The sequence below is a fragment of the Fibrivirga algicola genome (assembly GCF_011742925.1).
GTDB classification, from domain to species: domain Bacteria; phylum Bacteroidota; class Bacteroidia; order Cytophagales; family Spirosomataceae; genus Fibrella; species Fibrella algicola.
In genome coordinates this window covers 230,687-346,029 of the sequence record NZ_WAEL01000002.1, presented here as the reverse complement: position 1 = coordinate 346,029, position 115,343 = coordinate 230,687, and the positions used below count along the sequence as shown (strand labels likewise).

Annotated in this window: 89 protein-coding genes and 1 tRNA gene (2 of these 90 running past the window's edge); 36 read left to right on the top strand and 54 right to left on the bottom strand. The window is 52.0% G+C overall.

The window, feature by feature from the left end; all coding sequences use genetic code 11:
- Positions 1-2,416, bottom strand: the 5' portion of a protein-coding gene (locus F7231_RS06640) for a TonB-dependent receptor (protein ID WP_166691356.1). 11 nt of this gene lie to the left of the window's left edge; only the first 2,416 of its 2,427 coding nucleotides appear in the window; it begins with the start codon at positions 2,414-2,416; its stop codon lies beyond the left edge, outside the window.
- Between the two features lie 171 nt (positions 2,417-2,587).
- Here F7231_RS06640 and F7231_RS06635 point away from each other — a divergent pair, with 171 nt between their 5' ends.
- A complete protein-coding gene (locus F7231_RS06635) occupies positions 2,588-4,741 on the top strand; it encodes a molybdopterin oxidoreductase family protein (protein ID WP_166691355.1) in 2,154 nt (717 codons plus the stop codon).
- On the opposite strand, the gene F7231_RS06630 is transcribed toward F7231_RS06635, so the two are convergent.
- Together F7231_RS06630 and F7231_RS06625 are read right to left on the bottom strand one after the other, a co-directional pair.
- Positions 4,732-5,022 carry a chaperone modulator CbpM gene (locus F7231_RS06630; protein ID WP_085412281.1) on the bottom strand — a complete coding sequence of 97 codons (291 nt, stop codon included), beginning with the start codon at positions 5,020-5,022 and terminating at the stop codon, positions 4,732-4,734. The genes F7231_RS06635 and F7231_RS06630 overlap by 10 nt on opposite strands.
- An 11-nt stretch (positions 5,023-5,033) precedes the next feature.
- The gene (locus tag F7231_RS06625; RefSeq protein WP_166691354.1) at positions 5,034-5,948 is read right to left on the bottom strand and encodes a DnaJ C-terminal domain-containing protein; all 915 of its coding nucleotides are present in this window, start codon (positions 5,946-5,948) and stop codon (positions 5,034-5,036) included.
- 70 nt (positions 5,949-6,018) lie between these two features.
- Here F7231_RS06625 and F7231_RS06620 point away from each other — a divergent pair, with 70 nt between their 5' ends.
- Together F7231_RS06620 and F7231_RS06615 are read left to right on the top strand one after the other, a co-directional pair.
- Positions 6,019-6,528: a VOC family protein gene (locus F7231_RS06620; RefSeq protein WP_085412283.1), complete on the top strand. Its 510-nt coding sequence runs from the start codon at positions 6,019-6,021 to the stop codon at positions 6,526-6,528.
- Positions 6,529-6,615: 87 nt separating this feature from the next.
- Positions 6,616-7,740 (top strand): SMP-30/gluconolactonase/LRE family protein, encoded by a 1,125-nt coding sequence (locus F7231_RS06615; RefSeq protein ID WP_166691353.1) that lies wholly within the window; start codon positions 6,616-6,618, stop codon positions 7,738-7,740.
- A 13-nt stretch (positions 7,741-7,753) separates the two neighbouring features.
- Here F7231_RS06615 and F7231_RS06610 read toward each other — a convergent pair whose 3' ends face one another.
- Positions 7,754-8,329, bottom strand: coding sequence for an RNA polymerase sigma factor (locus tag F7231_RS06610; protein ID WP_085412284.1), 576 nt, complete (start codon positions 8,327-8,329; stop codon positions 7,754-7,756).
- Positions 8,330-8,631: 302 nt separating this feature from the next.
- Here F7231_RS06610 and F7231_RS27590 point away from each other — a divergent pair, with 302 nt between their 5' ends.
- Positions 8,632-12,927, top strand: a complete 4,296-nt coding sequence (locus F7231_RS27590) for a hybrid sensor histidine kinase/response regulator transcription factor (RefSeq protein ID WP_166691352.1) — start codon at positions 8,632-8,634, stop codon at positions 12,925-12,927.
- Positions 12,928-12,992: 65 nt separating this feature from the next.
- Here the strand turns inward: F7231_RS27590 and F7231_RS06600 are convergent, their stop codons facing one another.
- From F7231_RS06600 to F7231_RS06585, 4 genes are all read right to left on the bottom strand, one after another.
- A complete protein-coding gene (locus F7231_RS06600) occupies positions 12,993-13,589 on the bottom strand; it encodes a 3-keto-disaccharide hydrolase (RefSeq protein ID WP_085412286.1) in 597 nt (198 codons plus the stop codon).
- A 93-nt stretch (positions 13,590-13,682) separates the two neighbouring features.
- The gene (locus F7231_RS06595) at positions 13,683-18,857 is read right to left on the bottom strand and encodes a hypothetical protein (RefSeq protein WP_166691351.1); all 5,175 of its coding nucleotides are present in this window, start codon (positions 18,855-18,857) and stop codon (positions 13,683-13,685) included.
- A 58-nt stretch (positions 18,858-18,915) separates the two neighbouring features.
- On the bottom strand, positions 18,916-19,752 hold the full coding sequence (gene prmA / locus F7231_RS06590; protein ID WP_166691350.1) for a 50S ribosomal protein L11 methyltransferase: 837 nt from the start codon (positions 19,750-19,752) through the stop codon (positions 18,916-18,918).
- A gap of 71 nt (positions 19,753-19,823) precedes the next feature.
- Positions 19,824-20,414: a YdeI/OmpD-associated family protein gene (locus F7231_RS06585; protein ID WP_166691349.1), complete on the bottom strand. Its 591-nt coding sequence runs from the start codon at positions 20,412-20,414 to the stop codon at positions 19,824-19,826.
- 74 nt (positions 20,415-20,488) lie between these two features.
- On the opposite strand from F7231_RS06585, the gene F7231_RS06580 reads away from it, so the two are divergent.
- A complete protein-coding gene (locus tag F7231_RS06580) occupies positions 20,489-21,979 on the top strand; it encodes a lipopolysaccharide biosynthesis protein (RefSeq protein ID WP_166691348.1) in 1,491 nt (496 codons plus the stop codon).
- On the opposite strand, the gene F7231_RS06575 is transcribed toward F7231_RS06580, so the two are convergent.
- The 3 genes from F7231_RS06575 to F7231_RS06565 form a co-directional block, all read right to left on the bottom strand.
- Positions 21,955-23,151, bottom strand: a complete 1,197-nt coding sequence (locus F7231_RS06575) for a putative sugar nucleotidyl transferase (protein WP_166691347.1) — start codon at positions 23,149-23,151, stop codon at positions 21,955-21,957. The two genes, F7231_RS06580 and F7231_RS06575, sit on opposite strands and share 25 nt — an antisense overlap.
- An 81-nt stretch (positions 23,152-23,232) precedes the next feature.
- Complete coding sequence (locus F7231_RS06570) at positions 23,233-23,832, bottom strand: cytochrome c oxidase subunit 3 (RefSeq protein WP_085412291.1); 600 nt, start codon at positions 23,830-23,832, stop codon at positions 23,233-23,235.
- A gap of 107 nt (positions 23,833-23,939) precedes the next feature.
- Positions 23,940-24,767: a 4-(cytidine 5'-diphospho)-2-C-methyl-D-erythritol kinase gene (locus F7231_RS06565; protein ID WP_166691346.1), complete on the bottom strand. Its 828-nt coding sequence runs from the start codon at positions 24,765-24,767 to the stop codon at positions 23,940-23,942.
- 77 nt (positions 24,768-24,844) lie between these two features.
- Here F7231_RS06565 and F7231_RS06560 point away from each other — a divergent pair, with 77 nt between their 5' ends.
- From F7231_RS06560 to F7231_RS06505, 12 genes are all read left to right on the top strand, one after another.
- Positions 24,845-25,453, top strand: a complete 609-nt coding sequence (locus tag F7231_RS06560; RefSeq protein ID WP_166691345.1) for a HupE/UreJ family protein — start codon at positions 24,845-24,847, stop codon at positions 25,451-25,453.
- A 199-nt stretch (positions 25,454-25,652) separates the two neighbouring features.
- Complete coding sequence (locus F7231_RS06555; protein WP_166691344.1) at positions 25,653-28,064, top strand: M1 family metallopeptidase; 2,412 nt, start codon at positions 25,653-25,655, stop codon at positions 28,062-28,064.
- A 138-nt stretch (positions 28,065-28,202) separates the two neighbouring features.
- Positions 28,203-30,806 (top strand): zinc-dependent metalloprotease, encoded by a 2,604-nt coding sequence (locus tag F7231_RS06550; RefSeq protein ID WP_085412295.1) that lies wholly within the window; start codon positions 28,203-28,205, stop codon positions 30,804-30,806.
- Positions 30,807-30,911: 105 nt separating this feature from the next.
- Positions 30,912-30,988 (top strand) — tRNA-Pro (locus tag F7231_RS06545).
- Positions 30,989-31,285: 297 nt separating this feature from the next.
- Positions 31,286-32,233, top strand: a complete 948-nt coding sequence (locus tag F7231_RS06540; RefSeq protein WP_166691343.1) for a Brp/Blh family beta-carotene 15,15'-dioxygenase — start codon at positions 31,286-31,288, stop codon at positions 32,231-32,233.
- A 246-nt stretch (positions 32,234-32,479) separates the two neighbouring features.
- Positions 32,480-33,235, top strand: coding sequence for a bacteriorhodopsin-like (locus F7231_RS06535; protein WP_085412296.1), 756 nt, complete (start codon positions 32,480-32,482; stop codon positions 33,233-33,235).
- Between the two features lie 100 nt (positions 33,236-33,335).
- A complete protein-coding gene (locus F7231_RS06530) occupies positions 33,336-34,583 on the top strand; it encodes a lycopene cyclase family protein (protein ID WP_166691342.1) in 1,248 nt (415 codons plus the stop codon).
- Between the two features lie 343 nt (positions 34,584-34,926).
- Positions 34,927-36,123, top strand: a complete 1,197-nt coding sequence (locus F7231_RS06525) for an MFS transporter (RefSeq protein ID WP_166691341.1) — start codon at positions 34,927-34,929, stop codon at positions 36,121-36,123.
- A complete protein-coding gene (locus F7231_RS06520; protein WP_166691340.1) occupies positions 36,120-37,580 on the top strand; it encodes an AMP-binding protein in 1,461 nt (486 codons plus the stop codon). The genes F7231_RS06525 and F7231_RS06520 overlap by 4 nt, the downstream gene beginning before the upstream one ends.
- 206 nt (positions 37,581-37,786) lie before the next feature.
- Positions 37,787-38,626 (top strand): SDR family oxidoreductase, encoded by an 840-nt coding sequence (locus F7231_RS06515; RefSeq protein ID WP_166691339.1) that lies wholly within the window; start codon positions 37,787-37,789, stop codon positions 38,624-38,626.
- Between the two features lie 15 nt (positions 38,627-38,641).
- Positions 38,642-39,829 (top strand): mannonate dehydratase, encoded by a 1,188-nt coding sequence (uxuA, locus tag F7231_RS06510; RefSeq protein ID WP_085412301.1) that lies wholly within the window; start codon positions 38,642-38,644, stop codon positions 39,827-39,829.
- Positions 39,830-39,965: 136 nt separating this feature from the next.
- Complete coding sequence (locus F7231_RS06505; RefSeq protein ID WP_166691338.1) at positions 39,966-40,898, top strand: glycosyltransferase family 2 protein; 933 nt, start codon at positions 39,966-39,968, stop codon at positions 40,896-40,898.
- A gap of 34 nt (positions 40,899-40,932) precedes the next feature.
- On the opposite strand, the gene F7231_RS06500 is transcribed toward F7231_RS06505, so the two are convergent.
- From F7231_RS06500 to F7231_RS06475, 6 genes are all read right to left on the bottom strand, one after another.
- Complete coding sequence (locus F7231_RS06500; protein WP_166691337.1) at positions 40,933-42,600, bottom strand: hypothetical protein; 1,668 nt, start codon at positions 42,598-42,600, stop codon at positions 40,933-40,935.
- Between the two features lie 102 nt (positions 42,601-42,702).
- A complete protein-coding gene (locus tag F7231_RS06495; RefSeq protein ID WP_166691336.1) occupies positions 42,703-43,194 on the bottom strand; it encodes an NADH-quinone oxidoreductase subunit C in 492 nt (163 codons plus the stop codon).
- A gap of 114 nt (positions 43,195-43,308) precedes the next feature.
- Complete coding sequence (locus F7231_RS06490; RefSeq protein ID WP_085412305.1) at positions 43,309-44,019, bottom strand: 2-phosphosulfolactate phosphatase; 711 nt, start codon at positions 44,017-44,019, stop codon at positions 43,309-43,311.
- Positions 44,020-44,136: 117 nt separating this feature from the next.
- The gene (gcvT, locus tag F7231_RS06485; protein WP_166691335.1) at positions 44,137-45,228 is read right to left on the bottom strand and encodes a glycine cleavage system aminomethyltransferase GcvT; all 1,092 of its coding nucleotides are present in this window, start codon (positions 45,226-45,228) and stop codon (positions 44,137-44,139) included.
- A 52-nt stretch (positions 45,229-45,280) separates the two neighbouring features.
- A complete protein-coding gene (locus tag F7231_RS06480) occupies positions 45,281-46,753 on the bottom strand; it encodes an energy transducer TonB (RefSeq protein ID WP_166691334.1) in 1,473 nt (490 codons plus the stop codon).
- Between the two features lie 54 nt (positions 46,754-46,807).
- Positions 46,808-48,340 (bottom strand): energy transducer TonB, encoded by a 1,533-nt coding sequence (locus F7231_RS06475; protein WP_166691333.1) that lies wholly within the window; start codon positions 48,338-48,340, stop codon positions 46,808-46,810.
- Positions 48,341-48,468: 128 nt separating this feature from the next.
- Here F7231_RS06475 and idi point away from each other — a divergent pair, with 128 nt between their 5' ends.
- Positions 48,469-49,056, top strand: coding sequence for an isopentenyl-diphosphate Delta-isomerase (gene idi, locus F7231_RS06470; RefSeq protein WP_229369687.1), 588 nt, complete (start codon positions 48,469-48,471; stop codon positions 49,054-49,056).
- 24 nt (positions 49,057-49,080) lie between these two features.
- Here idi and bioA read toward each other — a convergent pair whose 3' ends face one another.
- From bioA to F7231_RS06455, 3 genes are all read right to left on the bottom strand, one after another.
- Positions 49,081-50,358, bottom strand: a complete 1,278-nt coding sequence (gene bioA / locus F7231_RS06465; protein ID WP_166691332.1) for an adenosylmethionine--8-amino-7-oxononanoate transaminase — start codon at positions 50,356-50,358, stop codon at positions 49,081-49,083.
- Between the two features lie 127 nt (positions 50,359-50,485).
- Positions 50,486-51,913 carry a TlpA family protein disulfide reductase gene (locus tag F7231_RS06460; RefSeq protein ID WP_166691331.1) on the bottom strand — a complete coding sequence of 476 codons (1,428 nt, stop codon included), beginning with the start codon at positions 51,911-51,913 and terminating at the stop codon, positions 50,486-50,488.
- Positions 51,914-52,111: 198 nt separating this feature from the next.
- A complete protein-coding gene (locus F7231_RS06455; RefSeq protein WP_085412313.1) occupies positions 52,112-53,389 on the bottom strand; it encodes a citrate synthase in 1,278 nt (425 codons plus the stop codon).
- 209 nt (positions 53,390-53,598) lie between these two features.
- On the opposite strand from F7231_RS06455, the gene F7231_RS06450 reads away from it, so the two are divergent.
- Complete coding sequence (locus tag F7231_RS06450; RefSeq protein ID WP_085412314.1) at positions 53,599-54,258, top strand: phosphoribosylanthranilate isomerase; 660 nt, start codon at positions 53,599-53,601, stop codon at positions 54,256-54,258.
- 95 nt (positions 54,259-54,353) lie between these two features.
- Here F7231_RS06450 and F7231_RS06445 read toward each other — a convergent pair whose 3' ends face one another.
- The 15 genes from F7231_RS06445 to F7231_RS06375 all read right to left on the bottom strand — a co-directional run bounded on the left by F7231_RS06445 (position 54,354) and on the right by F7231_RS06375 (position 80,689).
- On the bottom strand, positions 54,354-56,768 hold the full coding sequence (locus tag F7231_RS06445; protein WP_085412315.1) for an endonuclease MutS2: 2,415 nt from the start codon (positions 56,766-56,768) through the stop codon (positions 54,354-54,356).
- A gap of 172 nt (positions 56,769-56,940) precedes the next feature.
- Positions 56,941-57,366 carry a thioredoxin family protein gene (locus F7231_RS06440; RefSeq protein ID WP_085415091.1) on the bottom strand — a complete coding sequence of 142 codons (426 nt, stop codon included), beginning with the start codon at positions 57,364-57,366 and terminating at the stop codon, positions 56,941-56,943.
- Between the two features lie 226 nt (positions 57,367-57,592).
- A complete protein-coding gene (locus tag F7231_RS06435; protein WP_085412316.1) occupies positions 57,593-57,931 on the bottom strand; it encodes a hypothetical protein in 339 nt (112 codons plus the stop codon).
- 33 nt (positions 57,932-57,964) lie between these two features.
- Positions 57,965-58,456 (bottom strand): hypothetical protein, encoded by a 492-nt coding sequence (locus tag F7231_RS06430; protein ID WP_085412317.1) that lies wholly within the window; start codon positions 58,454-58,456, stop codon positions 57,965-57,967.
- Between the two features lie 379 nt (positions 58,457-58,835).
- Positions 58,836-60,365 carry a SusD/RagB family nutrient-binding outer membrane lipoprotein gene (locus F7231_RS06425; RefSeq protein WP_085412318.1) on the bottom strand — a complete coding sequence of 510 codons (1,530 nt, stop codon included), beginning with the start codon at positions 60,363-60,365 and terminating at the stop codon, positions 58,836-58,838.
- 22 nt (positions 60,366-60,387) lie between these two features.
- Positions 60,388-63,579 carry a SusC/RagA family TonB-linked outer membrane protein gene (locus F7231_RS06420; protein ID WP_166691330.1) on the bottom strand — a complete coding sequence of 1,064 codons (3,192 nt, stop codon included), beginning with the start codon at positions 63,577-63,579 and terminating at the stop codon, positions 60,388-60,390.
- A 340-nt stretch (positions 63,580-63,919) separates the two neighbouring features.
- Positions 63,920-64,891: a DUF1735 domain-containing protein gene (locus F7231_RS06415; RefSeq protein ID WP_166691329.1), complete on the bottom strand. Its 972-nt coding sequence runs from the start codon at positions 64,889-64,891 to the stop codon at positions 63,920-63,922.
- A gap of 11 nt (positions 64,892-64,902) precedes the next feature.
- A complete protein-coding gene (locus F7231_RS06410; RefSeq protein ID WP_085412321.1) occupies positions 64,903-66,486 on the bottom strand; it encodes a SusD/RagB family nutrient-binding outer membrane lipoprotein in 1,584 nt (527 codons plus the stop codon).
- 10 nt (positions 66,487-66,496) lie between these two features.
- Positions 66,497-69,631: a SusC/RagA family TonB-linked outer membrane protein gene (locus tag F7231_RS06405; RefSeq protein WP_166691328.1), complete on the bottom strand. Its 3,135-nt coding sequence runs from the start codon at positions 69,629-69,631 to the stop codon at positions 66,497-66,499.
- 378 nt (positions 69,632-70,009) lie between these two features.
- Complete coding sequence (locus F7231_RS06400) at positions 70,010-70,978, bottom strand: DUF1735 domain-containing protein (RefSeq protein ID WP_166691327.1); 969 nt, start codon at positions 70,976-70,978, stop codon at positions 70,010-70,012.
- Between the two features lie 17 nt (positions 70,979-70,995).
- Positions 70,996-72,510, bottom strand: a complete 1,515-nt coding sequence (locus tag F7231_RS06395) for a SusD/RagB family nutrient-binding outer membrane lipoprotein (RefSeq protein WP_166691326.1) — start codon at positions 72,508-72,510, stop codon at positions 70,996-70,998.
- A 21-nt stretch (positions 72,511-72,531) separates the two neighbouring features.
- A complete protein-coding gene (locus tag F7231_RS06390; protein ID WP_166691325.1) occupies positions 72,532-75,789 on the bottom strand; it encodes a SusC/RagA family TonB-linked outer membrane protein in 3,258 nt (1,085 codons plus the stop codon).
- A 258-nt stretch (positions 75,790-76,047) separates the two neighbouring features.
- A complete protein-coding gene (locus tag F7231_RS06385) occupies positions 76,048-77,535 on the bottom strand; it encodes a glycoside hydrolase family 130 protein (protein WP_085412325.1) in 1,488 nt (495 codons plus the stop codon).
- A 97-nt stretch (positions 77,536-77,632) separates the two neighbouring features.
- Positions 77,633-79,963, bottom strand: coding sequence for a glycosyltransferase family 4 protein (locus F7231_RS06380; protein ID WP_085412326.1), 2,331 nt, complete (start codon positions 79,961-79,963; stop codon positions 77,633-77,635).
- Between the two features lie 144 nt (positions 79,964-80,107).
- On the bottom strand, positions 80,108-80,689 hold the full coding sequence (locus tag F7231_RS06375; RefSeq protein WP_166691324.1) for a 3-coathanger stack domain-containing protein: 582 nt from the start codon (positions 80,687-80,689) through the stop codon (positions 80,108-80,110).
- 139 nt (positions 80,690-80,828) lie between these two features.
- On the opposite strand from F7231_RS06375, the gene F7231_RS06370 reads away from it, so the two are divergent.
- The 3 genes from F7231_RS06370 to F7231_RS06360 all read left to right on the top strand — a co-directional run bounded on the left by F7231_RS06370 (position 80,829) and on the right by F7231_RS06360 (position 81,987).
- Complete coding sequence (locus F7231_RS06370) at positions 80,829-80,990, top strand: hypothetical protein (protein ID WP_166691323.1); 162 nt, start codon at positions 80,829-80,831, stop codon at positions 80,988-80,990.
- A 131-nt stretch (positions 80,991-81,121) separates the two neighbouring features.
- A complete protein-coding gene (locus F7231_RS06365; protein ID WP_166691322.1) occupies positions 81,122-81,583 on the top strand; it encodes a VOC family protein in 462 nt (153 codons plus the stop codon).
- Positions 81,580-81,987 (top strand): DoxX family protein, encoded by a 408-nt coding sequence (locus F7231_RS06360; RefSeq protein ID WP_085412329.1) that lies wholly within the window; start codon positions 81,580-81,582, stop codon positions 81,985-81,987. Before F7231_RS06365 ends, F7231_RS06360 begins: the two co-directional genes overlap by 4 nt.
- Positions 81,988-82,113: 126 nt before the next feature.
- Here F7231_RS06360 and F7231_RS06355 read toward each other — a convergent pair whose 3' ends face one another.
- The 4 genes from F7231_RS06355 to dtd all read right to left on the bottom strand — a co-directional run bounded on the left by F7231_RS06355 (position 82,114) and on the right by dtd (position 86,325).
- Entirely contained in the window at positions 82,114-82,683 is a 570-nt protein-coding gene (locus tag F7231_RS06355; protein WP_166691321.1) for a DUF3109 family protein, read from the bottom strand.
- A gap of 5 nt (positions 82,684-82,688) precedes the next feature.
- Positions 82,689-85,052, bottom strand: coding sequence for a LysM peptidoglycan-binding domain-containing protein (locus F7231_RS06350; protein ID WP_166691320.1), 2,364 nt, complete (start codon positions 85,050-85,052; stop codon positions 82,689-82,691).
- Positions 85,053-85,055: 3 nt separating this feature from the next.
- Positions 85,056-85,697 (bottom strand): O-methyltransferase, encoded by a 642-nt coding sequence (locus F7231_RS06345; protein WP_085412332.1) that lies wholly within the window; start codon positions 85,695-85,697, stop codon positions 85,056-85,058.
- A gap of 178 nt (positions 85,698-85,875) precedes the next feature.
- Entirely contained in the window at positions 85,876-86,325 is a 450-nt protein-coding gene (gene dtd / locus F7231_RS06340; RefSeq protein ID WP_166691319.1) for a D-aminoacyl-tRNA deacylase, read from the bottom strand.
- 49 nt (positions 86,326-86,374) lie between these two features.
- Here dtd and F7231_RS06335 point away from each other — a divergent pair, with 49 nt between their 5' ends.
- Together F7231_RS06335 and F7231_RS06330 are read left to right on the top strand one after the other, a co-directional pair.
- Positions 86,375-87,370: a polysaccharide deacetylase family protein gene (locus tag F7231_RS06335; RefSeq protein ID WP_166691318.1), complete on the top strand. Its 996-nt coding sequence runs from the start codon at positions 86,375-86,377 to the stop codon at positions 87,368-87,370.
- 68 nt (positions 87,371-87,438) lie between these two features.
- Positions 87,439-88,815: an ATP-binding protein gene (locus tag F7231_RS06330; RefSeq protein ID WP_166691317.1), complete on the top strand. Its 1,377-nt coding sequence runs from the start codon at positions 87,439-87,441 to the stop codon at positions 88,813-88,815.
- 63 nt (positions 88,816-88,878) lie between these two features.
- On the opposite strand, the gene F7231_RS06325 is transcribed toward F7231_RS06330, so the two are convergent.
- The gene (locus F7231_RS06325; RefSeq protein ID WP_166691316.1) at positions 88,879-90,135 is read right to left on the bottom strand and encodes a metal-dependent hydrolase family protein; all 1,257 of its coding nucleotides are present in this window, start codon (positions 90,133-90,135) and stop codon (positions 88,879-88,881) included.
- 198 nt (positions 90,136-90,333) lie between these two features.
- A complete protein-coding gene (locus F7231_RS06320) occupies positions 90,334-91,410 on the bottom strand; it encodes an NADH:flavin oxidoreductase/NADH oxidase (RefSeq protein WP_166691315.1) in 1,077 nt (358 codons plus the stop codon).
- Between the two features lie 114 nt (positions 91,411-91,524).
- Here F7231_RS06320 and F7231_RS06315 point away from each other — a divergent pair, with 114 nt between their 5' ends.
- The 3 genes from F7231_RS06315 to F7231_RS06305 all read left to right on the top strand — a co-directional run bounded on the left by F7231_RS06315 (position 91,525) and on the right by F7231_RS06305 (position 94,893).
- A complete protein-coding gene (locus F7231_RS06315; protein WP_166691314.1) occupies positions 91,525-92,028 on the top strand; it encodes a hypothetical protein in 504 nt (167 codons plus the stop codon).
- 137 nt (positions 92,029-92,165) lie between these two features.
- Positions 92,166-93,221 (top strand): ferredoxin--NADP reductase, encoded by a 1,056-nt coding sequence (locus F7231_RS06310; RefSeq protein WP_166691313.1) that lies wholly within the window; start codon positions 92,166-92,168, stop codon positions 93,219-93,221.
- Between the two features lie 10 nt (positions 93,222-93,231).
- On the top strand, positions 93,232-94,893 hold the full coding sequence (locus F7231_RS06305; RefSeq protein WP_085412340.1) for an FAD-dependent oxidoreductase: 1,662 nt from the start codon (positions 93,232-93,234) through the stop codon (positions 94,891-94,893).
- A 731-nt stretch (positions 94,894-95,624) separates the two neighbouring features.
- Here F7231_RS06305 and F7231_RS06300 read toward each other — a convergent pair.
- Positions 95,625-97,739 carry a peptidylprolyl isomerase gene (locus F7231_RS06300; protein ID WP_166691312.1) on the bottom strand — a complete coding sequence of 705 codons (2,115 nt, stop codon included), beginning with the start codon at positions 97,737-97,739 and terminating at the stop codon, positions 95,625-95,627.
- A 164-nt stretch (positions 97,740-97,903) separates the two neighbouring features.
- The gene (locus F7231_RS06295) at positions 97,904-98,620 is read right to left on the bottom strand and encodes a DUF3291 domain-containing protein (RefSeq protein ID WP_085412344.1); all 717 of its coding nucleotides are present in this window, start codon (positions 98,618-98,620) and stop codon (positions 97,904-97,906) included.
- A 131-nt stretch (positions 98,621-98,751) separates the two neighbouring features.
- On the opposite strand from F7231_RS06295, the gene F7231_RS06290 reads away from it, so the two are divergent.
- Positions 98,752-101,073: a glycosyl hydrolase family 95 catalytic domain-containing protein gene (locus F7231_RS06290; protein ID WP_166691311.1), complete on the top strand. Its 2,322-nt coding sequence runs from the start codon at positions 98,752-98,754 to the stop codon at positions 101,071-101,073.
- 161 nt (positions 101,074-101,234) lie between these two features.
- On the opposite strand, the gene F7231_RS06285 is transcribed toward F7231_RS06290, so the two are convergent.
- The 4 genes from F7231_RS06285 to F7231_RS06270 all read right to left on the bottom strand — a co-directional run bounded on the left by F7231_RS06285 (position 101,235) and on the right by F7231_RS06270 (position 104,269).
- Positions 101,235-101,783, bottom strand: a complete 549-nt coding sequence (locus F7231_RS06285; protein ID WP_166691310.1) for a sll1863 family stress response protein — start codon at positions 101,781-101,783, stop codon at positions 101,235-101,237.
- A gap of 144 nt (positions 101,784-101,927) precedes the next feature.
- Complete coding sequence (locus F7231_RS06280) at positions 101,928-102,536, bottom strand: thioredoxin family protein (RefSeq protein WP_166691309.1); 609 nt, start codon at positions 102,534-102,536, stop codon at positions 101,928-101,930.
- 568 nt (positions 102,537-103,104) lie between these two features.
- Positions 103,105-103,635 (bottom strand): hypothetical protein, encoded by a 531-nt coding sequence (locus tag F7231_RS06275; RefSeq protein ID WP_085412348.1) that lies wholly within the window; start codon positions 103,633-103,635, stop codon positions 103,105-103,107.
- A gap of 139 nt (positions 103,636-103,774) precedes the next feature.
- Positions 103,775-104,269 (bottom strand): hypothetical protein, encoded by a 495-nt coding sequence (locus F7231_RS06270; RefSeq protein ID WP_085412349.1) that lies wholly within the window; start codon positions 104,267-104,269, stop codon positions 103,775-103,777.
- A gap of 381 nt (positions 104,270-104,650) precedes the next feature.
- Here F7231_RS06270 and F7231_RS06265 point away from each other — a divergent pair, with 381 nt between their 5' ends.
- Positions 104,651-104,845, top strand: coding sequence for a cold-shock protein (locus F7231_RS06265; protein WP_085412350.1), 195 nt, complete (start codon positions 104,651-104,653; stop codon positions 104,843-104,845).
- A gap of 83 nt (positions 104,846-104,928) precedes the next feature.
- Here the strand turns inward: F7231_RS06265 and F7231_RS06260 are convergent, their stop codons facing one another.
- The 5 genes from F7231_RS06260 to F7231_RS06245 all read right to left on the bottom strand — a co-directional run bounded on the left by F7231_RS06260 (position 104,929) and on the right by F7231_RS06245 (position 107,615).
- Positions 104,929-105,930, bottom strand: coding sequence for a c-type cytochrome (locus F7231_RS06260; RefSeq protein ID WP_085412351.1), 1,002 nt, complete (start codon positions 105,928-105,930; stop codon positions 104,929-104,931).
- Positions 105,931-106,116: 186 nt separating this feature from the next.
- The gene (locus F7231_RS27345) at positions 106,117-106,230 is read right to left on the bottom strand and encodes a hypothetical protein (protein WP_229369730.1); all 114 of its coding nucleotides are present in this window, start codon (positions 106,228-106,230) and stop codon (positions 106,117-106,119) included.
- A gap of 254 nt (positions 106,231-106,484) precedes the next feature.
- On the bottom strand, positions 106,485-106,607 hold the full coding sequence (locus tag F7231_RS27585; protein ID WP_262889643.1) for a hypothetical protein: 123 nt from the start codon (positions 106,605-106,607) through the stop codon (positions 106,485-106,487).
- Positions 106,608-106,804: 197 nt separating this feature from the next.
- Positions 106,805-107,062: a redoxin domain-containing protein gene (locus F7231_RS27890; protein WP_445451887.1), complete on the bottom strand. Its 258-nt coding sequence runs from the start codon at positions 107,060-107,062 to the stop codon at positions 106,805-106,807.
- A 130-nt stretch (positions 107,063-107,192) separates the two neighbouring features.
- A complete protein-coding gene (locus F7231_RS06245) occupies positions 107,193-107,615 on the bottom strand; it encodes a hotdog fold thioesterase (protein WP_166691308.1) in 423 nt (140 codons plus the stop codon).
- 65 nt (positions 107,616-107,680) lie between these two features.
- Between F7231_RS06245 and F7231_RS06240 the strand changes: the two genes are divergently transcribed.
- The 3 genes from F7231_RS06240 to F7231_RS06230 all read left to right on the top strand — a co-directional run bounded on the left by F7231_RS06240 (position 107,681) and on the right by F7231_RS06230 (position 110,334).
- Positions 107,681-108,316 (top strand): histidine phosphatase family protein, encoded by a 636-nt coding sequence (locus tag F7231_RS06240; RefSeq protein WP_085412353.1) that lies wholly within the window; start codon positions 107,681-107,683, stop codon positions 108,314-108,316.
- 155 nt (positions 108,317-108,471) lie between these two features.
- On the top strand, positions 108,472-109,554 hold the full coding sequence (locus tag F7231_RS06235; RefSeq protein ID WP_085412354.1) for a sensor histidine kinase: 1,083 nt from the start codon (positions 108,472-108,474) through the stop codon (positions 109,552-109,554).
- A gap of 36 nt (positions 109,555-109,590) precedes the next feature.
- The gene (locus F7231_RS06230; RefSeq protein WP_085412355.1) at positions 109,591-110,334 is read left to right on the top strand and encodes a LytR/AlgR family response regulator transcription factor; all 744 of its coding nucleotides are present in this window, start codon (positions 109,591-109,593) and stop codon (positions 110,332-110,334) included.
- A gap of 277 nt (positions 110,335-110,611) precedes the next feature.
- On the opposite strand, the gene F7231_RS06225 is transcribed toward F7231_RS06230, so the two are convergent.
- The gene (locus tag F7231_RS06225) at positions 110,612-110,773 is read right to left on the bottom strand and encodes a lmo0937 family membrane protein (protein WP_157510596.1); all 162 of its coding nucleotides are present in this window, start codon (positions 110,771-110,773) and stop codon (positions 110,612-110,614) included.
- 521 nt (positions 110,774-111,294) lie between these two features.
- Here F7231_RS06225 and F7231_RS06220 point away from each other — a divergent pair.
- Together F7231_RS06220 and F7231_RS06215 are read left to right on the top strand one after the other, a co-directional pair.
- Positions 111,295-111,651, top strand: a complete 357-nt coding sequence (locus F7231_RS06220) for a response regulator (RefSeq protein WP_229369685.1) — start codon at positions 111,295-111,297, stop codon at positions 111,649-111,651.
- Positions 111,652-111,781: 130 nt separating this feature from the next.
- On the top strand, positions 111,782-113,248 hold the full coding sequence (locus F7231_RS06215; protein WP_085412357.1) for a sigma-54-dependent transcriptional regulator: 1,467 nt from the start codon (positions 111,782-111,784) through the stop codon (positions 113,246-113,248).
- Between the two features lie 49 nt (positions 113,249-113,297).
- Here the strand turns inward: F7231_RS06215 and F7231_RS06210 are convergent, their stop codons facing one another.
- A complete protein-coding gene (locus F7231_RS06210) occupies positions 113,298-113,942 on the bottom strand; it encodes a porin family protein (RefSeq protein ID WP_085412358.1) in 645 nt (214 codons plus the stop codon).
- A gap of 339 nt (positions 113,943-114,281) precedes the next feature.
- On the opposite strand from F7231_RS06210, the gene F7231_RS06205 reads away from it, so the two are divergent.
- Positions 114,282-114,731 carry a response regulator gene (locus F7231_RS06205; protein WP_085412359.1) on the top strand — a complete coding sequence of 150 codons (450 nt, stop codon included), beginning with the start codon at positions 114,282-114,284 and terminating at the stop codon, positions 114,729-114,731.
- 76 nt (positions 114,732-114,807) lie between these two features.
- Positions 114,808-115,343, top strand: partial view of a hybrid sensor histidine kinase/response regulator gene (locus tag F7231_RS06200; protein ID WP_085412360.1) — the 5' portion only. The gene runs 949 nt beyond the window's last position; only the first 536 of its 1,485 coding nucleotides appear in the window; the start codon lies at positions 114,808-114,810; its stop codon lies beyond the right edge, outside the window.

Here is a 115,343-nt window from a genome sequence, read left to right as displayed (position 1 = left end):
ATGAAAGGGTAGCTGATACCTGACGGGGGGCAATGGGGTTGATGCTATTATCGTCGTGAACGTTATAGCTCAGTTCGTTCAGCAGGTTAGTCACGTTGGCGCGAATAGCATACCGGGCCTTAACGTACCCAACTGAGGCGTTTAGCTGGGTATACGCTGGTAAGGGAATCAGGCGGAAGGCGTCATTATTGACGGTAACCCGGGTAGAACGACCAGCCTGACGTTCGCCCATGTAGAAGGCGGTGAGGCCCAGTTGCAGACCCTGCCCGAAGCCGGGGCGTTGCACGGTGTAGAACATACTGGCGTTGGCCGTGTGATTCGGATTATAACGAAGCAGGCTACCCACAATGTAGGTGTTGCTTTGCGTGTAGCGGGTCTCGTTATAGCTGTAACCGGCCAGGAACGAGATACCCTGGAATGTTTTGCTTTTCACATCGACCTCGACGCCACGGCTTGTTACTTCACCGGCCAACTCCTTGATGTTGGCGTTCGTATTACCGTTTTGCAGGCTCGTTTGCGCCAGGTTGCTGTTTCTGATTTGGTACACCGTTGCATTCGCTGAGAGCAGTCCGTTGAACAGGTCGTTTTTGATACCAGCTTCATACTGGTTGATGAATGACGGTGGCAAGGCATTACCCGCTACGTCGATGCCTGTGTTGAGGGCGAATGAGTTGGCATAGCTCACAAACAACGCGGTAGTCTGGCGAGGCTGATACACTAGGCCAAAGCGAGGCGTGAAGGCGTCGTCGAAGGTGTTGCTGCTGGTTGCTTTCTGGTCGCTCAGCGTGGTAACGATGCTACCGGTTTGCTGATAGCTCCAGCGTACACCAGCCAGTAATTTCCACTTGTCTGACAGGGCAATCAGGTCCTGTGCATAGATACCCGCCCGGTTAATAGGCGCTTCGGTCAACTGACGGGCCGTCAGTGTAGGTACGTCGTTCCGGGTGCGGAATTTAGCCGGATTAAAAATGTTGATGGTATCGTAAACAGCCAGCGGATTGTAGGCCGTTGTATTGGTCCGGTACTGGTCGGCATCAGCGCCGATCAGAAGGGTGTGCTTAATAGCACCAGTACTAATCTGTCCGGTCAGGTCAACCTGGCCGATCCAGTAGGTTTCAGCCACCTGGGTACGTTGCAGACCACGAATCCAGTCGCCGTTGGCTTTGATGGCCTGGCTGCTGGCATTTGGCCGGGCCGCACTGAATAAATCGCTCTTAAAATTCTGAATGGCTCCCGTAGCCCGTACCTGCCATTGATCGGTTAGGCGGTGTGTCAGCGTAGCGGTGCTGCTCGTCTGCTCAATGCGATTGTAACTCCAGGGCGTACCGATGAAGCGGCTGCGTGGCACATCGGTGATTGAGTAGTTGATAGCACCGATACCAAAATCGGGGGTGCGGTCGTCGTTCAGGTAATCAGCTTCCAGCAGCAGTTCGGTACGACTGCCGAGTTTAACCAATACTGAAGGGTTTACATAAATGCGTTCGCCACGTACCTCGTCGCGGAAACTGCGACTGTTCTCATAGGTACCATTCAGGCGAACAGCTACTGATTTTGACAGACCACCGTATACATCGAACGACGGTTTGTAGAATCCGTAGCTGCCAATCCGCATCGCCACCTGACCACCCGACTCAAAACGGGGTTTCTTTGTCACGAGATTGAGAATGCCGCCAGCTGCTACGTTGCCGAACAGAATCGCCGACGATCCTTTCAGGACTTCCAGCCGTTCCAGCGATGAGATTTCAGGCATGACACTGTTGTTGTAACGGGTGCCGTTTTTAAAGGTATTGCTGCTCGTGAAGGCAAAGCCACGGCCGCCAATTTCTTCCTGATAACCACCCGTTGTGCCCGTGATGTAAACGCCGTTTATGTTGGCCAGCGCATCGCTGAGGCGGAGCGTTTGCTGCCGGTCCAGAATATCGCGTTCGATAACGGCTACACTTTGAGGCAGGTCCAGCGGGCGAATGGCTACTTTACCCACCGTTAATGGTACCTGGTTCGCTGATTTGTAGCCACGTACCTGCACCTCGCCCAGTTGACGAGCCGTTTCCTGAAGCGTCAGGTTGAGCTGGGTCGTTTGGCCTGACAGGACCGTAACCGGTTGCTCCTGTGTCTGTAGGCCAACAAACGATACGACGAGCGTGTAATCGCCGGACGCAAGGCGGAGGTGGTAACTGCCGTCTTCAGCTGTAGTTGTTCCTTTCGAGCTTCCTTTGACGCTGACGCTGACATAGGCAGCCGGCTGGCCATCCTGCGTACTCAGGCGACCGTGAATAGTGCCACGCTGGTTGTCGTTGTCATCATTGGCCGGATGAATGCGTGAGAGGCTAGGCCGGTCTGGACGGGCAACCGTTGGGTTAGCAACCGTGAGGGCTGAGAGCACTAAAAGCGTTGAAGTAAATATAGGTATAGACATAACAAATCGATGTCGTTATTTAGAATCAGTATCGATAGGTCAAAGGTTATGTTTATTTAGATTTAATCAAAACAAAAGCCAGTAATTGGTTATAATTCCTGTTTTTGTCTGATTTTTCACCGATAAAAGCCTTTTTTGTATCTTCCATGCGCTTATTAAATCGCTCTCAACGTGGCTAACACAACCGATTTATCGCTGCAAACTCATTACCGGGCCTGTAATCTCTGTGAAGCCATTTGCGGTCTGACGATCACGCACAAAGACGGCGCCATCGTCAGCATTGCCGGTGATCCAGCCGATCCGTTTAGTCGTGGACACATTTGCCCAAAGGCTGTAGCCCTCAAAGACATCTACGAAGACCCGAATCGGTTGCGGCGGCCAATGAGGCGGCGAGGCAATGACTGGCAGGAAATAGGGTGGGAGCAGGCACTCGATGAGGTAGCCGATCGGCTGCGTCAGGTACGTGACACCCACGGCCCCAGCGCCATTGGCGTGTACGCGGGTAACCCCACCGTGCATAATTCGGGCTCGTTTCTGGGAATGCCGGGCTTCGTGAAGGCATTGGGTACCCGAACGGTATTCTCGGCTTCATCAGTCGATCAGTTTCCGCATCACTTCGCCGCCTGGCAACTGTTCGGGCATCCATTACTGATGCCGGTGCCTGATATTGATCGTACCGATTTCTGGCTTATTATGGGCGGCAATCCGATCGCGTCGAACGGGAGCATCATGACCGCCCCCGACGTGTCGACCCGGCTGCGGGCCATTCAGCAGCGTGGCGGAAAGGTCGTGGTGATTGATCCGCGCCGAACCGAGACCGCACAACGGGCCGATGAGCACTACTTTATTCGTCCCGGCACCGATGTGTTCCTGCTGCTGGCCATGACGCAGGTTCTGTTTGCCGAAAACCTGGTTAATCCCGGCCGCATTACTGCCATTATAGATAATATCGATATGCTCCGGGATGCTGTGACTGAGTACACACCCGAACGCGTTGCCCCGCTGACGGGCGTTGAGCCAGGTACGTTGCGGCGCTTAACGCAGGAATTTGCGGGTACGTCCCGCGCCGCTTTGTACGGTCGCGTTGGCGTCTCGACCCAGGAGTTCGGCGGGCTTTGTCTCTGGCTCATCAATGTGCTGAACCTGTTGACAGGGCATCTCGACGAACCGGGCGGCATGCTGTTCAGCTCGCCAGCTATTGACCTGCTGGTTACCCGGCCGGGTGTACCGCGACCTGTTTACAATAAGTTCAACCGGTTTCAGAGCCGGGTGCGTGGCAAGGCTGAGTTTATGGGCGAACTACCGGTAGCCTGCCTGGCTGAAGAAGTGGAAACGCCCGGCCCCGGCCAGATCAGGGCCGTGGTAACCAGTTGCGGCAACCCGGTGTTGTCGACGCCCAATGGACGTCGCCTTGACCAAGCGTTGGCCGGGCTGGAGTTCATGGTATCAGTTGATATTTACATGAACGAGACCACGCGCCATGCCGATTACATTCTGCCGCCGCTGACGGGTGTAGAAACGGCCAACTACGACCTGACGTTTCACGTACTGGCTATTCGGAATACGTCGCGCTATTCGGAGCCGATGGTACCAAAGCCGGCAGGTACGTTGTATGACTGGGAAATTTTCGAGAACCTGCGACTGCGGCTCAGCGATGTCCCACGCGAGGAATGGGCATTGCAGAATCCGGCAAAAACCATCGATATGGGGTTGCGGTACGGCCCTTACGGAAGCACCGGCCTTAGCCTTGACCAATTGCGTGACCATCCACACGGCATCGATCTGGGGCCACTTCGGTCGCAATTGCCCGACCGGCTACAAACTCAGGATGGACGTATCAACGCCGCCCCGGCTATATTCCTAGCCGATCTGGCCCGTGCGGAAGCTGTCTTGCTAGCTACTGCTACGCCTGATGCCTCGCACCCGTTGTTATTGATCAGCCGCCGTCATCTGCGCGATAATAACTCGTGGATGCACAATGCCCCGGTGCTGGTAAAAGGCCGTAATCGGTGTACGCTTATGCTCCATCCCGACGATGCCACCCGCCTTGGCATTAGTACTGGGCAAGCGGTGCGGGTACGTTCCCGAGTGGGTGAGGTTGAACTGCCCGCCGACGTAACGCCCGATATGATGCCCGGCGTCGTATGCATGCCACACGGCTACGGGCATAACCGCCCCGGTACGCGCCTGGATGTGGCCCAGCAGCATGCCGGTGCCAGCGTCAACGACCTCACCGACGAAGCGTTCGCCGATACGCTTACCGGAAATGCGGCCCTGTCGGGCGTGCCGGTACGGGTAGAAGGAATAACGCCGACTTACTCGTAAAAGCGTAGTCGGTTGTGTAGGTCGGTGAGTTGGCTCTGTAGCTGCTCGACCTGTTCCAGCAGGTTCGATACGATATCCAGGTCGTCGGGATGAATAGCCAATTCCTGGTGCAGGCGAACCAGTTTTTCGAGCCGCGCCAGCTGCGTCGGTTCAACATAGGTGGCCTGTTCAACTGTGACGATGTTGATCAGGTCGCGCCGGGCCAGATCGTGCAGAAACGTAACTTCGACCTGATGATAGACGCAGAAGTCACGGGTTGGAATGAGTGCGTGAGTCGACATAATCAGTTTTATTAGCGGTTCAGGGCTTTAGCCAATAGATCTTTCTGTTCATCGGTCAGGTTGGTTGGTAGTTTTACCTGCCATTGTACGTAGAGGTCACCAAACGTGTTATCCTGTCGATACACCGGGAAGCCTTTTCCTTTCAATCGCACTTTGGTGCCGGGCTGCGTTTCTGGCTTCACGGGTACCTTCACCTGACCAGATAGCGTCTCTACCACCTTATCGCCGCCCAATAAAGCCGTTGCCAGGTCAATCTCTTCGGTTATGTGTAAATCGTTGCCCTGCCGTTTATACCGGGGATCGGCATCTACCGAGAAGGTCAGATACAGGTCGCCATTAGGTCCTCCATTTACACCGGGTGCACCGTAACCAGCCAGCTTTATTTTCTGACCGTTCTCAACACCAGCATAGATCGTAATGCCTATCGTTTTGCCGTTAACCGTCAGTGACTGCTTGTGGGTAGTATAAGCATCGCGCAGACTGAGTCGCAGTTCGGCTTCATAGTCTTGCCCGCGGTAGCGCGCCTGTCCACGACTACTACCCTGCGCCCGGCTGTCAGTCCCAAACATCGAGGCAAAGAAGTCAGAGAATTCATCGCCCCCGAAGCCTTCTGAATAGGTGTAGCCGCTGCCATTACCAGCCCGCTGGTAAGCCCCGCCGTACTGGGTACGTTGCTGGCGGGCTTGTTCAAACTGCTCGGCATGCTGCCAGTCTTTGCCATACTGATCATACTTCTTGCGTTTATCAGGATCGCTCAGCACCTCATTGGCTTCATTGAGCTGCTGAAATTTTTTGCTGGCTTCCAGGTCGTTCGGATTCAGGTCCGGGTGAAGCTTACGGGCTAGTTTACGGTACGCTTTTTTGATTTCGTCTTCTGAAGCCGTCTTCTCAACGCCCAATACTTTATAGTAATCTATGTAGTCCATCGCTTATAAATGAGTCAGTATACGTGTTACGCTGTAGAAACGTAAATGAACTGGTTAAGGTTACCGGATTATGACGACACCCTACACGATTCCGGCCCAGACGCGTATTGGGCATATTCATCTGAAAGTAGCTGACCTGAAACGGGCGATGGCTTTTTACTGTGATCTACTAGGCTTTGAACTGGTCACCATGTATGGCGATCAGGCGGCGTTTGTTTCGGCTGGGGGGTACCATCATCACATTGGGCTCAATACCTGGCAGAGCAAAGGAGCCCCACCGGCACCTGTGCGGTCGGCGGGGTTGTTTCATACGGCTATTCTGTACCCGACCCGCCGTGATCTGGCTGTGGCGCTACAGCGGCTAATCGACGCAAACTACCCTATTACCGGTGCGTCGGACCACGGGGTGTCTGAGGCGATCTACCTGAACGACCCTGACCAAAACGGAGTAGAACTGTACTGGGATCGTCCGCGGGAAGAGTGGCCACTGACAGCCGACGGGCAGATTGAGATGTACACCCGGTCGCTCGATGTGCACGCGCTGCTTGCTACTCAACAGCAACAGCAGCAACAACAATGATCGGGTTGCTTAAGGCCTGTATATAAGCCTTTTCAACAAAGTCGGTTCTATCCTGTTTACGCCTTGATTGATAAACTCAACGTAAACATGATTCGCTATTTCCTTTTGGGCTGTATTGGGCTGGGCCTTATGGCTCGTTGCCAGCAAAAAAAGACGGATACTACCACTGAAACTACCTCGACAGTATCTGTAACAGCCACCGACAACGGGTCGACCATTGGAAATCCTGTGTTGCTGACAACATTACCCGACAAGTACAACACGCCCGACGGATTGGCGCTGGCTCCCGACGGAACGATCTATCTGTCGGCGCCTAACCTGGCCGACAATACGTACCCAGGCGTGCTGTTGAAAATCGTTGGCGACTCGGTTCAATTCGTGAGTGAGCTGCCCATCCACCCTGACACCAAACATGCCTGCCCGATGGATCTGGCAGTTGGTCCCGACGGTAATCTCTATTACTCCGAAAATCAGTACGAGAATAGCAAAGACTACAAGTCGCGGCTAATGCGCATCAGTATGAAAGGCGGTAAAGTGGGGGAGATAAAGCCTGTGGTGACGGGGTTGGGTTTAGGCAACGCAGTGGTTTGGAAAGGCAACACGATTTATGTGACCGATAGCCAGTGGGATATGCCTGGCGACACCACGGACAGCGCTATTTTTCGCTTTACGCTTGATGAACTGACCAAGGCTTCGGCCGGTGCGCCCATTATGTTGAAACCAAAAACAATGGACCCGCACGTACTGACGACATTTACAACTACCGTCAACGAAACAGGTCTTGACAACGGTGCCGATGGCCTGGATTACGATAGTGAGGGAAATCTGTATACCGGTAGCTTTGGCGATGGCACGTTGTACAAAGTCAGCCTGAAACCCGATGGTACGTTTGCGTCGAAAGAAGTACTCAAAGTGAGTAAGACGATCTCGTGCGTCGATGGGCTTATCATCGACCGGGCTACCAATACCATGTATCTCTGCAACTCACGTGAAAATGCGATTATGACGGTTGCGTTAGCCAACGGTACTGTATCCACACTCGCGCAGAACGGCGATACGGACGGCCAAAACGGGCGTCTGGATCAACCTGCTGAAGTACTGCTGGTCGGAAAGCGGCTATACATCAGCAATTACGACAAACCAGATAAGCACTTCGTCAACAAAAACGCAGACGACGTGCATACGATGTCGTACATCAGCTTAGGTCAGTAAGCTACTTAACCGCCTATTCTTCATCAATGTCTAGCTGCTGTCTGTAGAGTGCACCAGCTAATTCCCGGGCTCGCTTAATTCTCATCTTCACAGCACTGGGGGTCAGTCCCTGGTGGATGGCGATGTCATTGATTGAGATTCCTCGTCCATACTTATTATAGAGCAGTTCGCGCTGCATAACGGGTAGCTGATTGATCATACGCTCATAGGCATGATGCGTGACTGACTCTTCGGTCACCGTTATCAAGGACGATCCGTAGGTGAGCTGAATCTCATAACTACACCAAAGTGCCTGCTCGCGTTTTTTTCTCCGTAGCTGATCCAGGCAGTAATTAGTTACCATTGAACGAAGCCAGGTAGTAAACTGCGCCTCACCCCGATATCCCTTCAGCTTCTGCATTAGACGCAAGAAAATCTCCTGCACAAAATCGTCTGCATCGTCTGCATTATTTGTGTAAGTAAGGCACTGTTGATACACACGTTGACGATGGCGTGTGTAAAGTTGCGTGAAGTACTGATGATCGGCAGTGCAGAGATAAAGTCTGATCAGTTCCTGATCCGAGACCTGAACCTCAACTAGTGTGGGCATATTTTGAAAAGAAAGCTGGCTGGTCGTAGACGGCAGTAAATAAAAGGCTGAGATGGTATTTTCTCCGTTAAGAAGTGTACGCTAAGTGGTCTAGATCTAACCATCCGGAAATAGAGTATTTAGGAAAAAATCGCTTGCACAAGCAAGCGATAAAGACGAGGGAGATCTAGTATCTATATGGTTACAAATAACAGGATAAACAATGTCCCCAATTCGGCCAATATAGTCCCCGATTTGGCCAAAATGGCCACGTAATCTGCTACTTATTGAGTAGTTTTACAGCTCAAAAAAGTAACTGAGCATTGAGTCAGCTACGTGTATATACTCGCCACTTTCTGGTAGTTTGCATACTGATAGCTTGCTTTTGGAGAACGGTAGCTAGTAACGCGCAGCCTGTTCCGCCAATTGCACGTTATACTGCGCCACCTTATGTTGTTCAGGTACGTCATTTTTCCGTTGAGGAAGGTCTTCCTAACCGAACAGTTACTAGCACAAGTCAGGATGCGCAAGGATTTGTGTGGATCGGTACGCTGAATAATGCGTATCGGTTCGATGGAAGCCATTTTGTTCCGTTACCTTCCCTTCCTCGCCCTTCGCCGGGCCAATTGCCTATCTATATTGAGCGGATGAGCACCGATAAAACGGGCGCCCTCTGGCTATTTAAAGCCCGCTCGAACCGTGACCAGTGGATAGAGCGGTGGAACTCTGATGAAAAAAAATTGACGCCTTTCACGGTTCGGCTGCCGACTGCTACCGATGGGGCGCATTTTTTACCCGCTGATGTTATAGGAAAGCGGGGAATGTCAACTACGCCTGCGACCCCGCTGGTGATTTTTCAGGAGAACGGCCGGGTTTATTTCCGCAACGACAAGGGGAAGCTGATTTTTCTCAATCCATTATCAGCACCTACCAGGCTCAGCTCAGTAGCAGTGACCTCAAAAGGAACGATGCTGGTTTCGCAAAGCGACGTAAACTTCACTCACCCCTCACTGATCGAACTGGACTCGACCGGACGGGTGCTTCGTCGCTCCTCAATGCCTAAGTTGCTGCGGCCCGTATGTACCGATGCAAACGGTGGGATCTATTTGATGCATGTGGTGGAAAGTACTGATAAACCGGCTGTGCTGCCTCGCCTAACGCCGCATGCATTGACCGGATTTCTGTATCGACTGGATACCGATGGCCAGTTGAAGAGCCTGCCAATTACCTTTGATAAGAGCCCTTTTCGTGACTTAGACGCATCAGGGACACACCCTTATTCACTGAAGGAAAATCAGATTGTTTATGATGCTCACCATGACTTGTTCTGGTTTTTGGGCAAAGGGGTTGTCTTTGCCTGGCAACCCGAAAAAGGAATGATTTTCGATCTGGCTGCTTCCGGAATCTCCGTACCTAAAACACCCGCCAGTTTTAGTGGTCTGCGGGTTGATCGAACAGGCGGAGTTTGGTTGGCATCAAGTGATGGCATACTCCTATTCACGCTAACACCCAATCGATTTGCCCGCTACCTCTATCACCCACCCAATACGACAGGTTATTCAGATGCTGCTACCCGGGGTATCATGCAAGTGGGCAAACAACTGTGGGTTAATGCCTTCGACAGTTGGGTTGTTGACTTAACAACCAACCGCAGACAACTGGCGTTACCCAGGCAAACGGTCAGTCAGACAGATTTCCTAAACCAGCAGCCCGTTGCTCTAGCCAGCGAGGAGGCATTATGGGTAGCTTTGAATGATTTGGCACTGGTAAAACCGGCTACACGCTCAATCATCGCGAAATATCCGTTGCAGGGATCGGCCAATCATTGTTGGTCTATTAAGGCTGACGGACGGGGCAACCTATGGCTTGGTTTCAATCATGGCATCAGTTATTTCGATGTTGCCCAGAAGAAAAACCTTACCTTCACTCGGTACAATGCCTGGCCTGAGCTAGCGGCCAACCGGGTTAATGGGTTCTTTCCTGACAAACAAGCCGGAGGAATGTGGGTCGCTTCATCCTCGGGGTTGTATCTGCTCGACACGCTCAAGGGGATTGTAGCCAGATACAGTGTAGAACAGCCTGCTCCCCGTAATCTGCCCTTCAACCACATTACTTATGTGCACGTCGATCCCGACCAGCCAGGAATCTACTGGCTGGCTACGCGTGGTGGCGGACTGGTGCGCTGGGAGCGCGCCACGGGGCATTATCGCCAATTTACAGATGCGGATGGGTTGCTGAATTCAACGCTCTATTGCCTGTTCACCGATCACCCTAACCCCGATCTGCGCCGAGATAAAAACCGGCTCTGGTTCACCACCGATTACGGGCTGGTCAGTTTCAATAAAAAAACAGAGCAGTTACACACGTACCTGCCCAAGGACGGTATCACGCATGAGGAGTTCAACTTTACGTCAAACTACCAGGCTACCGACGGACGGCTCTATTTAGGTGGTTTGAACGGAGTGACCGCGTTTTGGCCGAATCAGATCGAGGAGAGTAGTTCAACAAAGGCCCCATTAGTGGTTACTCAGTTTCAGCAACTGGATGGTCGAACGGGTAACATGACTGACTACACGGCTGACTACAGACCAAACCAACCAATTCAGATTGCCTCCTCGAGTCGTTCATTTTTACTGTCGTTCGCCCTGCTGGATTACCGCTTCCTGGATCAGACTAGGCTGTGGTATCGCATTAGAGGCTGGCAGGATGCCTGGGCACCGCAAAAGCTAACCGACTTGCGCATAAATGGATTACCGCCGGGGAGTTATGAACTCAACGTACGTATTCAAAACCTTAATGGGCAGTGGGTATCCGATATCGTATCTATTCCGCTGGTGGTGCAAAAGCCGATCTACTACCAATGGTGGTTTATGCTGGTATGTCTGTTGCTCTTGGTGGGAGCTACCGTAGCCTTATTCCGGTGGCGTAACCGGTTGTTGGTTGAAGAAACTGTTCGGCTGGAGGCAGAGGTAGCCCACCGAACTGCCCGAATTGAGCGGGACAAAGCCATTATTGAGCAACAAGCCGCCGAACTCCGTGAGAATGCTACCCTGAAATCACGCTTTTTTGCCAACGTAACGCACGAGTTCCGCACCCCGCTAACTTTACTGTTGGGACCGCTAACGTACCTGACTAAACGGAGTACTGACGAAACAGCGCAGCGCCTGCTGGCGACAATGGAACGTAACGCCCGGCAGCTTCAGGAATTGGTGAACGACCTGCTGGGTTTAGGCAAGCTGGAAGCTGGTCAACTTCAACTCGACTCGCAACCAGCCGATCTGAACGTAATTGTTGCCCGCACTGTAGCAGCCTTCAGCACACAGGCAAGTTTTGTGGGAATTGCTATCGACACTGTGGGGATCGACCAGCCAATCGGGATGTTACTGGATGTGCCCAAATTCGAGACGGTGCTCCGAAACCTCATCGCCAATTCCCTTCGTTTCACACCAAGTGGCGGCATCATCACAATTCAAGTGATGGATGCTGCCGATGAGATTCGCTTGTCGGTGAAAGATACCGGCCGGGGAATTCACCCCGATGACCTGCCTCACGTCATTGAACGGTATTACCAGTCAAACCGGGCGAACGTTCCGTTGCAAGGTGGTACGGGTATTGGTCTGGCGATATGTCACGAATACTGTCAGTTATGGCAGGGAGAACTGCATATTGACAGCCAGCTTGGCCAGGGGAGTACGTTTACGATTACCTATCCTAAAGTGCCGGTCTACCTGCCAGAATCTACCCCCGACGTACCTACGACCGACGCTGTGCAGGCTGGTGAACCAACTGCTTTACCGATAGAGCCAGCCCTGAGCAGAGAACGAATCCTGATTGTGGAGGACAACTCCGATATGGCTGCCTATATCCAGATGTTGCTGGCACCGCAGTACGCACATACGTGGTGTAGAAACGGGAGAGAAGCCTTGGCCTGGCTCGAGGGACAGTCCGCCGAAGCAATACCACAACTGATCATGACCGATATGATGATGCCGGAAATGGACGGTATGGCGTTGCTGGCGCAGTTGCGGCAACGTCCTCAGTTACGCCCTATTCCAGTCATAATGCTCACTGCCCGGTTTAGTCAGGAAGTACGATTACAAGCCCTTCAGCTTGGTGTAGCCGACTACCTGACAAAGCCTTTTGATGAAGACGAACTGCTGACAAGAATTCAGAATTTACTCGACCGGGCTCGCGAACGGGAATTCTGGCTAAATCCATCCACAGACGTTGCTTTAGCTGAAGAGCCCACCGAAGTGGAGGTGTCTCCACTGGACAATACCTGGTTACAGACTATCCAGAGTTTGGTCATCGCTAACTTAACTGACAGTCGCTTTCAGGTTACTGACCTGGCCGATGCGTCGAACATGAGCCAACGGCAGTTTTACCGACGGCTGAAGGCAACGACCGGCTTATCACCCATTCAGTTTGTACAGGAAGTGCGGTTACAAACCGCCCACGAATGGATCGAAGAAAATCGCTGTAAGACGGTGAAAGAAGTTGCCCACCGCGTTGGTTTTCAAAAGGTATCGTATTTTTCCCGGCTCTATCAACAGCGCTTTGGCATTTACCCGAGCCTGCGGATCAACGAGCAGAATGATACCGTAACTGAGCCGATATAGCCGGTTACCCGCCGCCTCTGGTCAAGAGCAGTGAGTAACCGGCTATTTTCGTAGAACTAGCTACGTTAGAGCTGCTTTAGCACCAGCTTACGCCAGCGTACTTTGATGCCGCCACCATCATGGATTTGTAAAGCAATGGAACCGTTGGCTGCACCAATTTTAGCATCGTGCAGGTCAACCATTGGTTTACCGTTCAGAAACGTCTGCACATGATCGCCCTCAACCCGCATGCGCAGGGTATTCCATTCGCCCGGTTTCAGAATGGTTTCTTTCTCGGGTGGAATCTGCTCCAGCCAGCCCCGACCATACGATTCATAGATGCCGCCTGTATCATGATCTTTGGGCGCTACTTCGACCTGCCAGCCGCTGATCTTCGTGCCTTCGATCGATGAGCGGAAAAATACGCCGCTGTTGCCGTTGGCTTCCTGTTTAAACTGCACCGAAAGGTCGAAGTCTTTATACGTCTGCTCTGTCGCCAGGTAGCCATACTGTTTGTCAGGGCCGCTTTCGCAGATTAATTCGCCATCGGCTACATACCATTTTTCGGTACCGTAAATTTTCCAGCCGGTGAGGTCTTTACCGTTAAAAAGCGTCACTTTTTTGGCAGGAGCCATAGCCAGAAAGAAACCCGGCAACAGAAAGGCAAACAATAATCGGATCATGTGATGAGCAAATTTTTTAGTTAAGCGCACCTGCTACGAACTGAAGACCGTAGCAGGTGCGCTTACTAAAACAGTGTATCCGGAAGGGCCTACTCAAAAGCCTTCCTTTTCGTCTTCTTTGTCTTTTTTCGGCTCTTTTTTCACTGGCTCTTTCTTGGCAACTACCGTTGCTTTTTTAGCCGTATCGGCCTTGGCGGGTTTGCCCTTCACAACCGCCTGTTTTTTGGTAGCGGCTGTTGGCATACTTGCCGGTTCGGTCGATTCCTCAGCGGCATGTTCAGTGGCTTTTGCTTTGGCCGTGTTGCGGATTGGTGCAGCCTTGGCGCCTTTTGCCGGTTTTTTTGCCGCCGGTGCTACGTCTTCGTCACCACCGAACCCATCCGTTGTTTCCTTGGCTACCGTTGTTTCAGCGGCAGTAGGTTTGGTGCCGGGCTTCGGTTTAGGCTTGGCTGCCGGTTTAGCCCGAACGCGGTATTGGGCTTCATAACGCTCTACAAACAGGGCCTTTTCATCTTCTGTAGCGGGCACCACCTGCAGCGGTGATTTGCTCTTGTTGTTATTCAGTAAAGCCGTCAGTTTATCGTTCGTCTCCTGATCCGACGTGATAATAGCCAATTGACCGCCGCCGTTGCTGCCGGTGGGGTGGTAGTCGTAAAAAGCCCAGACGTCGTCGGAAGCGGCGATGTACAGGCTCAGTTCGTCGCCGTTACCGCCCTTTCTGATCTCAACGTACCCATCCATCTGGGCGTTGATATCCACGTTTTGCAGGTTCGATACCCCCAGTTTGCCCACGCTGTGGAAGGCGTTGAACTTCTCCGACCAGCGCAGGTTTGTGTTAGCCAGCACCAGTGCCTGATTCAGCTTGGGCGAAGCCAGCGCCAGTGAAACGTGCTGGTTCTGCGCTTTGGCCCTGTAGTCATCAACGGCTTTCTGACCGATCAATGGCAGCAGCTTGTCCGACACGCGGTTAAGGTCATCGTCGGCGGCGTCGCTGTTCTGCTCTTCCAGATTACCTTCTACCAGTTTGTTGGCAATGGCGGTGTTGATCTGTTCAGGCACAGCAAAGGTCATCGCCAGCAATGCATTAATCCGGTACGCCGCACTGTCGACATTAACGCGGGCTGATCCGCTGGCGAGCAGGTACGTATTGGGTTTGCTGCTCATCAGGTTCATCGGCCCCCTGAATGTCATGATGCCCTTATCATCGTTGAACAGGAAATTGCTTTCAAAATCGTCCTGCAGGCCCTCCGTTCCGGCTTTGGGGCCAATTACAAACGTCTTCTCTTTCTCATCGTACCGCATTACACCCGTTGCCCGGAAAATGTCATCATCACGGTTGTCTTCTTTGGGTGATAAAAAGGACGGGTAGATGCCGGGGCTGCCGAAACGGCTCTGAATACCCGCCACCAATACCTGTCCACCTTCATTTTTAAGCTTGTCGTCGACTGGAATATCGATTGTTTCCACCACGTTCGCCTTGAACGGAATCCAGCCGCTGATCAGATCGAGCCGTTTTTTAAGCACCGGTTTCACAAAGCCATCGAGTCCCAGGTCTTTCTCGGGGGCTTTCATCATGATATCACCCTTGAACTGCATCTTCGAGGTCAGCATCAACTTATCATTCTCGTCGATATCGGCGCGGGCAACAGTGTAGTAAGTAGTAAGGGGCTGCGCTGGTCCGGCTGCCTTTTTGCGGCTCAGCACTTTCGTTGCTGATTTAGCCGGAGCCGCCGCCACCTTATCGGCCTCCTTAAATTCGAAACTGCCCATTTTGATGGCCGATGTGTCGCCCTTGGCTTTGGCGAACAGGTACGTTGCATCGCCCGAGAATCGGGTACGTGACACGATCTGGATATTTCCGTTCCGTAACCGGTGGAACCGCGATACGGTGTCGAGCTCCAGACGGGCATTGGTGAAGGGCAGCATATCGCCGTTACGCCGCACCGTCACCAGCCCTTTATCGGGGTAAATGCGGGCGTCGGCCGAATTCACGAAAGGCACCCCGCTGATGTTGAGCGTCATCTTGTCGACGTCGTACAGGCCCGCCCCGGCATTAAACGTCAGGCCCTCCTGCTCGTCGCCGGTGGCGGTAAACGTCGACGTTTTTACGTCGCCTTTCATGGCAATCGTTTTGCCTTTGATGTTCCACTGCGCCCGGCTGATATTGGTACGGTAAGCGGCGTACGGAAATTCCATGCTCGAACTCAGCGTATCGTCTACGGCCCGGTTGTCGAGGTTAATCGCCAGGTCCACAAGGCCCTTTACCTGATCAAAATCGACGTCGATACCGTTACCCAGCAGAATTGGCTTGGGCGCCACGCCCTTCACGTCGGCCATCGATTGAATTTTCAGCTTGGCATTATCGGCCAGAAAGCCATCTTTCCCGAACTTGATACTGCCCGATTCCACTTCCGAATCTTGCCGGGTGAGGAGGCCATTGCCGTATAGGCCAGTAGCACGGACGAGCAGGTTGCCTTCTAGTCGCGTGGTCCCGTTGAAGAACGTAAAGCTGTTTTTCTGTGTGTTGATGACCATACTGTCTGACTTAGGCCACCATTTCATGCCGAAGTTGGTCAGGGCTACATTGGGGTAGTAGGTCTGCGACTGGGCAGCCTGTGGTACTACTTTCTGGCCTTTTTTTGGTTTTACCGCTGCTACCTTGGTGGCCTGAGCTTCTACAATCTGCCCCGTTTCGCCGGTGGCAATCAGCGAGTCGGGCATAAACAGGATCTCTTTGGTGGTGAGGGTTGCGGCCAGGTGCGTGAGTTGCCCCGGCGCACGAAGTCCCTTTTTGTCCATCACCAAATCTTCGGTCAGCTTTACCGTCGACGCCGGAACGCCGTAGAGCGGGTAACCTGCCGCCGGGGCTTTGTGGGTAAAGCCCAGCGTTTGGTCAGGCATCGTCTTCAACTCGGTCTGAAACGGCGGGAAGATACCGTCCGAGTGGAACGTACCTACAAATGAAATGTCGCCTTTCCCCACGCTGTCGTTGTCGATGGCCGGAATCTTGAAATACACTTTCCGGTTGTAGCGCCGGTTCCCCCGGTCTTCCTGGTCGAAATACACGGTCATGCCTTCGGGCATTACCAGTCGCTGCGTAGTTTTTTTACCCTTCACCTTGCCCGACTTATTATCAGCAGTAGCAAAGTAGACTGAGCCCGGCTTTTCGTACTTGATGTCGCCCCCGATCTCATCGCTTCGGCCCTGATCGGCCAGTTTTTGCGGTGTAAAAGAGATCGACTCGATCTTGTTCATGTTCAGGGCGAACTTGTCGTAATCAAATGCAAGGTCGATGCCGTTGTAGCGCATATTGCCCGACTTCATCTGCCCCGTAAACACCAGCGAACGCCCTTTACCAATGCGCATTGTTTTGTTGGTCGGCATGCCGTACAGCTTCAGCGAATCGCTGATGGTGAAGCGGTCGACGCCCCGAACGGTCAGGTATTTTTCTTTGCCGGCCAGGTCGATGCTGGCATTCCGCGCCGAGTCGTTGCTGTTGAAATACGACTTGATCTCGAAGTTGTCGTAGTCGCGCTTCTCGTTGTAGGCCAGAATGTAGAGGGCACCTTTGCGGCTCAACCGCAACTCCTTCGTGCGGTCATCCTGTTCCAGATAGCCTTCCAGCAACATCCGGCCGAGCGAACCCCGCAAGGCCTGCGCGTTTACGTTAGGCACCGAACGGGTAATGTCGTCATCAAGGAAGGTCTGTTTCTTCGTTTTGGTGATGTAGTTGCCGATGATCTGCAGCGGGTGGAAGCCATAGTCGGTGGCAATGTCGGAGTAGCGTTCTGGCTGGAAATAATCGAACGACTCCATCCGAACGGGCACTTCGCGCTTGGCGCCAATCTGGTAAAACTCGACTTTCTGCCGGGGTACGTCCCACCGAACGACTTCGGGTAGAATGAAAAATTTGTGGTACGTATCAGAAAACGGTACGCGGCCATAGCCAGTCCGGTCAACGCGGCTCAGGGCGGCAACGCGGGTTGCTTTATCGAACTTGAACTGAATAGCCGGGTGCGTCAGCGAATCGGCCGTATCGATATAGCCGGTGAACTGCGCTACCGGGGCGGTAATCAGCGAATCGCGAAACTCGAACTTACGGCTCGTTGCCTTAAACGCGGTTTTCCCGGCGCGGTCGGCCACGATGAGGGTAGCAGGTTGGCCGTCGGCCGAAGCACCTACCAACTGGAGACCTGCCAGCGCGAGGCCACCTTTGTAGGTGATGCCCGAGCCCAAACCGGGAATAACTTCGTTGTTACGGTACGAGGCAAAGCGCGGATACTGGTCAGGTACGTTGCTGAAACGTTTTTTGCTGAGGTACTCAAATACGCCCAGTACAGGTTTGGCGCCTCTCTCCATCACCAGCGACACATCGTCGGCTATAAGGCGGGGATTCATTGCTACCATACTGTAGTTGGTGAGGGTAACAAACCGGTCGTCTCGGCCCTGCAATGCCCAGGAAAACGTGCCGCCTTTGCCTACCCAGACACCTTCTTTCAGGATAAAATCGCCGGACGTGTTGCTCAGTACGGCCGAATCGCCATTGGCTACGATCGCCAGAAAAGCATTGTTTACCGTGACTACTGCCCCCGTTGCTGCCGGAATGGGTCGGCGCTGAATGGGCTTGTACAGCACCCCAATCTCGCGTGGTTTGGTCGTGTCCAGACCAACGGGTGCATCCCATCCGTCGAAGTTAGATGTGGCTACCGTGGCGGTCTCCGAGCTAACCCCCGATGTGCCTGTAGCTGAACCGGGCGTGGTGGTTGCTGCGTCGATGAAGCGGAATGAGAAGGTGCCGCCCGACAGGTATGTCCGGTTGAACTTGGCAGCATACAATTCGCGATGCTGCAAGAAGCCACGGGCAGCGTCCATCACCCGGGCAAAGGCTTTGGGGTCGTTCAGGGCGAATTGCTTTTCGGCCACCGTCAGCAGGTTGTCAATATCGGGCGCGCTTACGGCTGGCTTAGCGGTGTAAACGATGTGGTACAATGAAGCCAGCAGCGGCGCGAAATGTGTCGCCGGCTGGTACCGTTTCTGGTTCATCTGCCGGCAAAGTACCATCAGCCGGTCGCGTTGCTGCGGTGTCAGGGTCGACTCGCCCCAGAGCGATTCGAACTCTTTTTCGACCTGCAACGACGCTGGCCCACCGGTGGCCATCAGCTTCTGCAAATCGGGCAGAAACTGCTCGGCTTTATCCGACAGTTTTACGTTCTGAGCCCGACCCAGTAAAGGCAGTAAGAGGCAGAGTAAAAAGGCTATACGCTTCATCGTAAAAATAAGTAGTCTTTGAACAGGCTACACCGACCATAGCCCGAGTGCCTGCTAACTAGTTCTTAAACAGTACCGACGCCCATTGGTTGCGCGTCAGTTGGGTCACCATCGACAAACCGGCGTCGACGGCTTTTTGGGTAATGTCGGGCGCATCATGCTCGTAAAAACCGCTGACCAGCAAATAGCCGCCCGGCCGTAAATGCGAAACGTAGGCCGGAATTTCGGCGAGTAGCACGTTCCGGTTAATGTTGGCCAACACAATGTCGAACCGTTCACCAGCGTCTACCCCCTCGATCGTGCCGCCGAAGACACGTACCTGAGGGCAGTGGTTCAGCGCCGCGTTTTCGATGGCATTTTCTACTGCCCATTCTTCAATGTCGAACGCCAGCGCATCGGTCGCGCCAAGCTTCACCGCCAGAATAGCCAGAATACCGGTTCCACTCCCCACATCAAGTACCGCTTTGCCCGAATGGTCGAGGCCTAACTGGTGCTGCATCATCATGTGCGTCGTTTCATGATGCCCTGTTCCAAACGACATTTTGGGATTAATCAACAGGTCATATGTGAACCGACTGTCTGGCTCGTGAAACGAGGCGCGTATCCGCACCGACGCTGCTTCTGTCATCACCTCGATGGGCTGGTAATTCTGTTCCCACTCAGCGTTCCAGTTCTTCTTTTCTAACGAATTAACGGTGTAGGCTATTGCAGTTTGCGCCTGATAACGAGCCACTATATCGGCCACGGCGTCGGCGTCGAAATCGGCTTCAGGTATGTAGGCATTCAGCCCTTCGTCGGTGTCGGTAAATGATTCAAAGCCAAGCTCGGCGAGTTCGGCGGTGAGGATATCGGCAAAGTCAGGCGAAAGCGTCAGTTGGAGTTCAATGTAGTTCATAGACCAAAGGTACGGTGACAAGCAGAACCAACCGACCTACGGCCTGGTGGTGTAGTGATAGCCTCTCGCTGTTATTTTTTGACGAACTGGTTGGCTCTGATGTTCTGAGCGGCCAGCGTAGCGGTGTCAAGAATACGCTTGGCGCGTGTTTCCGGCCGTTTGGCGTTCAGTATCCATTGCAAAATCCCCTGTTTGATCGATTTCGGAAACGCAGAAAAGTTGGTTTCGGCCGGTTGGTGAGCCTGTAAAGCCGTCAGCAGATCGGCTGGAATAACCACCGCTTCAACCTCCTCGAGGGCTGTCCAGGTACCGGTTTCTTTGGCCAGATCGACCATGCGCTGCCCGGCGGGCGTCATTAGGCCCTGTTCGATGAGTTGGGCCACGCGAATCTTGTTCAGGCCGCTCCAGTTGCTGCTGGGCTTGCGGGGCGAATAGTAGAGCATCGACCGCTCGTTGTCGACTTTGTTTGGTTTGCTGTCAATCCAACCGAAACAGAGCGCTTCCAGTACGCCTTCAGCATAGGAGATCGTTGACTTGCCTGTTGCGGCTTTGTAGGATAATAGCCAAACGCCTTTCGACGTAGTGTGATTGGCGAGCAGCCAGTTTCGCCATTCGGCCCGGCTGCTTATCGCAACGATTGGGAAGCCGTCTGTGTGGATCATGGACATCGGTACCTGAATTTGGCGTTAATTTACGGGCCAGATCACATAGTTGTTCGGGTTGAGCAACGCCTCTAATGAGTTCAATACAACGCCAGACTATCCTGGGCACCGGTTTTTCCTACGCGGGTATCATCGTCGGTTTTCTGATTACCGGTCTCTTGCTGCCCAATATTCTGGAAACAGATCAGAATGGCCTTATTCAACTGCTGATGAGTGTGTCTATCATTCTGACGCAGTTTTCAAACCTAGGGATAAACGGTGCCGGGGGACGCTATTTTCCGTATTTCCGAAATTATGAACGCGGGCATGGTGGTTTTTTACTCCTGGCCCTGAGCTTGTCGATTCTTGGTTTTAGTGTGTGCACGATAGGTGTGTTCCTGTTTAAAGATCAGATTCAGGCGGCTAATCAGGCTAAATCTGCCCTGTTTTCTCAGTATTACCTGTTATTGATTCCGCTAACATTCAGCACGCTATTTTTCAACCTCTTCGATAACTACTCGCGGCTGTTATACGACAGTGTAACCGGCACCTTTTTGAAGGATTTTTTGCAGCGGTTTATCTTCCTTGGTGTGGTGCTGGCTTACTGGCAAGGGTTGATCAGTTTCCCCACCATGCTGGTGGGTTGGCTAAGTTCATACCTGGTTGCGCTGGTGCTAATGATGGTTAGCTTGATACGGGGAGGGCATTTTACGCTGTCGCCCCAACACCTTAGCTTGCCGCCCGATCTGCGCAGGTCGCTGCTTCGTTACGCTGGTCTGACGCTGATGACGGGCTTATCCACACAGTTAATTCAGCATGTGGATAAGTGGCTTATCAACGAAGCGAAGGGCCTGGCTAGCACGGGTGTTTACGGTATCAGCGCGGCGTTTGGGTCGGTCATTGCTGCGCCGGCCAATATGCTCTATAAAGTATCGGGTGTGGTGATTGCCGATGCGTGGAAAGAGAATAGGCCGGACACGATTCGGTCGGTGTATGAAAAAAGCTGCCTGAGCCAACTAGTTATTGGCTGCCTAGCATTTGTGGGGATTGCCGCCAACCTGCCTACTATTTTCCAATTTCTGAAGCCCGAATACGAGGCTGGTTACTTCGTAGTGCTCTGGCTGGGGTTCGGCAAACTGGTCGACATGTCAGCGGGGGTGAACGGCCAGATTTTGGGTACGTCGCGCCGCTACGCCTGGGATTCTGTTTTCAACGTGGCCATGATGGTCATCACCGTGGCCATCACGCCCAGCCTGATCCGCGCCTATGGCATCGAAGGGGCCGCTATCGGGGCGGTGATCGCCACGGTGCTGTTCAATGCCGCCCGCACTGGGTTCGTTTGGTATAGCTTTGGCATGCAGCCTTTTAGCTGGCGTAACATAGCTGTGCTGGCGTTGGGCGCGGCGGTCTGGCTGCTGGCGTCATTACCGCCCTACCTGGCGGGCAGTAAATTGCTGTTGCTTGTTGATATAGCCCTGCGTTCGGCCGGCATTGTGTTGCTCTATGCAGGTACGTTGCTCGGGTTGCGCCTATACCCCGACCTGAACGGACTGGTAGCGCGTTACTGGGCGCGGGTAAGCTCGTAAACGGCCGTTAAAAGTGCTTCTTCATCGGCTCCAAAGGGGAGGCCGCGCCGACCAACCGTTTCGCGGGCCACGTACATCGCTTTGTCGAGGCGATAATCAGAAAAACCTTCGGCGGCACCGCCCCACGAGAACGAGGGAATGTGTTTGGGTTGGAAACCGGCTCCGAACACGTTGACGTTGACGCCCACGACTGTACCTGTATTGAATAGTGTGCTGATGCCCGCCTTTGTGAAATCGCCCATCATGAGGCCGCAAAACAGCCGCCCTGTATCCTCCAGCTGACCCGTAGCGTAACTATGTAGCTTCACATTGGTGTAGTCGTTCTTCAGGTTCGAATTATTGACGTTGGCCCCCAAATTGCACCATTCGCCAATGACCGAGTTGCCTAGAAAACCATCATGAGCTTTGTTGCTGTAGCCAAACAACACGGAGTTACCCACTTCGCCGCCCACCTTGCAAAACGGGCCAATGGTAGTGTTGCTCCGCATTTTGCCACCCCAGTTTACCGTCGAGTTGTCGCAGAGAGCAAAGGGACCGATCATAATGGAGCCTTCGCTGATGGTGGCGTTTTTGCCGATGTAAATCGGTCCGGCTTCGGCGTTCAGCACCGAGGCGCGGATGGTAGCTCCTTCTTCAATAAACAGATTTCCGGCCCCATACACCCGGCTGTGCGGATCGGTTAGCGGCGCTGAGGTACGTCCTGCCCGTTCATGGGCCGCCGTAACTTGGGTAAAATCGGCCCGTATCTGATCGCCGTTCAGCGCAAAAATATCGGGTAATTGCCGCAGCGTAACAGGCGCTTCGGCTGTGTAGACAGGGGTGAAGTCAGTCGCACTCGGCGCTTTGTCGAGACGATCGCCTGTCCGAACAGCAATGAGCGTCTGATCTTGAGTCAGCAGCGCCTGGCCATCTGTAAGGCCCTGAATGGCGGCAACCAGCGCGTCGGTTGGGCAAACGGCTCCGTTTATGTACAGGTTGTCTGTGCCTGTTATATGGGGAAATTTGGTCTGTAAGTAAGGCTCGGTCAGGTGCGAAACCGGGTGTTGAAGCCAGTGCTGCCACTTTTCAGTAAGGGTCCAGATACCCATACGGATATCGGCAACCGGCCGGGTAAAGGTAAAAGGCAGTAAAGCCGTCCGACTGGTTGGCTCATCGAAAAGAATATACTTCATAGGGCAAAGATAGGGCTGCCTGTGCGCTATACGAATTCCTGCCGTTGGCTGGCTCTGATCATAATTGTATGCTTGACGCTATTACAACCGCCAGTCGACGCGGTGATGGAAGAGCAGGAAGACGAATAAGACTACCCACAGTACATCGACGAAATGCCAGTAAAGGGTAATGAGCTTGATTTTTAATTGGTTAGGTGGGTTTACGCTGTAGACGAACGCCTCAACGTAGGCCCGGCGGCGCAACGCTTCGACCAGGGTGATGGTGATAAACACCAATCCGATCAGGATATGAAGTAAGTGAAGGCCCGAGATGATGTACACAAACCCACCCGCCGGGTTTCCTTGCAACCCCACGCCCGACCGCACCATCTGTCGCCACCCCCAGCCTTGAAGCAGGATAAACAACGTACCCAGCACCAGGGTGGTTGCCATATTGATGCGGTACACCGAAAACTGCTCGTGCCGGAACGCCCGGTTGGCATTGTGCAACGTCAGGCTGCTTAGCAGAATTACCAGCGTGCTAAGCACGAATACGTTGGGCAGAGCAACGTCTGACCAGCCGGGACCTGTTTGCCGAACAATGTATATTCCCAGCAGAACCGTGAACAGTAAAACGCTGCCCCCAATGCCCAGCCAAATCATAAACCGGAACGGCTCCCGCCGCTTTGTCAGTCGACTCATATTTTCTGTTTACTGGTTGCTGTTTACTGCCTTCGGTTGTTCTACTAATGCAATTAGATATACTTTAGCAAGCCGACAGAAGAAGGTAACAGCAACCGGTGAACCTTTTAAAGTTTATCATTCCAGACCGTATAACGCGAAAAAATGTCACTTCTCTCCGGTGGCGCCGAAAAAATGCCGTAGACTGTGGAGCCGCTACCGCTCATGCTGGCGTAAATGGCTCCTGTGTTGTACAACTGCTGTTTTATGTCGGCTAGTACCGGGTATTTCGGGAATAAACTATCTTCAAAATCATTGTGAACTCGCCCCCGCCAGCCCTCAATGGGAGCTTCGAGCAGGGTTCGTAATGGCACGGTGGGCTGTTTAGGCGTTACACCGGCGTAGGCCTCGGCGGTTGAAATGGCCAGATTTGGGTACACCAACTGAATGTAATACCCTGTCAAGTCCAGATCAATTTCCTCGAAAACATCGCCTTTCTCGGTACAGTACTGCGGTTTGTTCTGAATAAAAAAAGCGCAGTCGCTACCTAGTTTACGGGCGTAGGCTTCGCGCTGGTCGACGGCCAGATTCAGCTTGAACGCAGTATCGAGCAGGTTGATGGTCGTTGCGGCGTCGGCCGATCCGCCACCCAGGCCTGCGCCAATAGGTACCACCTTGTGCAGGTGCATTTGCACGGGTGGCAGGTCGTGATCGGCCCGCAGGAGTTCGTAGGCCCGCACACAGAGGTTATTCTCCGGTGTGTCGCCCAGAGTGCCAGGCCGGCCGGGAATGGGTAATCCGCTGGTGCTGAATCCAAACACCGGGGCGGGAATGATTTCTAATGCATCCGACCAGCCCACGGGGTAAAAAGCCGATAGCAGGTTGTGGAAGCCATCGGCACGCCGTTCGGTAAGTTGCAGACCGATATTGATTTTACAGGCAGGAAAGGCAATCATGGGGCGAAGGTAAGCGAGAAATGATGGTCTTCCAGTGCTTGTTTGCCCACATCATATGTACGTATACCTTTGCCAGTATGAGCGACTTCTTTATCTACCTGCGCCTGGGTTTCGACCACATCACTGATCCGAGCGGTTACGATCATATCCTGTTTGTTGTGGCGCTGTGTGCGGTGTACATCCTCAGTGAATGGCGGCAGGTGCTTATTTTAGTCACTGCCTTCACAATCGGTCATTCTGTTACACTCGCGCTGGCAACACTTAATCTCATTCAATACCGAACGGATGTGATTGAGCTACTTATCCCGATTACGATCCTCATTACTGCTTTCGCTAACTTCTTTTACCAGGAACCGAAATCGAGGCTGCTTACATCAGCCCGAAAAGAGAAACGCCCGTGGCGGTATGCACTGGCCTTACTCTTTGGCTTAATCCACGGCATGGGTTTTTCGAACTACCTACGCAGCCTGCTTGGTCGGGAAGCCGATATCGTGAAGCCCCTGCTGGCGTTCAACATCGGGCTGGAACTTGGTCAACTGTTGATCGTGGGTATTGTGCTAACTATAACGTACCTGGTATTGATGATTCCCCAAAGTAGTCGCCTGCGCTGGACCCTTATCGTGTCTGGAATTGTGGCGGGAATGGCTATCTCCCTCATTATGGCAAACCCACTGGTAACGAAGTAGGTACGTTCTTTCAACTGGTATTCAGAATGGTAATGGGCTGCGCTGGGCGGATAAACCCAATTTTTTACTTCGTTTAAGCGATTTGACGAATAATTAGTTGGGATATTCTCTTTTGTGATGAGCGGTTAACATGTGGAAACACTGTTTATCCGCTTTTTCCGTATTTTTAAGGCTGTATTTCATGAACAAACCTACTTCTATGCGACACACAATTGGGTCGGTGCTAACGATAGCCCTGGCTCTGCTGGTTGGCGAACGGGCCTTTGCCCAAACAGCTCCATCATCGTTTAGTGCCAATGACAAGTTTGAGCAGATGGGCCCTGCGCTGCCTACGCCAAATACCTTCCGCACGGCTGCTGGCGCTCCTGGTAAAGATTACTTCCAAAATCGTGCCGATTATGACATCAAAGTCACGCTCGATGATGCTCAGCAGAAAATTATTGGCTCAGAAACTGTAACGTATTTCAACAACTCGACCGACGAACTACGCTACATCTGGCTGCAACTCGACCAGAACCTATTTGCCAAAGGATCTACCAGCAGCATAACCCGCACCGGTGCAGTGCCCGAAACGGGGATGACCTTTGCCCAGTTGCAAAACCTGACCTCGGTGCGCGAGCGGAGCCAGCAGCAGGCTAGCGATAAATTTGGCTATAAGATTACGAAGGTGACGACCAAAACAGGTCAGACGCTCCCCTACACGATCAATCAGACCATGATGCGGATTGATCTGCCCACGCCGATGAAGCCAGGTACGTCATTTTCGTTCAATGTAGACTGGAATTACTTCGTTACCGAATACTACGGTCGTAGCGGGTATGAGAAATTTAAAGATGGTAACAGCAACTACTTCATTGCTCACTGGTTTCCGCGTCTTTGTGCTTACAATGACGTAAATGGCTGGCAGCACAAGCAGTTTTTGGGCACTGGTGAATTCACGCTGATTTTCGGAAACTACAAGGTAGCGATCACTGTACCCAGCGACCATGTGGTGGGAGCCACAGGCGAGTGTCTGAACTACAAACAGGTTCTGTCAGCTACGCAGCAAAAACGTTTTGCACAGGCGGCCACCAGCAAATCGCCGGTAGTTATTGTTACACAGGATGAGGCCGACGCAGCCAGCAAAGCGAAACCGGAAGACACAAAGTCGACGAAAACGTGGGTGTATAAAGCCGATAACGTACGTGACTTTGCTTTTGCCAGCAGCCGCCGCTTTATCTGGGATGCCATGCAGACCGACGTATACGGTGATGGCAAGAAAATCTGGAGCATGTCGTATTATGCCAAGGAAGGTAATCCGCTGTGGGGTCAATATTCGACACGCGTAGTTGAACATACATTGAAATCGTATGGTAACCGCACTATCAAGTACCCATACCCGGTAGCTATCTCGTGCCACGCTACAGCCGGTGGTGGTATGGAATATCCGATGATCTCATTCAACGGTGGTCGCCCGGAAGCTGATGGCACCTATTCTGAGCAAACAAAAGCAGGTATGATCGGCGTGATCATCCACGAGGTAGGGCATAACTTCTTCCCAATGATTGTTAACTCCGACGAACGGCAGTGGAGCTGGATGGATGAAGGGCTAAATACGTTTTGCCAATATCTGGCCGAGAAAGAGTGGGATTATAACTTCCCAAGCCGTCGGGGCGAGCCACAATACATTGTCGACTACATGAAGTCTGACAAAGCAGTACTATCGCCAATTATGTCGTCGTCTGACAATGTAATTAACCTGGGTGCCAACGCGTACGCTAAACCAGCCACAGCTCTGAACATTTTGCGTGAGACTGTGATGGGTCGCGAACTGTTCGACTATGCCTTTAAGGAATATGCTCGTCGGTGGGCATTCAAGTCACCTGAGCCGGCTGACTTCTTCCGTACCCTGGAGGATGCATCAAGCGTAGACCTTGACTGGTTCTGGAAAGGCTGGTTCTTCGGTGTCGAAGCTGTAGACCAGGATCTGGTGGAAGTAGACTGGTATCAGCCAAGTTCGCAAAACCCGGAAGTGGTAAAAGCTGAGGCCCGCGAAGCCTACAAGCGCCGGATGAATACCGTTGCCAAACAGCGCGATGCCGCTACGCAAAAAGAGACCGTTGTGGCCCAGGACTCAACCATGATGGACTTCTACAACCGCTATGACCAGTTTGCCGTTACCGATGCAGATAAGAAGAAGTACCAGGATTACCTGGCTACGCTGACACCGGACGAGCGTAACCTGCTGGAAACGAAACAGAACTTCTACACGCTGACCCTGAAAAACAGAGGTGGAATTCCAATGCCGGTAATTATCCGGATGGAGTTTGAAGATGGCACTGATTCGGTAGCCCGTCTCCCGGCCGAGATTTGGCGGTATAATACCAACCAGATCAACAAGGTGTTTGCAACGAGCAAAAAGGTAACACAGTGGACGCTTGACCCCTATCAGGAGATCGCCGACATTGATACTGAGAACAACTCGTTCCCGCGTGTAGCTAAGCCAACACGGCTGCAATTGTTTAAGCAGCGTCCGGGTGGATTTGGTCCGCAGGGCCCTAACCCAATGCAGCAACAGAAACAAGCTGGGGGTACACCGCCAGCTCAGCAGGGATCTGGTCAGCGACGTTAACCAGATTTTCACGTAGTCACAATAAATGCCAGCCTGGGAGAGACTGGCATTTATTGTGATTGCCTGCTTTCTACTTACCAGCCAGTTGGGCTACCGTTTTTACCCACCCAATACCCAATTACCAACAAACACATTTTCATGAATCTCAAAGTTACCCAAGCGCTTTACGCGACGGGACTGGCTCTTTGCGCATCGATGACGATGGCGCAGAATCGCCCCAGTGCCCCCACGTCGGCTACAGCAACCACACCGGTTGCCAATACCGCGTCACCAACAGCTGCCGGTCCGCCCCGCGCTGCTATCAGACCCTATCGTGAGGTAATCACCCGCGCTGCTAAAACCAGTCGGGGGTTATTTACTGCTCACCAGGTCGATGATAAATATTACCTGGAGATTGCTGACTCGCTGCTTGGCCGTGAGTTCATGGCGATTACCCGTATTGCCAAAGCCCCAACGGGTGCTGGTTACGGTGGTGAACTGGCCAACCGGCAGGTGCTCCGTTGGGAGCGTGGTCCGGATCGTCGGTTGTTGTTGCGTGTTGTAAGCTACATCAACGTGGCTACAGCTACTGGTGATACCCTGCCTATTTCACAGGCCGTTCGCAACTCGAACGTTGAGCCCATTGCGGCAGCGTTTGATCTGCGGGCTGTACGTAGAGATACCTCATCGGTGATCGACGTGACGGATTTCTTCCGAAACGACAACCAGGTTGTATCCCTGACACCAGCTACTAAGTCGCGTTACCGGATCACCACGGCCGCCGCCGACCGATCGTTTATCCAGACGGTGAAGTCGTACCCGATCAACACGGAAGTACGGGTTACGAAGACGTTCAACGTGAACACCACGCCAACTCCATTCTCGCCAATCCCGTCGCCGCAACAGACGGTGAGCCTGCCTGGTGGCAATGATGCGGGGGCTGTAACGATGGAAATTAATACGTCGATGATCCTGCTGCCGAAAGAGCCCATGCGTAAGCGTCTCTTTGACAGCCGCGTTGGTTTCTTTGCCAACAACTATACCGTTTACGATGATAATTCGCAGCGGACCGAAGACGAAACGTTCGCCGTTCGGTGGCGTTTAGAACCTAAGAATGACGCCGATGCCGAGCGTCAGAAAAAAGGTGAGCTGATTGAGCCAAAGAAGCAGATCGTGTATTACATCGATCCGGCCACACCAACTAAATGGCGTCCGTTCCTAAAAGCGGGGGTAGCCGACTGGCAGAAAGCTTTTGAGAAGGCAGGCTGGAAAAACGCCATCATTGCTAAGGACTGGAACCGCGCCGATACGACGCTCAGCCTCGAAGATGCCCGGTACTCAGTAATCCGTTATTTCGCCTCTGACATCGAAAACGCCTATGGGCCAAACGTAAATGACCCACGTTCGGGTGAGATCATCGAGAGCCACATCGGCTGGTACCACAACGTGATGAACCTGCTGCGGAAGTGGTATGTAGTACAGGGCGCCGCTGTAGACGCCCGCGCCCGCAAGCCTAAGTTTGACGATGAACTGATGGGGCAACTGATCCGGTTCGTGTCGAGCCATGAAGTAGGCCATACCCTTGGTCTGCGCCACAACTTCGGATCGAGCCACGCCACACCGGTTGAAAAACTGCGCGACAAAGCATTTATCGCGCAAAACGGCCACACGGCGTCAATCATGGACTATGCCCGTTTCAACTACGTAGCACAGCCTGAAGATGGCATCACCGATCTGTTTCCCCGTATTGGTACCTACGACATCTGGGCGGTCGAGTGGGGCTACAAGCCTGTTTACGATACCAAAGATGCTGCCGCCGATAAGCTGGTGCTGAATGGTTGGGTGAAGAGCCACGAGAAAGATCCACGCTACTGGTTTGGTACTGAAATTAACCCGATGGACCCCCGTTCGCAGAGCGAAGATCTAGGCGACAACGCCATGAAGGCCAGCGAATATGGTATTAAAAACCTAAAGCGGATCATGCCAAACCTGCCCGAATGGACCAAGGAAGAGGCTGAAGATTACGACAAGTTGCGCGAAATGTACGGTGAAGTGGTTGGTCAGTTTCGCCGGTATATGGGCCACGTAACCAAGTACGTTGGTGGTATCTACGAAACCCCACGTACCTATGATCAAACGGGTATGATGGTGTATGAACCAACGCCCCGCGCTTTGCAGAAGGAAGCCATGAACTTCCTGAATACACAACTGTTCCAGACTCCGACCTGGATTCTCGATCCGAAGATCATGCCGCTGGTACGGGCCGATCAGGGCATCGACTACATTCGGACGTTGCAGGAGACTACACTGAACAGCCTGACCGATGTGGGTCGACTATCGCGCCTGATCGAAACGGGTTCGGGTTCGCTGGCTAAAGCTGGCACGCCAAGCTACACACTCATCGAGTTTATGGGTGATCTGCAGAACGGCATTTATTCAGAGCTGGCAACGGGTAAGTCAATTGACATCTACCGTCGGAACCTACAGAAAGCTTATGTAGAGAAGCTGATCGCCGTATTGAACACACCTGCCTCGTCGGGTGCAACGGTTGTTGCAGGTGGTGGTGCCGGTTTCCGGTTCAATGCTGGTCCGGTAACAGACATTCGCAAGTCAGATATCATGTCGGTTGTTCGTGGTCAGTTAACCGGCCTGCAGCGTAGTATTGCAGCGGCTATGCCCCGTCAGGCAGACACGATGAGCAAATATCACCTGGCCGACATTCAGGCGCGTATTCAGAGCGCCCTTGATCCGAAGAAAGGCTAGTAGTTGAGTGCATATTATAAGGGCGTTGCCAGGCAAAATTTAGCTTTGGCAACGCCCTTTTACTTTGTGCATTGAACCTGCTTTACTATCTTTGCAACTCCAAAACGGGATGTAGCGCAGTCCGGTAGCGTGCTTGCATGGGGTGCAAGAGGTCGTGGGTTCGAATCCCGCCTTCCCGACCAAAGCCAATCAGAAATGATTGGCTTTTTTGTTTTTTAGCTATTGTGGCTGCGTGGCAGTAAGTAGTCCTGGCTGTTCGCTGATGCGATTCGAATCACGCTTGAAATGATGGGCTTTTTTTGTGGCTACACGCTAAGACATCGAGTTACACTGTGGAATAAGCGGCCAATATACCTGGGAGATGGAATCGTGTCAGTGTCCTGTTTCTGAGTGTCTTGCTTAACTTGCCTATCCACGTTGCGGCTGTAGGACCATTCAGGCAATGCAGCGCGGTAATGTACCTGCCACCGACCTACTCTATGCCTATACAACTCCGTAACCTGATCCTGCAAACGCCTACGTACCTGACCATGTTGGTGGGGGTATTGCTCATTAGCTACCAGTATGGGGTAGGGCCACTACCGTTGCTGGTGCAATTTGTGGTATGTCTATTGCTGTTGCTGGCGGCGGGTATTCCGCATGGGGCACTTGACCATCTTATTGAGCAGCGACGGAGCGCACAGGCAAACCGGCCGTTTTCGATGGGCTGGTTTATTCTTAAATACCTGCTACTGATTGCAGCCTATGGGGTTGGATGGCTCGTATCGCCGGTTGGGAGTCTGGTTGTTTTTCTGGTCATCTCAGCCTGGCATTTTGGCGAAACCGACCTTGAGAATGCACCCGCTACCGTTTTATGGTCACTGGCCCGGTTTGTCTGTGGCGGTTGGGTGCTGGCGTTTATTTTGCTCACCCACTGGCAGGAGGTAAATCCCATCATAGCCCGCATTGTGCAGGGAGACCCGTACACGATTCAGGTCTGGACGTACCTAACCAGGCATACTGCCGCTGTAATGACTGGCATCACTGCTCTACTTATGACCCTTATCGGGCTGTCGTACTGGCAGCGCCCCATAGCTATAAACGGTGGGCGACTGCTTCGGTTGGGGGTAATACTGCTGCTAACTTACCCACTTCCGCTGCTACCGGCTTTCATTCTGTACTTCGCGGGCTGGCACGCCCTCAGCTCGTTCGGAAGCATTCGAGCCTACCTTAGCTTACCTGGCTCATCGTTGCATTCGGCGTGGCACTTATGGTGGCAAGCCATGCCGTTGACTGTCGCCGCCTTCTTGTTTTTAGGTACGTGTACAATTGCCTGGAAAATATACGTGCCTACCCTCGATCCAATACCTACTTTGTTTATTGTTTTGTCTACAATCACTCTACCGCATATCCAGGTCATGCATCAGTTGAATAATAAATATAAATAATTGAAAATGAGTTAATTAAAGTATTATTCTATTTAAATAATATTGATTATAAAGGCCTTGCTTTGTCATAATTACTTATGGTGATGCAGGGTTTTTTCTTGTTTTGTTTAATTTATTTTAAATAAAGCTAAACAAAACACGATCAAATGATGTATTTATATTTAAGTAATCAATTGTACTGTTTCAAGGCGGGTGCCTGGAACAGATCATGTAACTAGTAACCATCTTAACACATTCTGTACTTTTATGCTTAATCAGCTAAGTTCAATTCTGCTGGAAGCTCTCCAGCCAGGTGATGTAATCGGCTTCACCTTCTTCACCGGCTATATGTCGATGTTTGCCGCCTCCGTGTTCTTCTTCATGGAACGCAGCCAGGTAGATGGTAAGTGGAAAACGTCCCTGCTGATCTCGGGCCTCATCACTATGATTGCCTCAGTCCATTACTTCTACATGCGGGATGTATGGCTCAACACCCACACGTCGCCAACTGAATTCCGGTATATCGACTGGACGCTGACTGTACCCCTGATGTGCGTAGAATTCTACCTGCTCATCAAGCCTTACGGCGGTAAAGTGACTACCCTGTACAAGTTGGTCGCCTACTCGGTGCTTATGCTCGTAGCGGGCTACATTGGCGAAGCCATTCAGCCTGATCGTACGATCATGTGGGGCTTTATCTCAACGCTGGGTTACCTCGGTGTAATTTATGAAGCAACAGCCGGTGACGTGAAGAAAGTAGCCGACGCTTCGGCTAATCCTGAAGTAAGCAAAGCCGTTCGGTTGCTCCGCAACTTCGCTATCATTGGTTGGGCTATCTACCCAATTGGCTACATGGCCATGCCTGGTAACCTGCTGGCAGGAATGGGCCTGAACCTGGACCTGATTTACAACATCGCTGATGCAGTGAATAAAATCGGTTTCGGTCTGGTGGTATACGGTGCGGCAATGACCTCGACACAAAACGAGGCGAAATTAGTGAAAGCCACTACGGTTGCTGCCTAAGCAATTACACGTCATCAACAGACTAAAAAAGGGCCCATCTCACCCAGAGACGGGCCCTTTTGCCAATCAGATTTCCCTCCGTAGCTACAACTTACTGATTATGAAACGGTACGACATCATCATTGCGGGTGGTGGCATGGCTGGCCTGAGTTTATGTTATTACCTTAGCCAGTCGCCCCTGCGGAATAGCTCCATCCTGCTGATCGACCGGGAGCCTAAAGACCGCAATGATCGAACCTGGTGTTTCTGGGAGTCAGAGCCGGGTCCGTTTGAGTCAATCTTGTTCCGAAGCTGGCAGCAAGTGGCATTTGTCGGTAAAAAGGCGTCGCGTTTGTTACCCCTCGGTCAGTCGACCTACAAAATGTTGCGAGGCATTGATTTCTATGCGTTTGCCCGGGGGCAACTGGCCAACTTACCCAATCTGCATATTGAATACGCCACGGTTAACGACATACATGAAACGGCGGGCGGCGGTGTGGTACGGGCAGGCAACACCACGTACCTGGGCCGGTACGTGTTCGATAGCGTCAGTCCGCTGAGTACCAATCGTCCCGGCACACAGCACTTACTCCAACATTTCAAGGGATGGGTGATCACTACCGAATATGATTGCTTCGACGTTAGTACACCCCGAATCATGGATTTTCGGGTACCGCAGCTCAATGATTGCCGATTCTTTTACCTCTTGCCTTTCGACAAACGTACTGCACTCGTTGAATACACGGTTTTCGGGCAGCAAGTGTTGGCCGACGCTGAGTATACCGATGCGCTCCGCCGCTATATCAGCACGTTTATCGATACCGGCGGTTACCGGATTCAGGAAACCGAGCGGGGTGTTATTCCGATGACTGATGAATTGCCCCCAGTGCAGCCGGGCGGGCACGTACTGCGGATTGGAATGGCAGGCGGCTACACCAGGCCGTCAACCGGCTACACCTTCCAACGTACCCAGGAGTGCCTGCGGGGCCTGGTCGACAATTGGGTGAAAACGGGGACGCCCACGCTCCAGACTGGCGAGGTACGTAGCTGGGTAAAACGCGCTCTGGATACGGTATTTCTAAACGTACTGATTCACCATCGGATTCCGGCGGTTGATCTATTTACCCGCTTGTTCACTCATAACAAGCCAGCCGTTCTATTCCGGTTTATGAATGAAGAATCAACGTTTTGGGAAGACCTGCAGGTGATCAATTCCATGCCGAAGCGGCCCTTTGTGCTGGCAGCACTGGACAGCCTGCTCACCAGCGTGATGCAGCGCACTGAGCCGGTACGTTCACAACAACACACCGCTCGCCTACCGAAATCGGCACCGACCCATCGGGTACGGCTCGATCAGGTGAACTGCTGACCTACTGTTGCGCCGAAAGTTCAGGTACGTTGCCTGACACTCAGTTACTGCTCCAATGGGCATTCGAGCAGGGCATTTACTAGCTATGCTGTCTGGGCCATGTTGTCTAAGGAAACCACCGATCGTCTGTTGTTTGAGCGTGTCTTCGACTTGTTAGCTCAGCAGCCAGGTGCTCAAGCGCCTACGCTATTTTTCCACGAAATTATCCCCCCCTGTTTTTCGGCCACGAGGGAAAATCTATTCCATCAGTGTAGGATGCGGACACGCTTCACCTCAACGAAGCAGGATATAAATGCTGGGCTGTGCTTATTAAGGAAAACCTAAACCGTCTACTTTTTAAGTCATGAACGCACCTACTACGGAAGCCAACCTTGACCCGCAGGCCGCTGTCCGGAGCGAAGCCCTGATTTTGCTTTGCGCCTGTTCGGTTGCCTTTGCTTTTTCGTGCAATTACACCAACCACGCGCCGCTGGTACCTTTACTCATCAAGGAGTTTGGCGTCACCAAAGCTATGGCGGGCCTGCTGACAACCGGTATTTTCCTGACCCATGCCCTGATGCAGATTCCGGGTGGACACCTGGCTGACACTTACGGCGGACGGCGGGTATTGCTGATAGCGCTGGCCGTGGTTTGTCTGGGCAACTTCGGCATCTCCTTCGCTACCAGCTACAATCAATTGTTGTTCTGGAAAGTTGTGACGGGCCTGGGAACGGGCAGCAGTTTTGTAGCGGGAGCGCGCTACCTGACGCAGGTACTGCCGACCAGTCGCCTGCACATGGCGCAGGGCTACTACGGTGGTTCGGTGCTGCTGGGGTCGGGCTTTGTGATTTTTGCCGTACCGCGCCTGGCCGAAGCGTTCGGCTGGCCGGGTGCGTTTATTTCTACCGCGCTGGTGGCCTTGTCTGTGTTGGTATTGTGCCTGTTTGCGGCCCCTGAAGCAACCGTACATAAGCACGCGGCGGGAAGTTTGCTGAAAATGCTGTCGCACGGGCAGCTCTGGTTGCTGGGGCTAGTGCAGATGGCATCGTTTGGCCTGGTGATCGTGGTCGGTACGTGGACAACCACCCTGCTGAAAGAGCAGCTTGGTGAGAAGCCGGAAACTAAGCTGCTCATCAGCTTTATTGCTTCGTTAGTCTTGCTGATTGGCATCTTTTCCCGGCCGTGGGGCGGGCAGCTAGTCGGTACAGTAGGCGTTCGAAAACTACTGCTGGTGAGTTTGCTGATGAACGCTGTTGGCTGCTTCTTGCTGGCCGTTTCGGGTAACTCGCTGGCTGTTGCCCTGCTCGGTATTGGGCTGCTAGGTGTAGGCTGCGGCCTGCCCTACGCGTCGCTGTTCAACCGGGCGGTAGCTCTGTTCCCTGGTCGAGGCGGGGCGGCAATGGGCTTGGTGAACATGCTGGGGATTGTGATGATTCTGGTCGGCGCACCGCTGGTTGGCAAGATCACGGACCTGACCGGCTCGTTTACGTCGGCCTTTGTTAGCCTCGGTGTCTTTGCGCTCGTTATCTGCCTTGTTTCGTTAAAAATCAACGATAAATGAATTTAACCCAACTCTTCGACTTGTCGCTCAAGGGGCGGCGGACTACTATTGCGCTTGAATTTGGCCCGGAAAGCTGGACGTTTGGCCAACTGGATGAGCAGGCTAATCAGATGGCCAACGTGCTGGCTGATCGGGGCCTGCAAGCCGGCGACCGCCTGGCGGTTTATCTCGAAAACAGCCCAACGTTCATTCAGCTATATCTAGCCTGCCTGCGGCTGGGCATCATTTTCGTGCCGGTCAACATTCTGTATCGGGAACGCGAGATCACCCACATCCTGACCGACGCTGAACCAAAAGCGCTGGTTGCATCGGGTAACGTACCCGGCGACTTTCCATTTTGGGAAATGGCCGAAATGGCCACAGAAGCATTCCAACAAACAACCGAACTGGCTTTGGCCAACCCAACAACGGGCGACAGTCCGGCGGCGCTGGTATACACGTCGGGTACGACGGGAGCCTCGAAAGGCGCTATTCTTACGCACAATAATTTCATTGCCAACGCCGTGAATCTGGTCAGTTGCTGGCAGATCACCGATGCTGACCGGTTCTGGCTGCCGCTACCGCTCTTCCACGTGCACGGTCTGGGCAATGGCATTCACTGCTGGCTCTTGTCAGGTTGCCGCATGCGGTTGCTGGAACGGTTCAACTACCAGACCGCCACGGAAGACTTACTTCAGTTCAAGCCAACGCTTTTCTTCGGCGTACCAACCATCTACATCCGTCTGCTCGACTGGCCCGACGAAACGGCCCGTCAACTGGGTGCCAGTATGCGGCTGTTCGTGTCGGGTTCGGCCCCGTTGCCCGCGCAGGTGATGGAAGCGTTCGCCGCCAAATTTGGCCACGTCATTCTGGAACGATATGGCATGACCGAGACACTGATGAACATCAGCAATCCGTACATTGGTGAGCGTCGTCCCGGCACCATCGGGTTTCCGTTGCCCGGCATCTCAGCCCGCATTCTGGACCCTGACGGGCAGGAGGTGGCAGTGGATGAAGAAGGGGAGGTGCACATCAAAGGGCCAAACGTTTGCGCCGGTTACTGGAAGCGCGACGACGCCACCCGGCAAGCCTTTACGGCCGATGGCTATTTCAAAACCGGCGATATGGGCGTTGTCAGTGCCGACGGGTACGTTACGCTGCGGGGCCGGAAAAGCGACCTGATCATTTCGGGTGGTTTCAATATCTACCCCCGCGAAATCGAAGAGTTTTTGCTCGAACAGGCCGAGGTAGCCGAAGCAGCCGTAGTTGGGGTGCCGCATGCCCGCCGTGGCGAAGTACCGGTGGCGTATATTGTGCCGAATGGCTCGTTCGACGCCGAGGCATTGTCGGCCCGCTGTCAGGCTGGGCTGGCGTCGTTCAAATTACCCAAAGCCTTCGTATCGGTAGAGAGCCTGCCCCGCACCGCCCTGGGAAAAGTACAGAAACACCTGCTCCCTAAACCCGCTGCTATTGACTAAGTAATGACTGGGTGGTTTCGGTGTATTACCTCGTAAAGCAATACACCACCAGAAGCAACGCGCTCTATAGCGTCCGTCAACCTAGGCAAGCGCTGAATAATGCACGAATAAAGCGCTTTTACGGGACCGGGCAGCCATGCGTATATTGCGGCCCATCAGTAGAAAGTGGCTTATTTAGGCTGTAATTGAGGACACAACCAGATAGTATGACTACCGAAGTAACACACACAGCACCCGTAAATCCATTTGATCTAACAGGGACTGTAACCATCGTAACAGGCGCAACGGGCGTGCTGGGCGAAGCATTTTGCTCAGCCATTGCGCAGGCTGGCGGCACCGTGGTGCTGATTGCCCGCAATCAACAAATGGGCCTGGAGCGGCAGGAAGCGCTTCGGAAAACCGGCGCCAATGCCCTATTCGTTCGCGCCGACGTACTGGTGCAGGCCGAACTCGACGCTGCCTGTGACACTGTGCTGGCTACCTATGGCCGGATTGATAACCTCGTGAATGGGGCTGGTGGCAACGTACCCGAAGCGGTAATTGGACCTGATAAAGATATTTTTTCGGTCGAAATGGAGGCGATCAAAAAGGTGTTCGACCTAAACCTCTATGGCACCATGATGCCCACGTTCACCTTTGGGAAACACATTGCTGAAAAAGGGGGCAGTATTATCAATATCTCGTCGATGGCTTCGCAAACGACCATTACGCGGGTGCTCGGCTACTCGATGGCCAAAGCCGCTGTCGATAATTTCACCCGTTGGATGGCCGTTGAACTGGCCAACCGGTATGGCGACCGGGTACGGATCAACGCCATTGCGCCCGGCTTTTTTATCAGTCACCAGAACCGAGCCCTGCTTACGCAGCCAGACGGGTCGTATACGAGCCGGGGTGAAGCCGTGATTCGCAGCACACCATTTCGCCGCTTTGGCGAGCCCGACGAACTGTCGGGTACGTTGATCTGGCTGCTGTCGGGCGCGTCGCGATTCGTGAGTGGTGAAGTAGTTTGCGTCGATGGCGCCTTTCATGTTTTTTCAGGCGTTTAAGTCAATCAATAACCAATGGCATTAGAACAAACCTGGCGATGGTTTGGCCCACAGGACCCCGTCAGTTTAGCCGATGTGCGCCAGGCAGGCGCAACGGGTATCGTATCGGCCCTGCACCACATTCCGAACGGACAAGTCTGGACGGTAGCCGAGATTCAAAAACGGAAGGATGAAATTGAACAAGCGGGGCTGGTCTGGTCGGTGGTCGAGAGCGTACCCATCCACGAAGACATCAAGAAGGCATCGGGCAATTACAAACAGTATATCGAGACTTACAAAGAGTGTCTAGTGAACCTGGCCCAGTGCGGTATCGATACAGTTTGCTATAATTTCATGCCCGTGCTCGACTGGACGCGCACCGATCTGGATTACCAACTGCCCGACGGGTCGCGAGCGCTGCGATTCGATATGACCGAGTTCTGCGCCTTCGAAGTCTACATCCTCAAACGGCCGGGTGCTGAAAAAAGCTACACGGCCCAGCAACTAACCCGCGCCAAGGCCTGGCTCGACGGGGCCGATGAAGGAGCAGTACAGAAGCTGACCCGCAACATCATTGCCGGTCTACCGGGCAGCGAGGAAAGCTTCACCCTCGAAGCCTTCGCCGATGTGCTGACCACCTACGACAAAGTTGATGAAGCGGCGCTGCGCACCAATCTGTATTCGTTCCTGAAAGAAATTACCCCCGTTGCCGAAGATGCGGGTGTTTTGCTCGCCATTCATCCCGACGACCCGCCATTTCCGATTTTGGGCCTGCCGCGCGTAGTAAGCACCGAAAGCGATGCCGAGCAACTGCTGGCGGCCTATGAAAGCAAGCACAACGGCTTGTGTTTCTGCACGGGCAGCTACGGTGTGCGGTCTGACAATGATCTGCCGGGTATGGCCGAACGACTGGGTAATCGGATCAATTTCGTACACCTCCGGGCCACACAGCGCGATGCAGACGGTAATTTCCACGAAGCCGATCACCTCGCGGGCGACGTTGATATGTATGGGGTGATGAAGGCATTGCTAGTCGAGCAGAAACGCCGGGAAGCCGAGGGACGGCAGGACCTGCGCATGCCGTTTCGCCCCGACCACGGCCACCGCATGCTCGACGATCTGAACCCAACCAAACGTACCAACCCCGGCTATACGGCCATTGGTCGGCTACGGGGCCTGGCCGAACTGCGGGGCCTGGAAATGGGTATCGAACGAGGGCTGTAGACGCGTTACAACAGACAAACACTAATCAGAAACAGGTCAGCACAACACCCACGCGGGTACTTCGTGCTGACCTGTTTTTTTGCTTAGGTACGTTCTCCTACGCGCTCAACAAGGTGCAGTGCGTACTTTTGTAGCTATGCAGCAATTTCCTCTGGTTTCGGTTGTGTTGGCCACCTATAACGGCGAACGCTTTCTGGAAGCGCAACTCGATAGCATTGTTCAGCAGACGTACCCAAATCTGGAAGTCGTTGTGGTGGATGATTGCTCGACCGATGCAACTGCAACCATTCTGACCCGCTATGCCGCGCGCTATCCGTTTGTGCGGGTGGTGATCAATGAAACGAACATTGGGTACGTTCGAAATTTCGAGAAAGGCATGCTACTGGCTACGGGCGAGTACATTGCACCCAGTGATCAGGACGATATCTGGCACCTCGATAAAATCAGCACGCTCGTTGCCCGCATTGGTGACAGCGAGCTGGTGTACGCCGATTCCCGCCTGGTCGACGAAGCGGGGAATAGCCTCGATATGGTTATTTCGGACGTTAAGCCGGTGCAGGACTTTGACAACTGCCTGGCGTTTGCCATCTGGAACACCGCTCCGGGCCACGCCATGTTGATCACGAAAAAACTGGTGCAGCAAACCACGCCGTTCCCCACCAGCATGCCACACGACCACTGGCTTTGCTTCGTGGCTACGTTTCACAAACCAATCCGTTTTATTCCCGACGTACTGGTCGACTACCGGCAGCATAGCCAGAACGTATTTGGCATCACCCATCGGGTCGATGGGGTTCGGCGGCAGCGCAAGCAGAAAAGCGAGGCCGAGAAACTGCGCTGTATCCGCGAGCGAATGCAACTTCTGTACGAAAAATGCCCCCCCGAGCTAACCGAGCAAAAACAGGTACTGGCGCAGCTGAATCAGAGCTATAAAAGCTTTTCGCTACGCAACAACTACGTTCGGATGATGACGTTCTTCCGCTATCGCGATCAGTTGATGGCAACCAAGAAGCGTCCTGCGTTCCGGAAATGGCTGTTTTGCCTGAAAATGTTCGTAAAAATCCGGTAGTGTCCAGCTGACGAGTGTTTCCCGGCTTACTGAATTACCGAAGCTGGGCCTGGATTTGCTGCACCAACTGATCGAACTTGTCGGGTAGGAATACTTCTTTCCGGAACAGCTTTCCCTGTGGCGTGATCAGTCTGACTGGCGATAGATCGCTCAGATTCAGGGCAGCAAACGCGGCATACGTCTGATTTTCGGCGAGTCGTACGTGCTCGCCTTTCAGTCGATTGCGAACGATGGATTCCAGCCAGAGTTTATCGTCGTCATCGTTGGTGCTGACGTACAGGACGGTAAAGTCACGTGGCGAAAAAACGTCTCTCAGTCGCTGGACGTCGCGGGCTAGTTGCCGCCCCGCTTCGTTGTTTGGCCCCCACAAAACCACGTAGATCACCCGGCCCCGATTCTGGTCAATCACCTTTTTCAGCAGTTCATCGCCGCTCCGGTTCGAGCCTGTAGTCACATAAATACCGTCGCTCACAACGCCGCTGTTTACGCCCGGCTGTTTCTCCAACACCAAGTAATCCGCGCGTGCTTTTCTGACTACCGCTGTATCGCGCAGCGCCTGACCAAGCAGGTCGCTGAACGACTGTTTGAGGTACGTATTCCCGATCTGCGGGTAGATGTACTGCCCGAGCAACTGAACCATGGTCAGCGTCGACTCTGAGATTACGGCATTCAGTGCGTACCCTTTCAGGTAGTCGATGGATGCGCTATCAAACAGGGGGCGGGCGGTTTGCATGGCGTTTTCGTAGGTCAGTAGCCGGGTCAGCGTGTCGGGGTTACGCTCCATCAGCTTCGACAGATACCGTACATCGGCCGTGCGGGCCGAGTTGGTTTCGCGAAAGGCTGCCAAACGCTGCCGGTCATTCTCGGTGAGGCCGGTGCCGTACTGGTCAAGCAGAGTCGCCAGCGTACGTATCCGGACGCCGCGTCCGCTGGTGGGGGTGTTTAGCTGAATACCCATGGCTGCATACGAGCCAAAGCGGTTCAGCGCCGAGGCGCGGCTGGCGGTCAGGAGGGTAATGGGGCCGGTTGTTAATACCTTAAACTGCTTGTCAGACAGCATGCGCTGTTCCTGGGCAGCTTTGTCGAATACATACGCTACGGCTTCGTTGTGTGCGTTGGCGAGCACCCAATCGCGCACCAGCGGAAACACCGACTGCTGTGCGGCGTATTTGTTGAATGTTTCGGTAAAAGCCTGGTAAAGAATTGAGTATGTTTGATTGACATCGCTTGTAGACGCTCGTTTGAAGAGGCGTTTCAGGGCTGATTCGTCCGGCTTGTTTTTCGCTTCGAAGGCTTTGTACTGAGCAAACTGCTGGTTCACCTGTGCATTGACGCCCCCAAACTGAAACGGGATGGCCGCCACATACAGCGAATCATTATCGAGATCGATGGTCAGGTTCCCCGCCGAAGCTAGAAAAGGCGTGGTGGCCTCGCCCACTACAAACTGCATTTCTTCTTGTGGATACACGATCGGCACGGCCACCCGGAATTTGCCGTCGGGCTGGAGTGGTGCGGGGAACGCCTGCTCGATGCCACCCCGTAGGATGTTCGTGCGTGTGACTAACACGTTGGGCGACTGCCGATACAGTTTCGCCGACAGCCGACGTACCTGACCCGATACAATAACTGAATCGACCGAAGATTGAGCCACGGCGGTAACCGTAGTCAGCAGTAGGAGAGAAAGTTGTAGCAGGCGGGTCATTACTTCTTGGTTTGAGGTTTGTCGTTTTTGGATTGAGGTTGCGTTGCTGGGTCACCATTGGGTTGTTGAGCAGTGCAACCTCAAACCACAAACGTTAAACAATTATTTCGTTGAAATGCCGTGGTATCGTTCGGGTTCCTTGTAGTCGCGGCGGAGGGGGTGCCCTTCCCAATCGAGGGGAAGCAAAATACGACGTAGATCGGGGTGACCACTAAACTGCACGCCAACCAGATCGAAGGCTTCCCGTTCGTGCCAGTCGGCAGTGCGCCATACACTGCTGAGGCTGGGTACGTTGGGAAGAGCATCCGGTGCATCCGGGTGCTGGCGGGCTATCATTAGCTTCAGCATCAGATCGTGTTTGTAGGGAATTGAGGTCAGGTTATACACCATCTCCATCGTATTCGCCTCCGGTCCATTATCGATGGCCGTGACGCAGGCCAGCAAGTCGAAAAACAGCCGATCGTCGCTTCGTAAAAACCGACAGATGTCTACCAGCTCATCGGCTTTCACGATCAGGTAGGGCTGCATGCCAGTCGTAACGGCTTCAACCGCAAACCGTTCCTGCACGAGAGTTGATAGGTCGGAGAAATTCATAGCTTATTGGTTTGCCGTTTGTGGTTTGGTCGTTGTTGTTACGCTTATACTGAGTACCCTCTGTGTGGTAGTCCAACGAGTTGGTTTGACGTAGCAACGTAACGACAAACCATTCTATACTTCCATTTTTACCAGCGAACCACCGCGTAATACAGGAACAACGTCGTAGAGATCATGTTGGAGGCAATAAGCAATATCTTTCTGGATACCGAGCCGTTGCAGACGTCGCAGGTGCGAAGCATTCGACAGGTAGCCGATCAGGTTGTCTTTTCCGTCGCAGTAGAGGCGGTGGGCCATCAGAGCGCCGTCTTCATGCATGGCGTAATCGTCGCGAAGGCGGTGTGCCAATGCACCAGCGAAGAGGGTATCTTCCAGGTTTGGCCGGCCTTTCCAGCCCGCGCAAAGCACCATCACATCGTAGGTCTGGGTACGTAGGTAGCTGGCAATCGCGTCGAGGTTCAGGAACGAGCCAACCAGCACTTTCACCGCCGACCGTGACCGGGTGATAGCCAGGGTGCCGTTGGTGGTGGTCATGGCGATGTCGGTACCCTGCAGTCGCTCGTCCATATAGCTAAATGGCGAGTTATCGAGGTCGAATCCTTCAACGGTCTGTGCGTTACGTTCGGCGGCGGCCAGGTAACCGCGCTGTTGCAGCGCCCGGCATTCGTCGACGGTGGCTACGGGAATAATGCTTCCTACGCCGTAGGCAAAGGCTGTAACCATGCAGGAAGTGGCCCGGAACACGTCGGCTACAACTACGATCGTGTTATCGATGGTGTGCAGGTGCAGCAGGTCCGGGGTTAAGCAAACGTCAATCTGTTTCATTAGGAGGAAGTAGTCTCAACGCAGAAAAACAGAGGTAACACAGAGGAAACGGAGTTTGTCTGTTAAACGAATAACTGTGTTCTCTGTGTGGCCTCTGTTTCTCTGTGTTAATCCCTTTTATTTTTTCAGAAATGGCAATTTAACGACTTCGGCTTTGAGCAATTTCTCGCGGACGCTGACGAAGATCTCGGTGCCAGGCTTGCTGAGTTCGGTGGGTACGTAGCCCATGCCAATGCCTTTGCCCAGGGTAGGCGACTGCGTGCCGGAGGTGACTTCACCAACCACCTTTCCATCTGCCGTACAGAGTTGGTAATGGCCACGCGGAATACCCCGGTCGATCATGCTGAATCCGACGAGTTTACGCTGAAGGCCAGCGTCTTTCTGCTGTTTCAGCGCATCGGAGTTGACGAAGTTGTGCGTGAATTTGGTCACCCAGCCCAAGCCTGCTTCCAGCGGTGATGTTTCGTCGGTGATGTCGTTACCGTAGAGGCAGAAACCCGATTCGAGGCGGAGCGTGTCGCGGGCGCCGAGGCCGATCGGCTTAATGCCGTGGGGCGCACCTGCTTCCATGATCGCCTTCCAGACGGCTTCGGCCTGGTGATTCGAGACATAGATCTCAAAGCCTCCCGCGCCGGTGTAACCCGTTGCCGATACAATGACATTGGCCATACCCGCAAAATCCGTTTTCTCGAAGGTGTAATACGACATCGATTCGAGCAGGGCGTTGGTCAGCGGCTGCAGTGCTTTGGCGGCCAATGGCCCCTGAACGGCAAAGAGACACATATCATCGGATATGTTGGTCAGTTCTACATCGTACTCGGGCGCATACTGATTGATCCAGTTCCAGTCTTTCTCGATGTTCGAGGCGTTAACCACGAGCATGTATTCGAGCGCCGAAATCCGGTAAACGAGCAAATCGTCGATGACGCCGCCCCGGTCGTTGGGCAGGTACGAATACTGCACCTTCCCGTCGAACAGGACGCTGGCATCGTTGGCCGATACGCGCTGAATGAGGTCTAGGGCACCGGGCCCTTTCAGCATGAACTCGCCCATGTGCGAGACATCGAATATGCCGACGGCGTTGCGGACGGTGTTGTGCTCGTCGAGATCGGAGCTATAACGAACGGGCATTTCGTAGCCCGCAAAAGGAACAATTTTGGCACCCAACGCCCGGTGAACGGCGTCTAACGGAACTTGCTTTAGCGACATGTTGACGGTTTTCTTGCCGCAAAAGTACGTCCTTTCGGCTGGAAAGTGTAGCCTACTCTAACTGGAACGAAACCGGTAAGTTGTACCTCACCCGTACGGCTTCGCCCCGAAGCAGGCCAGGTTCCCAATTTGGCATTTTCTTGACTGTACGTAATGCCTCATTATCGACAGATGGGTAAAGGCCTTTTAATACGTCATAGTCGCATAGCGATCCATCGGTACACACAACGAAAGAGATGTAAACTTTTCCAGACACGTTCTTTTTCTGCGCATCTACCGGGTATCTGATCGTTTGCCCCAGAAACCGATACATCGCCGGTTGGCCGCCCACATAGGTTGGGTGACTCATGGCCGACTTGTAGCTGATTGTTTTGCCGCCAGGTAATGTAGCAGTGCCGCCAAGGTCTTCTCCAACGTTATACTGCTCGGTGTAACTGTACGACCCGTCGGCGAAACGACCTGTCCATTGCCCGTTTTTGAATCCGTCTTTATAGTCGCCTTCTTCAATGAACGTGGTCTTCTGCGTTGAGTCGCCGCGTGATTTCTCTTTGCTAACGTACCTGTAGTGACCGTTGCCATCTTTAATTGGTTGATGGCCGGTGCTATCCCAGGCGGCCATCAGTTGTGTGTGTTTGTACAGTTCTTTCCGTTCGCCTTCGTATTTCGTTTCAATACTGAGGAGAAGGCCATTAGGCTGCCAGGTCGTTGTTGAGCCTGCTTCGTCGGGCCGATCGATTGACTTGACCATGCCGCGCTTGTCATAGGTCACCGACGGGCCTTTCATCATATCAGCAGACGCACGCTGGCGCACGGAACCATCTTCGCTCAGCGTATAGACCGTACCGACCCAGTCAGTTGTTGGTCCCTTATGTCCGAATCGAAATGTTGGTTCGTCATTCTGTTGCTGAGTGTTGGCCACTTTTGCCAGAGGTATTCTAGCCACTTCTTTCAGGGTTCCGGATCCTTTTATTTCAAACAGCGTCAGGTCCCCATTTGGCAGGCCGGTAAGGGTATCAATGGGCGTATGCTGTTGGTAAGCAGGTTTGGCTGCTTGCTGAATAGTGTTGATAGGGTTGAATTTGGCGTCGAACTGTTCAATCAACACTCCATTTTCGTAGCGAATGGGGGCCGTAGCCCGAAACGTGACTGGGTACGTTATTGACTGGCGTACGGGTTTGCCTGCTTTCATGGCTGGCTTCCAGGCGTTGAACAGGCGCATGGCCCGCAGGGCTTCCTGGTTGCAGTCGGGCCGGAAACCGCGTACTAACTGAACATCCGATATACGCCCGTTTGGTTCAACAACGGCTTTGACGTATACTTTGCCCGTCACGTTGGCTACTTGCGCCATGAAGGGTTTCTGCATATTGGCGTTCAGGAACGTTTCCAGCATAGACGGACCACCTAGCGGAGCTGCTACTGAATCGACATCGAACGTTTCGTAAACGGGTGCCTGTGCGTGAGCAGAGCAATAGCCAAGCGCGATCAGAAAGGGGAGGATAATGGCATTGGTAAACCGTGAGCGCATACGTGACAGGTTTGGTTGGATGGAATAGGAATGTAATAACGGTACAGACTTCCGTTAAAAAGAGACCGTCGGAGCGTTTTGCCCAAAGTCATACGAAATCAGCAGCACATGGGCTGCCTCAATGGGTTCGCCCCGTACCATAGCTGGTTGCCATAGCTCTTTCGTATTGTCAAAGAGGCGCAGTATTGTATCTGTGGGCAATTGTTTGGTACTCCAGACGACCGAACGGTCGAGCACACGGCCTGCCTGATCGAGTCTGAAATCAACCTTCACTCCGCCAAAATCGCCAAACTGCACTGGCTTCTTTAGGTACGTTGCTACCTGGCTGGCCAGTTGATCAGCCGCGGCCTTACCCCCGACCAGAGTTGGGCTTTGACGGGCCTGAGTGTAGCGAATCGTATCGCGCTCCGCCACGATAGCGAAACCACCCAGGCAGGTGCCGTTCTCATAGGTCTCCTGATAGCTGTATGAACCATCAGCATAGGCACCGCTACAGAGGCCGTGTTTCAGACCCTGGCTGTAAGTGGCTCGTTGCACAAACTGGGTATAGGTAGCGGTATCGCGCCTCGACTTTACGCGTTCGGCCCAAGTCCGTGACCCCTGCCCGTACTGGATCTGGTAATTGCCCGCCGAGTCGCAAACGGTCAGGAAACGAATCACCTCCTGGCCCGGTAGCAGCCCGCTTATTTTGGTTTCTCTAAATTCGTTTAGTTGCCCGTTCGGGTGCCAAGTGATCGTTCTGCTGCCATCCCAAATGTATTCATACAACTTCTCGACCATGCCGGTAACCGAGTACGTTTGCTCATTCCGTTTAATCAGGCTGTACTGTGCATCAGAACGTACCCGACCGGTTTCATCGGTGAGCTGCACAGGGCCAAACAGGCGGCAACAGTTATCTTTCAGGGCGGTCTGGTAGCGAATTTCTGTACTGTCCTTGCCCGTCAGGCGTTCCCGGCTGAGCAGGTACGTAGCGTCTTTCATGACAAATTGATGCCCCCCCACCCGTTTAACGATCGCCTTTGCATCGCCAACAACACGGCCCAGTGTATCGACGGGCATCACAACCCTAAACATATAGTCTGTAGGCGGATAGGGAGGATTGTCGCTGACTTTGATTTGATCGTTTGAACCGTAGTAGACAGTTTGCTGAATGCGATTATCTCCCAATCGTTTCGTAAACAGCGTGGGGTTGGGCTTCACCGGAATGGCATACGTGATGGCCTGCCGTACCGATTTTCCGTCTTTTAGAGCCGGCTTCCAGGCGTTGAACAAACGCATCACCCGCAGGGCTTCCTGATTACAATCGGGCCGAAGGCCGCGTACCAACTGAACATCGGTGATATGTCCGTTTGGCTCCACCACTGCTTTCACAACGATTCGACCGGATGTGTTGGCTACCTGGGCCATGAACGGCTTTTTAAAGTTGACCGACAGAAACGTTTCCAGCATGAATGGGCCACCCCTTGGCGCTGCAGCCGAGTCGACGGCAAACGCTTCGTAGACAGGGGTCTGCGCGGTGGCCGGAGCGGGGGGCGCCAGTGCCAGCAACAGCGTGCTCAAGGAAAAAAGCAGGTAACGTAAATACATCAGAAAAGAAAAGTAGATGTATCAAATATAGGCAAAATGGTGATCTAGCTACTAGTGCCAGAAAGGAGTTTACTGAATGGTTGAGGGACTTAACGAGGCGTATGTTTGCTGAAGATACCCCGCCTGGTTTGCGTTCATTTACCCGGCGTACTACCTTCGCTGATGGTCAATCCTTTCGGCCGCATCGCATGAATTCTGTAGGTACGTTATCCCCTGATTTGTTGCTCGTTACTGAACAGGACGAGGTTATTGGCACGGCCGAAAAAATGCAGGTTCACTACGACGGTGTGCTGCACCGGGCGTTTTCTGTCCTAATCTACAATGATCGGGGCGATTACCTGTTGCAGCAGCGGGCATTGGCGAAGTACCACTCGGGTGGCCTCTGGTCGAATGCCTGTTGTGGGCACCCCACCCGGCCCACCGACACCGGTCAGCAGGCCGAGCAGCGCCTCGACGAGGAAATGGGCTTCCGGACTGAACTGACGCCGTCATTTAGTTTTATTTACCACGCTTCGCTGCCCAACGGCCTCACCGAGCATGAGTTCGATCACGTGTTCACGGGTACGTACGAGGGCGAAATTCCCTTTAACCCGGCCGAAGTGATGGCGGTTCGCTGGGTCAGTCGCGAGGCGTTGCTACAAGAGATGGCCCATGCCCCCGAAACGTTTACCGTCTGGTTCCGCATTCTGGTCGATACCATCGAAAAACAGCGGTAGGTACGTTCAGGGGCTATAAATACGCTATGCTTCCAACTGTGCCAGCAAAGCAAATACGGCCTCGTAGGCTACCTGCAACTGTGCGTTGGTGGTGCAATAAGGCGGCATAAGGTATAGCACATTGCCCAGCGGTCGCATCAGGACACCTTTTTCCAGCAGGAAATCGTAGGCGACATCCCGAATATTGTTGAAGTATGACGTCTGCCCACTTGTTACCAGATCGAACGCCAGCAACGTACCCCGCTGCCGGACGTTTCCGACTACAGGCGACTGGCGTAGCCGGATGGCAAAAGCCGTGTGCTGGTCGGCAATGCGTTGAATATCGGCTTGGCGCTCGGATGTCAGCAACAGGTCGAGGCTGGCCAGGGAAGCCGCGCAGGCTACCGGATTGGCGGTAAAGGAGTGCCCGTGGAAGAGCGTCTTCATCTTATCGGTCGACAGAAAGGCATCGTAAATCGCCTCGGTGCAGGTCGTGATGCTCAGCGCCATGGTGCCACCCGTAAGGCCTTTCGACAGGCACATCAGATCGGGTTGTTCGGTCAGGTAATGGCTGGCGAATAGTTTACCCGTTCGTCCAAACCCCGTCATTACTTCATCGGCAATGAGAAGCGTTCCCTGGGTACGTGCCATTGCGAAGAGCTGATCGAGTACGTCGGGTTCATACATCACCATACCACCTGCGCCCTGCACCAGCGGTTCAACAATGAAAGCGGCAACCTCGTCGGTAAACACGGCGCGGGCCAGTTCCAGCACTTCGGCCTCACGACCGGGGACTGGCGCTGGCAGGTACGTTACGTCGAATAGGAATGGAGCAAACGGGGCGGTGAAGGCACTGCGTCCGCCTACGGCCATAGCGCCAAACGTATCGCCATGATAGGCGTCGTCGAACGCCACTACTTTTCGCCGTGGCTTGCCGAGGTTATGCCAGTACTGGAACGCCATTTTCAGGGCTACTTCAACGGCAGTAGAGCCATTGTCGGAATAAAATACGCGGCGTTGGTTTGTGGGCAGAACAGGCAGCAGTCGCTCGGCCAGCTGAACGGCGGGCTCGTGTGTAAACCCGGCAAAAATAGTGTGTTCTAATGTGCGTAACTGGGCCGATACGCGTTCGGCGATGTGCGTATGAGCATGCCCGTGGATGGTAACCCACCACGACGAGATCATGTCCAGCAGTTCGCCGCCATCTTCGGTATAGAGAACTGACCCTTTGCCCCGAACAATAGGAATAGGCATCGGCGCGGTCTGCATCTGCGTAAACGGATGCCAGATCACGGCCTGATCGCGTTGAGAAAGTGTAGTCATGCCGCAAAGGTAAAGCGTATTGTAGCGCCGAAACGGTCCGTCGCAACGGCTTTAGCTTCGGTTGGTCAAGCAGCATAGGTGAGGGGCGTAAAAAAGCTGTCAATTCGTCACCCATTCCGCAATACAACTACTGCAGCAGTGCTTCAATTTCTCTTTTCGCCTCGCCACTTGGCCGGGCACAGTTATTTTTTACCACTTTACCAGCCTGGTCAATCAATACATAATGCGGATACGCCCTGACGTTATACTTGCTGATCAACGTAGTTGCCCACGCCTTGTTGGCAAATAAATTGACCGTTTGCAGCTTATATAAGTTGCTGACTTTGGCCCAATCTTCCCGTGTACTATTGACGCAGATATTAACAATTTTGACCGGCTTCCCGGCGAAATAAGTTACCAACTCATTCTCAAATGGCATTTCCTGTCGGCAGGGCGCACACCCCGTAAACCAAAAGCTTACATAGATTACGTTGCCCCGAAATTCGTTTAGGTATGTCAGAGAATCCCGATTGTCTTCCAGCGCAAATTTTGGTGCCAATTGGCCCGGTTTGAGCGTGTACGCATTTTCATAATACGCCGTCAAACTGTCGAGCCAGAGCTTGTGCCTGAACGTAGGATAATAGTGTTTCAACAACGATTCGCCTTCAGTTGGGGCATCTGCCAGTAGCTGACCAATGTAACGCGCCATAAATACCTCCCAGGCTAAACCGGACAACTGTTTATCGGCCAACGCAGGAAAGAATTTAAACGATTGGTTTGCCGGCTTCTGTTGATGATAGATATGCCAAAAATAGTTGTTTATAAAACTTTGATAGTCTGCTAAGTGCGCTGCTGACTGATTGTTCAATAGAGATGGGGTAACGAACGCAAAGAAGTCCTTCGGTACGGCATCGATACTATCCATTTTTATGAACCGTCTATATAATACGGCGTTGGCCCGATAGGTAGCGTCATTATAAAGAATCTGCTGCTGCTCCTGTTCAACAAACCAGTCGGGTAACGTATGCTGCGTGAGGTAGTTTTTGAGAAACTGTTGTTCGACCTGGAGCAGCGAATCCATCCGTTGAGCGTATTGGGGTAGGGTAGCTGTGTGATTAGCCAACAGTGCTCGTGTTCGTTCCGGAATCCGGGTTAAGCTTCGGGCCTGATCGAAGTAGTACTGCGTGATTGCCGCTCCTTTTCCATAAAAATGATACGATCCCCAGGTAGTTGCGGGACTTAAATCAATCACTAAGGTTAGCGTATCGTTTGGGAGTAAATAAATTACTGAGCCTCTATTCGCGATGGTAAGGAGTGCCCGTTGTGGCGTAGCAACCTGGAAATGGATAAACTTTTCACCTGAACCCAGCGGGATCGAATCGCTATCCCGTCGTTGATTGTTGCCATACGGCAAAACCTTATGCGTGTAGGTGAAGAGTGGCCTGACTCTGCTGTTGGACTGATACTGGATGCGGAGCACAGATTTGCCGTCTGTGTTTATCGAGAAATCAGGTGCCTGTTGTGCTAAACTGCTGGTAAGCATACAATAACAGGCAATAACTAGTAGCGTTTTCATCCTTGCTTTTCCTCCGGATAGATGATTACAGAAACACGAAGTCAAGAAGTTCTTGGTGACCTTGTAAAGCGAACGTACCTAAACTACTGGTTACGAGTGTACTTCGTCTATTAGCAGCTGCTTATCTATTGTTCGGTTAAAAAAAAGGGGAGCCAATCCTCCGATTAGCTCCCCTTTACACATAACTGATAATTGATACTACCGCTGGCTGATTTCTTTGAATTCGCGGAGGGTAGAACCGGTATAGATCTGACGAGGGCGGCCGATTGGCTCTTTCTGCTCGCGCATTTCTTTCCATTGGGCAATCCAGCCGGGCAAGCGGCCGATGGCGAACATCACCGTAAACATGTTGGTTGGAATGCCGAGGGCGCGGTAGATGATGCCCGAATAGAAATCGACGTTCGGATACAGTTTGCGCTGTACAAAATATGGGTCGTTCAGCGCGGCTTCTTCGAGGCCTTTGGCAATTTCCAATACGGGATCATTCACACCCAATTTGCTGAGTACATCGTCGGCCGCCTTCTTGATGATCTTGGCGCGAGGATCAAAGTTTTTGTAGACGCGGTGACCGAAGCCAAACAGCCGGAAGCCCGTAGTTTTGGCATTCTTGGCCATGTCGATGTATTTAGCTACATCGCCACCACCTTCTTTGATCTCTTCCAGCATCTCAATCACTTCCTGGTTGGCGCCACCATGCAGGGGACCCCACAGGGCGTTTACACCCGCTGCAATCGACGAGTAGATGTTGGCTTGCGATGAGCCGACGAGCCGAACGGTGCTGGTCGAGCAGTTCTGTTCGTGGTCAGCGTGTAGAATCAGCAGCACGTTCAGCGCTTCCGCTACAACCGGGTCAACTTTATAATCTTCCACCGGCAACGCGAACATCATGTTCAGGAAGTTGGCGATGTAATCCAGTTCATTTTTTGGGTAATTCGTAGGGTGCCCCTGCGACCGCTTGTACGACCAGGTTGCCAGTGTAGGCAATTTGGCCATCAGGCGGGTGATGTGTAGATCGGTATTTTTGCCCTCCTGCGAATCGGGATAGAACGCACTCATGGCATTGACAAGCGACCCTAGCACGCACATGGGGTGCGCATTGACCGGGAAGCCATCGAATATCTTGCGCATATCCTCATTGACGAGGGTATGCCGGCGGATGCCCGTTGAGAACGTATTGAACTGCTCCTGAGTGGGCAGTTCACCGTAGATCAGTAAGTAAGATACCTCCAGAAAAGAGGCTTTCGACGCCAGGTCTTCAATTGAATAACCGCGATAGCGCAGGATTCCCTCCTCGCCGTCTAAGAACGTAATGGCACTCTGGGTAGCACCGGTATTCTTGTACCCTCGGTCGAGGGTGACGTAACCCGTCTGGTCACGGAGGTTGGAAATATCAACGGCGTTTTCGTTTTCTGTTCCTTCCAGAGTGGGGAAGGTATACGATTTGCCGTCTACGATCAGTTCAGCAGTGCTTGCCATACGTGCGTGCGGGGGTAAAAGAAATTCAGCGTTAATGGGTTGTGTGCCCGTACTAAGAGCAGCGGGCGAAATTAGTACCAAAAGCAATCGAATACCCTGCTACAACATCGAAAAGTTCAAAGACATAGTAGGGGCAGTCATACAACTCCAAATGTAAGCAAGCGGTTTCCATCCAGCACATCAATACGGCGCTTTGGTATATTTGCTTTATGATTATTTCGCCACATGTGAAAATATGCTGTATCCGTGATGACGAGGAGGCCCGGTTGGCTATAGCAATGGGCGCAGCTGCTTTAGGGTTGGTTGGGGCAATGCCCAGCGGTCCGGGGGTGATCACCGACGGACAAATTGCGGCTATTGCCAAACGGGTGCCACCTCCGGTTGCCACGTTTCTACTGACAAGTGAAACCGACGCCGATCAGATCATTGCGCACCAGCAACGGGTGAACACCAATACGGTTCAGATCGTGGATGCTCTTCGACTAGGTACGTATGACCAGATACGTGCCGCCTTACCGGGGATACGGCTGGTTCAGGTGATCCACGTCATTGACCAGTCATCCGTGGAAGAGGCCCTGCACATTGCCCCGCATGTGGATGCGTTGCTGCTCGACAGTGGGAACCCTACTCTCGCGGTGAAAGAATTGGGTGGCACAGGCCGGGTACACGACTGGGCGCTGAGCCGGCAGATTCGGGAGCTGTCGCCGGTGCCCATCTTTCTGGCTGGTGGGTTACGACCCGACAATGTGCGGCAGGCCATCGAGGCGGTTCAGCCGTTTGGGCTCGATCTGTGTAGCGGCGTGCGCACCAACGGACAGCTAGACCCTGTGAAGCTGGAAGCATTCATGACGCAGGTCTTTAATCAGTGAGTGAAAGCAATAGAGGGTAGTTCAGGCACTGGGCGTTGCCACAGTCTATTGCCTACCGTGGCAGCACGCAGCGCCTGAACTACCCTTTAAAATAGTTACTTCATTTTTACCAATGTAACGCCTTGCCCGCCCCGATCGGCGTGTTCGTCGGCCATGCCGGCTACCTGCTTGTAAGAGCGGAGGTGATTACGCACCAGAGTCCGTAGGATACCGTCGCCTTTGCCATGTACAATGCGAAGTTCGGGGTAACCGAGCATCAGGGCACTGTCCATGAATCGGTCGAGTTCGCCGAGCGCTTCTTCACCGCGATACCCCCGAATGTCGAGGTTAAACGAAAAATTCATCATCTTCTCGTTTAGGTCCATACCCTGGCTACGGGGCTTCTCGCGGATACCTACGGCCTCCCGGTAGGTCTTGCGGCTTACCTTTTCGAGCCGGTTCAGCTTAATGTTCGACTTTAGCTCGCCGATCCGGACTTCTGCATCTTTACCCCGAATGGCCAGTACTTCGCCAATTGCCGTTTGCCCGTCGATGCGCACGTAACTTCCCACGCCAATGGGCGTATTGTCGTTTACAAATTCTTCTTCGGGCTCTTTTGGTTTGGCGGGTTCAACCACCACTTCAGGCTTCAGCTCCTTCTGGTCAAACTGCTGTAGTTCAGCACGTACCTGGCGCGTCGTATCTTTGTCAGCCTTCGATTCCTTGATCTCACGAATCGTGTTTTCGATGCGCTGATTGGCTTCCTGCACCAGCGTTTTTGCCTTGGCTTTGGCCGTGTTCAGCAATTGCTTCTGTTCGTTGTCGAGCCGGGTTTTCAGGGCCGTATACTCCGCTAGCTGCTGCGATACTTTCCGCTGTTTGATGCTGATATCGAGGTTCTTTTCAGAAAAAACACGCTTCTCAATATCCAGTTCTTTCAGTAGTTTCTCGAAGTTCACCTGCTGGTTGCCCAGTTTCTCCTTGGCGCGCTCAATTACGGCGTTAGGCAGATTGATCTTCCGGGCAATCTCAAACGCGAACGATGAGCCGGGTCGGCCCATCTCCAGTTCGTAGAGGGGCTCCAGCTTCTCGCCATCAAAGCGCATGGCTCCGTTGATGAGGCCTGCTGTTTTATCAGCAAAGACTTTCAGGTTAGTGTAGTGCGTATTTATGACACCATACGCGCCCGACTTATTGAGTTCTTCCAAGATAGCCTCGGCAATAGCACCGCCCTGCCCTGGTTCAGTACCGGTACCAAATTCGTCGATCAGGAAGAGCGTACGTTTGTTGGCTCCCACCAGAAACTTCTGCATGTTGGTCAGGTGCGACGAGTACGTACTAAGGTCATTTTCCAGCGATTGTTCATCACCAATGTCGATAAACAGGTTCTGGAACACTCCCATATCGGAATACTCGGCCATAGGCACCAGCAAGCCGCACTGCATCATGTACTGCAGCAGGCCAATGGTTTTTAGGGCAATAGACTTACCACCCGCGTTGGGGCCGGAAATAATCAGAATGCGCTGCTGATCGTCGAGAAGAATGTTGAGCGGCACTACGCTCTTTTTCTGCTTCTGATGCGACAGATAGAGGAGGGGGTGTCGGGCGGCAGTCCAGTTCAACACTGGACGGTTCATCACCTGCGGCATACCCGCCTGTAGTTCGCCAGCTAGCTTTGCCTTGGCCCGAATAAAGTCGATCTGCGCCAGGAAGTTGACCGCTTTACTCAAATCAGGTAGAAAGGGACGGATCTGATCGGTTAGGGCCAGCAAAATCCGGTATACCTCGCGGCGTTCTTCATATTCCAGTTCACGTACCTCGTTGTTGCCATCGAACACTTCAGCGGGTTCAATGTACACGGTTTTGCCCGTGTCGGACTCGTCATGAACGAAGCCCCTTATCTTCCGCTTGTGTTCGGCCGCCAACGGAATAACCAGCCGTCCACCGCGAATAGTCAGGCCCAGATCGTCGGGAATCCAGCCTTGCTGGCGGGCGGTGCGCAGGATACTGTCGAGGCGTTTGCGCAGGTTGGCCTGTTCAGAGATAATGCGGCGGCGAATGCTGGCCAGTTCTGGGGAGGCATTGTCACGAACATGGCCACGATCGTCAATGACGCGCTCGAGGGCAGCCAGTAGGTTTTTGTCGACGGTTACGGGCTGGGCCAGTTCGGCGAGGTAGGGGTATTGGTCTTCTTCCTGATTGGCCAGAAAGCGCAGGCAGTCCTGAATGGTTTTCAGGGCCAGTTTCAGGTCAAAAAACTCATCTTCCATGAGTGTGATCCCTTCTACGCGGGCCTTCTGCAATTGAGGACGCACATCGAGGTAATTACTCTGCGGAAAATCGGGTTCGTATTGTACGATCTGCGTAAACTCGTAGGTCTGACGCAGCAGCTTATCAATCAGTTGGTGATTGTCGGAAAAGCGAATCTTATCCACATAGTCCTGCCCTAGGGGGGATATGCAGGCCTGCCGCAGCAGTTCGCGGATTTTATCGAAACCTAATTTTTGTTCGAGGGTATTGGGGTAAAGCATTCAGGAGATCAAGCCGTTCGTTAGCAGGCCTTATGCTATAACACCAGGGCGAGGGTAGGGGTTCTGTTTAGCCAACTAAGCAAGCCTCACTAACAAACAAATAAGAGTTGGTCAACGTGAGCGTACTCATCCGTCAACCAACTCTTTTTCTTAATGAGACGTGCTTTGTGACTTACTTCACGCTTTTGCCCACGCCAATCAGGTCGTCAGCCGACATATACCCAATGGCTTTTTTCACTACGCGACCATTGCCGTTGATGAACAGAAGTGTGGGGTACGCTTCCAACGGATACATCTGGGCAAGCGCAGGGCCTTCGCCTTTCTCCATGTCCATCTTCACATTTATGAATTTTTTGTTGAAGTAATCACCAACTGTCTTTTGGGTGAATACATTCTTCTGCAACATTTTGCATGGACCACACCAGCTAGCGTAGGCGTCCAGGAAGATCAGCTTGTTTTCTGCTTTTGCTTTCTTCAGAATATCGGCCCAACGAGCGCTGGTAAACTGAATCCCCGCCTTCGATTCATCGTCATTGGCTGGCGTGAATGACGAGGCGGTAAAGAGAACAACAAGGCACAGGCTAAGTAATTGACGCATGATTGGGGAACGGTTATGATACGTATCTAACGAATAGATACCGCACTTTCGTTTCTGTGTACGAGTGCGGTAGCCAAATTTACCCCCAATACCGAAAATGCCAATCAAATTTTTGGGTAGAACCTACAGGAGAAATAGCGTCGCTACCAATTGAATCGGATTAGCAACGCTATCTGGTCTGTAGACCCTACCCAAAAACTTGATTGACGTACTCGATTACCGACTGTTACTCTTCAGTAGTCCGGTTCCAGTCAGCGTCGGCTACGTGGGTTGGCCGTACTTGCTCTGATCCGTATTCTGTGTCGGTTGTCAGCACAGGCTGGTCGCTGCTGTCTGTTGTGGTGTCATCACCCTCAGCAGCTACAGTGTCTTCAATGGCCTGTACGTCTTCGGCTACCGACGTATTGTTGGCCCGATCGTTCAGGCGAGAAGGCAACTCGTTGTCAAGATTCTTGTCGTTCAATTGCGCCATGCCTCCGTCGGGTGAACTACCCATGGTGCTGTGCATTTGACGAGCCGCGTGCGACTCAGTACTTTCTTTGCGGATGTTGCTTGATACGCTCATGATTTCGTTGAGTTTACGTGATTATTAATTGATTTAATACGTTGGCTGATGATCGGTTGACGTACCTGTTTCGGCTACGTCTTCTTCGGTTTCTTCCTGTGAGACAGAAGAATCTGTATCATCGTCGGTTTCGTCATCCTCCCCATCCTGTTTCTTAGCTTCCAGTTGGGCGTTGGGTACGTTTACAACAGGATCAGACGCGTAGTCATCCGGGCCAGCCGTTGTTACACTGACAGTCGAAGTGTTGGTCTGGTTCGCGCCCGCAGCAGCGTTCTGCTTGCCCTCTTCGGTGACTTCCATTGTGCTGTTGTCCATGTCGCCCATCCGGATCACACCGTTCTCGCTATCCATGTCAGTGCTGCCAATTCCCCGGATGTTGCGGCCATTCTGACCATCCCGAACTTCTGTGCTGTCTAATCCATTGGCTGAGTTCTCCAGCTCTTCCCGGTTACGGTTGTCGCTTTCAAAATCAGGGTTAGCGGAATCATCGCTACTATAGGCTAATTTGGTTTGGTCGGTATCCATAATTTGAGTCTATTAAATCGGTTGAGTTACAATAGAACTACTTCGAGACCAAAAAGTTGAGTTATTCGATAGTATGAATCATGTATCAACATCCTTTAAATAAAAATAGCGATGTACCGTACCTATTGTAAAGTGGAATTTATGATATTTGGTAACTCAAAAGACACATAGTTTGCCCCTTAGGCTACTGAATACAAGAAACTATTATATACTGACTAGTTACACCATATCTAGCCGTCCTGATCTTAATAGTTGGATAAAGCGTAATTAGAAAGCGAGCCGATGCTATCGACTCGCTTTTTCGTTTTTAGGCTATTGTATACAACAGAAGGCCATCAAGTTGATGGCCTTCTGTTGGGTAATCTGTCAGCGGAGTAATCTAGTCAACATCCCAGAATAAGCGGGTAGTGAACACATCGATCGTGCCCTGTGCACTTACGTTTTTACCGTTCGACCCTGACTCTGAGTTTGGATAGTAGAAGCGGAGCGGACGTTTGGTTTCACCAACGATCTGAATGCTTTGTGGTGTCACCGGCATATTCGTTCTTCTGTACTCGGCCCAGGCTTCCAGACCGCTGAAGTTCGTTGTCGCAATCCACTTCTGTAGATAGATAGCGGCTAGCTTATCGGTAGACGCATCCCAGTCGTAGTTATTGATCTTGCTCCCCTTGTAGGCAGTGGCTCCTGCGGTGTTGGCACCCAGCACGCGGAACGACTGAAGAATACCCGCCTCAAAGTAAGACTGAGCCGTACCCGGCAGCGTTACATCACTATACCGCTGTTTAGCTTCTGCCAGCAGGAATTGTACTTCCGCAGCCGTCATCAAAATGTAAGGGCGGTTGTATTCGCCTTTCACGATCAGGCTTGGCCCGAGTGAGCTGGTATTGGCAGGCAGGTAACCCGAGCTAACACCAAACGGTGTACCATTGTAGTTAGCTGCTACCTCTTTCTGTACACTGGTACCCGGAACAGAGCCATTTTCGCCACCGTTAGCATACGCAATGCGCTTCAGACGGAGTGTGTCACCGGCTGCTTTCAGGTTAGTGAACAGGAATTGCGTTAATCGGGGGTAGTTGTTTAAGGCCCGCTTAGCGCCGTTGGCATCATAGCCCCAACGATCGTAGATCGGATTCAATTTGCCGGCCGTAGCCAGGTAGAAGAAAGAGCCGCCAACGCCTACTTCTTCGCCGGTAATGAAGCCTGAGCCCTGTGTAACAATTTTGTTCAGCTCCGTTTTAATATACGTGTCTCTGCCTGAAATTTTAGACTGACGCATCAGAATCCGCATCTTCAGCGAGTTCGCAAACTGAATCCATTTGGTCGTATTGCCTCTGAAGACGATATCGGCACCGGTGAAGGCACTGGCAAACGCATTGGCTTTCAAATCAACGATTGCCTCGTCCAGCAGGGGAATCAGTGTTTCATACACCACCTTCTGATCGTCGAACGTAGGCGCCAGGACTGCACTGCCTTTGAGAGCATCTGTGTACGGTACGTTACCATACATATCAACCAACTGTTGATACAACATGGCTTTCATCACCTTGGCAGGGCCTTTCAAAAACTTCTGGTTGTAGCTATCGGCGTTGTCAATCACAAACTGATAGTCCTGCAGGTTGTCGTAATACCCATCCCAATAGTTGAAATCACCATTGGTAAAGTTGTAGGCGAACAGGGTTGTGCTGATGATGTAGCCATTTCCCTGTGTCCATTGGCCCGACCAGTAGGAACCGGTTTCGTTGGGGCCAACCATGTTTGTCGACGTCGTATTCAGCGCGTTGGTAAATACGTAGTTCGGCGATGCTGTAGGTAACGTATTTGGGTTCGTGTTGATGTCGAGGAATGATTCCTGACAAGCACTACCAAACAGGCCTACGACAGCAAGTATAACTAATGACTTTAATTTCATGTGAAGTCGATGTCAATTTGTACTAGAATGTAAGATTGATGTTTACACCATACTGACGTACCGGCGGAGTCTGTGAGGTATTGTTGATCCCCAGACCGTTACCTGACGTAAAGCTGTACTCAGGGTCGGTGTAGTAGTTCATTTTGTCTACGATGGTAATCAGGTTACGACCGTAAAGAGCTATGCTCGCGCCCGACAATACCTTTGTTTTCGACAATACCTTTGAGGGTATGTTGTACGAGAAATTGATATCGCGAAGCTTAATGAACCACGCTTTGTTGACGAAGTTTTCTGAGATCAGACGGTACTGGTCAACCCAGAGAGAATATTCTGGCTCACGTACTTTAATCGTTGTGTTTGGCGTCACGGTTCCATCGGCGTTCAGCACGGCTGAGTTCGGAAAAATCTGATCCGATCGGTTATCCGTCCATTTGCCAGAACCCGTGAAGGTCATCTGGCGGCCCAGGTCGCTAAACATGTAGTTACCACCGCGGTATTCAAAGTTGAACGTAAAGCCGAAGTTGCCATAGGTCATTTTCGAGCCCAAGCCAACAATGTCACGTGGTAACGTACCCCCACGCGGCGAAAGGGTAGACTGACGCAGTGGGTAACCCGTAGTCGCGTTGATCAACCGGTAGCCCGATCCGTCTGGTGCGTACTGGTAACCATCTGTCTTCAACATCGGGAAACGCTGGCCTTTAATCACGTTCGTGCTGGCGTATGAGTAGCCGCTCACGAAGAACTCATCGATACCAGGGTACAGGTCAACTACTTTGTTGTCGTTGTACGAGTACCGCAGGCTGGCATCCCACTCAAACTTACCGCCGCGGGCAATCAGGTATTTCAGTTCTGCCTCGTACCCCCAGTTCTTAGTTTCACCTACGTTGATCAGCAGATTCGAGAAGCCCGTTGTGTTTGGCACCTTTACCGTAATCACCTGTCCTTTCGACGTCTGCGTGTAGGCCGATACGTCTAAGTTGATCCGGTTGTTGAAGAGCTGAAATTCGCCGCCTACTTCCGACGAATACACGACTTCAGGCTTTAGGTTAGCATCAGGCAGGGTGTTGCCTACCGTTAAGCCTACAGTGTTGCCATAAGGGAAGTTGGCGCCGTTGTTGTACACCAGATCGAGGCCATAGAGGGGTACGTTGTCATTGGCGTTCTTGTTATAGTTCACCCGGAATTTAGCGTAGTTCACGATCGAACTCTTCAAACCTGGAATTGCATCCGTAGCGATAAACGACAGGGCAACACCATAGTAAGGATACGAGTAGAAATCGGTTGGACGGGTTGGCTTGTAGAACAACGACGTCTGATCATACCGGAACGTACCGTTCAGGATCAGGAAATTCTTGTAGTTAGTCGTTAAGTCAGCGTAGTAACCTACCCGGCGCTGCAGCGTGTTCGATTCACCACCGGTTAATTCACCCTGCCGGTTGGCTACGTTGAATACATCTGGTACAACGATCGAGCTTGAACCAATAGTTATCCCCTTCGTAGCCCGCTGGTAAAGACTGGTACCCAGGAGTAATTTGTTCGAGAAGTCACCGATATCCTTCGAGAACAGAAGCTGTAACTCGTTATTGATTACGTTTTCTGTAGACGAGTAATCCGTAACAGAACCGAGGTTGTCGGTAATGGCGCGGTAAATACCAGTACCATCGCCGTCGCGGAAGAACGGAGCAGGAATGAACGACTTGGTTTTAGCCCAGTCTGAGTACAGGAATTTCTTGGTGTAGTCTTTACCAGTACGTGAATTGTTCATCACACCGAGTCGGTTGGTGATGGTAGCCCATGGCGCTACTTTGTACGTCAGGCTCAGGTTACCCGTCAGGTTGGCATCTTTATAATTTCTACGGTTGTTGTCCGCATTGAAATACGGGTTGTTGTAGTAGTCGTTATAAAAACCGTTTGGATTAGCAAAGGGGTTGTTTTGCCAGTCGCGCAGGTCGTTCAATGGCAGGTTAGCTGGCTGGTTGATTACGTCGTTGTAGAAGTCGGCCGACGTTCTGTCGTAGTTTGCCTGCGTGTAGCTGGCGTTGAAGCCGGTTGTCAGTTTGCTGTACTCACGCGTAGCTGATAAACGGGCACCCGTCCGCTCGCTCTTGTCGTGCGGAACGATACCGGCAATCTTCTGATTTTCTACCGACATGTAGAACGAACTCGTCTCGTCGCCACCCTGGAAGCTCACTTGGTTGTTCATCGACACGCCCGTATCGAAGCTGTTCAGACGCCCGTTTTTAACGGGTGCGTACGGTACAATCAGTTGACCGCCATCTTCCGTGGTCCGGCCTAACATCCGCAGTGAACCATCGAACGGGTCACCAAACTGTTGGTTTTCGTACGAGCGCCAGTTGCCCTGCATTCGCACCAATGGATCGCTGCTATAGCCAGCTGAGCCGAACGAAGGATAATAGTGAGAGCCTGAGCCGTATTTTTCCTGGAACTGAGGCAGGAAGCTGATTTGCTCAATATTGGTGCTGTTTGAGTAACCTACTTTGATTTTGCCTTTGGCTCCCTTCTTTGTTGTAATGATCAGGGCACCGTTAATGCCGGCCGAACCATAGAGTGTAGCAGCCTGCCCCCCTTTCAGGATAGAGACATTGTCAATATCGTTCGGGTTGATGAGCGCCAGTACCGTAGAGGTCGTTTGCATACCATCGAGAACAACCAGTGCTTCGTTGTTACCCGTCAGTGACCGGAAACCACGGAGTACAATCTTTACAGATGGGTCTACGCTGTTGTTCACGTTATACACAGCCAAGCCCGTTACCTTACCCGACAGGGCCTGAGCCAGTTGCGGCGACCGGCCAACGGTAACATCTTCAGTCGCCACTTTAGAAACGGCGTATCCGATTTCCCGTGGGCTTTTCCGAATGCCCTGAGCTGTTACAACCACTTCCTGAAGCTGTGACGCATCGGGCTTCATGGTAATATCCAGTGCGGTTTGTGTACCAGTGATAACCTCCTGGTTCAGGAAACCGATGAATGAGTAAATCAGCCGTACGGTGCCAGAAGGCACGCTGATCTTGTATTGGCCATCCACATCGGTGGTGGCGCCACGTGTTGAGCCTTTGATGGCGATGTTTACGCCTGGCATAGCTGCACCGTCCTCGGCCGAGGTCACCCGGCCGGTAATTACCCGGTCCTGTGCCAATAGAGGAACACTAATGAAGCACAGCAGTAATTGTGCTAGCAGTAAAAGTTTTCTCATGGTGAGATTGTTGATTAGTTTATTGGAATTGTTAAGCTGAGGTTAATATTTTTCAAAACTACCAGATAGTTATCTAGTGAACAAGCTTCACGATACGCTGTAGAGGTATTTTGTTTTGTATCGGCATTAATAACCTATTAAAAATTTTGCGTTATGTATATATATAGAATTATTATCAGCATAAAATGTCATATTAACAAATCAAGTCCCCTTTATTAATTAATAAAATTATGGCCACTGCCAGCCTGACTTTAATTGATTGTAGCCTGTTGCCTGAAAACCAGAAAGGCCCCTGTCAGTTGACAGGGGCCTTTCTGGTAGAGGTTAATAAGCTACTTGCTTAGCGGGGACGCGCGTACGTCAGCACCTCATCCCAGGTAACCCGGATGTTTGGAGCTGCCGCCACTACGCTTGGCTGGCGCATATTATACTTAATCTTAATGGTTTTGCTCGATGCCGTGTAGGTATTTACGCCGGTCGGGTCTAGTTGAGCCGAACGGGTATTACCGGCAGGCTGACCATAATAATTAGTCACGCCAACAATTTTGTCGGTAGCCGGGTCGAACTCTATCACAGCTGCAAAAGAGCCATAAACACTTATCCCTGTACCTGTGTAGAAAACATGGAATGGCGCATTATAACCGTATTCCCGTTCAACAACAACACATTTGGTAGCTGATACCGTTTCCAGCGTGTATTCAAGTGGCTCACCAATCTGGTTCATGTGCTTGAACGCGGCGTTGGTTACGTCGGTCATTGTACCGGTTACCGTGTAAACACCATCATACTTATTCTTGGCGTTCACATTGATCAGAATCGTACCGAAGTTGCCGCTGATGGTACCTGATGAGATCGATTTGATCTGCACGGGCAGCACATACGCTTTACTGAAGTCGAAGTTGTTGCTTTTGAACTTAAGGGCCACTTTGGCAGTACGCTGGCCTTTGGGAATAACAACCGAGGTTGGCAAAACGTACAACGATGCAGGAATCAGATCGTAGGCGGTGCTTTGCTCAGTATTGTACTGAGTCAATGCAGCTGGATCGGTACCCAACGTTACGGTGATATCTTCAGGTGCTACATTGGCACCTGAGTAACTTACCGTAATCGGGAACTCATTCTCGGCAGCCAGATCGAACGCCTTCGTGTACAACGCATACTTGCTACCGTAGGGAGACAGGAAATCAGTTGGGTTTTTGAACTCAACGACATTAACCGAATTGGCTGGATCTAACGAGAGTTTATCGTCAAGGCAAGAGGTCATAGTGGCGCCTACAAGAAAGAGGCCAACTACTTTTATGAAATTTTTCATGTTCATCTAAATCAGTTTGGATCCCAGAAAATCAGATCGGCGAATTGGTTGACCGCCTTAAAATTGGCTGCGTTATACGACTGCTCCGATGATGGATACAGGATACGGGTTGGCAGTTTGTCAGGACGGGTCGAGTTCGATTTGTTCGAGGCAATGTTGGTGTAGCCATTGCCAGCTGGGTTTGTTTTTGGGTAACCTGTGCGGCGGTACTCGTTCCAGCCCTCTTCTGAGTTGATCATGTTCAGCGCAATGTATTTCTGCGTAATGATCGCCTCAAGGCGCTGTTCGTTGGTAGTAGCCAGGCCGATATTGACTAGGTAGCTCGTAGCGTTGTCGGCTTTGTAGGTAGCCACGTCAGCCGCTACGTTCTTGCCGGTACCAATCGCGTTGTTTACGTCTTTGTACAGGTACGTGAACGACTGTGTGATACCCTGATCGAAGCTTGTAGCAAACGCACCTGGCAGGTAGCCCTTCAATTGTGCTTCAGCCTGCAGGAAGTACGATTCGGTAGCCAGCATAATTGGCTGCCCCATTGATGGCCCTTTCAGAATGCCCAGGGCATTAGTGATGCTCGATGCGCTGTTGAACGTACCGGTATACCAGGTAGAATAGTTGGTAATAACTGTTGGCGCGTTATTCTCGTTACCCAACTGGTTCACAGGCGTGGTGCCAGCCGTAAAGTTCTTGAATATAACTGCACCACGGCCATTATCAACCAGCTTTTGGCCTTTGTAAAAGCCATAAATAAACTGCGTTGGAATCCGTGATGAGTTAGCGAGCGCACCAGCTACATTGTAGCCCCATGAGTTCCACATTGGGTTCTGCTTGCCATCCTGCTTCAGGTAACCGGGGTTAACGATCGCGTCAGTAGTCAGGAAGCCCAGTGTCTTGTCGAGTGCTGCCATTTTCGTTGTTACAAACGAAGATAGGGCCGAAACGCCCGATATACGAACCAGAATACGGAGCTTGAGCGTGTTGGCAAACTGCTTCCACAGTGTCATGTTACCGGCGAAAAGTGGGTCAGACGAGGCGTTCAGAGCTACCGGGAATTTAGCACCGTTGATTTCGGTGATCGCGTCATCCAGCTTCACGATCAAATCCTGATAGATCGTCGCTGCGTTGTCGTACTTAGGCGTACGACCTGCGTTACCCTGAAGGGCTTCTGTGTAAGGCACATCACCGAAGGCATCAACCAAGCGCTGATACTGTAGCGCCGTCATGATCTTGGCAGTAGCGCTGAAGTAGCTCTGACCGGCCACACCAGCCGACTGGTCGATTACGTATTTGTAATCCTGTAGGTTATCGTAAGTGCTTACCCAAAGGCCGTTGTAGTCAGCCGCTACCAGATTATAGTTCAATAGGTTGCCGAAACCTGAGAACCCACCGGCGTTGGCCACATAACCGCCAAAATGAGCACCGTAGTTATTGTAAGAGACTGTCAGCGCGGCAGTACCAACAATGGCTTGTGGTAATACAAGCGGTGCCGATACGCTGGTTGCTGAGTTTGGATTGGTATTGATATCCAAATAGTCTTTGCACGAGGTTGTGCCCAGGGCTACCAGGGTCAACAACCCGAAAATAAGATTCTTTTTCATCGTTTGTCAATTAGAAAGTTAACGATACAGTACCGCCGAAATACCGGGCTGGTGGAGTCTGACCAAGGGTCGTGAAACCTACCGCGTTGCTGTCTGTGCCGTTGGCACTGTACTCTGGGTCAGTGTACAGGTTTGATTTTGGAACCCAGATAAATAAATTACGTCCCTGCGCGCTGATTGTTGCCCCTTTAATGAACTTAGTTTTTGCCAGCAATGTGCGAGGGAATTCGTAAGCAATGGCTGCTTCCCGGAATTTCCAGAAGCCAGCTGAGTTTACGTAGTTTTCGCCGATACCAGTGTTGCGAGTACCGTCAGTCCAGAAGTCAGCACCGCCGCTGCGAACGGCAATGTTGGTGTTGGCTACGTAGTTGCCATCAGCACCGAGGTACGATGAATTTGGAATTACGAAACGATCGCGGTTATACCAGGCCGTACGGATACCAGCTCCCGAGAAATCGTAACCGGTTGAAATGGCATTGTAGATATAGTGACCGTTACGGTATTCAAATACCGTGGTGAACCGCAGTCCTTTGTAGCGCAGGGTGGTGTTCAGACCTACGATGTGGGGTGGGTTAGTGATACCTACGTCGCTGAAGCTACCGTTGCTGGCTGGGTAACCTGTAATTGGGTCAACGATGATACGGCCTTGTGGATCGCGGTTGTAGGTAGTCGTCTGCAGCAGTGGGAAAGGTGAGCCTTTCTTGGCCAGAATGCGCGATGCAGAACCAGAGCTCGACAGAATCAGTTGATCTGACTGCTCAGACAGTGAAATAACCTTGTTCCGGTTGAGGGTGTAGTTAGCACCTACCGAGAATTCCAGACCATTGGCCAGTTTAATAGGCGTCACGTTCAGGTACGTCTCCAGACCTTTGTTCTCTACCTCACCAACGTTGGTCAGTAGGCTTTGGAAACCTGAAGCAGATGATACGAATACCGAAATCGTCTGATCAACCGTGTTGGTTTTGTAGACCGTCAGACCACCGGAAATGTTGTATTTCTTCAGTTCGAAATCGAGACCGGCTTCTGCACCAGTGGTAATCTCAGGTTTCAGGCTCGACGATACCAGACCGTTGTTGATAGTGAAACCAGCACCGCTGGCGTATGGGTAGCCATAAGCCTGACCAAACGTGGTGTTCAGGGCGTAGGCACCAAACGTAGTTGAGTTACCCAGGTTGATCTGACCTACCTGTGAGTAACCACCACGTAGCTTCAGGCTCTGTAACCAGGTTGTGTTTTGCAGAGCTGGAATAGCGTCGGTAGCAATGAACGATACGTCGGCCGATGGATAGAAGAACGAACGGTTCTCTTTCGCCAGGATCGAACGCCAGTCATTACGCGCCGTTACGTGCAGGTACAGATACTCTTTGAAGCCCAAACGAGCTTCGCCATATACACCAGCCTGACGGGCCGTGTAGTTGCCTTCGCCAGCACCTGGGTTGTTCAGTGAGTTGCTGATGTTGTACAGGCCGTTGATAACCAGACCGTTGGCGCTAACGCTCACGTCTTTTGCCTGGTTGTCGCGGAAGCTAACACCACCCACCAGATCAAGGGTAAAGTTGGTGCCGATGTTGGCACGGTACTGAGCCAGGAAGTCGTTTACCAACTGTGTGTTGAACCCGCTGTAGTCAGAGACAGCACCGGCGTCATCTGTCTTAGATGAACCAGAGATGCTCTTGGTGTAATCTGAGAAGGTGAACTTGCCTGAGGTGTTCTTGGTCGACACGTTGCGGGTAGTGATACCCACACGATACGTTAGCGTTAGCCGCTCAAGCGGTTTGTAGCGCAGTTCCATGTTGCCCTGGAAGTAATCGTTCCGGGTCAGGCTGCGGTTGTTCTGCAACGTGTAGTACGGGTTGTCGTAGTATTCGTTGAAGTAGCCATTTGGGTTTGCAAATGGATCATTCTGCCAATCCTTGTACTTCGTTACGTCGACCTGACCGGGTGACATCAGCAGGTTTTCGTAGGCCGTACCGGTAGCGCTGCTAATGTCGTAGCGGTTAGCAATGAAGTTGGTGTTGAAGATCGCCGTCAGGTTCTTGTAGATCTGGCGTGTGCTGTTGGCACGAATGCTGTACCGCTTGTAGCCATCGTAAGGAACTGTCGATTTCTGATCGAAATACTGACCCGAGAGGTAATACGTCGACTTATCGTCGCCTGATGAGATGCTAAAGTCGGTCTGATTAGCGAGACCTGTCTGCCAGAATTTCTCACGTGAACCGGCATACTGGTACGGTACAGACTGGATAGAACCGTCTTGTAAGGGCTTTCCGATAGGCACAATCGAGCCGTCGAAAGCGGGGCCATACTGCTGGTTCTCGTAAGGTGTATACGAAGGTACGTCATCAGGGGTAGTACCTGAGCCGAAGCTCCGCTGCAACTGAGGCAGGTAACTTACCCGCTCAACGGTAGTGGTGTTCGAAATTTTCACCTGCGTCTGACCCGCCTTACCTTTTTTGGTAGTCACGATCAGGGCACCATTCGAGGCGTCAGAGCCGTAGAGGGCGGCTGCACCGGCACCGTTCAGTACCTGAATGTCTTCGATATCTTCCGGGTTAAGGTTACCCAAAATGCTGTTTGGCGAGATGATGTTATCGATGATAATCAGTGCCTGGTTGTTACCTGTCAACGACCGGTTACCACGCAGTACCAATCGGTACGTTGGGTTAACGCCGCTGCTCACCGCCGAGATCAGCAGACCCGGAACCTTACCCGACAGACCCGCCGCAATGTTCGACGACTTACCCTGGGTGATCTCCTGCGACTTTACGGTAGTAGACTGGCTACCCAGTGCACGACGCTGAGCCGTGATACCACCTGCCGTGATGACAACCTCGTTCAGGTTCGTGGCATCGGGTGTCAGGGTAATGTTCAGCGTTGTTTGGCTACCTGTTACCACTTCCTGGCTCACAAAACCGATGAACGAGTAGATCAGCCGAACGGTACCTGATGGTACACTGATCTTGTATTGGCCGTCAACGTCTGATGTTACGCCGCGTGTTGTGCCTTTGATTGAAATATTTACCCCCGGCATAGCAGCGCCATCCTCAGCCGAGGTAACACGTCCGGTAATTACCCGGTCTTGTGCCAGTAGAGGAACACTAATGAAGCACAGCAGTAGCTGTGCTATCAGTAAAAGTTTTCTCATGGTTAGAAAGTTGATTAGTTTACTCTGAGTATTAAAGAGAAATTAACATTTTTTCAAAACTACCAGATAGTTGTTAAGCGAACAAATCGGACTTGCGCTTTTTGGCATTGTATTTATATGGTATAAGTATGATATGCGTCTATAATATTCGCTTTCTAGGCTGTAAAGGCCATTAATACGGTCGATTTGCAACTTTAATTCTAGGTTAAGCTGGTAATAGTTCTATAAGTATAGTAGCTGAATAGTGCCTTGGCTAGATGGAAATAAGTAGCACTTCTTCATCTGACTAACTACCCCCAACAACAAAGCGGTGCCCATTTTCATAGGCACCGCTTTGTTGTTGGGGGTAGTTAGAGACCGAACGAATCAGTTGCTTACTTACCGCTCCCGTAGAAATGTCCACTGTTCATCCCAGACTGCCCGGATGTTTGGTGGCGTTGTTACTACACTAGGCTGACGCATCTGGTACTTGATCCGAATACTCCTGTTAGCTGGGTTGAACGCATTCACACCAGTGGGGTCCAATTGAGCTGAGCGAGTGTTGCTGGCTGGCTGACCATAGTAGTTTGTCACCGAGATGATTTTGTCCGTTGCCGGGTCGAATTCAATTACGGGAGCAAAATTGGCATAAGTGCTGATACCCGTTCCTGCCCAAAATGGAGTGCCCGGTGAGTTATTGTAAGTCAGCACGCACTTTGTTGCCGAAACGGTTTCCAATGTGTAATCAACTTGGCGGCCTGCTGTTGCTAAGCTTGAGAAAGCTGAATTTGTCACATCGACCAAAGTGCCAGTTGGCCGGTATACGCCATCATACTTATTCTTTAGCTTGACCAGGATGATCTTGTATCCATAATTGCTGCTGACGGCCAGATTGTTATCTGTACCGGTTACCCGGACAGGCAAGGCATAATCCGAATCATTGAAGGCACCGGGATCAGCAATCTTATCGCTGCCTGTCGAGAAGTTGATCGATACCGGAGCCAGGCGCTGACCCGCTTTGATCACTGTGCTTGTAGGAAGCTGATACAGCGTCGCAGGAAGCGCCTGGTAATCGGTGCCGTTTGCTGTGTTATACTGAGTCAACACGGCCGGGTCAACCGCCAGATTAACGGTTACGTCCTGTCCCAGGGTTTTTGGGCCCGACAGGTTTACGTTGAACGAGTAACTAACCGGCGTGCTCTGAATAGGAAACGCCGCGTTGGGCGCTACACCGTAAAAAGCCGACGTTGGAATATCGATTACCGGACTAGCGCCCGCGAAATCAACGAAGTGTTCATCATCCTTGAGGCAGGAAGTCAGCCCTAAGGCCAGGCTCCCTGCCAGAAATAGACTGAGAAATTTTTTCATGATACGTGATGGAGTTATTACTTGATCCAGAAGATCTTAGTCTTGTCGAATTGGCTATCTGTTCCCTGTTCACGAACAGCTGTCTCATTGTACTGCGTCTCCGTTTGTGGATACAGCAGGCGAGAAGGTATTTGCTTGATTGAGGTACTTGGGTCCTGCGAAATCGGCACGGCTGGAATACCTGTGCGGCGATAGTCGCTCCACGCTTCAAAGGGGGCAATTCCGTTTAACGAGACCCATTTCTGAGTCAGAATAAGCGATAGCTTGTTCGTAGCCAGATCCCAGTTTACGTTGGCGTTGCCATTGTCGATGTATTGGCGGGCGTAATCTTCGGCAGTACCAACCTCATCTTCAATACCCAGGTAATCATACGACTGAATGATCGCCGACTCATACAAGGTTTTGGCATTGCCGGTGATGTAGCTACGTTGAACTGCTTCGGCCTGTAGGAACAGTGACTCGAATGACGACAAGATAACAGCGGGTTGCTCGGGGCTCTGCAATATACCCGGCCCGATACTCGACGTTTGGCTGTTGACCAGCGGCGAAATCGTACCGAAGTTCGTTGCGTTGAAGTTGTTCCCACTTACTGGGTTGTAAAACGCTGACGTACGGTAATCGCCAGTATTGATCAGGAAGCTTAGTGCATACAGGTTTGCCCGGTAGATGTTGTTGTTCTCAACTGGCTGCCCGTTTACACCTCGGCCATACGTGGCATACAGCGGATTTTGCTGATTCGCCGAGTTGGTATAGCCGGGGTTGATGGCCGCCGACTCGCCAGCCCGCAGAAACCCGTAAGGTGACGCTTTCAACACGGCCAGTGCTGACTGAACGAACGACTGCCGCTCGGCCTTCTCGCTCTGCCGCAAAATCATGCGAAGCTTCAGCGTATTGGCAAACCGACGCCACTTACCGATGTCGCCTTTGAACATAATGTCATTGGCGCCCGGGTTATTAATCGTTTCACCGGCCGCAGCCCGCGTTTCACCACTGGCAAACAGCGTCAGGGCGGCGTCGAGTTGTTTGAAGAGGTCTTCATAAACCGCTACACCCGTATCGTATTTGGGCTGGGCTACAGTCAGTCCCTGCAACGCATTGGTGTAGGGGATGTTGCCGTACGTATCGACCAGAATTTGAAAGTGAAACGCTTTCATGATCTTGGCCATTGCCTGAAGATTGGGCTGGTTTTGAGCCAGCGATTGCCGCTCAATGTAATTGTAGTTCTTCAGGTTCGTATACGCGTTGTTCCAGACCGCCTGGTTAAACGTGTTGGTGAACTGGTAGTTCTTATCCGATGTGGCGATCGAATAGTTACCACTGTAGTTCCAGTAGCCCATCCACAGGTTCAGAAACGTGAAACTTGTCTGATAGTAAGTGGCTGTGTTGGCCAGGGCATTGGGCAGTACCAGCTCAGGTGTGGCGGCCGTTACCTGGTTGGGGTTGTTGTTGACGTCGAAAAACTCGTCTTTACAGCCCGACGAAACGGCGAGCAGCAGAGCCAGTGATCCGATTGCTATTTTCTTGCTAATCATGAGTATGTTGGTGTTTAACGATTAGAAACCAACGCTCACCCGGAAACCGTAGAAACGGGTTGGGGGCGTCTGGTATTCGTCGGTGGTTCCTTGTGCGTTACTGTTGTCGAGTGAATATTCAGGGTCGGTGAAGACGTTCGTTTTCGGACGCAGCATCAGCAGATTCCGGCCGGTCAGCGCGACGTTAAAGGTTTTCACAAACTTGGTGAAGCCCAGAATGCTTGCGGGAATGTCGTAGCTCAAAGCCAGTTCACGCAGTTTCCAGAAATCGGCGCTTGTTACATAGCTCGAACCGGCGTTGTGGTAACCAGAGTTAGTCCAGAATTCGAGGTTCCCATCACGGGTTGTAACACTCGTATTGTTGCTGAACGATCCGTCGGCATTGGCAACCACTGAGTTCGGGAAGATGAAGTTCTGCCGATCGTTGTAGGTAGTCCGAATGCCGGCTCCCGTAAATTCAAGTGCGTTACCAATGGCATTGTAAATCACTGCGCCGCCACGGTACTCGACAACCGCATTCAGGGTAAGCCCCTTGTAGCCGAACGTGTTTGAGAAACCAAACCGGTGTTTAGGCTGGGTAGTCCCTTGGTATTTCAACTCTGTATCCAGAATGGGGTAACCTGTAGAAGGGTTGATAACCGGACGACCAACAAATTGACCTGTTGCATCAAAGTTTGGGCCATTCGGATTGGTGTTCTGCACACGAACGATATCCGTTGTGTAGAGCGCCGGGTAATTCTGACCCACAGCAGCATACACGTCTGAGCCGGCCCCATTACCAAGCGGAATGTTTACACGGGGAATCTGATCACCGTACATATCTGTAACAATGTTGTTATTGTAGGTGTAATTTGTTCCGATATTCCAGGTAAAACCGCCTGTATTGACGATAGGCCGGGTTGTCTTCAGTTCTACTTCGATCCCCTGGTTCTTCATCGTACCTGTGTTGATCAGCGCCGTGGTGTAACCCGTTGAGCGCGATACCGCGATGGGCACCGTCTGGTTCGACGTGATGGTGTTGTACACAACCACTTCAGCGTTCACGCGACTGAACAGTCCGAATTCGACACCTGCTTCGACGTTGGTCGTAAACTCAGGCTTCAGATCCGGCGAGTTTAGGCGGTTGCTCAATTCAAAACCGGGCTGGCTACCAAACGGGAAAAAGGCACCCACGCCCGCGCCGGGGTTGAATGTGTTCTGCAACTGGTAGGCCGCTACGTTTACGTTACCCGCTTTGGCATAGCCACCGCGCAGTTTCAGGTACGTTAGCGCCGTACTGTTTTTCAGGGCCGGAACGGCTTCTGACAGAACCACCGACACGTTGGCACCAGGATAGAAGAACGAACGATTGGCAGGCGCCAACAGCGACGTCCAGTCGTTACGGCCCGTTAGGTTCAGGAACAGGTAGTCTTTATAACCAAGCGTCAGATCGGCGAAGGCACCTACCAGACGGCTTTGAGAGATAGACTCCGAACCGACTAGTTGACCAAGGCGGTTAGCGATGTTATACACGCCAGGTACTACCAGCTGGCCCGCCGATGAAGCAATGACACGACCATATTGAATCCGGGTTTGCTGACCGAGAATCAGTCGGGTAGTGAAATCACCGAATGTGGGCGATAGCGTAACCAGCAGGTCACCCGTGAAGCGGGTTGAGATGCTGCTTTGGTCGCTCACGTTACCATTAACCTGTTGAACCGATGAGGCGATGTTACCTGCGCTCCAAGGGTCAGACCTGGCGTAGTCGCTGAACGACACTGCTGCCAGGTTGCTCTTGAACTGGCTGATGTTCAACTGGCCACCCAAGCGATACAGTACATTGAGCCAGGGTTTAAACTGGTAGGCTACATCGGTAAAGCCCTGCACGGCATAAATGTCCTGCTTGGCGCGCGAATTGTTGCCAGTCACTTGCCACCAGGGGTTTGGGTAGTATGCGTTGAAATAGCCGTTCACATCGCCGTACGGGCTGGTAATATCCATGAGGCGTGGATCACGTAAGGGTGCGTGGGCGGGCTGGTTCAACACGTTCCAGTAGATAGGCCGTCCCTGCGAGAAATCGCCGTTTTCGCGGTTGTAGTTCGAGTATGTGAAGTTTACCTTACCATTAGCTGAGAACTTACCGATAGTACGGCCACCATTCAGCAGGATGTTTGTCCGCGAATATTTGTCGTTAGGCACCGTACCGTTCTGATCTACCCGCTGGATACCAAGTCCGAAGTACTCCGATGCGTCACCGATCCGGTATGACAAGTCGTGCTGCACGGTCGTGCCGGTGTTGAAAAACGCGCGGCGAGGGTCTTTGCCTGTTGATGAAAAAGGGACTTTCAGCGTATCGATCCGGATAGACCCGTCGGCGTTACGTACCTGAACACCGTAGCCCAATGGCTGAATAGAGCCGTCGTAGCGGGGACCAAACTGCTGGTTTTCGTAGGGTACATACAGGCGGTAGCCATTGGCGTCGAGGAAGGGATTGCCTTCACCACCGTTTGAGCTGAAAGTACGCTGCAAATCGGGCATGTATGAGATACTCTCAAACTGCGTGTTATTGGTGTACGATACCTGCGCCTTGTTTTTGCCGGCACCTCGGCGGGTAGTCACAACCAATACGCCGTTCGACGCGTCGGAACCGTAGAGCGCGGCCGCACTTGGCCCTTTCAGGATCGTGGTTTGCTCTACGTCGTTCGGGTTGATCGACGACAGAAACGAAATGTCTGTCAAGACACCGTCTACAACGAGCAGTGCCTGGTTGTTACCCAGAAACGACCGGTTGCCACGAATGGTCAGGCGGGGGTTTGAGCCAACACCATTGTTGGTCAGGTTCACCTGCAAACCGGCCACTTTACCGGTCAGGCCACTTGCCACGTTTACCGGGGCTGCCTGCACAATCTGATCGTTGTTGATCCGGGTAACTGACGTACCTACTTCACGGGCGTTTCGCTGAATACCAAAAGCTGTAACGACTACCTCATTCAGGTTCGTAGCATCGGGAGTCAGTGTCACATTGAGTGTAGTCTGCGTACCAGTTACCACTTCCTGCGTAACGAAGCCGATAAACGAGAAAACCAGTTGAACTGTACCCGTAGGAACCGTCACCCTATACTGGCCATCGGCATCGGTTGTTACCCCCCGGGTAGTTCCTTTTATGGCGATGTTTACGCCCGGCAGCGCCGAGCCGTCCTCACCCGAAGTGACCCGCCCGGTAATTACCCGGTCTTGTGCCAGCAGGGGAACGCTGATAAGACACAGCAGTAGCTGTGTGAGCATTAAAAGTTTTCGCATTGTGAGTAAATTGATTAGTGAATCTATAAAAACAGCGAATGGCTATATGTCCTGTAAAACATATAGACTACATCAAAAATACCAGATAGTTGTCAAGCGAACAAATTGTTATCCAAGCTTTTTGTTTGATAAAAATTTGGTGATATCTAAAATAATATATATAATATTCTGTTTAGTGCTTATTTCTAGGTTGGTACTCAAAATAAAAAATGCCCAGTCGTATTTCGACTGGGCATTTATGCTCCTGTTTTAAGTAAGTTATATAGCGGCAACTACTTGCCTAGCGGCCACCTGTCCGCCTGTCAGCTCAGCTAGCAGTTCATCGACGTTGACAGTAGCAAAACTACTGGCGTAATCAGACATGGCGTAAGGAATAATAAGCGTGTTACCATGAATCTGGCCACCACAGCTATATACCACGTTAGGTACGTATCCTTCACGCTCATTTTCGTCGGGGCTCAGGATCGGCTCTTTCGTGCGACCAATCACTTTCGATGGATCGTTGAGGTCGAGAAGGAAGGCGCCGATCGCGTATTTACGCATCGGCCCAACACCATGACTAAGCACCAGCCAACCCGCTTCTGTTTCTATCGGTGAGCCACAGTTACCTAACTGAACGTATTCCCAGGGATACGTTGGTTTTACAATCAGTTCTTTGGTCTGCCAGAAATACAGATCATCCGAGAACATCAGGTAAATGTTCTCGCCATCTTGCCGCGACAGCGTCGCATAGCGCCCGTTGATCTTGCGCGGAAAGAGAGCCATTCCTTTATTCTGCACTTCGGCCCCATTAAGGGTACTGACCGAGAAATGGGTAAAGTCTTTTGTTTCCAACAACTGGGGGAAAGTCACCCGGCCGTTATAGGCGGTATAGGTGGCGTAGTAGGTCACCTCGCCATCATCGTCGCAAAACTCCACAAACCGGGCATCTTCAATGCCGTTGGTTTCGTTGGGCGAATGCGGAAATATGCAGCGTTCGTCGATGCTCTGGTCATCGTCGAAGTGCATTTCGTAGTTTGATCGGGCCAGGGCTATCAGACCGCTGGTAATGGTTTCGTACTCGGCGTTGTGCCGAAACTGACTCATTACCCGCTTCACCTGCGCTTCAATATCAACTAAGGTGAATTCGTCGCTAAGGCCCGATAGAATACCTTCAGAGATGCTGTTGATCAACCGCAGTTCATACAGCTTTTTCACAAAGGTGTTCTTATCAAACTGCTGGCTAACAATAGCTTCCGGTGACGTAACGTACCTGGATGGCTTCTGAACAATGATGTTTCCCTCCTGATCAACGTACCCGGTTCGAAACGAAATAGACGATATATGCCCTTCTCCGGTAGCGCGCAGGCTGAGAATAAAGCGTTTGTAGCCCGGCGGTAGGTTCGTCTGATCAGGATGCCAGATCATCGACGGGTTGAACAGGGCTGCCGATTCCAGCGAGTACTCCATCGTAAAGTACGCGCCAAGCAGTAGTTTCCGCTCATCGGTTAGCGGTTCGTCGGTCAGCAGTTGAGATTTTACCTGATCGAAACGGCGCAGGAAGAACGGGTTAAGCTTATGGTGTCTATTCCCGAACTCGCGGATGACCTCTTCGAGTTTCTGACGTACCTCGTCTTCCGTCAACGAGTTTACGCGTGCGATGATTTTCAGAACGCGTGTACTATTCCCAAGATCGAACGGTCGAAAGAGAACTCGGGCCGGATCGGGACGCATGACAACGCCTGTACGGGTGGCTTTTAGGCTCATAGGAAAGGTAATGGTAAGTTTTAGGTTTCACGAACTCCACCCACTCACCGTTTGGCCGATAAGAGAAGCACTCGAAACCTGAAACTTATAACCTGTTTTAAGATAAGGCACTAGTTACCGAACGGGCAATTGACTTTTCAATTGTTGGTTGAAAGGCTAATTGTAACTCGGCCAGCGACAGGAGATAGGATAATGTCGACTCGGCACCCTGATTTTGATTAACCCGGTCGATATGCAATCCATCCCGGCAGCCTCCCGTTAGCGAATCATAGAGGGGTAAGCCCAGATCGTTCAGGCCTGTAAACCAGCGGAATACTTTCATGGCTTTGCGCTGCCAATCAATATCGCCCGTTATTCGCCAGGCCGCCAGACAAGCCGATATAGAGCTATAGGCTTCTAAGGGCTGCTGATCAAATTCTGCTTTAACCTCATCCCGGTTATGAAAACCGTTAGAGCCAACCGGCTGGAAATGCGTTCGTTGGTCGGACGCTACCGTTAGCTTTGAGGTTTGGAGTTCCATAAGCCAGGTCAGCGCGCTTAGTCCCACGGCTACCGCCTCGCTGTCGCCCGACACGATCAGTGCGTGACACAGTACCCCGTTATCGTAGGCAACCGTGTTTTCAAACCACTGCCAATCGGGTGCGGCTGTTTCGCTGAATCGGAATAGGAGTTTGGCGACCAGTTTTGTCCGAATATTTTTGGCCAGCCGGTCATCACTGAATCGCTTCAAATATTCGTTGATGCCCAGCAGTGCAAAAGCCCAGGCGCGTGGCGACTGCATAGTGAGGGTAGCTGGCAGTACTTGTTCCAACAGGCTCATAGCCCACACCAGTGGGTTGTGCTCATCAGTACGACCAATGCACATGCCCAGTGCCCAGATGGTGCGGCCCGTACTATCTTCAGAGCCTACGTCTTCAAGCCAGCGCCGGTCATAGCTCATAAAATTCCGGAACTGCCGGTGTTCGTCAGAGTACGCGTAATTAATGAACGCCATATACGTGTCGGCCAATTGATCGATGCGCCGATCATGAACGCCCGATTCTTTGAGCAAGAGCATCAGGATCAGCGCCCGGGCATTGTCATCAGTGCAGTAGCCTTCCTCGTAAAAAGGCAGGTGATACCGGGCGTGCTGAATCATCCCGGTCGAATCGGTCAGGCGATACACATGATCGAGTTTCAGCGTGGGCAGGTGAAGGCCACCGCTCAGTCCGCCAGGGTATAGCCCCGGCGTGTAGGTGGCCGTCATGCGTTCGTGACGTGCCTGGGCAAATGAGTCGGCATATTGACCAATCACGGTTTCCCAGGTCATGCCACGTCCCATCAGGTACGCCCGTTTACGCATCGCATGTCGCGCGGGTTCATCGCGCAGTAACGCCAGTACCTCATCGGCAATGGCATCTGCGTCACCAAAGGGTACGAGGCGTCCCCGGTCGTCGGCGAGGAGTTCTTCAGCATGCCAGTAAGGAGTAGAGATCACCGCCTTGCCTACTCCAACCGAATAGGCTAACGTACCTGAGGTAATTTGTGCGGGGTTCAGATAGGGGGTAATGTAAATATCGGCGGCTCCCAAAAACTCAAGGAGATCTTCGAGTTCCACAAACTGATTGTAAAACTGGACGTTTTGCCGCACCCCGTTGCTCTCGGCCAGTTGCTTCAGTTTATCGCGATAGGCTTCTCCCTCATGCCGGATCAAGTGCGGATGGGTAGCTCCCAGCACCATGTACACCACATTGGGGAACTGCTCTACGATGCGGGGCAGGGCATTGATGACGTTCTCGATGCCCTTATTAGGCGATAGCAAACCAAAGGTGAGCAGGATCTGCTTTCCTTCAAGTCCGAACCGGTCTTTGTAAAAGTGCGGATCAACGAACGGCATATCGGGAATGCCGTGGGCAATAACGTCGATCTTCTCGTCTGGAATCTCGTAAATCGTAGTCAGGAACTGCCGCCCTTTCTCCGACATGCACACTACCCGCGCCGACAGGTCTGCAATGGCTTTCAGGGTTAGTAACTGATCCTGATCGGGGGTCTTTAGGATGGTGTGAAACGTCGATACAATGGGCATAGTCAGCCCCCGGAGCAACGTCAAGATGTAATTACCGGCAGGTCCCCCATAAATGCCGTACTCGTGCTGAAGACAAACAACATCAACGTTCTTTGAATTAAGAAACTCAGCCGCTTTACGGTACGCTTCCAGATCATGTTGAAAAAAGTCATACCGAACCTCATCAGGATATTCGTAGCCTTCGGTGGTGTCATTGACCGATACCACCCATGCCTTGGCACCGGGTATAAACCGGGCATAAGACTGGTACATGTCGGCTGTAAACGTAGCAATACCGCACTGCCGGGGTAGGTAGTCGCCAATAAAGGCTACATTCTTTGGATTTTGTTTCCGGGGCATTGCGGGTGCAGAGTTTGTTGTCATATCGTATTGAGTAGTGTGCGTCTATAGCTAATTAACATAAATTGACCACCCCATGTTCGAATACATGACAGATTGGCCTAAATACGAAAAGCCAGCACACATGCGCTGGCTTTTCAATAGAGAAAATAAGTAACTAGCTGTAAACTACTGTTTTAACAGCCGAATGGTTTTCGTTTGCGTACCGGTCTGGACCTGATAAAGGTACACGCCTGTTGGCAGGTTGGTGCCCTCAACGCTAATCTTATAAACACCGGCGGATTGCACATCAATAGGGGCATTCTGGCGGAGTATCGCACCGCGCGAGTCTGTCAGGGTATGCTTCACCTTGCTGTTTTCGGGAAGCTTGTATTCAACCGTTGTCTGATCCTGAAATGGATTCGGCCAGGCGGACACCGTAAGGTCGGCACCTGCCTCAACTGATCTGGCAGCTACGGGCGCGACGGTCGCCACAAAAACCGATCCAGCCCGCGCTTCGAAACCTGGTTGCAGGATAATTGCCTTGCCGGCGGTGTAAGTTGCCGAGGCAGCACGTTCTACCGTATTGGTTGCCATGATCTGGTCGACTGCTTTTGCGTCAACTGGTTCATTGGCTTTCACAGCGTCGACAACGGCCATTGACGTGTTGGCAAAAACAGACTTGGGGGCGGTCGCCGATTGAATCGCGTTTTGGGCCTGCATGGCCGTAGCGGCGAAACAAAAGGAAATAAGAAGTAGCGCTTTTTTCATAGAAGCCAATCGAGTTAGCAAGTATATATAATTACTAGCATATGTTTGGGTATTACCTCGCAAAAGCCATGCCTGAAAGTAAACGTTTTTCTGTCAGGTAGGTTATTTTTAAGGATTAATTAGCCCCCTATAGCCTGGTATGAAAGTAGAACACATTCGCGAACAACTCCACCTGCTCATTGAAGAAGTCGACGATATTTACGTCCTGAACGGGCTGTATCGCAATCTGCTGGCCGATAAGCGGCAGCGCGAAGCTTACGAGCAGGAGCAGGTTCGGAAGACAAAAAAGAAAGACAAGTGAGGTCCTGAATGCAGGTACGTCCTGCGCTGGGAAGATGGCACAATTGCCCCCCGACTTTGCCGCTTTTACCCCCCGCCGGAGCGGGTAGAGGTCCGTAAATTTGATCTGTTAACCAAACAACAACTACTTGTATGAAACAGATCAGCGCGTACATGCACTTCAACGGCAATTGCCGTGAAGCCATGCTCTTTTACCAGACGTGTCTGGGTGGTGAACTCAATTTGCTCTCGGTGGGGGAGTCACCACTCGCCAGCCAGTTTCCAACCGGCATGGCTCCACGTATTCTGCACGCCTGCCTGACCAACGACCGGCTACGACTAATGGGATCTGACCTGCCCCTTTCGCACGAACCGGCGATCGGAAATTCCGTATCGATGATCCTGGAATGTAGCAGTGAAGCGGAGATCAACGAGTTGGCAGCGAGCTTATCGGTAGGGGGGGATGTGCTGCATCCGCTGGAAAACACTTTCTGGGATAGCGTCTTTGGCGATATTGCCGACCAGTTTGGCTTTCACTGGTACCTGAATTATGACCGGAAACAGCCTCACGGCGACCTGACCCAGACTAATCACTTATCCGAAGCACTTGTATGAAAAAGACAGCTACCCGCTACTGGATCTTCACCGGTCTGTTCGCGTTTATTATGCTGGGATCAGCAATTCCCGATATCCTGATCATGCCGATGGCCGTTGAGGGTTTCAAAGGCATTGGCTTTCCTGCGCCGCTGGTGCCTTTTCTAGGCTGGGCCAAACTGCTGGGGGTGATCGGCATTCTGGTACCAGGCTATCCCCGAATCAAGGAATGGGCGTATGCCGGACTGATGTATGATATTATCGGTGCCATCTATGCAGTCGCTTTTATTGAACCGGTTGCCACCTGGGGCCCTATGCTTGTGATTCCGCTGATTGGTGCGTTGTCGTATGTATACTACCAGAAAAAATACCACACGACCGCCATCAGCAACGAAACAAGTAGCCTCAAGTCAACGCTGGCCTGAATACCACGTACCTGAAACGACCAATGCCCTTTCCATAGGTCAATGAACCGGTGGCAAGGGCATTGGTCGTTTCAGTATAGTATGTTGTCGGGCCTCGCTTACGCAATACCCGGCAACACGCGCATATTAGTCTTTTTCGCCTTCGATTTCTACAACCAGCTTGTCGTACCAGGCTTGCCCGTAAGCGCGCACAAGGGCTTCCCGGACAAATTTATAGACAGGTACGTTCAGCTCTTTACCAAAGCTACAGGCAGGGGCACAGATAGGCCAGCGGTCGTAATTCAGGGCATGGTACTGTTCGTACTTCGTGACGCGGATTGGGTACAGGTGGCACGAAATAGGCTTTTTCCAGTTTACTTTCCCGTCGTTATATGCCGCTTCGATTCCGCATTTCAGGATGCCTTTTTCGTCGTAGATCGCATAAACGCACTCACGTCCACCAACAGTAGTGGTCACGTAATCGCCATCTTCGTCGGCCTCATACAGGCCTTGCGCTTCAATAGCCTGAATGCCCGCGGCCGACAGGTAGGGCTTCACTTCCGGATACACTTCCCGCAGTTTGGCCAGTTCGTCGCGCTCGAGCGGTGCACCAGCGTCACCTTCAACGCAGCACGCACCTTTGCACTTGTCGAGATTACAGACAAAAAACTGTTCAGCAATGTCGTCGCTGATGACGGTGTGGTCAATTAAAATCATGGGCGTTACTGGCTTACTTTCAACTTCTGACCCTCTTTCACACCCAAATCGCGCAAATCGTTCCATTGCATCAATTGCTCGACGGTCACGTTGTACGTCTTCGAGATTCGATACAGCGTTTCGCCTTTTGCTACCACGTGGTAGGTCGGTTCAGAAACGGGTGGAGCGACTGTCGTTGGCGGAATAGGCGAGCCTGAACGGGGCGCTCCGGCTGGCACGGCAGCGGGTGCTGATGTTGGCTGACCGGTGGGGTAGCCCGCCGGTACATTCTGCACTACCAGGGTTTGTCCAACCGAGAGTTTATCCCCTAGGGTCAGGTTATTGGCTGCGAGAAGATCGTCAACCCTTACCCCGTAGTAGCGTGACAGGCTGTAATACGTCTGACCGGCTTCGATGGTATGCCTCATAGTCCGGCCCTTGGTCGACCCCGGCGTTGTGGCTTCGGGGCGATCGCTCATCATAGGTGGCAGGGGTGGCAGCGTTGCCTGCTGATTGCGGGGAATGGGCGTAAGCTCAGTAGACGACTGTTGCTGAGGCTGTGGTTTCTTAACCGGCGTGGCAGTCCGGCCACTCTGATTGCCACCCGTATTGGCTGCTACGTCGGGTGTTTCGGGGTACGTACCTGCTACCTGCCGGGCGGGGGTGGTGCGCTCACGAACCGTCTCCCCTTCCGAGCGAACAATAATGGTCCGCTGGGGCGAACCGGCATCGCGTGGGGTAGCAACCGGTACTTCTACCGTTTCGCCTGGATTCGTCTTATCCGGCGTTACGGCCGTTGTCACCGTTGGCGTAGGCGCCTGAACAGCCGGGCGCGTAGGTGGGGTAGCTGGCTCTGGGGTTGGCCGAGAAGGGGCCGTGCTGACCTCAGCAGACCGCTCGTCAGGTACTGTCGACGGCGTAGCGCTACCGACTAGTTTAGGCTGATACCGTTTCCGTTCCGATGCATTTCGTGGAATGTTGTTCGCCTGGCTGTTTGCTGGTGTTTCCAGCCCCGGCCGCTCTACCACTGGCCGGTTAGATGGCGTAGCGGGGGAGTTGTCATACACCGGTGGGGTCGGGGCGTTGATGATCTCGATCGGCGTTTTCGAGGGGCGGCGTTCACGCAGCCACAGTACCCGCCCAACCTGTAGTTTTTGCACTCGATCCATGCGGTTGTAGCGGAGCAGCTTCTTTAACCGAAGGGCGTAACGCTGCGAGATCCCGCGCATTGTTTCGTCGGTTCGGGCAGTGTGAAAAGGCACCAGCGCTTTTTTACGCTTCTTGGCCAGGTAGTACACTTCACCTACTGCAATCGCGTCGCGCTCGCCCAGGTCGTTGAACCGCAGGAAGCTCGATAGACTGATTCGGGCCTTCCGCGCCAGCGATCCTGCGTTATCACCTACTTGCGCCTGAATACCGGGCAACCCGTTGATTTCATATAGAATCGGGTCACTCGTTGAGCTGGTGGCCAGGGTGACGCGTTTCAGTACCGGGAAACCAATGTCGTCGGTAACAACGGCTTTGATGGGCTTGTCGGTCGTATGGGCAATTCGCTGCCGCAGGTCGTTGATTTGCCCGTTTGGCGTTGGAATAACCAGTGCATACGGCTTATCGATGGGTACGTGGTCGATCAGCAGCCAGCGGTTGTAGGTACGTATATCATTGGCGTTGAGACTTAATTCATTGGCAATCTCATCGATCGTCTTGCCCGCCCCGCCCGTGTATTCAACCAACGAAAACGTGTTGACCGGTTGATACGTCCGGATGGCGTACTCAACGGCTAGTTTGTGGGCGAAGAACCGGAGCATGTAGCGATCGGTACTGCCATTGAGGGTGATGTCCTGCGAGTTGGCCCATTCCGGCGAAACAATTTTGCTGATGCCCCCCGTGCCCAGGTAAAACGAAAAGAGAGCCGACAGCCAGTTGGTATACATGCCATTGCTACGACGCAGGTACCGGGCCGCTGCCGCCGTCGACGACGAAATATTCTTCCGTTCGTCGACTTCCTCGTTCACCACCATACCGTAATCCTGCGCTGTTTCGCGCTTGAACTGCCAGAAACCAACCGCCTGCGACGACGAAACGGCATCAGGCGTCAGGGAACTTTCCTGCAGGGCGAGGTACTTGAAATCGGTCGGAATTTTTTCGTTCAGCAGAATCGTCTCAATAATCGGGAAGTAGAGCAAAGCCCGGTCGAGCTTGGCATTCCAGTATTGCCGATTATTCATCAGAGCGTTTACATCCTGCTGAATGAGCCGCCGGGCGTCGGGGTCAAAGCGCACGGTCAGGTCGGCAAAGGTCACCTGAGCGGGTACGGTCGGGCTGGGTACTGGCTGGGCAAAGGCCGTCAGGGCAAACCAGAACGAAAAGAGAGTTAAGGCGTATTTCATAAGTTAACGTTTGCGGGCAATAAGAACACCATCACGCACGGGCAACAGCAAGTTCTCTACGCGTGGATCCTGGTGGATTTTCTGATTAAAGGCGATAACGGCCTGCGTGTCTTTGTCGGCGGGTTTTACTGGCTCCACTACTTTGCCGCTCCAAAGCACATTATCGGACAGGATGAACCCACCCGGCCTGACTTTGTCGAAGACCAGATCGTAATATAAGCCGTAGTTTTCTTTGTCGGCATCAATGAACACGAGATCAAACGTCTCGTCGAGCGTTGGAATAATGTCACCGGCTCGGCCAATGTGCAGATCGATGCGCGCACCGTGCGGCGATTCGGCCCAGTACCGGCGGGCGATCGATTCCAGCTCTTCGTTTTTATCAATGGTAAGTACACGGCCATCCTCGGCTAGTCCCTCGGCGAGGCACAGGGCCGAATAGCCGGTGTAGGTGCCAATTTCGAGTATGCGCCGCGGCCGAATCATGTGCGAGAGCATGGCCAGCAATCGCCCCTGCAAATGACCCGACAACATACGGGGGTGCAACACATGGGCATAGGTATCGCGGTTGAGCCGCTGCAATACATCGCTTTCGGGCGACGTGTGTGCATCGGCATAGTCGGCAACATCGATAGGCAGAAAGTTCATTCAGTGCGCTGGAAAGCGAAGGTTAACTGTAAAAGTACGGTTTTCTCCAAAAACGGTAGAAACGGATCGTCACGTATACATAATCTGTACCAGCGGCCCGGTTGGCACGTACCTGTGCTGGGCAGTAGTTCAAGTCAATGCCCTGAACAGGACGTTAGAACCGCTATCAGGGTCACGTTTACGGCTTCTTTGTGTCGATCACGATCGTAACCGGCCCATCATTGATGAGCGACACCTGCATGTCGGCCCCAAACTCGCCGGTTTGAATGGGGTGCCCTAACTCAGCTGATAATCGGGCAATCATCTGTTCGTAAAGCGGAATGGCTACTTCGGGTCGGGCGGCCTCAATGAAACTGGGCCGGTTCCCTTTTTTTGTTTCGGCATGGAGCGTAAACTGGCTGATGAGTAAAATACTACCGCCCACCGTAGTCAGGTCCAGATTCATCTTGCCGGCTTCGTCACTGAAAATGCGCATCCCGGCAATTTTTTTGGCCAGCCATGCCACATCGGCTGCGGTATCGGTATGGGTGACGCCCAGCAAAACCAAAAAACCCTGTTGAATCTGACCACGTACCTGCCCGTCGATGCGAACCGCTGCTTCAGAGACCCGTTGAAGAACTGCAATCATGAATTAATGTAGAATTAGCTATCATTATGTCTGTTTTCCTAAGCCGCCTATGTCTCCTGTTTACCTATTCATCGCCTGTCTATCTATGCTGGTTTCATCGGCCATCGCCCAGGCAGACACGACTTATGCCGAACGGCTGGGGTTTCCGCGGGGTAAAAAAGTAATTGTGCTGCACGTCGACGACGCGGGCATGAGTTACGAAGCAAACCAGGGGACCAGACGCGCCATTGACGAAGGTATTGCTGTATCGACAAGTGTGATGATGCCCTGCGCCTGGGTGCCGGATTTTATGGCGTATGCCCGGCAAAAACCAACGCTTGATGTGGGCGTCCACCTTACCCTCACGAGCGAATGGAAAGGCTACCGCTGGTCGCCTTTGACAGGGCAGAAAACCGGCCTTTGTGACGCGCAGGGCGCGTTCTGGCCGTCGGTTCAGGAGGTAGTCGATCAGGCTACCCCCGCCGAGGTCGATGCCGAGATCAGGGCGCAACTGGCTCGTTTCCGGTCGTTTGGCATCGAACCCACCCACCTCGATTCGCACATGGGTACGTTGTTTGACCTGAAGTTCATGCCGACTTACGTGAAACTGGGTATCGAGCAGCAGATTCCACTGCTGTTTCCTGGTGGCCATGCCACGCTCATTGTTGCGGCTAATAACATTCCGCAGGAGCAGCGCGTTATTGCCCGCAAGGTAGGCCGACAACTTTGGGACGCCGGGTTGCCTGTTTTCGATGACCTCGACGGCAGTAGCTACAGCTGGAACCTGCCCGCCGGTATGCCGGTGACCGACAAGGCACTGCAGCGTATGAAAACAGAGAAATACATTGATCTGCTGAAGCGTTGCCAACCTGGGCTAACGTATGTGATTATGCACTGCGCCCAAAATTCGCCTCAGTTTAGTCAGATCACGTCGTCGTGGCCTACGCGACAGGGCGACCTGCTCGCCATGCTCGATCCGGAACTGAAGGCGTATATCCAGCGTGAAGGCATTATTGTAACCACCTGCCGCGAACTGATGGCGCGCCGCAAACAGGCCGGTCGATAGCCTAACGTACCCACAGGCCCCGGTTGCCTGGTATCATTTACCTCTCAGCGTTTAACAACCAGTATTCCATGGTAACCATCACCGATTTACGTGCCTTCCCGCAGTTCGAACACGTACCTGACGACCAATTGACGTGGTTTCTCGACCGGGCCGAAGTGGCCGATTTTCCTAAAGGGCACGTGATCAACGAAGCACATCAGCCCGTTGATTCGCTGCGCCTGCTGCTCGAAGGGCAGATCAACATTACGGGTCAGGCATCCGAAGACCTGGTCACGTACCTGGCCCCCGCCGTGTTGGGGCTTTTACCTTACTCTCGCCTGACCGAAGCCCGGTTTCCTTTCGTTGCCGAAACCGACGTACGCACGCTGGCCCTGCACCGCGATCAGTTGCGCGAGATGACCAGCGCCTGTTATGAACTGACTGAGGCGTTTGTCCAGCAAATGACCGATCGCGTGCGGACGTTTGCGCATCAGGTACAGCAGGAAGAGAAAATGGCTTCGCTGGGCCGGCTGTCGGCGGGGTTGGCGCACGAACTGAATAACCCCGTGTCGGCTATTGTGCGGAACGCTGAGGCGCTGAAAGGACACATGCGGGCCACCCCCGAACGGTTCAAAGTAATTATGCGCCTGGCCCTCACCGACGAGCAGACCGATTTGGTCGACGAGTGGTTATTCAATAAGCTCGATCACCGTACAAAGCCGCTGTCGCTGCTGGAACGGAGCAGCCTGGAAGATGACCTCACCGATTGGCTCGAAGACCACAACGTACCTGAAGCCGCCGATCTGGCGAGTTCACTGGCCGACTATAATTTTACGGAAGAGGAGCTCGACAACATTCTAGATCAGGTAGGGGAGGCCAACCTGCAGGGCGTACTGGAATGGGTGAGCAACAATCTGGTTACCGAAAAACTGGTGGTCGATATTGGGGAGGCGTCGAGCCGGATGGCCACGCTGGTGTCGTCGATTAAGTCATACACCCACATGGACCGGGGTGCGGGGAAAGAACTTGTCAATTTGCCTGAAGGCATCCGGAGCACTCTCACGTTGCTGGGTCATAAAGTGCGGGCCAAGAACATAGCCATCACCGTCGACGTACCTGACAACCTGCCTGAACTCTGCGGATGGCCCGGTGAACTGAACCAAGTCTGGACGAACCTCATCGATAACGCCCTCGACGCCCTGCCGGAAAAAGGTGGCACTCTGGCTATTCGAAGCTATCTGGAAAAAGAGCAGTTTATCTATACCACCTTTACCGACAACGGAAGCGGTATTGAGGACTCAATTCAGCAGAAAATATTCGAGCCTTTCTTCACCACAAAAGGCGTTGGCAAAGGCTCTGGACTAGGCCTCGACATTGTTCAAGGGGTTATCAAGCACCATAATGGCAGCATCAAGGTAACGTCGAAACCCGGCGAGACCACTTTTACGGTCTGCCTACCGGTGTAAGCGTCAAGCTACAGGTGCTCCGCTGGTTACTCAAGTGGTAAGCCAGCAGAGCACTTGAAACTCTTACCTCACCACTGCCCCGCCTTTCATGACCATACGTACCTGACGGATGGCATTGATCTGCTTGGTGGGGTCGCCTTCTACGGCGACCAGGTCAGCCAGCAAACCAGTCTTGATCCGGCCCCGGTCGGCCAGGTGAAACACATCGGCATTGATAGACGTAGCTGATCGAAGCACCTCAGTGGGAGCCATCCCATAGTCAACCATCAGTTCAAGTTCGCGGGCATTATCGCCATGCGAGAAGACTCCTACGTCGCCACCGGCACAAATAGTGACGCCTGCCTGTAAGGCTTGTTTTACCGTAACCCGTTTCTGTTTAAGACGCTCGGGCTCCGGTTCACCGCGTTTCCAGCCCCGGTATTGTGCAACGGCGTCACCGGCGGCGATGGTTGGGCAAAGTGCGGTGCCGTGTTGTTTCATCAGGGCGAAAATTTCGGGAGTGCCGGCATCGCCATGTTCAAGCGTTTCGCAGCCCGCCAGAATAGCCCGGCGCATGCCTTCGGCGGTACCCGCATGAGCCACCACGCCGCGGCCGCTACTTTTGGCAACATCTACGATCAGCTTCAACTCCTCGATCGTGTAGGTGGGGCGGGCATCGGCCATCAGGCCCCAGCGGTAATCGGCGTACACCTTTATTACGTCAGCTCCTTTGCCAATCTGCTGGCGAACCGCCTGGATGAGCCGGTCATGGCCGTCGGCTTCTTCGGCGCCCTGTGGCACGGCAATGTCCGGACTGAATCCCTTGGGTGCATAGCTGCCGGTGGCAATCAGTGCCCGCGTGGCCACAATCATCCGTGGCCCCGGAATAATGCCCTGGTTAATGGCTTGCTTTAAGCCGACATCGTCATAGTCAGCGCCTTCGGTGCCCAGGTCACGCACAGTGGTAAAACCCGCCCGAAGCGTCTTTTCGGCATGCACCGTTGCCCGGGCTACGCGCAACGACCGGGCTTCGCGCAGTACCTGATCGTCCCAGGGCGTTTCATTGTAGGGGTGAAGCAGTAAATGCGAATGTCCCTCGATCAGGCCCGGTAGTAATGTTGTATTGGGAAGGTCGATAACAGTTGCCGATACGCTGGCTCCGCCCGTGAGGCTGGCCGTGGGGCCAACAGCATCGATCTTGTCGCCACGGACGCGCACGGCCCAGCCCTCGTGCATGGTTTCGCCGTCAAACACCCGTGCCGGGCGAAGTAACGTAACGGTCTGTGCAAAGGAGGGAAGTGTAACGAAACAGGTAAACAGGCAGCAGTAAATGAAGTGCATAAACGATGGGTGAAGTATACGCCCAAAATACAGCAAATACGGCGTATTCTAGCCTGGCGTACACCAAACGCACCTGATTTTCCAACATTGATTACTGCTGTAGGTTTTACTGTCTTCTCGCTGTAGGCGCTTCCACTATGCGTCGTTAGTAACACAGAGAAAGCAATATACAGCAACATCGGGCAACAGATAAACCCCTTAGTGCGACCTCGGTTTGGCGCGTTCGTACTGCACCGGCCAGGGCAGTTCGTCACCTAGCTGGGTGGCGGCGTGGAGAGGGAAATAGGGGTCGCGCAATAGTTCGCGGGCAAACAAAATCAGATCAGCCTGCCCGTTGGCCAGAATGGCTTCGGCCTGTTCGGCGTCAGTAATGAGGCCCACTGCTCCCGTTGGCATGGTGGTTTCGCGCTTGATGCGTTCGGCGAAGGAAACCTGATACCCCGGCGCGTTGGGAATAGGGGCCTTAGGTACGTTGCCACCCGTCGAGCAGTCGATCAGATCAACGCCCTGCTTCGATAAAAGAGCGGCTAGTGCCACCGAATCATCGGGCGTCCAACCACCTTCTGTCCAGTCGGTAGCCGATATGCGAACAAAGAGGGGGTAGTCGGCAGGCCAGATGGCGCGTAGATCATCAACGATTTCGCGTAGTAGCCGCACTCGGTTGTCAAACGAGCCCCCATACTCGTCGGTCCGCTGATTGCTCAGGGGCGATAGAAATTGATGGAGTAGGTAGCCATGCGCGGCGTGAATTTCGGCCACCACAAAACCAGCCAGTAACGACCGTTTCGCCGCCGCCCGAAAATCGGCGCGTACCTGCTGAATACCCTCCTGGCTGAGCGCGGTAGGAGCGGGCTCGTCTGCAGTAAATGGCAACGAACTCGGCGCAACGGTTTGCCAGCCTAATGGCTCGGAAGGGGCAATGGCTTTGCCGCCGTCCCAGGGGCGTTGATGGCTGGCTTTTCGACCAGCGTGGGCGAGCTGGATACCCGCTATCGCGCCGTTGGCCGTGATAAACTCGGTGATCCGTTTCAGACCAGGAATATGCTCGTCGGTCCAGATACCCAGGTCGTGCGGGGTAATGCGTCCCTCGGGCGAAACAGCCGCCGCTTCAGTGATGATCAGGCCTGCACCGCCCACTGCCCGGCTACCCAGGTGGACCAAATGCCAGTCGGTAGAAAACCCATCAATACTCGAATACTGGCACATAGGGGAGACAACGATGCGGTTTTTAAACTCAATATGGCGCAACGTTAATGGAGATAATAGCAATGACATAACGATCCTGTTTATTACCACTAACGCAAAGTATGGCTGATCGTTTGGGTGCTGAGCGATATATGCTTAACTAGCGTTCTTAGGATCAATTCAGCAGTAGCCTCTCCGTACCTCATGACCTTTCGTGATCTGTTCGATTATGCGGCTGCGCAGCCGGGCCTTATTGCGCTTTTTCTGCTGCTTACTCCCGTCTTCGCTTTTGTGCTCAACGTATGGGCAGGCGACACGCCACAGGCGATCTGGCGGTGGCGCTATCTGTATGCCGGGTTGGTATATGCCGCCTGTATTCCGGGCATGTTTGCCGTGACGCTGGCTTTGTACCTGTTCCTGTTTGAGCGCCAAAGTATCTGGGCGATGAATCTGGTGTTGCAAGTGCTTCCCGTGCTGACAATGGTGGCTACGCTGATGCTGATCCGGCGCAAACTGCCATTCCAATACATCCCCGGTTTTGGCCGATTGTCAAGCTTTCTGACCCTGATTACGGCGTTGATCGGCGTACTCTGGTTCGTCGACCGGTTACGGCTGGTGGCCTTCACCTACGTGCCATTTAGCTATATACTGGTTGGCTTCGTTGCGTTGCTGCTCATCATCCGGTTTGCGTGGAGCCGTATCTTCTAAGTCAGAATCCGGTACAGGCGCGGGCTGCTTGCGCCAGATGGCACCTCTGGCTCATCTCGTTCACGCGGTAGATAGATTGTCTATAGCCAAACCAGCTCTGTCGAAGTTATAGTAAAGCCTACTTTAGCTACCAACGAATGAGCGACGACGTAATACAAGTGCGAATCTCCCAAATCAAGGTCGAAACCGTCCAGGCAACCAGCTATTTTCTGGAAACGGCGGATGGAGAGCCAGTTGATTACAAGGCGGGTCAGTTTCTAACCTTGCTGGTACCCTTCAACGGGCAGGTCGTACGCCGTTCCTATTCGCTAAGCTCAGCCCCCGGCGAGCCGCTCCGATTGACGATCAAACGGGTGCAAAACGGCGACATATCACGTTACCTAACCGAGCACCTGCAAGTTGGCGATCTCCTGACGAGTCTATATCCGGCGGGTCGATTTACGGTCGATGCCAGCCAGTCGGGCGATCTGGTCCTGTTGGGGGCGGGCAGTGGTATAAGCCCGTTGTTCAGCATACTGAAAGATGCATTGCGGCATCAACCAAATCGCCGGGTTACGCTGCTATACAGTAACACAACTGAGGCCGCTATCATTTTTCGGGACGAACTGGCCGAGTGGCAGGCAACGTACCCAGATCGGTTTCGGCTCATACATCTGCTGAGTCAGCCTATCGGGTTGCAGGTTGGCCGTCAGGGGCGGCTGAACAATTTACTGCTCGAGCGTTTATTACCTGAGTTGATTGGTTCGTCTGATCGGGAAGCGGTGCAGTACTATATCTGTGGCCCCGACGACTATATGCGAATGGTACAATTCACGCTGATCGTCAATGGTATACAGGCAAATCTTATCCGTCGCGAGAATTTTGTGGTTCAGTCGACTGTTGTCGAATCGGCACTGCATACGTTGCCGCCAGAAGCAGCTGTTGACAGGATGATCAGTCTACACTTTCGGAAACGGACTGTTGCCCTTCACGTACCTGCGCGTCACTCAGTGTTGCAAGCTGCACTGGCCGCCGGCATTGCACTGCCCTACAGCTGCCGCGGTGGCCGCTGTTCTACCTGTTTGGCTCGTTGTACGGCAGGTCAGGTTTATATGACAATCAACGACGTACTGACAGACCGTGACCTGAACGACGGGTGGGTACTGACCTGTACGGGTTATCCAACGAGTGATACAGTCAGGCTGGAAGTTTAACTCAACTCCTATGAAATTACCCATACTCCTTGCCATCGACGATGATGAGCAGGTACTTGAAGCGCTACGGCGTGACCTGCGCGCGCATTATCGGAAAGAGTACCGGATTCTGACGACTGCCTCGGCGCATGAAGCGCTGGACTCGCTGGCCGAACTGAAAAAACGCGGCGAAACGGTGGCTTTGCTGCTGTCGGATCAGAAGATGCCCGATATGTTGGGTGTCGATTTCCTACGCGAGGCCCGGAAGATTTTTCCTGAAGCCAAAAAAGCACTGCTCACCGCCTACTCCGATATCGACGCGGCCGTTCGGGCGATCAACGAGGTACAACTCGATTACTACATCGCTAAGCCCTGGGACCCACCCGAAGAAAAGCTGTATCCTATTCTCGATGGGTTGCTGTCAGACTGGAAATTCAAATACGTACCTGATTACGTAGGGCTCCGTCTGATCGGTTATCAGTTTTCGCCCCGGTCGCACGAACTGAAGGATTTTCTGGCGGGCAACCTGTTTCCATATCTGTGGCTAAATGTAGAGGCCGACGAACGAGGCAAGCAACTCCTGGAACTCCACAACTTGACAACCGCCGAGTTGCCCGTTGTTGTGTTTGAAGATGGATCTATACTCAGCCAGCCCTCGATTCAGGAATTGGGTGAGAAGCTTGGCTTAAGCCCCAAAGCTGAAGGCGATTTATATGATTTAGCTATCATAGGTGCTGGACCGGCAGGATTGGCGGCAGCTGTATACGGCGGTTCTGAGGGGTTACGCACCATTCTGATCGACAAGCGGGCACCCGGTGGGCAGGCAGGTACGTCGTCGCGTATTGAAAACTACCTTGGCTTCCCGAACGGCCTGAGCGGCTCGGAACTAACGCAGCGGGCCATTACGCAGGCTAAGCGGTTCGGCGTCGAGTTCCTAGCTCCGCAGGAGGTCAACGAAATTCAGTCGGAAGGGCAATACAAGCGCATCAAAATGGCCGACGGGAGTGAGTTGATTACACGGGCCATTCTACTTAGTACGGGTGTTTCGTATCGGAAACTAGCCAATGATAGCCTCGAGAAATTTACCGGAGCGGGTGTGTATTACGGGGCTGCCACCACTGAAGCCTATGCCTTCAAAGGGCAGCCGGTGTATATAGTGGGCGGCGGTAATTCAGCCGGGCAGGGGGCTATGTACCTATCGCGAACGGCCTCGCAGGTGTTTATTTGTATTCACCGCCAAAGCCTGGCTGAAACCATGTCGCAGTACCTCGTCGACCAGATTGAGCGCACGGCCAATATCACGTTGCTGCCCTGCACCGAAATTGTCGAAGGCAAAGGAAACGAAAAGCTGGAGTCGCTGGTGATCGAAGATATGAATACGAAGGAGCAGCGTGAGGAACCCGCTGCGGCAGTGTTCATCTTCATCGGTGCCAAACCCCTCACCGACTGGATTGAGATGGACATCATTCGGGATGAGAAAGGCTTTATCCAGACCGGCCGCGACCTGATCAACCACCCTCGCTACCGCGACATCTGGAAGCAGAAGCGCGAACCGTATCTACTGGAAACATGCAGCCCTGGTATCTTCGCAGCGGGCGACGTTCGGTCTGGTGCTATGGCCCGCGTGGCCTCGGCCGTTGGCGAAGGTGCCATGGCCGTAAGCTTCGTCCATAAATACCTGGCCGATAGCTAAAAGGCGCGGAGTCTACCTAGTGACCCCTGTAGCAGAATGCACTGTTGAATAACCGCAAACAAAACGGGCTCTGTTGATTCAGCAGAGCCCGTTTTGTTTGTAGAAGAACTTAGCGCGACGGTCGGCGATTTTGGCCGCATCCCTGGCATAAACTACTATAGTGGCAAGCGGCTGTCACCTATACATCATAGCACTGTTTACACTGTCTAGTATGTGTAGAAAATATACAGGCCAAGAATAACCACTAACGCTGCAAGCGTAATAAGTGCTGACTTCGCTTTCTCTTTTTCGAGTAATTAAATTCGCTTGTAAGAAGTAAATATCAGCACCAAAAATAATGGTGCGACGAACTAGGCTGTTACCAACTGGTACCCAAACATGCCAATCATGAGAATGATGAACATGAAACCGGCTAGATAATCGTAAAATTTTTTGCTTGTGGTGTCCATGATTAACGGGGTTTTGGCTTGATCACTAATAAGGTGCACCATAGGCTTATTTAACAGCCTGTTGATGGCCATGATCACTAAGGGAGCACAGCCAGGCTATAGCAGGTGTAGCAACAGTGTATAATACACAGATTCTTTCGAAATTTTTAGCCGGTCCGCTAGTTGCAGTTAGGTAGATCCTGCCGATTAACAATGTCAGAGCTGTACGCATCATGTAAGGTGTATAAAAAAAGCTCTGCTGATACAGCAGAGCTTTTTTTATGCCTATAAGAGCCATTACGCTTAATAGAACTTAGCGCGACGGTCGGTGATTTTAGCGGCCTCTTTGATGGCTTCATTCACGTAAACCGTTGTCCGCTGACCCTGATTCTGCTGAATCGTTGTCTTGTACATGGCGTAGTCGGCTACGGTCGGTGCAGGCGTGATGCGGGTTGGCTCCACGATCAGCACACCACCTTCGCCAGCGAATGGCCTCGACCGGCTACCTGCTTTCAAACCGAAAGCACGACCTAACGCAACTGGGTCAACGCCCGCGCTGCGCATAAAGCCCGTTGCCAGATTGATGTCGTCGGCGGTTTCAACAATGGCACCAGCACCGTACTTCTGAGCAATAGTTTCGAGTGTACCGGTTGGGGTACCCAGTTTCGCCATGATCTGCTCGGCTTTCTTCTGGTTGCGCACTTTGGCGGTTAGTTCGGTGCGATAGTCATCAACTTTCACTTCGTCTTTATCCGTGCTACCTGTCAGAACGGCCACTACGTACTGGTCGCCCACCTGGAACGGCTCCGATACGCTGTTTTTATCCGTCTTGTCGTCGAACGCCCACCGAACAATAGCACGGGCGTCGGTCAACGCATTGATGTTCGATGCTGTTTCCGGAATACGCTCGGCATTGGCAATCACCAGTGATTTGTCTTTCTTAGCATTTTCATCAAATGCTTCTTTCGACTTACTGTTAGCCGCAAACTGGCTGGCCTTCTGGTAAGCTTCGTTCGTAGTGGCTTCGCTTGGCGTAATCGTTTTGCCAATACCCGCTACACGATACAGCAGGTTCGTTTTGGGCTCGGTGATTTTGATGATGTGGTAACCAAAATCGGTTTCAACCACCCGTGGGATCAGGCCTGAACCGGCAAATCCGAAGATGGCTGACTCGAATGCTTTTACCATCCGACCATCATTTTTGAAATAACCCAGATCACCACCCTGCTGGGCTGATCCGTCTTCGCTGTTGCTTTGTGCCAGTGCTTCAAAGCTGGCGCCACCCTGAATCTGTTTCAGGATGCTCTCGGCCCGACGACGGGCATCTGCTTTGGCTGAGTCTGTCTTAGCCGTAGCGCGAATCAGAATATGGCTGGCCCGAACGGTGAAGCTGGTATCACGCTTGGTACCGCCATACTTATAGATAAAGTACGTGTTGCCATCGCGGAAAGGACCATATACACCACCTGGCGAGAACGTAGGCACGGCCGCACGAAGCTGCTCGGGCATTTCACCGGCTGTCAGATAAAGGGGCACAGGTACGTCGCTGTTCTGGCGCGCAAACGTAGAGTCGTTGGTAGCACCACCTAAACCCCGAGCCAGCGTTTTGATTTCGTTGTACAATGACGCGCTATCTTCTTTCGATGGGTTCACGGCGAATGATACGTACTGGATTGAACGGGTGTCGGCACCAGGATATTCGTCTTTATGCTTGCTCAGGTAATCGCTCAGTTCCGAGTCGGTTACCTTCACGGTGGTATCGTTGACCGAGTAATAGGGAACGAACAGGAACTTCACATCGGCCTTTGTATTCTGAGCCTGGTATTCCTTCTGGGCTTCAGCCGTAGTGGCGTAGTTCGATAGACGCATCAGGTTGTCGAACTTCTCGCGGAGGCGATTCGTGCTGATTTGCTGTTCAAACGAGGCCCACTGTGCCTGTTGAGCAGGTGGTACGTTCCGCAGGCCTTTCAGATACTGAATAACCTGATTTTTGTCGAAAACACCCGTCTGCGGGTTAGTAAACGCCTGCCGCACTTCGGGGCTGACGTTGCTACCCTGTACCATGTCCACGAGTTCTTCGGGCGACACGGTCAGACCGAGTTTATCAAATTCTTTCTGATAGGCGGTTTCAAAAATGAGTTGATTCCAGGCCTGTTCCCGAATCTGAGTCATTTCCTGTTCGCCCGGAGCGCGGCCCGTTTGCTGCTCATACTGAGCACGAACCTGCTCTACTTTTGCCTGAAAATCCTGGTTATCGATGGTTCGACCATCAATGGTGCCGATTTCCTGGTTATTGTTGCCAAACAGCGTACTCTTGCCGCCGAGCAAATCGCTCCCCACAATGAACAGAATCAAGCTAACGGCGATTACGCCTACTGCTAATCCGGAGCGTTCACGGATTTTGTTAATTAATGACATCTCGGTTTATACACGAATTTAGCCCGCAAAATAACAATCTTTCCTGCTCGATTACAAGATTCGAGCCAAAAAGGGGGTTTCTTTAATGTAGGCTAAACCAAGTACGTAATAAACTGATGGAGCAGCTAGTAACGCACTGAAATAGAGATGCTATGTGTTTTTGGTTAGACCGTATCTAACGACGTACCCTCTGTTTTTAGCACTATAAATCGGGCAAATAGCTCTTCGGAATACCATTTTCGCTGCCTAGTTTTTTTTACTATCTCCCGATGTCCGCTCTGCCGGTAGGCAAATTGGTCTACTAGTGCGGCATTGCGCCAAACGCTGATCGTACACTGTTGCACGAGCGGTTTTTCGCCGGCCCCCAATGCCATAAGCAGGTTATCGCCCTGTTCATCAATGCGTTTGCGGGCCTCAGGTACGTGACGCCAGAAGTCGAGAAGCGCGCCGGTACGAATACTGGCCCGCGTCAGTACAGCAATGGGTAAATCAGCCGAAGCCTGGTCAGGTACGTCACTGCCAGGTAGGTTGGCGGCTGGTTCGAACGGGTCGATCCCATCCCAAAGGCCGTGAGATTTGATGGGCCTCAGATAGAGGGTAGTTGGCTTTCCCTGTGGAAGCGTTGCGTGCTGAGGAAGAAACGATTGCCAGTCAGCAGAGTCAAAAAAGACCTGGGCCTGGGCTTCTGATTGCCATACGCCTACAAACACATAGCGGGAAAAATCGGGCCAGAGGCCAAAGTTCTTCCCCGTTCCCATCATCTTCTGGAATCCCAGACCGGATGCCGTAAAGGGGTTCATGAGCCAGCGCCCCATATTGGCAAAAGCCCGATACCGCTGGCCGGGGGGGAAATTTAATACAGTTACAGTAACAAGGGACATGGACGGCTGGGTAGTACTACTACTTTGCAAGTAAACGGTAAACTGGCCCCGGCGGTTTGCACTATCTTTTTGACGCCGTCACAGGCACGTAAAATGGCAGATAGGCTACCTTTGATGTTCGCAACTCATTTATGAACCTACTTCGTACCGCCGCACTACTACTATTAACTCTAACTACAGCGCTGGCACAAACGCCGCCCCGCACGCTGACTTGGCAATTTCCGCTGCCCCGCCCCCATACGGGTGTGCTGCTGGGCAACGGCACCCAGGGAGTTATGGTCTGGGGCGGCGGCCGGAACCTGCATTTTACCATTAGCCGTACCGGTTTTTGGGATCACCGGGGTGGGGTAGATTTCAACACCAAAATAACTTATGCCGATCTGAAGTCGAAACTACAGGCTGGTGATAAAGCGGGTATCGATGCCGCCTTTGCTGCCCCGAAGTTGGAGAAACCGTCGCTTGGGCATCCGCAACAATTGGGTGGCGGTCGACTAGACGTTACGCTGCCCGAGGGTTGGCTGATTCAATACGGAAACCTGTTTACCGACCGGGGGCTATTGCAATTGGTAGTGCGTGATCCACAGCAGGTAAGCCATGTGCTGAATGTGCGGCAAGCGGCCAGTCTGGAAGTGACCGAACTGGAAATTCCCAAAGGCCTGCGGGGTAAATTGACCTTCAAGCTGACTCCACATTACACCTTTGTAGCCGAGGCATTGCGGGCGGCAAGCATTGAAGAGCCGCAGTGGGTGCTGAAAGACAACAATGGGAAAGGCGCGTTTATTCAGCCGCTGCCCGAAGACGACCCGCTGCTAGTTGGCTACGATCTGGTAAACGAACAGCACCTCTATATACAGACCAGTAATCTGTACTACAATCGAAAAACCCGCCGCTTCGATTACCCCGCCATGCAGGCCCTGCTCGACCGCGCACCCTCGGCCGTAGCCAGCGCCGATACGTTCTGGCAGGGGTATTATAAGGTAGTGCCCCGCATTGCCCTGCCCGATCCGCTGTTGCAGGAAATTGTCGATTACGGCCTCTACAAGCAGGCTTGCGCCACATCGCCCAATGGCCTGGCGTGTACCCTGCAAGGGCCGTTTATGGAAGATTACCAACTGCCACCCTGGAGCAACGATTATCATTTCAATATCAATGTGCAGATGATTTACACACCGGCACTGGCTACCAACCGACTGGCGAATTTTCGGCCGTTGTGGAAAATGATCGGTAACTGGATGCCGCAGTTGCAGAAAAACGGTGAAGCGTTTTTTGGTCGTAAAGGGGCGCTCATGTTGCCGCATGCCGTCGATGACCGCTGCCATGTGGTAGGTACGTTCTGGACCGGCACTGTAGACCACGCCTGCACCGCCTGGATGGCCATGATGGCCTGGCAGAATTACCGCTATGGATTAGAGCAACCCGATGCACCGCAGTTGTTGAACCAGACTGCCTGGCCGCTACTCAACGGGGCCTTTGAAGGCTATTTCGCGATGCTGGAAGAAGTGTCGACCGGCGATGGCGGGAAGAAATACAGCCTACCCGTGTCGGTAAGCCCCGAATACCGGGGCTCGGAACTGAACGCCTGGGGCCGGGATGCGTCGTTTCAACTGGCGGCGTTGCACCGGATTTGCCGCATTTTGCCCCAGGCCGCCGCCGCGTTGGGGAAACCCGTTGATCCCCGCTGGGCCGACGTAGCCAAACGCCTGCCATCGTACACCACGTTCAACGGAAAATTTGTCGATGAACTGAATCTTGGTAACGAGCGAATTGCGCTTTGGGAGGGCATGGATCTGATCGAAAGCCACCGACACCATTCACATCTCGGTGGTGTATACCCGTTCGCCACAATCAACCTGAACGATCCAATCCAACGTAAGCTGGTGGATAATACGCTTCAGGCATGGCGCTACAGAGGGGCTGGCGGCTGGGCAGGCTGGTCAATTCCGTGGGCATCAACGATCTTAACCCGTACTGGCCAAACCGATGCAGCTATTAAGTGGCTGCATTACTGGAAGGAAAATTACACCAACGAGGGGAGAGGCACGCTTAGTAACGCCAATACTAACGGAACCAGCCTGATGGGTGCTCCCGATTGGGAACTGGAAAAGCAAAACAAGGAGGTGATGCAGCTCGATGCCGGTTTTGGTGCCTTGACAGCGGTGCTTGAGCTGCTAGTGCAGAGCCGTGATGAGGCGATTTACGTATTGCCGAATCGACCACGTACCTGGCAGAATCTGAGCTTCGACGATATACGGGCCGACGGCTCATTTCTGATTGGTGCCACCGTGAAAGAGGGTGCTGTAACGGAGGTGCGGGTAAAAAGCCTCGCTGGTGGCAGGCTCACGCTGGTACACCCCTTCGGCAAAAAGGCCCGCCTAAATGGGCAGCCACTCGAAACTGAGCAACTGGTCCGCGACTGCAAACCGGGGGAGGTGCTTCTACTCAGTGCACTGTAGCCTATTTTCTACAGAGTTGGGGAGAAGTAACCAGTGATGGGTACCAATAATAACAACAACGGAGCGCAACATATCGGCATATCAACCAGGTAGGTTAGTAATATGCCGGGTACGTTGCGCTCCGTTGCTATTAGTATGTGCTGATTGGTGACTATGTCAGACTAGTCGTCTTTTCCGTCCGGATCAACTTTGTCTTCTGCTTTATCGAAGGCGCGGCCAATTGACTTGCCAGCTTGCTTGAAGCCTCCTTTAATGTCTTTCCAGGCGGCGGCAGTAGCATTTTGTGCTTTGTCCATGTCTTCGCCCAGCTCTTTACGTTCCTGCTCTAACTCAGCCAGCTCTTCTTTCGACTTGGCTTTTGCTTTAGCGCCCTGACGCTTAATATCAGCTTGCATTTCATCAATACGGGCATCGAGTTTACGCTGTTGCTCTTTCATGTTGGAAACGGCTTCATCGCGCTCACGGCGGAAATCAGCAGCGGCCTCATCACCAGCAGCCTCAGCTTTGTCACCAGCTTCGTTTAGTCCTTCACGGGCATCAGCAGCGGCATCTTTGGCATCAGCTTCAACTGCGTCGCCGGTGCGTTCCATGGCGTCTTCAGTGCGTGACTCATTTTTATTGTCAGAGCTACATGCCTGAAACAGGGTCATTGATGAAGCCAGCAGGCCGATAGCGAAAAGGGAAGCGAAGGAGCTCATTTGCTTTTTCATTCGTCGTGTGTGTTTGGTTTAACGCGAAGTTAATTTGCCAAGACCGTGCCAACGAGATAGGGCGAACAATAGGAACCGGATCTGGGCAGCTTGTCCGGTGTCTTGTCAGCACAGAAAAACTTGGCTCTTCCTGCTGATAGAGACTTATTTCAACTTAACTGCACAACCAATTGCTTTAGTAAGTGGCGTTACAACTGGCTTACCTGCCAGCAAACTTGTCACAGCTTCATCAACATAAGCGCGTTGCACATTCACCGCATCTTGTGGGCTATCGTCTACACTTCCGATATATTCCACAGTAAAACGGTCACCAGTTCGTTTCAAGACATACACCTGTGGGGTACGCGTAGCGCCAAATGCTTTAGCCACAGCCTGACTGTCGTCGTGCAGATAGGGGAACGTATAATTTTTAGTTCGGGCACGTACCTGCATCCGGTCAAAGCTATCTTCTTCGTATAAGGTTGCATCACTTGACAGCAACGCAATGACGGGGAAACCCTGGGGGCCAAACTTACGGTCCAACGCAATGATCCGGTCTTCATAAGCCTTCGAGAACGGACAGTGATTGCTGGTAAATACGACGATGACGCCCTTTTGATTTTTGTATTCAGCCAGCGAGATCGTACGATTATCAACGTTCGTTAACGCAAAAGAGGCGGCTACGTCGCCCAGGGTGTAACCTGAAGCAGGGCGTTGCGCTAAAACGGGTAAGGTGAGGGCTCCCAGCAATATCGTCAGCAGCAATGATTTCATGGTGTTCTTATTCACAATGGTTAGACAGCGAATTGTTGCAAAGTATTAATGAACAGTATTGATGCTTACTATCTGTCGGTTAATCTTCCAAAACTTATTCTTGTCATGAACCAACCGATTGGCGCTCTCGATATAGAATAGACATGAAATAGTTCGTAAATAGTTGATTGATAGTGATTTAATGTCTGTTACGTTGCTCGTTTTCTACAAGCCGTGCTGGTTAGAAAACCAGGTAGCTCGTATTTGTCATACATCGTAGTTGATTTTATCGGCGGTGTCTGAGGTATGATGGTAGTCTGAGGGTTCTGCTTGCGTGAAAAACAGGACCGTGATCCCCAATCTATCGAGATGATACTGGCTAGAACGACACTACTATTGACCTGGATCAGGCATATGATAATGCGTCTGATCCAGGTAGATCCGAACCGATTGCACGTACGCTGTCTCCACAACTCGCCGGAGTGGTTTATTTGGAGGGCCGCCAGTAGTGTAAACCTAGTCTGACTACTTTCATGGGCCTTATCAACGCACCCGGTTCTGGCTACATTCAGTGCGCATGCCTTCGAGCTTAAGGGTATAAGCTGGTCAGGGTTTTACCGGCTGGGTACGTTAACTCGGTGATGCGCCAGCGGCCGGCTGTTTGCTGCAGGTCGACCCGCACCTCAGCTGGTTTTCCCGACAGCAGGTACGTGACATAGACCACCGCCCGTGACCCGCCAACAGCTGCTGGCTCAACCCATATCTTTTTTAGATCGGCATCAGGGGCGTTGAACAGCGGGTTTGCTTTCGGTGCTTTATACCCCGGCTGCGACACCCGCTGCCATATTTTATCGGCTACTGGCCGGGCAAAGAACTGGTCGATGATTGTACCATCTTTTGTCTCTCGGAAAGGATTTTCAGTTTTGTTATGCTCGAAATATAAGGCCCGAACCAGTCGGTCTGCAGCCGACCGGGGCGCATCGGGGCCGGGTCGTTTAGTGAGCGCAGCGGCACTGTCGACCGTAGCGGTGGCAGAATCGGTTTGGTTAGCTGGCTTTTTTGAGTCACAGGCAGTCATAGCCAGCAGGAGCAGGCTAGCAAGCAGAAGCGGAGTTCTCATACAGATTTGTTTAGGAATAGAAAGGTACAGCATGAGCCGATAATCTGGCAACGTACTGGTACCAGCCCCAAAAAATACCCCGCTCAGATAACCGAGCGGGGCGTGTCATGAAAGGTGGAGTAATCGGAAAGCGCATCAATTACCAGCGGCGGCCAGTAGGTGGGGTCCAGTCTCGGTCGACGTTTAAGTTACCACGGCCCGAGGCGTAACTGCCCTGATTATAGGACCGGTACTGTTCGAATGCGAACAGGCGGTCTCGTTGAGCGGGGGAAAGGATAGAGATTACATCCTGATTTTTTTGCCATAGCAGGCGCTGCTGAATACTGGCAGTACGCGGTGCCTGGCTCATCTCCCGGTCATAATAGTTTTCAATCTTCAGTACGTCGCGCTTCTGTCGGTTTGTTAGGTTCACAATCTGGTCGAGCTGACGTACCTGGAATAAATCCTGACGGCGGTCATAATCGAACCGGCCATTGCCCTGATTACCATAGCCCTGTCCATAAGCTGGTCCGTTGCCGCGAGGAGCTGGGGTGTTGTACGGATTACGGTCGTAGCGGCCATTTGGTGACTGAGCGAACGTTGCACTGCCTGTTACTGCAAGTAATAGGGCCGCGAAAAGCAGGGGACTTTTCATTTGTGTTTGCGTTTAAATAGGTCGTAGAAACAGAAAAGCAGATCGTTGCAACGGAATCTATGGATTAGAGCAAACCAGATTCTAAAGGTTTAATGGCCGCTCGAAAAGTAATTACATCCTGGCCTTATAGCCCGAAAAGACCCGAAAACTGGACGTTTATTAAATAATCAGCCTATTTTTTTTAATTTTAGGAACCATATCCAATAATTGTCGTTTTTTGTACGATGCTTCTTTTGTCAATTATCGGAGGCTACCACACTGTCTGACAAATTGCGCTCAGTTGATTACCAAGTACTCTTGTTTGCGTCTTTGGATCCCTGTTTTGCATCTTTTGTAGAAAAGTGTTTTTTTTAAGTTTTCAATTTTTATCGTTTTACAATCATGCAAACAGGAGTAGTGAAGTTCTTTAACGAGAGCAAGGGTTTTGGTTTCATCGTCGATGACGAGTCAAAAAAAGACATTTTCGTACACATCACTGGCCTGAACGGGCTGACCATTCGTGAGAATGATCAGGTGTCATACGAAATCGTTGATGGCAAGAAAGGCCTCAACGCCGTTAACGTGAAAAAAATGTAGTTGAAGGGGCAACCCACTCATCTATACATCATAAAAAACCCGCTCTGCCTCAGAGCGGGTTTTTTCTTGTCTTGGTCAGTGAATTACAACCTGGCTACCTGCGCACCTTTAGGCGAAAACCGCTCTACGCGGTGGTCAACGGGCTTCAATGACTTCAGGTACGTATATATAGCACCCAGGTCCTGCTCAGTCATTCCACCATACATTGTCCAGGGCATCACCGAGTTGAAACCGTCTTCACCTACAGTTGGATGCGCCGTATTTGTGTTGGCATAGGCCCTAAAGCGGGCCACAAACGCCTCCTTGGTGTAGGAGGGCATGCCAGATGAGGCATGTGGAGTCAGGTTGGCGGCGCGTACGGTGCCGCCCGGCATCGGAAACTCGCGGCCACCCGCCATATACATATCTTGCAGCTGTTCGCCCTTGTCATTGACGGGGGTATGGCAGTCGCTACATCCGGCAAAACTAGTTAGATAACTTCCGTATGCCAGCTCGTCGGCCGGATTGGGGCGGGGCCGGTGTTCATTTTTACCAGGTATGGTGTTCAGAATGAACGTCATTGGAAAATCAGAGACGGATGCTGGTATCGCCTTGTTTTCGATTGGCTTCAGGGAGCGTATGTAGGCAATGATCGCCTCGACATCAGCGCGGTCGGCTTGGCCAAAATTTTTGTAAGGCATAACGGGGAATAGTGCGTGCCCATCACGGCTTACGCCCGTTGTAATCGCCCGGTAAATCTCACCATCGCTCCAGGTGCCTAAGTGAGCGGGCGTAATGTTAGGCGCGTAGTAATTGCCGGGAAATCCCCACTCACGCAAAAAGCCTTCGCCGCCCTTGCCTTCCGTACCTGCTACCATTGGCCCATTGATCCGGCTCCAGTCGCGGGTGGAGTGACAGTCTACGCAAAGAGCGACATGATGGGCCAGGTATTGACCACGGGCAATCTGCGCGGAATCGGCCCGGATAGTCAATTCAGGCGGTGGTCCTACGTCGGGTAATGCGTAACGAACATAGAGAAGCCCGGCAGCAGCGAATACTACCAACAATAATAAAAGCCCGCCGATTAAGCGTAAAATGCGATTCATAGAGGTCTGGATTTTAGTGAGAACAGACCTAATACTAATGAGTTACTTCCTGTATATCAATAGGTTGTTAGTAAAGTGTGCCTGGGATTTATTAGGCGGTAAGTGAAAAGACACAAAAAAACCGAACCACTAGCCTAATTCGGTTTTAGGATAAATAGTTACGACAGACTCATATAAGAGGTCTTTTTACCGCATTGTAATCAGGCCCTTCAGAACGGCGCCCAGCCGGATTGCACCCAGAACGCGGGCTTCAGAAGTCTTGTGTGTCAACACGCTTTCTTCATGCGAGCGCACGCACATTTCGCAGCCGTTAATGGCGGATACAACCAGACTCATGAGTTCAAAAACTCTTTGCCCAGCACTGGCGCCATCATAATGCTCATCCGGATACCGGCTTGTGCATTAGTGTACATGTCTTTGTCGACGAAGTGCCGGAAGCGGTAATAAATGTTGTTTGTGCTCAGCAGCGAAGTGCAGGCTAGTGTTTCGGCTACTTCGGTGTTGGTGGCACCTGCCTCTAGCGCAGCGGCCGAGAACGCATCGATCAGGGGCTTTTACTTTTCATTGACCGCTATCGACAGCGCGAGTAAGCGGCTTTCTTTAGCCATCAGTTGCTGGCTGCCTACGTTGATTTTCAGATCACGCAGGTACTTGTTGTCGCCCAGTGAATCGAGCACGGGAAACTCGGCGCTCGCGTCAAGCCCAGATTAGTTAGGGTCGCCGTGGCAGTATCAGTGCGGGTGATAGTCATGTTACGCGTTGATTGTTGCTTCACCTTTTACCCAATGGCAGAGGCAAAGCTCGTCAGTTTGCACTGCGTCAAGTACGCGAAGTACTTCGTTCACGTTCCGGTCAACAGACAGGTCATTCACGTTTACCCAGCAACGATACCCTGCGGGTCAACGATGTAGGTCACGCGATAGGCTACTTTCTCGTTGGCCTCGAGAATACCCAACACTTCGGCGTCACTGGCCGAAGTGTCGGCCAGCATTGGAAATTTCAGACCACGCAGATCATCGTGGTTCTTGCGCCAGGCTAGGTGCACGAACTCGCTGTCGGTCAAAGCACCACTCATCATTGTATCGCGATCTTCGAAATCGTCAAATTTTTTGTTGAACTCAGTGCTCTCGATTGGACAAACGAAGATGAAGTCTTTAGGCCATCAGAACATGACCAGCCACTTGCCCGCATTGCGGTAGTCGGCTGACGAGATCTCGTAGAATTCGTTGTTTTTTTTGAATCAGCTTGATCGATGAGTACAATCAGGCCTTCGCTTGAATGATAGCGATGGTCAGGCGGCTGATGCAAACAAGGCGTTCCTGCTCATCAGTGATGCGAATGTCCCACACGTGCGTGGTGCGGCCGAGGTGAATAGGCGTACATTTCCCGTAGACCCAACCCGAGCTAACCGACCGGATATGGTTGGCATTGATCTCCAGCCCTACCGCCCGCTGCGTAATGGGGTCGCTGAGACGAAGCACCGAGGCCACACTACCCAATGATTCGGCCAGTACTACCGAGGCGCCACCATGTAGGATGCCAAAGGGCTGATGGGTACGTTCATCGACTGGCATTCGGGCGGTTACGTACTCTTCAGTGGCCTCCAGAAACTCGATGCCAAGGTGGCCTACAATGGACTGTTTATTAAGGGCGATTAAGCTTTCTAAGGTCAGTGGAGACTTCATAATGCGCTGATTTATCTGTAATTTTGCACCCAAATTAGGGTACCTGACTAGTAACACCAACTGCTTTGGCACGTAAAGACATTTATATAATTCGCCATGGTGAAACCGACTACAACCGCCGTGGCATTGTGCAGGGCAGTGGTGTCGACGCCGATCTGAACGATATGGGCCGGGCGCAGGCAATGGCATTTTTTCAGGCTTACCAACATGTGCCGTTTGCCAAAATTTATACCTCAACGCTGATACGTACTTACCAGACTGTTGAACCATTCATTGAGTTGGGTATTGCCTACGAAAAACTATCCGGGCTCAATGAAATCAGCTGGGGTATCATGGAAGGCAAGATTCCTAATACGCTCGACGATGACTATTACCGGAACCTGATCGAAAACTGGTCGGCCGGTAATACCGCATTGCCAACTGAGCAGGGCGAAAGTCCTGAGCAAGTGGTGGCCCGTCAGCGTCCCGCCATCGATTACATACTGGCGCAGGCCGACGAGTCACCCGTATTGGTGGCTATGCATGGCCGGGCAATGCGCATTTTACTCTCCTGGCTCCTGGATAAGCCCCTGGCCCGTATGGACGAATTTGAGCATAGTAACTTGTGTTTGTATAAGCTAACGCATCAATCAGAAACAGGTTTATTCACGCTCGATGTCGCCAATGATACGGCCCATTTACTGGCAGTGAATAGTTTTTAGTCCGTTGTTTGTCGTTCTTAATCGGCTACTACCATTCATCCCGTATAGCTTGCGGTTTATCCACACATAAAGCGGTTTCCCACAAACAAGGCCTCATTTAAGGCATTCTTATGTAGTTTCGTTGATAAGCCTATTATAGGTTTTTCTCCAACTGCATGTCGAAACAACGCATATACTGGTTTTGCCAGATCGTCGGCTGGACACTGCTCATCATGGTCGATTTCATCATCTATTGGATCGATGATGGCTTTATTCCGGAAGTGTTCTATCTGGCCCTTGCCGATATCATGCTGGGCATCAGCCTTACGCATTTGTACCGCCTTACCATCCAGCGGTGGAAGTGGGTGCGTTTACCTTTCTTCCAACTGGTCCCCCGCGTACTGGCATCGGTGGTAGTGTTGGCCTTTATCATGTCGATCATCAACGTACCTGTAGACCTGGAACTGATCATGAATCAGCAGCTACACGGGTTATCGTTTTTCATGGCTACTATGGTAAGCTGGGTGAAGACCATGCTGGCCTGGGTATTGAGTTACACCGCCTACCACTACGTGGAACGTACCCGGCAAGCCGAGATCGAAAAGATTTTGCTGAAATCGTCGATCCGGGAAACGGAAGCTAAAGTCCTGCGATCGCAACTGAATCCGCACTTTATGTTCAATGCCTTGAACAGTATTCGGGCGTTGGTACATGAGAATCCGCAAAAGGCACAGTTGGGCATCACGCAGCTGTCAAACATCCTCCGAAATTCGTTGTTGGCTGACCGGCGCAAAACCGTTGAACTACGCGAAGAGATAAAAACGGTACAGGATTACCTGGCGTTGGAAAAAGTACGCTACGAAGAACGTCTCGATTGTCGTGTCTCCGTTGATCCGCAAGCCAACTATTGGCAAGTGCCGCCTATGATGTTACAGACGTTGGTCGAAAACGCCATTAAACACGGTGTTTCCAAGGCCGTTAATGGTGGTTTCGTTGAACTGGTGGGTCGCATCGTTACTGGAACATCGGGGCGTGATGAACTTCATATCCGCATCCGAAACACAGGTACATTGGGCGATAAGCTAGCCTCGGGCGGCTTCGGCCTGAAAAATACATCGCAACGGCTCGATCTGCTTTATGGCTCGGCGGGCAGCTTTACCATCGAGCAGGAATCGCCCGGTATTGTAGTCGCCAATGTGCAGGTTCCTCAACAGTCTGACAGCATCTTTAACCCCGAACGAGAAACCGTCACTCAGTGAATCGGTCACGAGTAGCGGTCAATTTCCCTTTTCCACATGAGAACTATTATCATCGATGATGAACGACTGGCCCGCAACGAACTGCGCCGCCTGCTCGAGAACTTCCCGAAAGTCGATATTGTCGGTGAAGCCGCCAATGCTGACGAAGCCTTACCAATGATCGACGATCTCCAGCCCGACTTGTTGTTTCTGGATATTCAGATGCCGGGAAAAAACGGGTTTGAATTGTTACAGGCTATAGAAGGCAAAGCACCTGAGGTAGTGTTTACAACGGCTTATGACGAATACGCCATCAAAGCGTTTGAATTCAACGCGCTCGATTACCTGCTAAAGCCTGTCGATCTGTCGCGGCTTAGTGAGGCCATTCACCGTGTAGAGGAAGAACTACACCAAAGCACGGTAACCGAACGACCCGATGCCGTTAAAGACCATACCAAGCTGCTGGGCGAGTCGGACCAGGTATTTGTAAAAGACGGCGAGAAGTGCTGGTTCGTCAAGCTGGGTAAAGTGCGGCTTTTTGAATCGATGGGTAACTACGTACGGCTCTATTTCGACGATCAGAAACCATTGGTGCTGAAGTCGCTAAACGCTCTTGAAGATCGGCTCGACCCGACTACCTATTTCCGGGCTAACCGCAAGCACATTATCAACTTGCAGTGGATTGATAAGATTGAACCCTGGTTCAGTGGCGGGTTACTGGTTACGCTGCGAGGAAGCAATGATAAGATCGAGATCAGTCGACGTCAGGCGATCCGTTTTAAAGAGATGATGAGTTTGTAACAGGTCTGAAACGTCTATAAAAATAGTCCCGATTGTGTAAAGTCATCTAAACGTGACTTTACACAATCGGGACTATTTTTATAGACGTTTCAGCCTATAGAACAATAAAAATCCCTGCGTTCAAACTGACGCAGGGATTCCGTACCCACCGTAACTTGTACTTAACCTAAAATGAAACCATAAGGGCTAACCCTTACCAAACCTAAACGTACCACTGTTTAGAATCAATGTTGAAGTGGCCTGTTGGATTAGTGAACTACATCGTCAACGTATTGTATCAGACGCCACGTCCACTAATCAGCCGGAACAGGACCGCTATGATTGCTATAACCAATAAAGCATGAATTAGACCGCCCATTCCGAAGCTACCGAATCCAAAGAAACCGAGTGCCCAAATGATGATTAGTATCACAGCAATGGTGTATAGCAAATTTCCCATAACGTTCGTGTTGTTGAGTAAATCAGAAAGCGTAAGTTGCATTCTGTCTATCCCTTTCGAAAATTCCGTGCCATTTTACTGTCTGTCACAGTTAGTAACATCAGTATAGGCCTCCAGGGAATGAAAATGAGGCACATACGTATGTAAATGGCCTTTTATTGTTTTATGCCTGTTCAAGAAAATGACGGTATGTTGTGGAGATTATTCCCCAATGTGATGGGGTTACATAGGCAACAAATCCACACTTTTCCCCATACTACCAAATGAGCTTGGATACGGGCGTTAATGCTTGCAGACTATTAACATAGCTAACTGCTTCTCTACGGGCTGTTTATCAATGCACAGGCATCTAATTAGTGCACGAGCGTAAATCAGGCATTATATTTTATAGTAATACGCTGACAGCAAAGACATAAAATTTATAAAAACTTATTATGAATGGTGCAAGAGTAGGGGGTTCGGTAACTAATTATACCTTCAGACCGGCCATTAATTCCAATATGACAACTACGAAGCACGTTTTGATAGTAGACGACGAGGCTGATATCTGCCTGCTGCTATCCGGATTGCTTCGCCGACTGGGGTATCACCCAACATGCGCGCATTATCTGGAAGAGGGCCGTCAATGCCTGAGTCGCCAGCATTTCGATGCAATATTCTTAGATCTGAACCTTCCTGACGGCATTGGTTTCGATTTGTTGCCAGTCATAAAAACTGGGGAGGTATCTATCATGGGTAGCCCAAAGGTGGTTATGATCAGTGCTTTTGATGGTATGGCTGAGCGAAAGCGGGCCAGTGATCAGGGAGCTGATTATTTTATGGGTAAACCGTTTACCCGAAAAACTGTCGAACAGGCGTTAGAGTCTATACAGGTTTAACCGCACCTTTATCTACACGATGTTGTTTATAACTGTGTAACTTTTTGTAACGCAGTTTCAGTACACCGATAGCCTTTCCACCATTCCTGCCACCCCGAGACGGCGCTGCTAGCCGGATCGGGTATTTTCTATGGAAAAAATCCTGATCATCGACGATAATAATGACATCTGTGTGCTGCTGGAACGTTTTCTGACCAAACAGAAATACAAAACGGCATCAGCACAACGAGGTGAAGACGGGCTGCTGCTGCTCCGGAAAGAATCGTATGATTTGGTAATATGCGATTTTAAACTACCAGATACAGACGGATTGGAGATGCTACGTCGCATCAAAGTTCTGAGTCCGAATACGGCTGTTATCATCATTACTGGCTATTCTGACGTTCGTATTGCTGTGCAGGCGCTCAAATATGGTGCGTTCGATTATGTCACTAAGCCCCTGCTGCCCGATGAGATCCTGTATACAATCAAAGGAGCACTTGATAAGAAGAGTGCAGTAACTACCAAGGCAGCACCAGAAGTGGTGGCTGAACCTGAAAAGGTAATTACGCCTAAGGCGCAACGGGCTGGCAAGAATGAATTGGCTCCCAATGGAAAGCGATTCATTTTTGGGAAGAGCCGGGCTGCCGAGCAATTACAGAAACATATTGAGTTGATTGCTCCCACCAACATGTCGGTAATCATTACCGGTGAGACGGGGACGGGTAAAGAATTTGTAGCCAATGCAATCCATTTGAGTAGCAAGCGCGCCAGCAAGCCATTTGTAGCCATCGACTGTGGAGCCTTATCGAAGGAGTTGGCTGGAAGCGAATTGTTTGGCCATGTGAAGGGAGCGTTCACTGGTGCTACGTCTGACAAGATGGGCAGTTTTGAATACGCCACTGGTGGCACCCTGTTCCTCGATGAGATCGGTAACTTATCTTACGAAAATCAGATTAAGTTACTACGTGTACTTCAGGAACGTAAGATTAAGCGGGTAGGCGGCAACAGCGATATTAGCGTAGATGTTCGTATTCTGTGCGCTACTAATGAAGACCTGCGCGATGCAGTTCGTCAAGGGCGTTTTCGAGAAGACATATTCCACCGGCTCGACGAATTTAGAATTGATTTGCCTGCGTTGCGTGAGCGACGTGCCGACATTATGATGTTTGCCGAACACTTTCTGGAGATTGCCAATCGACAGTTGGAAAAGGATGTAATCGGCTTTGATGAAGAGGCTAGAGAGAAATTCAAAGACTACTATTGGCACGGCAATCTACGTGAATTGCAGAACGTAGTGAAAAGGGCCGTGCTACTTACGCAGGGAGACTATATAACGGTTGATGTACTACCCCATGAAATTGTGTCGCCTACTTACATATCGGCTGAAGAATCAGCTGGGTTTGTGGTTGATGCCATTCGTCCTGGGTCGCCGCCAATTATGCAACAACCATCACAGGGCGGCAATCTGAAGTCAGTGTCAGAAAGCGCCGAACGAGCTGCCATTCTGAAAGTCCTTGAGAAAACGGGATACAACAAAACGAAGGCTGCTGAAGTCCTGAACATCGACCGCAAAACGTTGTACAACAAGTTGAAAGCGTACGATATTCATCTATAAGCGAGGTTTCTGTTTCAGGTAAATCACCTGAAACAGAAACCCGTAATATTTAATTAAAGCTGTAGCCGATAGACAGCAAACCAACTCCGTTTTTAGCGTTACTGAATACTGCTCTAGAAGCAGTAGTGTTGGCAATTTGTTGTAAACCCTGTGTGTAGCGCAGACCTAGCAATACCTGACCGAAGTATACGTTTAAACCACCGGCAAGACCATAATCAACCCGGTTGAATTGATCTGCGTTGAAATTAATAGCTGAGTTGCCCAGAACGCCGCCTGTGTTGCTTACGCCTGAATTAAGCAGATAACCCGCATAAGGACCTGCTTGAATTTCAACGGCATCTCCCAACTTAAACGTAGCTAGCACTGGTAGATCGATATAATTAAGGTTAAACGAAGCGCGACTGTCTTGACCCAGCGTTCTGTACCCCGACGAAGCCCCTTTGTTTACGTAAAGAAGCTCTGGTTGAATAGCAAACGCAGAGCCAACTGGTATTTGAGTAAACACGCCAGCGTGAAAACCGATGCGTTCTTTCCGATTCGAAAAATCAACTTCGTTGAATTGCAGTGTGCTGGCAGATAAGCCACCTTTTATACCGGTACGTACCCGGCTCTGTGCTTGTGCGGCTGGTCCTGAAGTGATAACGCCAACAGCTGCAAGAAGAGCTACTGCGAGTGTTGTGATTGATGTTTTCATGACGTTGTGAACGATTTTTGTGAAAGTCGGATAAAGCGTAATGAACTATAGCTTCACGAAAACCTAAAGACAATTCTATGCCAGTTTATGAATTCTGTAAGGTTTGTATATGTCAATCAGCTGTTATACAGTCGATTGGTGACTTGTAGAATTGTACTTCATTGATTAAACGACATACCAATGAATCTACTAGGTGCGGATAGGTTTCCACACTTTCGGGCTAAAGTGGCAACACTATAACTTATCTATTACAACTATTTGTGTTTAACTTCGATAGAGCTAATCCGAACTTCGAGGTAACTTAGCTTCTAAGACAAGAACACAGACTGACCTTTTTGCATGTTGAACGCTACGATAACCACAGTTAAGACAATTCTGATTGCCGACGATGACGCCGATGATCGACTGTTCATGATCGAGGCGCTCCGCCACAACGGGTTCCGTCATGACGTCAAATTTGTTGAAGATGGGGAAGACTTGATGAACTATCTCACACGTCAGAACGGCTTCACTGCTGAAAATGCACCACTACCCAGTCTGATTTTGCTCGATTTGAATATGCCCCGTAAAAATGGATTTCAGGCTTTAGCTGAAATTCGTGGCAACAAAGGGTTGCGTCGGTTACCTGTGGTGGTGATGTCAACGTCTACATCAAACGGCGATGTATTCAAGACGTACGACATTGGGGTTAATTCATATATAGTAAAGCCCAGCAATTTCAATCGGCTTGTTGAAGTGGTTAGCTCGCTCAAATACTATTGGCTGGAAACCGTACAGCTTCCAGATTAACAGACTTGCTGTGGGGGTGCAGGACCAGTGCACTCCGAGATTGCATAAGCTACTTTAGTTTACTCGACACACTCTTATGAATACTGCCGCCATCCTGCCAGCCCCCAACGTGACTGATAAACCAACCATTATTCGCGTGTTGCTGGTTGAGGACGATGAAGATGACTACATCCTGACTCGTACGCTGATGAGCCAGCCCGAAAATCGTAACCTTCGTCTCGATTGGGTTGAAGGGTATGATGAAGCGTTTGAGCGGATTACGGCCAACGAATACGACGTTTACCTGATCGATTATCGCTTAGGAGAGCGAACAGGTATTGACCTTATTCAGGAAGCAACAGACGCGGGGTGTCAGGCACCCATGATTCTGTTAACAGGCCAGGACGATCAATCGATCGATTATTCGGCTATGGCTATCGGTGCGTCTGACTACTTGGTAAAAGGCCGAATTGACGCGCAATTGCTGGGACGCAGTGTGCGTTACGCCCTTCGACAGGCCGAATCACTGGCCAAATCGGTTGAACAGGAAAAGAAATACCGGTCGTTATTCGAACGTTCGTTCGATGCCATTTTTGTGGCCGATAGCCATATGCACTTCCGCGATGTAAACCC

Excerpts from the sequence above, each read along its gene's own strand:
- F7231_RS06630 (WP_085412281.1), bottom strand. The coding sequence starts at position 5,022 with ATGTCGACTCACGCACTCATTCCAACCCGTGACTTCTGCGTCTATCAT.
- F7231_RS06625 (WP_166691354.1), bottom strand. The coding sequence starts at position 5,948 with ATGGACTACATAGATTACTATAAAGTATTGGGCGTTGAGAAGACGGCT.
- F7231_RS06620 (WP_085412283.1), top strand. The coding sequence starts at position 6,019 with ATGACGACACCCTACACGATTCCGGCCCAGACGCGTATTGGGCATATT.
- F7231_RS06615 (WP_166691353.1), top strand. The coding sequence starts at position 6,616 with ATGATTCGCTATTTCCTTTTGGGCTGTATTGGGCTGGGCCTTATGGCT.
- F7231_RS06610 (WP_085412284.1), bottom strand. The coding sequence starts at position 8,329 with ATGCCCACACTAGTTGAGGTTCAGGTCTCGGATCAGGAACTGATCAGA.
- F7231_RS06600 (WP_085412286.1), bottom strand. The coding sequence starts at position 13,589 with ATGATCCGATTATTGTTTGCCTTTCTGTTGCCGGGTTTCTTTCTGGCT.
- F7231_RS06595 (WP_166691351.1), bottom strand. The coding sequence starts at position 18,857 with ATGAAGCGTATAGCCTTTTTACTCTGCCTCTTACTGCCTTTACTGGGT.
- prmA (WP_166691350.1), bottom strand. The coding sequence starts at position 19,752 with ATGAACTACATTGAACTCCAACTGACGCTTTCGCCTGACTTTGCCGAT.
- F7231_RS06585 (WP_166691349.1), bottom strand. The coding sequence starts at position 20,414 with ATGATCCACACAGACGGCTTCCCAATCGTTGCGATAAGCAGCCGGGCC.
- F7231_RS06580 (WP_166691348.1), top strand. The coding sequence starts at position 20,489 with ATGAGTTCAATACAACGCCAGACTATCCTGGGCACCGGTTTTTCCTAC.
- F7231_RS06575 (WP_166691347.1), bottom strand. The coding sequence starts at position 23,151 with ATGAAGTATATTCTTTTCGATGAGCCAACCAGTCGGACGGCTTTACTG.
- F7231_RS06570 (WP_085412291.1), bottom strand. The coding sequence starts at position 23,832 with ATGAGTCGACTGACAAAGCGGCGGGAGCCGTTCCGGTTTATGATTTGG.
- F7231_RS06565 (WP_166691346.1), bottom strand. The coding sequence starts at position 24,767 with ATGATTGCCTTTCCTGCCTGTAAAATCAATATCGGTCTGCAACTTACC.
- F7231_RS06560 (WP_166691345.1), top strand. The coding sequence starts at position 24,845 with ATGAGCGACTTCTTTATCTACCTGCGCCTGGGTTTCGACCACATCACT.
- F7231_RS06555 (WP_166691344.1), top strand. The coding sequence starts at position 25,653 with ATGCGACACACAATTGGGTCGGTGCTAACGATAGCCCTGGCTCTGCTG.
- F7231_RS06550 (WP_085412295.1), top strand. The coding sequence starts at position 28,203 with ATGAATCTCAAAGTTACCCAAGCGCTTTACGCGACGGGACTGGCTCTT.
- F7231_RS06540 (WP_166691343.1), top strand. The coding sequence starts at position 31,286 with ATGCCTATACAACTCCGTAACCTGATCCTGCAAACGCCTACGTACCTG.
- F7231_RS06535 (WP_085412296.1), top strand. The coding sequence starts at position 32,480 with ATGCTTAATCAGCTAAGTTCAATTCTGCTGGAAGCTCTCCAGCCAGGT.
- F7231_RS06530 (WP_166691342.1), top strand. The coding sequence starts at position 33,336 with ATGAAACGGTACGACATCATCATTGCGGGTGGTGGCATGGCTGGCCTG.
- F7231_RS06525 (WP_166691341.1), top strand. The coding sequence starts at position 34,927 with ATGAACGCACCTACTACGGAAGCCAACCTTGACCCGCAGGCCGCTGTC.
- F7231_RS06520 (WP_166691340.1), top strand. The coding sequence starts at position 36,120 with ATGAATTTAACCCAACTCTTCGACTTGTCGCTCAAGGGGCGGCGGACT.
- F7231_RS06515 (WP_166691339.1), top strand. The coding sequence starts at position 37,787 with ATGACTACCGAAGTAACACACACAGCACCCGTAAATCCATTTGATCTA.
- uxuA (WP_085412301.1), top strand. The coding sequence starts at position 38,642 with ATGGCATTAGAACAAACCTGGCGATGGTTTGGCCCACAGGACCCCGTC.
- F7231_RS06505 (WP_166691338.1), top strand. The coding sequence starts at position 39,966 with ATGCAGCAATTTCCTCTGGTTTCGGTTGTGTTGGCCACCTATAACGGC.
- F7231_RS06500 (WP_166691337.1), bottom strand. The coding sequence starts at position 42,600 with ATGACCCGCCTGCTACAACTTTCTCTCCTACTGCTGACTACGGTTACC.
- F7231_RS06495 (WP_166691336.1), bottom strand. The coding sequence starts at position 43,194 with ATGAATTTCTCCGACCTATCAACTCTCGTGCAGGAACGGTTTGCGGTT.
- F7231_RS06490 (WP_085412305.1), bottom strand. The coding sequence starts at position 44,019 with ATGAAACAGATTGACGTTTGCTTAACCCCGGACCTGCTGCACCTGCAC.
- gcvT (WP_166691335.1), bottom strand. The coding sequence starts at position 45,228 with ATGTCGCTAAAGCAAGTTCCGTTAGACGCCGTTCACCGGGCGTTGGGT.
- F7231_RS06480 (WP_166691334.1), bottom strand. The coding sequence starts at position 46,753 with ATGCGCTCACGGTTTACCAATGCCATTATCCTCCCCTTTCTGATCGCG.
- F7231_RS06475 (WP_166691333.1), bottom strand. The coding sequence starts at position 48,340 with ATGTATTTACGTTACCTGCTTTTTTCCTTGAGCACGCTGTTGCTGGCA.
- bioA (WP_166691332.1), bottom strand. The coding sequence starts at position 50,358 with ATGACTACACTTTCTCAACGCGATCAGGCCGTGATCTGGCATCCGTTT.
- F7231_RS06460 (WP_166691331.1), bottom strand. The coding sequence starts at position 51,913 with ATGAAAACGCTACTAGTTATTGCCTGTTATTGTATGCTTACCAGCAGT.
- F7231_RS06455 (WP_085412313.1), bottom strand. The coding sequence starts at position 53,389 with ATGGCAAGCACTGCTGAACTGATCGTAGACGGCAAATCGTATACCTTC.
- F7231_RS06450 (WP_085412314.1), top strand. The coding sequence starts at position 53,599 with ATGATTATTTCGCCACATGTGAAAATATGCTGTATCCGTGATGACGAG.
- F7231_RS06445 (WP_085412315.1), bottom strand. The coding sequence starts at position 56,768 with ATGCTTTACCCCAATACCCTCGAACAAAAATTAGGTTTCGATAAAATC.
- F7231_RS06440 (WP_085415091.1), bottom strand. The coding sequence starts at position 57,366 with ATGCGTCAATTACTTAGCCTGTGCCTTGTTGTTCTCTTTACCGCCTCG.
- F7231_RS06435 (WP_085412316.1), bottom strand. The coding sequence starts at position 57,931 with ATGAGCGTATCAAGCAACATCCGCAAAGAAAGTACTGAGTCGCACGCG.
- F7231_RS06430 (WP_085412317.1), bottom strand. The coding sequence starts at position 58,456 with ATGGATACCGACCAAACCAAATTAGCCTATAGTAGCGATGATTCCGCT.
- F7231_RS06425 (WP_085412318.1), bottom strand. The coding sequence starts at position 60,365 with ATGAAATTAAAGTCATTAGTTATACTTGCTGTCGTAGGCCTGTTTGGT.
- F7231_RS06420 (WP_166691330.1), bottom strand. The coding sequence starts at position 63,579 with ATGAGAAAACTTTTACTGCTAGCACAATTACTGCTGTGCTTCATTAGT.
- F7231_RS06415 (WP_166691329.1), bottom strand. The coding sequence starts at position 64,891 with ATGAAAAATTTCATAAAAGTAGTTGGCCTCTTTCTTGTAGGCGCCACT.
- F7231_RS06410 (WP_085412321.1), bottom strand. The coding sequence starts at position 66,486 with ATGAAAAAGAATCTTATTTTCGGGTTGTTGACCCTGGTAGCCCTGGGC.
- F7231_RS06405 (WP_166691328.1), bottom strand. The coding sequence starts at position 69,631 with ATGAGAAAACTTTTACTGATAGCACAGCTACTGCTGTGCTTCATTAGT.
- F7231_RS06400 (WP_166691327.1), bottom strand. The coding sequence starts at position 70,978 with ATGAAAAAATTTCTCAGTCTATTTCTGGCAGGGAGCCTGGCCTTAGGG.
- F7231_RS06395 (WP_166691326.1), bottom strand. The coding sequence starts at position 72,510 with ATGATTAGCAAGAAAATAGCAATCGGATCACTGGCTCTGCTGCTCGCC.
- F7231_RS06390 (WP_166691325.1), bottom strand. The coding sequence starts at position 75,789 with ATGCGAAAACTTTTAATGCTCACACAGCTACTGCTGTGTCTTATCAGC.
- F7231_RS06385 (WP_085412325.1), bottom strand. The coding sequence starts at position 77,535 with ATGAGCCTAAAAGCCACCCGTACAGGCGTTGTCATGCGTCCCGATCCG.
- F7231_RS06380 (WP_085412326.1), bottom strand. The coding sequence starts at position 79,963 with ATGACAACAAACTCTGCACCCGCAATGCCCCGGAAACAAAATCCAAAG.
- F7231_RS06375 (WP_166691324.1), bottom strand. The coding sequence starts at position 80,689 with ATGAAAAAAGCGCTACTTCTTATTTCCTTTTGTTTCGCCGCTACGGCC.
- F7231_RS06370 (WP_166691323.1), top strand. The coding sequence starts at position 80,829 with ATGAAAGTAGAACACATTCGCGAACAACTCCACCTGCTCATTGAAGAA.
- F7231_RS06365 (WP_166691322.1), top strand. The coding sequence starts at position 81,122 with ATGAAACAGATCAGCGCGTACATGCACTTCAACGGCAATTGCCGTGAA.
- F7231_RS06360 (WP_085412329.1), top strand. The coding sequence starts at position 81,580 with ATGAAAAAGACAGCTACCCGCTACTGGATCTTCACCGGTCTGTTCGCG.
- F7231_RS06355 (WP_166691321.1), bottom strand. The coding sequence starts at position 82,683 with ATGATTTTAATTGACCACACCGTCATCAGCGACGACATTGCTGAACAG.
- F7231_RS06350 (WP_166691320.1), bottom strand. The coding sequence starts at position 85,052 with ATGAAATACGCCTTAACTCTCTTTTCGTTCTGGTTTGCCCTGACGGCC.
- F7231_RS06345 (WP_085412332.1), bottom strand. The coding sequence starts at position 85,697 with ATGAACTTTCTGCCTATCGATGTTGCCGACTATGCCGATGCACACACG.
- dtd (WP_166691319.1), bottom strand. The coding sequence starts at position 86,325 with ATGATTGCAGTTCTTCAACGGGTCTCTGAAGCAGCGGTTCGCATCGAC.
- F7231_RS06335 (WP_166691318.1), top strand. The coding sequence starts at position 86,375 with ATGTCTCCTGTTTACCTATTCATCGCCTGTCTATCTATGCTGGTTTCA.
- F7231_RS06330 (WP_166691317.1), top strand. The coding sequence starts at position 87,439 with ATGGTAACCATCACCGATTTACGTGCCTTCCCGCAGTTCGAACACGTA.
- F7231_RS06325 (WP_166691316.1), bottom strand. The coding sequence starts at position 90,135 with ATGCACTTCATTTACTGCTGCCTGTTTACCTGTTTCGTTACACTTCCC.
- F7231_RS06320 (WP_166691315.1), bottom strand. The coding sequence starts at position 91,410 with ATGTCATTGCTATTATCTCCATTAACGTTGCGCCATATTGAGTTTAAA.
- F7231_RS06315 (WP_166691314.1), top strand. The coding sequence starts at position 91,525 with ATGACCTTTCGTGATCTGTTCGATTATGCGGCTGCGCAGCCGGGCCTT.
- F7231_RS06310 (WP_166691313.1), top strand. The coding sequence starts at position 92,166 with ATGAGCGACGACGTAATACAAGTGCGAATCTCCCAAATCAAGGTCGAA.
- F7231_RS06305 (WP_085412340.1), top strand. The coding sequence starts at position 93,232 with ATGAAATTACCCATACTCCTTGCCATCGACGATGATGAGCAGGTACTT.
- F7231_RS06300 (WP_166691312.1), bottom strand. The coding sequence starts at position 97,739 with ATGTCATTAATTAACAAAATCCGTGAACGCTCCGGATTAGCAGTAGGC.
- F7231_RS06295 (WP_085412344.1), bottom strand. The coding sequence starts at position 98,620 with ATGTCCCTTGTTACTGTAACTGTATTAAATTTCCCCCCCGGCCAGCGG.
- F7231_RS06290 (WP_166691311.1), top strand. The coding sequence starts at position 98,752 with ATGAACCTACTTCGTACCGCCGCACTACTACTATTAACTCTAACTACA.
- F7231_RS06285 (WP_166691310.1), bottom strand. The coding sequence starts at position 101,783 with ATGAAAAAGCAAATGAGCTCCTTCGCTTCCCTTTTCGCTATCGGCCTG.
- F7231_RS06280 (WP_166691309.1), bottom strand. The coding sequence starts at position 102,536 with ATGAAATCATTGCTGCTGACGATATTGCTGGGAGCCCTCACCTTACCC.
- F7231_RS06275 (WP_085412348.1), bottom strand. The coding sequence starts at position 103,635 with ATGAGAACTCCGCTTCTGCTTGCTAGCCTGCTCCTGCTGGCTATGACT.
- F7231_RS06270 (WP_085412349.1), bottom strand. The coding sequence starts at position 104,269 with ATGAAAAGTCCCCTGCTTTTCGCGGCCCTATTACTTGCAGTAACAGGC.
- F7231_RS06265 (WP_085412350.1), top strand. The coding sequence starts at position 104,651 with ATGCAAACAGGAGTAGTGAAGTTCTTTAACGAGAGCAAGGGTTTTGGT.
- F7231_RS06260 (WP_085412351.1), bottom strand. The coding sequence starts at position 105,930 with ATGAATCGCATTTTACGCTTAATCGGCGGGCTTTTATTATTGTTGGTA.
- F7231_RS27345 (WP_229369730.1), bottom strand. The coding sequence starts at position 106,230 with ATGTGCGTGCGCTCGCATGAAGAAAGCGTGTTGACACACAAGACTTCT.
- F7231_RS06245 (WP_166691308.1), bottom strand. The coding sequence starts at position 107,615 with ATGAAGTCTCCACTGACCTTAGAAAGCTTAATCGCCCTTAATAAACAG.
- F7231_RS06235 (WP_085412354.1), top strand. The coding sequence starts at position 108,472 with ATGTCGAAACAACGCATATACTGGTTTTGCCAGATCGTCGGCTGGACA.
- F7231_RS06230 (WP_085412355.1), top strand. The coding sequence starts at position 109,591 with ATGAGAACTATTATCATCGATGATGAACGACTGGCCCGCAACGAACTG.
- F7231_RS06225 (WP_157510596.1), bottom strand. The coding sequence starts at position 110,773 with ATGGGAAATTTGCTATACACCATTGCTGTGATACTAATCATCATTTGG.
- F7231_RS06215 (WP_085412357.1), top strand. The coding sequence starts at position 111,782 with ATGGAAAAAATCCTGATCATCGACGATAATAATGACATCTGTGTGCTG.
- F7231_RS06210 (WP_085412358.1), bottom strand. The coding sequence starts at position 113,942 with ATGAAAACATCAATCACAACACTCGCAGTAGCTCTTCTTGCAGCTGTT.
- F7231_RS06205 (WP_085412359.1), top strand. The coding sequence starts at position 114,282 with ATGTTGAACGCTACGATAACCACAGTTAAGACAATTCTGATTGCCGAC.